Below are 115,343 nucleotides of genomic sequence, written 5' to 3' on the forward strand. Positions count from 1 at the left end.
TTCATGACGATGTCATTTGGCAGGCCAAACCGCTCATTACCAAAAATCAGTGCAATTTTGGCGTGCTGGCTTTGTGCCATGGTTTCGGCAAATGCTCTCGGTGTGAGAATGGGCGGTGAAAATTCGCGCAATCTGGCACTGACGGCTGCCACATATTCGCATCCTTCCAAGGCTTCATCAATGTGATCCACGATGCGGGCACTGTCGAGTATGTCTTGCGCACCGCTGGCAAGGGCTATCGCTTCCGGGTTTTGCAAGGCATCTGCAAAACGCGGTTTTACCAGGATTAACTCACTAAAACCCATGGTTTTAATGGCCCTTGCGGCCGAGCCTATGTTGCCTGGATGACTGGTTTCAACCAGGATGAAGCGCAGGCGCTGAAAAAGAGATGTGTCAGTTTTGGGCAAGTTCATTTAAAATAGCGGTATCACGCGTTAATTTTTTATTCGGTTGTGCGTCTTGGTTATACGTATTGGTTGTGCATATTATCAACCACACGGATAGCAGCCGGACGAGAATTACGCACGCTCTTTATCATTTTTGTCTAGCATCGTAACGGCATCCTTTTCAGGAGATAGTCGTTTGCATGCTGTCATTTTATCGGAAACCTTATGCACCCAATGCTGAATACGGCAGTAAAAGCTGCTCGTCGTGGCGCGACTATTATCAATCGCGCATCTTTTGACCTTGATCGTGTCCAGGTCACAGAGAAACAATTCAATGATTTCGTGACCGAAGTCGATCACGCCGCTGAAGCGGCCATCATTGAAGTATTGACTTCTGCCTACCCTGACCATGCCATTCTGGCTGAAGAATCGGGTGCCTCCGCTAATTTGCATGACGAAAATGATAATGTCTGGATCATTGATCCACTGGATGGCACGACTAACTTCATCCACGGCTTTCCGCAGTATTGTGTTTCCATCGCCCTGCAACAACGCGGCGTGATTACACAGGCTGTCATTTACGACCCTACCCGCAACGAGATGTTCACGGCCAGCAAAGGCGCTGGTGCATTCCTGAACGACAAGCGTATCCGCGTTACCCGCTGCGACAAACTGGCTGATGCATTGATCGGTACAGGTTTCCCGTCCCGCGACCTGTCTGGCCTGGATGAATACCTGGCCATGTTCAAGGTCATGACCACGAAATGCCAGGGTCTGAGAAGACCAGGTTCTGCCGCGCTTGATCTGGCTTATGTAGCAACTGGCCGTCTTGATGGCTTCTTTGAAAAAGGCCTGGCACCTTGGGATATCGCTGCTGGCTCGCTCGTTATTACTGAAGCTGGTGGCATCGTCGGCAACTTCTCTGGTGACTCCGACTATTTGCATAAAGGTGACGTATTGGCAGGCACACCTAAAGTATTTGCCCAGATGGTCAATGCATTGCAACCGTTTTCTGCTAAAAAATAAATTCTCACGTCCCGTTTATTTAACCGGGACGCCCCTCTCTCTGGACTGATGCAAATCAGTCCGGTCATAAAGAAACACAGTAAAACCACATGGCATCATTCAACGAACTCGGCTTATCCGAGAACATTGTCCGCGCAGTAAGCGAACAAGGCTACACCTCTCCAACCCCGATACAGCTGCAAGCAATTCCTGCAGTGATCAAAGGCGGTGACCTGCTGGCAGGCGCGCAAACTGGCACTGGCAAAACAGCGGGCTTTACCCTGCCTATCTTGCAGCGTCTGTCTACGTCAGCCAATGCACCAAAAGACAAAACCAGCAGACGCCCTATCCGCGCCCTGGTACTGACACCAACCCGCGAACTGGCCGCCCAGGTAGAAGAAAGCGTCAATACCTACGGCAAATATGTGCCATTGAATTCTGGCGTGATTTTTGGTGGCGTAGGCATTAACCCGCAAATCAAACTGTTGAAGCAAGGTGTCGACATCCTGGTGGCAACACCTGGCCGCCTGCTGGACCATCATCAGCAAGGTACGATAGACCTGCGCAATATCGAAATCCTGGTATTGGATGAAGCTGACCGCATGCTGGACATGGGCTTTATCCATGACATCAAAAAAGTGCTGGCGATCTTGCCTGCCAAACGCCAGAATTTGCTGTTCTCGGCCACCTTCTCCGACGAAATCAAGACTCTGGCAGACCGCCTGCTTGATAATCCGGCGATGATAGAAGTTGCGCGCCGCAATTCCACCGTCGAAATCATTGCACAAAAAGTGCATCCGGTTGACCGTGACAAAAAACATCCACTGCTGGCCCACCTGATCAAGACCCATCAATGGTCACAAGTGCTGGTATTTACCCGCACCAAGCATGGTGCCAATAAACTGGTGGAACAGTTGATTAAAGATGGCATCGCTGCCATGGCCATCCACGGTAACAAAAGCCAGTCTGCACGTACCAAGGCCCTGGCGGAATTCAAGGACGCCAGCCTGACAGTATTGGTAGCAACCGACATCGCTGCACGCGGTATCGACATTGACCAGCTGCCACACGTCGTCAATTATGACTTACCGAATGTGCCAGAAGATTATGTTCACCGCATAGGCCGTACTGGTCGTGCTGGCGCTACTGGTGAAGCAGTTTCCCTGGTCTGCGTTGATGAATTCAAGTTGCTCGCTGACATAGAAAAACTCATCAAGCGTCAGATACCGCAAGAAATCATCGATGGCTTCATCCCCGACCCACATGCAAAGGCTGAACCTATACAATTGCGCAGCTTTGATCACCGAGGCGGCGGAGGTGGTGGCCGAGGCCAACGTCCTGCAGGTAATAGTCGCGGACAGCCCGCCCGCACACCAGGCAAGGCTGCTGCACCACAGGCAGCCAAACCTCGTCCGGCAGGCCCAAGACCAGCAGTAAAGCAGTCAGCTCCGCGCAGGTCTGGTAGCCGTGGTAACGGCTGATATCCTGATCGAGCCGGGTTAAAAGCACAAGGGGCCATTTTGGCCCTTTGTGCTTTATCCGAAGCCATTTTTTCTTACAGGCATCGGAAGCCATCAACCGTAGACCAGGGCAATCGTCTATGATATGGTGCGCACCAAATTTGATCTGACTGGGCATAAATTCCAGCGCATCAGCAAGCAAAAAACAAGAAAACAAAACGAATAAAATCAACGTGTTATGACCGCAAAAGAAACTCAACATACTCCCATGATGCAGCAATATCTGCGCATCAAAGCAGACTATCCGGAAACCCTGGTGTTCTATCGCATGGGCGATTTTTATGAGCTGTTTTTTGGCGATGCCGAAAAAGTCTCGCGCCTGCTGGGCATCACCCTGACTCAGCGTGGCAGTTCTGGTGGCGAACCGATCAAGATGGCGGGTGTGCCCTTTCATTCACTGGAACCCTATCTGGCCAAGTTGGTCAAGATAGGTGAATCAGCAGCCATTTGTGAGCAGATAGGTGACCCGGCGACCAGCAAGGGCCCGGTAGAACGCAAAGTCATGCGCGTAATTACTCCAGGCACATTAACTGACACCGATTTACTGCCAGAGAAATCTGACCGACCACTGCTGTCACTGTGCATGTTGCAACAAAGAAAAACCGTCAGCATAGGCCTGGCCTGGTTGTCGCTGGCCAGTGGTGCCTTGAAGTTGATGGAAATATCGACCGACGAAAAATCCCTGCCACAACGCCTGCAACAAGAACTGGAGCGCATCAGCCCTGCTGAGGTATTGCTGTCTGCTGGTACGCTTTTGCTCGATGAGCACTATGCCCAACTCCCAGGTAAATTCTCTGAACTGCCTGACTGGCACTTTGATGTCAAACAAGGGCAAAAAGCCTTGCAGGATCAGTTAGGCACTGCCTCATTGACGGGCTTTGGTGTGGAAAATCTGAATGCTGCCCTGGGTGCAGCTGGTGCCTTGTTACGCTATGCAGAAAGTACCCAAGGCCGTGGCCTGAAGCATGTCAACACCCTCAATGTCGAGAACGAGCATGAATTTATAGGGTTGGACACTGCCACACGTCGCAATCTGGAGTTAACAGAGACTTTGCGTGGACAAGAATCCCCTACCCTGTTTTCCTTGCTTGATCATTGCCGCACCGCCATGGGTTCACGCCTGCTGCGTCACTGGCTACATCATGCACGTCGCGACCAATCAGTCGCCAGAGCTCGCCATGACGCGATCAAGGCGCTGATACAGGCAGATTCCACCGATGGCCTGGCGACCACTTTAAAGGCCATTCCTGACATAGAACGCATCACTACGCGTATTGCTCTACAATCAGCGCGCCCACGTGATTTGTCTGCGCTGCGTGATGGCCTGCAAAACCTGCCTGGTCTGCGCAATTATGTCAGCCTGTGCATCGCTGATAATCAAACCAGCTTGCTGACCAAGGTCTTGTCTGATCTGGATACACCAACTGAATGCCTGGATTTGCTGGAACGCGGTTTGATGCTGCAACCAGCTACCATGGTGCGTGACGGCGGTGTGATTGCAACCGGCTTTGATGCCGAGCTCGATGAGTTGCGTGCATTGTCTGAAAATGCCGGTCAATTCCTGATAGATCTCGAAGTATCTGAACGTGAACGTACCGGCATTGCCAATCTGCGTGTTGAATACAATCGCGTGCATGGCTTTTATATTGAAGTCACGAATGGGCAAAGCGATAAAGTGCCGGACAATTATCGCCGCCGCCAGACCCTGAAAAATGCCGAGCGCTACATCACGCCAGAATTAAAGGCCTTTGAAGACAAAGCCTTGTCAGCACAGGAACGTGCGCTGGTGCGCGAAAAAATGCTGTATGAACGTCTGTTGCAAGAATTGCTGCCGCAAGTGCCTTCGTTGCAAAGAGTAGCGAATGCAATCGCTCAACTTGATACCCTGGTCGGCCTGGCCGAACATGCAACCAAGAATAGCTGGTGCGCGCCGCAATTGGTGGATGAACCTACCCTGCATATCCTCCAGGGCCGCCATCCTGTAGTCGAGAACCAGATAGAACGCTTCATCGCCAATGATTGCGACTTCTCTTCTGAACGTAAATTATTATTGATTACTGGCCCCAACATGGGCGGTAAATCGACTTTCATGCGCCAGGTAGCCCTGATCACCCTGCTGGCTTATGTTGGCAGTTATGTACCCGCTACCGAAGTGACGATAGGCCCGATAGACCGCATCTTCACGCGCATAGGCGCGGCGGATGACCTGGCTGGTGGCCGCTCCACCTTCATGGTGGAAATGACAGAATCAGCTGCCATCTTGAATGGCGCTACCGAACATTCCCTCGTATTGATGGATGAAGTGGGCCGCGGCACGTCCACATTTGATGGCCTGGCCCTGGCCTGGGCAATTGCCAAGCATCTCATACAGGTATCCAAAAGCTATACCCTGTTTGCCACGCATTATTTTGAACTGACGCAATTACCTGAAGTGCACCCGTCTGCAGAAAATGTGCATCTGTCTGCGGTTGAGCATAAGGAAAACATTGTCTTCCTGCATGCAGTACAGGCTGGCCCTGCATCACAAAGCTATGGCTTGCAGGTAGCACAACTGGCAGGCATACCTCAGGCAGTTATTCGCTCTGCGCGCAAACATCTGGCCGATCTGGAAGCGCAGTCACTGCAATCAACGCCGCAGTTTGACTTATTCTCTTCTTCGGCCGGTACTCCTGAAGTAGAAGTTGCGGAACCAGCACCCGTCAATACTGAACTGATGGATACGCTCGACACCATGGACCCTGACAGTATGACACCAAGGGAGGCACTGGCTGCCTTGTATGAACTGAAAAATCTGGCAAACAAAGCCTGATCAGGGGCGATTCCTCTCAAAAACAAGCCCTGAAAGGAAAAATACCGCTGAATAATTTCAGCGGCATTTTTTTAAAGCTTAGTGTAAAGGATGGCTGCGATATTCATCGCCCATACCTTCATCGTCCTCGTCATCCTCGTCATGTTGATGACCATGAGCGCCATGCACGTGACCATGAGCGACTTCTTCATCAGAGGCAGCACGTACATCCTCCACCGTCAGGCTAAAACGCAAGGCTATGCCTGCCAGGGGATGGTTGCCATCCAGCACGACTTTGTCGTCCGCAATGTCAGTGATCGTAAAGATATGGGCATTGTCATCGTCTTCCGCATCTTCTGCCTCTTCAGGCATACCCTCAAACTGCATGCCGACTTCCAGCGGAGATGGAAAACGCTCACGTGGTTCCACTTTCACCAAGGCTGCGTCATAGTCACCGAAAGCATCTTCAGGGTTCAGTTGGATAATGGTGCTGAACCCCTTTTCCTTGCCTTCCAGGGCTTCTTCTATCTTGGGAAACACATTGTCGTACCCGCCATGCAGGTAAACCATAGGCTCCTGACCTTCTTCTATCAGATTGTCTTGTGCGTCTTTCAAGGTATAGACTGCAGTAACAACTGAATTTTTGCCTATCTTCATAGCAATTCCTTAAAAATTTATTTGCCTTGCGATTATACCTGTCTAGTCGAGTCCTTTGCCTCAGCCTATAATGCGGGCATGAAAAAAAATACCACTCCCCTGCCCCTGCTGGGCGGCATTACAGCAGAACAATTTCTCACAGAATACTGGCACAAGAAGCCTTTGCTGATACGTCAGGCTATCCCCGACTTTCAGCCCCTGATTCCTAAAGCTGATCTGTTTGAGATGGCTGGCCGTGAGGATGTTGAATCCAGGCTCATCAGCTTTTTCAGCAAACACTGGGAAATGAAGTCGGGGCCGCAAGCCAGTCTGCCAGTCAAGGAAAAAAAAGACTGGACGCTGCTGGTACAAGGCGTTAATTTGCATGATGACAAGGCTGATGCCTTGCTCAGGCAATTCCGCTTCATACCTGACAGCAGGCTTGATGACCTGATGATCAGCTTTGCAGCAGATGGCGGCGGTGTTGGCCCCCATTTTGATTCTTATGATGTATTCTTGTTGCAGGCTCATGGCCAGCGCAAATGGCGCATAGGCGCTCAAAAAGACTTGACGCTGATTGATGGCATGCCTCTCAAGATTTTGCGCAACTTCAAGGCCGAACAAGAATTCATCCTGGAACCGGGTGACATGCTCTATCTGCCACCCAAATACGCGCATGATGGTGTCGCCGTGGGTGAATGCATGACCTATTCCATAGGTTTCCGGGCACCTTCCTATCAGGAGTTGGGCGAGTCTTTCCTGCACTTCATGTCAGACTCGATAGACTTGCCAGGTCGATACGCAGACCCAGACCTGAAAGTCAGTACCAAACCAGCCGAAATCAGCAATGAGATGCTGGAACAGGTTTCTGCAGAGATTGCCAAAATCCAGTTTACTGAAGATGATATATTAATATTCCTGGGTGAGCATCTGACCGAACCCAAGCCCAGTGTCTTTTTCACAGGACCAGAAAAACCACTGGCGCCCAAACGTTTTCATGAGACAGCGCTGAAAAATGGCCTGAAACTATCACGTAAATCGCTGATGTTATACAAAGGAAAACATGTATTCATCAACGGCGAATCATTTGCTGTTGGCAAAGAAGACAAGATTTGCCTGAGCAAATTGGCAAATCAAAGGGAATTGGATGGCGAGGATCTGGCACATATTTCCGCAGATGCGATAGAAACTTTTTGCCTTTGGTATGAAGATGGCTGGCTGGATCTACGCTGATGAATGCTGCGACGCATCATATTTTTCAAATATGAAAGGAAATTTTCTTCCTGCAAACAGGCTATTTTCATGAGAAACCTGAAATTTCCCAAGAAAAATAGCATGTTGCCTTGAAATAATGGCTGATTTGAGTGCAAAAATGCATCTATGCCTATTCCATTAATGGAAAAATCATTATAATTCCGGGTTAGGAAACTTTCGTAGGGGCCGAATGTCGTTTTGGCGAGAAGCTCGCGAATTAACCTATAGAGCGATAATTACCGGTAATTATTCATCGCAAAGTTTTGATCTTCTTTTTTGATCTATTTATTGAAAGTACAAACATGAAAAAATCACTCTTGCTCGTTTCCCTGTTGGCATTGACTCTGGCTGCTTGCGGCGAGAAAAAAGCTCCTGAAGCATCCGCTGCAGCATCCGCATCTGCAGCAGCTCCTGCACCAGCATCTACTCCAGTAGAAGCTCCAGCAGCAGCTCCAGCACCTGCAGCAGCATCTGACGCAGCAGCAGCATCTGGTGCAGCTCCTGCAGCATCTGCAGCAGCTTCCGCTCCAGCAGCAGCTTCCGCATCTGCTTCCAAGTAATTTTTAATTACTTAAGAAAAACCGACCTGAAGGTCGGTTTTTTTTCGCCTGGGGAAAACAAATACCTATTGCATGCACATACAAAAATCCCCAGGAAAAACAAAAGATGCAAAAAAAGCCACGATCATTCGTGGCTTTTTTTATCTTGCGCAAAAACTTATTTCTTCAATACCAACTCACTTGGCAAGCTATGCAAGTAGGCTGCGATATTCTGTATATCCTTGTTTGACAAGGCCTTGGCTTGGGTAGCCATGGTTGGATCGGAGCGACCATTCGCTGCATCGCCGCCGCGCTGATAAGCACGCAAGGCTTGCGCTATATAATCTGCATGCTGACCAGCAAGCTTAGGATATGCTGGCTCTTTCGGAGAAGTATAATTATCGCCATGGCAAGATGCGCAATTGAATTTTGCTGCCGCTTCCTTACCTGCCTGAATATCACCACCAGCATATGCAGCGAAAGACAGGGTAGACAACAAAGTTGCCATCAACAGAGTTTTCTTCATGATCCTATCCTATTCTTATTTTTGTTGAGAGTAATACGCTGCCAGATCTGCAATATCCTGATCGGACAAGCTACCGGCAATACCGCGCATGGACGGATGCTTGCGGTCACCTTTTTGATAAGCTTTCAAAGCCTTCTCTATATATTTTTCTGATTGACCACCAATCATAGGCACCTGATACACCTCAGGGAAACTCGCTTTGTAGCCAGGAATGCCATGGCAACCGATACACATTGCGATTTTTTTATCTGCGGCATCTTTAGGATTGCCAACCGGATCTGCTGCAGTAGCAGCCTGAGCGAGACTCGCCATAGCGAGGAATGCAAACAATTTTTTCATATTAGCGATTATTAATTAGCAGGCAGATCAATAAATACAGTGTTTTGACATAACTCAGTATTTTAGCTGATTACCAGCAAATTTGCGTAAAAAACCTGGGGCTGGCCCCTCTCTACGGGGCAAAAAAGCTGCACCTATGCAATTTCAAATGAAAAATTTATTGTCTTTCCATGCCGCCGACACAGAAAAAAGAACAGCCGTTCACAAGAGGGCAACTTCTCGCTTATACTCTTTACATCTTCAAGTAACCCAATATGTCGAGTTTAAATCCATGACACAAGCTCCAACTACTTTACGCTTTGACGGTGCCGACAATTACGTCGCCACTGATGATTTGAAACTGGCAGTCAATGCCGCCCTGAGTCTGCAGCGCCCTCTATTGATCAAAGGCGAGCCGGGCACAGGTAAAACCATGCTGGCGGAAGAAGTCGCCGCTGCCCTGAATATGCCCTTGATGCAATGGCACATCAAATCCACTACCAAGGCGCAGCAAGGTTTGTATGAATATGACGCGGTATCGCGCCTGCGTGATTCCCAACTCGGTGACGAGCGCGTCAAAGATATCCACAACTACATCATCAGAGGGGTATTGTGGCAAGCCTTTACTGCCGATGAACCTGTCGTTTTGCTTATTGATGAAATCGATAAAGCGGATATAGAATTCCCGAATGACTTGCTGCGCGAACTTGACCGCATGGAGTTTTATGTCTACGAAACCCGCGAAATGGTACGCGCCAAACACCGCCCGCTGGTAATCATCACCTCCAATAACGAAAAAGAATTGCCCGATGCCTTCTTGCGTCGCTGCTTCTTCCATTACATCAAATTCCCTGACAAGGAAACGATGCAAAAGATCGTTGACGTGCATTTCCCAAAATTGAAATCCGATTTGCTGGCACAGGCACTACAAACTTTTTATGAGATTCGCGACGTTGCCGGTCTCAAGAAAAAACCTTCAACTTCAGAATTCATAGACTGGCTGAAACTTTTGCTGGCAGAAGATATTCCGGTAGAAGCCATGCGCAGCAAGGACAATAAGGCAATTGTCCCTCCCCTGCATGGTGCATTGCTGAAAAATGAGCAGGATGTGCATTTGTTTGAGCGACTGGTGTATATGTCGCGCACCAACCGCTAATTAAACGCTGTAACAAAAATGGCGCTGCAGTGCAGCGCCATTTTTTTATTACTCATCAACTAATGCATTTGCTTATTGCGCCTGCTTCAGTTGCTCCAGAATAGCTGGATTTTCCAGTGTAGAAATATCCTGGGTAATTTCTTCACCCTTGGCCAATACACGCAGCAAACGGCGCATGATCTTGCCTGAGCGTGTCTTGGGCAGATTGTCACCAAAGCGGATCTCTTTTGGTTTGGCGATGGGGCCAATTTCTTTCGCTACCCAATTGCGCAATTCAGTCGCAATTTGCTTGGCTTCATCACCAGTTGGACGTGCACGCTTCAATACAACAAAGGCACAAATCGCTTCGCCTGTGGTGTCATCAGGTTTACCCACCACAGCAGCCTCAGCCACCAATGGATTGGCAACCAGGGCAGATTCAATTTCCATGGTACCCATGCGGTGACCAGATACATTCAACACGTCATCAATACGGCCAGTGATGGTGAAATAACCGGTATCTTTATTACGTATCGCGCCATCGCCCGCCAGGTAAACTTTGCCGCCGAACTCTTCAGGGAAATAACTTTTCTTGAAGCGCTCAGGATCACCCCAGATTGTGCGTATCATCGATGGCCATGGACGTTTCACCACCAGAATGCCGCCCTGCCCATTTGGTAAATCGTGACCTGTCTCATCAACGATGGCCGACATAATGCCTGGCAAAGGCAAGGTACAAGAACCCGGCACCATAGGAGTTGCGCCTGGCAAAGGCGACATCATGTGGCCACCGGTTTCTGTCTGCCAGAAGGTGTCGACTACCGGGCAATTGCCACGGCCTATATTATTGTAGTACCACATCCAGGCCTCAGGATTGATAGGCTCACCAACAGAACCCAGCAAGCGCAAGGATGATAAATCGAATTTATCTGGATGGATATTGGCATCCCCATCAGCAGCCTTGATCAGGGAACGGATGGCGGTCGGTGCGGTATAGAAAATGGTGGCCTTGTGTTTTTCTATCATGCTCCAGAAACGTCCGGCATTCGGGAAGGTAGGAATACCTTCAAACACAATCTCAGTCGCACCGGCTGCCAGCGGGCCGTAAGTAATATAGGTATGGCCCGTCACCCAGCCTATGTCGGCAGTACACCAGAATACATCAGCCGGTTTGATATCAAAGGTCCATTTCATGGTCAAAATAGCCCACAACAAATAACCACCCGATGAATGTTGTACGCCTTTTGGTTTGCCGGTGGAGCCGGATGTATAGAGTATAAAGAGTGGATGTTCTGCACTGACCCATTCAGGTTCGCACACTGCAGACTGCGTGGCGACCAATTCGTGCATCCATACATCACGCCCGGCTGCGACATTAATATTGCCGCCCGTGCGTTTATAGATGACGACGCTTTTCACTTTTTCGCAATCACCGAGAGCCAGTGCTTCATCGACGATGGCTTTCAAGGGCAAATGCTTGCCGCCACGGACTTGTTCATCGGCTGTGATAACGGCAACCGCGCCCACATCCACGATACGCTCTTGCAAGGACTTGGCGGAGAAGCCACCAAAGACAACAGAATGTGTTGCGCCTATGCGTGCGCAAGCCTGCATGGCAACCACGCCCTCCACTGACATGGGCATGTAAATAACTACGCGATCCCCCTTTTTGATACCCAAAGACTTCAAGCCATTGGCAAACTGGCAGACTTTTGCGTGCAAGTCTTTGTAGGTCACCTTGGTGACTTCACCACCATCCGCCTCAAAGATCACCGCCACTTTATCGCCATTGCCGTTTTGCAAATTCACGTCCAGACAGTTATAGGATACGTTCAGCAAACCATCTTCAAACCATTTGTACATGGGCGCTGTCGACTCATCCAGCACTGTGCTGAAGTCTTTGTGCCAATGCAGGTTTTCGCGTGCCAGACGCGCCCAGAAACCTTCGTAATCTTGCTCAGCTTCTTTGCATAGTGCGTTATAGGCATCCATACTTGGAATAGCAGCATTGGCAACAAATGCTGCCGGTGGATAAAAGACACGGGATTCTGTTTTAGCTTCAGTTTGCGCAGTGTTGAGGTCAGACATTTGTTATCTCCAGCTTGTTATCGTTAGATTGAAATCTTCACTTCTGTAAATCCGGGCAAAATACTTAAGCGCTTTGCCACTATCCTTACAGCCCCGCCTCAGGCTGGCATTACATCAGATTGTGGCAGTAATTTTGACAGTTAAACACAGCGCAAACCTTAAACTTGGAGACTTACTCAAGCCTTACGGTTGTATTTTTGAAAAATGATACCACAAAGATACCATTACATCTCCACTACATACCTGACATAAGTCTAGCTATGGATCTGACGATATCAGCTACGCTACACGAGCAGGCTCTGCCCATGTAAAATATGGCTTCGCACTAAAAAATGCTCCTTTCACCAACGATCGACAACATGACCAGACCAGTAACCTCAGCAAAACTATCCCCCCTTGCCAGCCTGATTTTTTTTAGCCGTTGGTTGCAACTACCACTTTATCTCGGATTGATACTTGCGCAATGTGTTTATGTATTTCACTTCTGGGTAGAGCTGGTTGATTTGATTGGTGCAGCAATGGGCAACGAAGCTGCCCTGAAACATATCATTGATGCAGTTTCCACTGGTGGCGTCAGGCCGACAAAACTGACTGAAACCACCATCATGCTGGTTGTGCTGGGCCTGATAGACGTAGTCATGATTTCGAATCTGCTCATCATGGTCATCATAGGTGGCTATGAAACCTTTGTCTCACGCCTGGGATTGGACGGTCACCCGGATCAACCTGAATGGCTGTCACACGTCAATGCCTCTGTACTCAAGGTAAAACTTGCCATGGCAATCATCGGCATTTCATCAATACATTTGCTCAAGACCTTCATCAACGCAGGTAACTACGAACCACCCGTCATCATCGCGCAGACTTGCATTCATATCGTCTTTTTGATGTCGGCTCTTGCCATTGCCTATTGCGATCAAATCATGACCAAAACTGCGCAGTCAGGCAACGATCATTAATTTCAACAGACCATTTATCTTTTTACCACTTAGTTTTATTACCTAGCCAAGAGCCAAATCATGACAGTAATCAAGCAAGACGATCTGATCGAGTCAGTAGCCGCCGCGCTGCAATACATCAGTTATTATCATCCAGCCGACTATATCGCCCATCTGGCGCGCGCTTATGAAGCCGAGCAAAGTCCGGCAGCAAAAGATGCGATTGCACAAATCCTGACCAACTCGCGCATGTGCGCAGAAGGCCGCCGCCCGATTTGCCAGGACACGGGTATCGTCAATGTATTCCTGAAAATCGGCATGAGCGTGCGCTTTGAAGGTTTCAGTGGTTCTATCATTGATGCAGTCAATGAAGGTGTGCGTCGCGGTTATAACGACCCCGACAATAAACTGCGCGCCTCTATCGTTGCTGACCCACACTTTGAACGCAAAAACACCAAGGACAACACACCTGCTGTGGTGCACATGGAGCTGGTTCCTGGCGACACAGTAGATGTCAAAGTCGCAGCCAAAGGTGGCGGTTCCGAGAACAAAACCAAGTTCGTCATGTTAAATCCGTCTGATTCCCTGATTGACTGGGTCATGAAAACCGTACCCACCATGGGTGCAGGCTGGTGTCCACCAGGCATGCTGGGCATAGGCATAGGCGGTACGGCAGAAAAAGCCATGCTGATGGCGAAAGAATCCTTGATGGATGACATCGACATGTATGAACTCAAGCAACGTGGTCCACAAAACAAGACTGAAGAATTGCGTATAGAACTGTGCGACAAGATCAATGCACTGGGCATAGGCGCACAAGGCCTGGGTGGCTTGACGACAGTACTCGACGTCAAGATCAATATGTACCCTACCCATGCTGCATCCAAGCCTGTTGCCATGATCCCTAATTGTGCGGCAACACGTCATGCGCATTTTGTGCTCGATGGTTCTGGCCCCAGCTATATAGAACCACCAAAACTGTCTGACTGGCCAGACGTAAGCTGGGCACCTGATACGGAAAAATCCAAACGCGTAGACCTGAACACCCTGACCAAGGAAGAAGTCGCTTCCTGGAAGCCAGGTCAGACTTTGCTCTTGAACGGCAAGATGCTGACTGGCCGCGATGCAGCCCACAAGCGCATACAAGACATGCTGGCCAAAGGCGAGCAATTGCCAGTCGATTTCACCAACCGCGTGATTTACTACGTAGGCCCGGTCGATCCTGTGCGTGATGAAGCAGTTGGTCCAGCTGGCCCGACTACCGCTACCCGCATGGATAAATTTACCGACATGATGCTGGAAAAAACCGGTCTGATCTCCATGATAGGCAAGGCAGAACGCGGCCCGGTCGCCATTGAATCCATACGCAAACACCAGTCTGCATACTTGATGGCTGTTGGCGGTGCGGCTTACCTGGTTTCCAAGGCCATCAAATCAGCGACGGTAGTTGGTTTTGCTGACTTGGGCATGGAAGCGATCTATGAATTTGATGTCGTCGATATGCCAGTCACGGTTGCGGTTGATTCCAGCGGCACATCCGTGCACAACACTGGCCCTAAAGAATGGCAGGCAAAGATAGGTATCATTCCGTTCAGTGCATCCTGATCGCATTCTGATTATTGTTGAATATCACTGACTGAAACAGAAATAAATACCCCTTATGGCATCAGAGGAATTTGCACGCTCTTCTCCGATTGGGGTATTTGACTCTGGCCTTGGTGGCCTGTCGGTATTGCAGCACATACGCCAGACCCTGCCACATGAAGCATTGCTGTATGTGGCAGATTCAGGTTTTGCACCTTATGGTGACAAGACCAGCGCAGAGATTCTGGAGCGCAGCATCGCCGTCACAGATTTTTTACTGAGCAAAAAAATCAAGGTTCTGGTAGTTGCCTGCAATACTGCCACAGCCGCCGCCATCAAGCATCTGCGACTGCATTATCCAGACCTCATCATTGTTGGCATGGAACCTGGATTGAAACCAGCAAGCCTGCTCAGCAAGAAAAAAAAGGTAGGCGTACTGGCCACCCTCTCCACAATACAAAGCGAAAAGTATCAACGCTTGAGTACACAATTAAGTGAAGACACTGGCGTGGAATTTATTCCCCAAGCCTGCATAGGCCTGGTCGATCAAATAGAAAAAGCCGAAGCAAATGCAGATCAAACCCGGCTTTTGCTGAAAAAATATCTAAACCCTTTGCTTGACGCACAAATCGATACACTAGTGCTGGGTTGCACCCATTATCCTTTTGTAGCTGGCCTCATACAGGAGCTCACGTCTGCGCATATTCCTGACGGCGAACCCATCAAACTCATTGATACCGGAAAAGCTGTTGCATCTCAAATACAACGTTTGTTAGCGGAACGCGATCTGACAACTAGCAATAGCGATACTCCCCACATTAATGCTTACACCAATGGCAATCCAGAAAAACTGAAACACGCCTGCACCCAGTGGATTAACATACCAGAAGACAAATTAAATGTTTTCACCTTCAACGCCTGATTTAAACGTCAGACTTATGCGTCAGATTCATGCGCTTATAACGGCACTGGCAAAACCCACTTTATAGAAACAGGCAAATCCATCATAAATCGAAGCGTAAATAATTTAATTAGGACTCCTTTACATATTCATTTTATTGCGCCATAATGCGTACATGAAAAAGCCAGCCAAACATCCATGGGACGAAACGCCAGCAACCAGTGAACGCATACTGGATGCGATTGCCAGAATTGCCGGCGTATTGCGCTCGGGCACCTGGCAATTCGCCACATCTGAAGGTTTGAACCCTACCCAAGTCGATATCATAGACATGCTGGCCGCACGCAAAGATGCTGTCAGGCTCTCATGGATAGCCGAGCAATTGGGCGTCAGCACCGCCAGTGCCAGCGACTCTGTGAGTTCATTGACTGCCAAAGGTCTGGTAGAAAAAACCCGCGCTCCCGACGATGGCCGTGCTATCGCCCTTAGACTTACTGCCGATGGTCATGCGCTGGTCAAAAAAATAGCTGGTGCAACCGGTTTTGCAAGCGAAGCCATCGAGCAATTGTCACCTGCAGCACAAGAGCAAACTTTTACCAGCCTGTTGAACCTGATAGGTAAATTGCAGCAAGCCGAGCATTTCCCGGATATACGCGCCTGTGTCACCTGTGCGCACTTCATGCCGAACAGGCACGACGATGTGCTGGCGCCCCACCATTGCGCCCTGGTGGATGCTCCTTTGCGCAGAGAGCAATTGCGCCTGGACTGCCCTGAACATCAACAAACGGCTAGCAACATCATTCGCAGTAACTGGAAGAAAATAGAAATGAAATAAAAATGGATAAGTAAGAATGGAATAGCTGAAAATGAGTTAGCCAAGGCAGATCGCCTATTTTTTTTACTCATTTGATTAGGACTCCTATTTATAATATTTGATGCTGTGGTTCTTGCATTGGATGTGAGCAGTACACGCATCAGAAATTAGCCTGGCAATGCGTGACAAAAACAGAACCGTCACATGACATTTGAAAGATAAACATGGAACACAGATACAAAAAACTTTGCCTCAGTCTTGGTTTTGGCCTCAGCCTGACCATGGCTGGAGCAACGCAATGGGCAGCAGCGCATGATCACGCACATCAGGGTGGCATACAAACTGAAGCCAGTAGCAAGATCAAACCTGACTTTGATATTTTCCATACCAAGATCACGACTGAAGGTAATGTGGCAATTTTTCATATTGCCGTCTCCGGCAAGGCTGGTAAGACCAGGCCTGCCAAATCAGGCAAGCTGGCAGGCAGTTCAGTTTTCTCCTATGTATGGCCTACTACGATAGATCCATCAGCCGTTGGTTTCGAGCCTAAAAGTGGCATCCTAGCTTTTGCTGTTACCTCTCATCCGGACTTCGACGACACTCCGCTGTTTGATGAAAACGGCGATGGCAATCCCAACAATGATGGCAATGTCTGGCACTCACACTGGGTAGTCTTGCAGCCCGATCAGGCTTGCGGCAAAGATGCGCTGAAAGTCGTTGATATTCCCGAGGGTAGCAAACCCCGCCTGCCCAAAACCTGGCCGGGCTTGCCAATACTCATAGACAGCCCGGGCTGGAGTCCCACCTTCAAAGGCAAGACGCTGGAAGTACGTGTGCCTTTTGATGATATAGCCAGCATTCAATCTGCCGGTTTCGATGGCGTCACGGCTGCCCTGCGCGTCAATGCCAGTGTCCATGCGCCACTGCTTTGCGTCACCAATGTTTTCAAAGTCGCCTCAGGCAATCTCAGCCTGCCAGGTAAATTCGACCAGTAAGTCAACACCTACACAAAAAAAAGGAATCACCATGTCCCACGTTCAACTCATCAATCTCAAAGAAACTTCCGGTACTCGTCATGCCATTTTGAATGACATCAATACTGCCTTTGGTGCTACGCCAAATATGTTCCGTGCTGCCGCCAACTCTACTGCAGCCCTCAACAGCATGTGGTCTGCGTTTGCTGCTTTGGGCAACGGCGTTATTCCAGCAAAACTGGGAGAGCAAATTGCGGTTGCCATAGCAAATCAGAATCAATGCGAATACTGCCTTGCAGCGCATACAGTTCTGGGACAAAAAGCAGGTGCCAGTAGTGCAGAAATGGCTGCAGCTCAGTCAGGTAATTCGCATGACGTGAAAACTGACGCCGTATTGAAATTTGTCTTGAAGGTAGTCAGCCAGCGGGCGCAAATCAGCAAAGATGATGTGGAAATATTGCGATCACATGATTATGACGATGAACATATAGTCGAAATCATGGCGCACGTCGCTCTCAATTTGTATACCAACTACATCAATGTGGCGCTGGATGTGCCTGTGGATTTCCCAAAAATTAAACTGAATTCAATTAACAAAAATTAATCAGGCTTTTTCTGAGTGCGGACATCTCCGCACTCAATTCAGATGAAAATTGGGGGAATGAAAATGTCTTTAATCAATAGCATCGCACCTGAGCTTATCACTTCAGACTGGCTCAATACTGATACGGCTATCAGCCTGCAATCTTTACGCGGCAAAGTCGTATTTCTGCATAGTTTTCAAATGCTATGCCCGTCCTGTGTCACGCATGGATTACCACAGGCAAGCGCGGTAAGAAATGCATTTCCGCAACAAGAACTTGCGGTGATAGGATTGCACACAGTGTTTGAACATCATCAAGTAATGGGAAAAGCAGCATTGCTGGCCTTTATCCATGAATACCGCCTAAGCTTCCCAATCGCCATCGACATGCCGAATCCAGTCAGTGGAATACCTTTAAGCATGCAGAAATATGGCTTGCGTGGCACACCCAGCATCCTGCTCATAGACCGACAAGGACGTATCAGATTTCATCACTTTGGCCATATTGATGACCTCAAACTAGGCAGCATGCTGGGTCAGTTGGTGGCAGAGACAGATGCTACAGAAGAGCTTGTTAACGCGGATGAAGGCAAACCCAAGCTGACCACGGGATGCAATGAAGATTCGTGCAGTTTGACTTAGAAAAATCGGCGTCGGAATGTGCTAAGAAGCTTCAAGAATTCATGACCGGTACAGGCAATACCAGATTGGTTGCCTTGGAAATTGCGGACCAGAGTACACCAACGACTGCATTCCAAACTTTTTCTATGGTGACCATCAGCAAACCCCTTAAGGTTTTGGCGAAACTCAAGGCCATATCTTCCAGACCATCCAGGAAAAACTGTTGGGTTTCAGGAGTAATTTGTTTGGTCAGTATGCCGGTACTGACTAGTCCGGCCTGTTGTGCAATGGCCTTTAATTGTTGCTGCGTAAATCCGCGCAAGGTTGTTACATCGGCCTGCAAAACGCTGGTAGCAGCTGCCTGCATGTCAGTAACAAGTTGATCAAGATCAAGTGCCATATCCATTCCCCAGAGTTAACGCTGCAAGAAATTTTCGTAAGTAATTGCCTGATCGAGATAGATCACGGCTTGCCCCTTGAAGGCCTGCGCTTCATAAGCAGTCACGCCTTGCAGACGATCAACATCACGCATTTTACTCAGGGTTTCCGATACTTTTTTGATGGCATAAGCGCTAGGCGGCGTGCTGTCATCACCAGACATTGCAGGGCTGCCACGCTTATCAAGCAATTGATTAATGGTATCGGTCACCTTGTTTTTTGGCATGGGCCTGGCACCGGCCTGCAAACTCAGTGCGTCCAGCCGTCCAATCAGTGAATTGTAATTATCGACGCGGGAGGGGAAGCTGTTTTTATCGCTGCCGTTAGACACGCTGGCGAGCAAAATCATGGTGTCAGTATTGACGGCGGCCAAGCCATCAACCACTGTTTTGTCATAAGCGGGTGCAAGTTGGGTTGCGCACCCTGAGAGCGCAATACAAAGCCCCAGCAGGTATACACGCATCCACCACAATAATTGCACTGCTGGCTTCATGACTACTCCACATGGAATGAAAATGACAGAGATGCCATATTAACATTGGGAGTTGAATTTATCATCGCAAGAATTATCTTTTTTGATATTTTTTTTGATGATTTTTTATTTCAAGATAGAAAGATCAGGGCTTGAAAGAGTTGGCGATGAGCCTGGTTGCCTCATCATATTTTTCTTTGTTACTGACAGCGTAATTCCATTGGAAGAAAGTGCACCAATTGCCGGTCGTCAGTAATTTATCGTAATAAATCTGCTTGCCCTTGGTGCCAGAGACAACGGCAAAACCTTTTCCTTTGGCGCGATAAGAAATGACCCTGCCTTCTTTTACTTTTTCTGTTTCAGCTTTTTTAAGGAATTCTGACGGAGTAGTGTCCCATTCCTCTATGCAGGCCCTTGCATAAACGCGCAATTCAGCTTCGCCATCCTTGGACAGAAATACCTGTCCATCACCATTCGCAGCTTCGCCTTGCGGGACAAGGTAATCCGGATAATCTATCGAAAAACCATATCGACCATTCACATAGGTTTTATAAACCAGCTCAGCAGAAGAAGCATTTGCGGTCAAAAACACCAGCAAAGATAACAGGTAACTATTTTTCATATAAAGCCACAACGATGAAAGTCCCTGCCCGCAAGGTATGCTGGCAGGGACAATGACAATCAGCCTAAAACAGCCGCGATTGCATTCGCAGTCGCTTCAACATTGCCAGTATTTAAACCGGCAATACACATACGACCAGAACGTACCAGATAGACACCGAACTCTTCTTTCAGGCGATCACACTGCTCAGCCGTCAAGCCTGTGTAGCTGAACATGCCGCGTTGCGTGAGGAAGTAACTGAAGTCACGGCCTGGCAATTTCGCACTCAGTACATCGTGCAATTTACGGCGCATGAGCTGGATACGGTCACGCATGGCGACGACTTCTGCTTCCCACATAGGGCGCAGTTCAGGATCGCTCAGTACGCGGGCCACCAACTGTCCACCGTGCAGAGGTGGGTTGGAGTAGTTGCGGCGGATCGTTGCCTTCATCTGGCCCAGCACATTCACTGCCTGTGCCGCATCCGGGCAAACTACACTCAGGGCACCGCAACGTTCGCCGTACAGGCTCATGCTCTTGGAGAAGGAGTTGGCAACGAAGAAGCTCAACCCTTGGTCAGCCAGCAAGCGTACTGCGTAAGCATCTTCCACGATACCGTCGCCATAGCCCTGGTAAGCCAAATCAAGGAAAGCGATCAGTTCACGCTCTTTCAGTACCGGCACCAGTTGCTGCCACTGCTCTTGCGTCAGGTCTACACCTGTAGGATTGTGGCAGCAAGCGTGCAGCAGGACTATGCTTTTCTTTTCCGCGACCTTCAGTGCTTCTATCATGGCATCAAAACGCAAGCCACCAGTTGCTGCATCGTAGTAAGGATAGGTTTTGACAGTCAGTCCACAACCCTCAAATACTGCCTTGTGGTTATCCCAGGTAGGGTCGCTGACCAGCATGGTCGATGTTGGGAAATAACGTTTGATGAAATCTCCGCCCACCTTCAGGCCACCGCTGGAACCCACAGCCTGTATGGTCACGACACGGCCAGCTTTGACTGCTGCACTGTCTGCGCCAAACAAAAGTTCCTGCACTGCTGTGCGGAAATTTGCCGCGCCTTCCATAGGCAAATAAGGACGGGCACCAGCATCAGCCACGACCTTGTGTTCTGCTGCGCGTACAGATGGCAGCATGGGAATCTTGCCAGCATCGTCAAAATAAATACCGATAGACAAATTGATCTTGTTGGTGCGAGGGTCTTTACCAAAGGCCTCGTTCAAGGACAAGATAGGATCGCCAGGATAGGCTTCGACGTGCTGAAACATGATAGAACTCCAGATGGTTGGACATAGAATCAAGGCTGCAAAGCTGGCGATTTAATATCATTAATACAATATAAAATGCACCAGACTACTGCGTCAAGCCGCTATTGTGACACATGCCACTAGCAACTTAGGATACAGGCTGCTTGAATAGCCTGATCAAACTGTATGTTTGCATGAAAAAAGATATAAAAAATGCAGCTATTTTTCAATAGCTGCACTCTTCATTACACTGAGTAGCTTATTCAGGCATTAGTGGCCGTGCGCATGCTCATCGGCTTCTACTGGCATTTCTCCACCACTCTTGCCTTCAAAAAAGAAAGCCTTACGCACTTTTTTGGTTTTACCCACTTCATTCAAGGTAGCAGATTCATACAAACGTCCATTCAACATGACATGGCTGAGTTTGTCTGATTGTTGTATATCCTTGAGGACATCGCCATCAATAATCATCAGGTCAGCCAGTTTTCCCACTTCCAGAGAGCCTATGTCCTTATCCATGCCCAGATAGCGTGCGCCGTTGATGGTACCGCTGCGTATGGCTTCCATCGGTGTCATGCCACCTTTGACCAGGGTCCACAATTCCCAATGTGCAGCCAAGCCTTCTCGCTGGCCATGCGCACCCAGATTGACGGGGACACCAGCACGTTGCAAGGCTGTCGCCGTCTGCGCCACCTTGATGACATTGAAGTCTTCTTCCGGCGCGGTTTCGCGTCTGACACTGCGTGGTTCCAATATTGAGCGCGGCACATATTTACTCAGCAGCGGATGTTTCCAGACATCGGTATGGGCATACCAGTAGTGCTCACCATCCAGGCCACCGTAGGCTACGCCCAGCGTCGGGGTATAACCCACCTGGGTTTGGGACCAAAGTTGCTTGACGTCGTCATAGACTTTTTCAACTGGCAAAGCATGCTCAACGCCGGTGTGGCCATCGACCACCATGCTCAAATTGGTCTGGAACAGCGAACCACCCTCCGGCACCACCATCATTTGCGTCTGGCGTGCAGCCTCCAGCACTTGCTGGCGTTGCTCACGCCTTGGCTGGTTGTAGCTCTTGACTGAAATCGCGCCTGCTGCCTTGAGTCGTTTCAAATGCGTCAAAGCATCATCAAGATTATTCACGATGGCGGCGAAATTACCCTTGGCACCATAAAGGATGGTACCGGTAGAGTAAATACGTGGCCCCAGCACTTGTCCAGCTCTTTGCAATTCACTTTGCGTGAAGATTTCGCCAGTATCATTCGATGGATCATGGATAGTCGTCACACCAAAAGCCAGCGAAGCATAATTCACCCAGCTTTGTTGCGGGATGATGCCACTCTCACCCATGCTGCCATGCCAGTGCACATCAACCAGACCCGGCAAGATGGTTTTGCCCTTGGCATCAATCTGGGTCGCGCCTGCAGGTATGGCCACATCAGCAGATTTACCTACGCTGACGATACGATTATCCTTGACGACGATACGGCCATCTTCTATGACTTCTTCGCCTTTCATGGTGACGATTCTGGCACCGGATATGACTGTGTAACCATTCGGTTTGTCAGATACCTGGCGGAAGCCTATCTTTTGCCCTTGTTCTACTGGCTTAGGTAACTCGGCAGGTGCGCCTGGCACAAAGGCAAAAGCATCTTTCAATTCACGGCTGAATAATTCATCACCGAGTGAGAAATTGATGCGTTTGCTGTCGCCAGACCAATGCAGGTATTGACCGGCATTCACATCCAGTTGCTTGACTGGCAGCGCATCCATTTTCTGTCCTATGGTGACGGCCTTGCCAGCCAGCGGCAATGGCGTCACATAGGCGTGATAACGTTCGCCAAAAGCCAGCCACTCACCATCTGGCGAAATCGCAAATTCACCGGCAAACTCACTTTTTGCGACTGGCTGCTCAGGCTTACCATCCAGAGGTACGCGTACCAGTGAAGTAGTCCAGTCAACTTCACCCGTGTACTGCGTGCGTGTGACATACACTGCCTGCCCATCCTTGCCGAATTGCGGTGCCCCTCCCTCTTCCGTTAACAGGCGCGGCTCGGATTTACCATCTGCATTCGTCAGAAACACTCCTGTTTCCATGCTATGCCATGGCGTAGTCAAATAACCGCCTTTGGCCTTGACATAGGCAACTTGCTTGCCGTCAGGTGAAAAACGCGCCTGCAGGTATTTGCCCGGCGCCTTGGTCACAATGATTTCCTTGCCGCTGGCCAGCTCCACCGTCCTGACAGCACCAAGCTTTTCATCATTCCAGCTACTGAATACTACAGTCTTCCCATCACGTGAAAAGCTGGGGAAGAATTCAAAATGTGTGCTTTGCGTGGTCAGGCGGCGTGGCGTTCCATTTGGCAGGTCTTTGACATAGATATGTCCCAGCGCCGAGTAAACAACTTTATCCCCCTGCGGCGCGACATTCACCCAGCGCAACTGGTGAACATCAAACTGATCAGGAGCGACTTCTTGCGGGAAACGCAAGGCACTGCGCACTTCCCTGGTATCTTGCACATGGAAAGGGATATCCACGGCCTTGTGGCTGAACGGATCGAGACGCCAGAGCTTGCCCTTGGCCCAGACCACGATCTCCTTGCTGCCTGGCATCCAGGCAAAGGCTGGATACACACCTTGTATGGCCCATGCTTCTTGCATATCGCGTTCCAGTTCTGGCCAGGCTGCTGCTTCTTCGCCAGTCTGCAAATTTTTCAGGAACAGGGCTGACTGGTTGCGAATACGTCGCACGAAAGCCAGGTATTTGCCATCAGGAGAAGGTACCGGGCGTACTGCACCGCCAGGGCCGCTGACCAGCGCCTTGACCTTGCCGTCTTGCAGGTCACGGCGGAAAATCTGGTAAATCTGCCCGTTGGAATTTTTATTGTATTCAAAGGATGTACCCGGCGTCGTGTCTTGCGAATAATAGACATAGCGGCCATCCGGTGAAAACGCTGGCTCACCCAGGTCTTTTTGCCAGTTGGGCTTTTCATTCAATTGCACGCCTGTGCCACCACTTTGATGATAGAGCCAGATTTCACCAGAACCCAGTGAGCGGGTACCGGTATAGTGCTTGCGCGCGGCAATGTACTGGCCATTCGGGTGCCAGACGGGATTATTCAAGAGACGGAAATCCTCTTTGCTGACTGCATGTGCATTGCTGCCATCTACATTCATGACCCATACGTTGTCGCCACCACCTGCATCAGACATATAAGCTATCTGTTTGCCATCCGGCGAAAAGCGCGCCTGCATTTCCCAGGCGATGGAATGTGTCAAAGCCTTGGCCTCACCACCAGCGATGGGCAGCGTATATAAGTCGCCGAGCAAATCAAACACCAATTGCTTGCCATCCGGGCTGACATCAACGCTCATCCAGGTGCCGGTACGTGTGTCAATATTGACTGTCTTGCTTTCGCCGGGTGGGTGATTGACATCCCATTTCTTTTTCTCAACTTCCGGCTTGGTGACTGGCTCATCAGCAAATGCCGGCAAGCACAGCATGACAGCCCAGGCCAGAGGCAACAGTTTTGACACACGCATAGATTCTCCCTCTTGGATTATTATTTAATTTGCCAGATTTCAAACTTGGCTGTACTAATCAGCAGGCGATAATATATCAATAGAATATCAACCAAGTCGAATCAGATGCATTCGCTGCTAAAAAGTTCCTGTTTTGCTACTGGCTAAACACCCGCTCCTGCCGAGTTTGCAACAAAACCCATCTCATAATCCTTCAAGCAGCGTGGCATAAGGTATGATTTGATCAATTCTATTTCGCCAGCGACCATGAATCTATTTGCCACTGAAGAAGAAGTAAACCAGCTTGCCAACAGGCTGACTTCGGCACAGGGGCTGGATAAATTCATCAGTCAACTGACGCTAGCCTGGTATCTGCGGCAAAGGGATAGTCAACGCGCTTCCACACTAGCGATGGCGGTCTTGGCTGATCTTGCAGATCTTGATGCACCTGAAACCCTGAGAAGACAGTTTCATGCCCGCCTTTGCCTGATACGGGCAGAAATAGCAGCATTGTTTTGCGATAAAAAAAGCGCCGAACTCTTGCTGGCTGAAGCCATCACGGTCTTCAGTGATTTGAACGACATCACCGGACTCGGAGACGCCAGCCTGACTGATGCTGTACTGGCACTGGAACAAGGTGACCCTGCCAGAGAAGCACGTGCATGCGCAGCCGCAATTAGTTGGTACACCAGGGCAAATGACAGCCTCAGGCTTGCCATTGCCGAATCCTGGGTTATTTACGAACTGGCATTTTATGACCCTCTGGCGGCCTCGGTCAGACACACTGCATTTGATAAACAATATCAACATCGTGACCATCCCGCCGTCGCTGCACATTTGACGGCAGCATCTGGAGTAATTCAGGGCAGGCGGGAACCGGCACGGGCATCTGTTTATTATTTACAATCGAGTGAACTGGCTCGCCAGGCAGGTTTGATACGGCTGGCGATCATTTCTGCCGGTAATTCTGGCGAGTCCATGCAAACCGTCGGCGACCTCGAAGGTGCTGCCGGGGTATTCGACTGGGCCGCCGAGCGTGCACATGAAACTGAGTGGCCAGCCTTGATAGGTTATGCCATGTCGCATCTGGGTAGCCTGTTACGGCAATTGGGACAGTACGAGCGCAGCCAAAAAACTCTGGAAGAAGCACTGAATGGTTTTTCCAGGACACCAGGCGGCATCAACAAAGCCATCGTTCATGCAGAACTGGCAGAATGCCTGCTCATGCAGGGCGAAATCGACAAGGCTGTCGCTGCTTTTAGTGAAGCAATCGACCTGTTTCGCGCTGCCCACTCCATGGATGACTTGCCTCAGGCACTGATACGTTATGCGAGGGCATTGTCAGTATCGGGCCAAGCCGATGCTGCTCTGGCAGCCATTGCTGAAGCCAAATCGCTGATACACCAGCACCAGTTCACTGCCCTTGGCGTCACTTTGAACCAGACACTGGCCGAGATACATGCGCGTCATATCATTACCATGCCGGAAAAAATGGATGCGCCGAATGCCATCATCCACTATCTGGAAGAATCGCTACAGACAGGTGAACTGACTGAAGGCTGGCAAGCCAGTACAGAATTACTGATGGCGCTAAGCGACGCCTGGGCCGATGTGGGCGACAGTAATAAAGCCTTGCTATACGCCCGACAAGCCATTACAGCAGAGCAGCGCGAAAGTAAAAAACAGGCAAATAACCGCACCGCCATGGCACAGGTCAGACATGAAACCGAATTGATACGTGCCGAGGCCGAGCAACACAGGCTCGTAGCTGTATCAGAAGCCCGCCGGGCAGCGACCTTGCAGGAAGCAGGTGCCACACTGGAACGTCTGGGCCGCATAGGCCAGCAAATCACCTCGAACCTGGAACCTGAAGCAGTTTTTGAAGCCATCCATTTTCATCTCAAAGATTTATTGGATGCGACCACCTTCATCATCTACATGCTGTCACCAGATGGACAAATGCTGACACAGGCATTTGGCATAGAAGAAAACCTGCCGCACCCCTATCACGAAGTTGCGCTGACAGATGAACGTGCCTCCAGTGCACGCTGTGTACGCGAAAGGCGGGAAATCAAGCTGGAATTGCGACCAGATAATGATTTCCCCGTTGTACCAGATACGCTGGAAACCCTGAGCCTGCTATTTGCCCCGCTCAGCATAGGTGAGCGCATCCTGGGTGTAATGAGCATACAGACGCCGCGTGAATATGCCTATAGTGAAAGAGAATGCCTGATCTTTCGCACGCTTTGCTCTTATGGCGCGATTGCGCTCGACAATGCCAATGCCTATCGGGAATTGCGCCTGACCCAGCAGCAACTGGAATCTGCCAGTACGACGGAAAGACAGGCGCGCAAGAAAGCGGAAGATGCGACGAGATTGAAAAGTGAATTCCTGGCGAATATGAGTCATGAAATCCGCACGCCCATGAATGCAGTAATTGGCCTGGCCCATCTTGCGCTGCAAACCAGGCTGACACCCAAACAATACGACTATGTCAGCAAAATCCATCATGCCGGTGAATCGCTGCTGGGTATCATTAATGACATACTGGATTTTTCCAAGATAGAAGCTGGCATGCTGGATGTGGAGAATATTTCATTTTCCATCAAGGATGTGCTCAATAGCGTGTCGACCCTGACCAGCCAGAAAGCCATAGAAAAACAAATAGCCTATATCGTACAAATTGCTGAGGAAGTGCCCGCCCGCTTGCGTGGTGACCCGTTGAGACTGGGGCAAGTATTGACCAACCTGGTCAATAATGCTGTCAAGTTCACTCCTGGCGGTGGTGAAATAGAACTCAGTGTCAGCAGGCCGCCAACAACATCCTCAACAACTGATCTGACATTTTCAGTGCGGGATACCGGCATAGGCATGTCTGCCAAGCAGCAGCAAAGTCTGTTCCAGCCGTTTACCCAGGCCGATGGTTCAACTACCCGCAAATATGGGGGCACCGGCCTGGGTTTATCGATCTCACGTCGCCTGGTGGAATTGATGGGCGGGCAAATTGAAGTCTGCAGTCAAGAGAATCAAGGTTCGACATTTTCATTCACCCTGCCACTTGAAATAGATTTAACTTTGCACGGTGAATCAGAAGCACGCCTGGAATCGCGTAATGCACATAGTGCCAATATTTCGGCACAAAACCATGCTGGCCGCCGTGTCTTGCTGGCGGAAGACAATCCCGTCAATCAGCAAATCGCCATCGAGTTGCTGAGCATGGTAGGCATTACCGCCGATGTTGCCGACAATGGTGAAGAAGCCGTACGCCTGATCATGGCAAACGAACCTGGGTATTACGCCATGATATTCATGGATTTACAAATGCCTATCATGGATGGCCATGAAGCCGCAGCAAAAATCAGACAAGATGTACGTCTGGATGACACCCCCATCATCGCCCTGACTGCGCATGCCGTTGGCGATATCCGTGAACGCTGCATGCGTGAAGGCATGCAGGATTACCTGACCAAGCCCATACAACCTGACGCCCTGTTCGCCATAGTCTCGCACTGGATGGATACGGAACATGAATTGCCAGTACCTGGCAGCATGATCACCAGTACCGTATTTGATGATGAGGACGCGGGATTCCCGCAGTTCAATGAACTCGATACCAGCCTGGGCTTACATTACATGGGTGGGCGTCACGAGTTTTATATCAACATGCTGCACAGGTTTGAACAAAGTCAGGCCGATACTTTGCATGAATTAAACAGGCTCATACAAATTAGCGAGTATGGCAATGCAGAACGACTAAGCCATACACTGAAGGGACTTGCGGGCAGTATAGGAGCCACGAAACTGCAAAAAATAGCGGCAGAACTGGAATATAAACTCAGCAAGGAAGAAGGCAGGGAATTCATCCTGGAAACCCTGGAACCACTTGCGCAATCGCTCAACGCAGTACTGGATGAGTTAAAAGCGGTATTGCCGGGAATTTTGCCCCAGCATGAAGAAGCCATCGTCGATGAAGCCGAGGCAAAAAACATTGTGGCTGAGCTGCGGATCTTGTTGACTGCATCAGACGCCGATGCGCAGAGCTTGTTTGAAGAAAACGAAACTGCAATCGCCAGCCAGTTCAACCCGGATGCCATGATACAACTCAGGCATTTCATGCACCAGTTTGAATTTGAGTCAGCAGCAAAACTCATAGAGCAGCAATAGCGGCCTCAAATCACCTGGTTTTCTTTTAAATGGGTGATGCGCACTTTGCTAATTCCCCAATCTAGCAAAATTTCTGTGCTATGTTGGCCCGGAGATGCTGGCGGCCTGCTGATTTCTGGCTCTGTCCTGCTGAATCGCGGTGCAGGCGCTGGCTGCAATATGCCTTCCACATCAGTGAAATTGCCCCTGGCCTGATTATGTGGATGGTTGGGAGCTTCTGCCATATCCAGTACCGGGGCGAAACAGATATCTGTTCCTTCCATCAAGTCACACCATTGCTGGCGGGTTTTAGTCTTGAACAGCGCTGTACACTTGTCCTTCAGCTCCGGCCATCTCTGACTGTCCATTTGTGCATTGAATGCGGGATCAGTGATACTTGCAAGTTTGAGCAACAAGGCATAAAACTGTGGCTCTATCGAACCTATGGAAATGAATTTACCGTCAGCACAGGCGTAAGTGTCATAAAAATGCGCACCACCATCCAGCATGTTCGCTCCACGCTGGTCTGACCATGCGCCAAAGGCACGGAAGCCGTAAATCATTGCGCCCAGCAAGGCCGAACCATCGACCATGGCCGCATCTACTACCTGCCCTTTGCCAGAGCTGCGTGCTTCCAGCGCCGCACAGACCACACCAAAAGCCAGCATCATGGCACCGCCACCAAAATCGCCAACCAGATTCAATGGCGGTGCTGGTGGAGTATCTGCCCGCCCCATGGCATGCAACATGCCGCTAAGGGCGATGTAATTCAAATCGTGCCCTGCCGCCTGCGCCAGCGGACCATCCTGACCCCAGCCAGTGATGCGACCATATACCAGACGTGGATTACGTTGCTGGCAGACTTCTGGCCCCAGGCCCAGTCTTTCCATGACACCAGGACGAAAGCCTTCGAGCAGGATGTCGGCGCTTGCAATCAAGTCCAGCAAGACGGCTTTGGCTTCTGTCTGCTTCAAATCCAGCGCCAGCGAGCGCCGCCCTCTGGCCATGACATCGTATTTGGTGCCCAGCATGGGAAAAGGATTATTCGCTCCAGGTGCCAGCTTGCGGTCTATGCGTATGACCTCTGCCCCCATATCGGCCAGCATCATGGCTGCAAAAGGACAAGGCCCCAGCCCGACCATTTCTATGACACGTATACCCTGTAAAGGTCCAGCCATGTTTCGCTCTCCGCTTTTTTCTGGTCTATAAATTACGAGAAATAATTTCTTTCATGATTTCATTGGCACCGCCATAGATGCGCTGCACCCGCGCGTCGACATACATTTGCGCTATTGGGTATTCCAGCATATAGCCGTAGCCGCCAAATAATTGCAGGCACTGGTCTATGACCTTGCACTGCAAATCAGATATCCAGTATTTTGCCATTGATGCCAGCTCAGTATCCATGCGCCCTTCCATCATATCGACTATACAGCGGTCGATGAAGGTACGGGCAATTGTCGCCTCTGTCTTGATCTCTGCCAGTACAAAGCGGGTATTTTGCATCTCTATCAGGGCCTGGCCAAAGGCTTTGCGTTCACGGGTATGGGTGATCGTCAGATCCAGTGCGCGCTCTATGGCAGCGACGCCGGATACGCCCAGTATCGTGCGCTCATAAGGTAGCTCAGTCATCAATTGGGTAAAACCCTTGCCTTCGACGCCGCCGAGTACCCTGTCCAGCGGCACACGTACATCATCAAAGAACAACTCGCAAGTATCCTGGCCTTTTTGCCCTATCTTTTCCAGTATGCGCCCTACCCTGTAACCCGTGCAATCTCTGGTTTCTACCATAATCAGTGACACACCCTTGGCACCCGCTTCAGGGTCGGTCTTGGTTACGACCACCACCAGGTCGGCCATATAGCCATTAGAGATAAAAGTCTTTGAGCCGTTGATGACATAGCTGTCGCCATCACGTCTGGCAGTCGTACGTATGCCTTTGAGGTCAGACCCGGCACCGGGTTCAGACATGGCGATGGCGGCAATCATTTCACCTGAGGCCAGCTTGGGCAGATATTTTTGCTTTTGCTCTTCCGTACCCTGGTTCAAGATGTAGTGCGCAACAATAGCATGCACATGTATGCCAAAGGCCATGTCACCGGCATAAGTCAGCTCTTCAAACACGATGGATTGATGGGCAAAGCTGCCGCCAGAACCACCGTATTCTTCAGGTATGTCAGCCAGCAAAATGCCCATGGCACCGCCCTTGTCCCAGACATCACGGTCTACATGTTGCTGTTTTTTCCAACGCTCCTGGTGCGGGGTCACTTCGGCAGCGACAAAGCGGCGTACTGCGTCGCGAAAAGTTTCGAGCTCTGGTGTCATCCAGCGTGGTTTGATTTGCATACTGTGTCTCCTTTATTGTGGTTTCAGGCTTTTGTGCCTGATTTTTTTCTCGCCTGATTGATGGCAGCTTTGTTTAAGGTTACCATCAAGAGCTATCAGAAAAGCACGCTGCCACATTTTTTAGAAGACTATCCCCAATAGCAATGCCTAAAGAAATTACCACACACACGGCAAAGCAAACATTGCCAGCTTCAGAAACCACAAAAAAACGCGGTCGCCCTGTGCTGGACGAATCAGAAAGTATACGCCAGGATTTGATCAGGAAATCAGCACAGCTGTTCAGGAAAAAGGGTTATGACAACACTACCGTACGCGATATCGCTGCGGCGGTGGGGATACAGTCTGGCAGCTGGTTTTATCATTTCAAGACCAAGCAAGACATCCTGGTCGCGGTGATGGAGCAAGGCATGCAAAAGTCACTGGAAGAAATAGAGAAACTGGCACTGGCAGATTTGCCGCCGCGCCTGGCCTTTCAACATCTGGTCAAGGTCCATCTGAATACCTTGCTGGCACCCGAGCATGATTTTATTGCAGTACTGCTGTATGAATGGCGCGCGCTCGACAAACCAGCACGCACACGTATCATCGCCCTCAAGGACAGATATGAAGCCGCGTGGGAAAAAGTCATCATGGACCTGCATGCATCAGGGGATTGGGCCATGCCCACGCGCATAGACAAGTTGCTGATGTTTGGCACGCTGAACTGGACAGCGCAATGGTATAGACGCGGCTCAGGCATCAGCATAGATGAACTGGCAGAGCAGGCGCTGCAGTTCATCTTGCGCACAAAGCCTGAATGACCTAGTTGGATAAGAGTTTACTCTTCCAGAGCTATTTCCAGTTTGCGGGTATCGATAATCAATTTTTTACCCATGAAGAGCTTATTCCCGACCATACCCCCTGCACCCAGACTGCTGATTGCCAGTTCTTGCAAGAAGCCCATATCCTGAATGTAACTGATCTCTTTCACAGGCAACTTGATGCCTGCTACTGTTGCCTCTGCGCTGGTTTCTACCGTATGCGCGGTTAATACCTTGTCCCACGAACGAATAGGATAAGCCACGGGTCTGGCATCCTGCTTTGCCAGACGCTGGAAAGTTTTTTCATTGCTTAGCAAGAAAAAGCGCTGGAACCACTGTCATACATCACCGTTTTCTCTTCGCCGTCAAAAGTAACAGGGATGACTATTCTGCGGCCAGAAAAACTGAAAGGCTGAAATTTGCTGCTTGCCAAATGCAATCCTTTGCGTTCACGGGCAAATTGCACTATATCTTTTTTAAAGTCCAGCACCACTACTCTGCCATCAATCAAATCTGCGCCTATGGTGCCGATTACTTCTACACTGTCCTTGCCCCAGTCAACACCCGCGCCTTCGCGCTGCATGATGGAAATATCCTTGGCCAGCACCTGCATATCACCGAGTTTGAAATTAACTGCGGCAAGCTTGTCGCCAGAATTCACGAACTGATATTTCTCGGCAATAGCCTTCCATTTGTGAGAATAAAAGACAGTGGAGGGATGCCCCAGATCAAACTGCATATAAAATATTTTTTCCTCGCTGCTGCCAAAGTGTACCGGTAGCAACAAGGCGGCATGATCCAGGGGTGGCAATGGTGCCGGGCGTGGTATGGCACTCCACAATATATTCACTTCACCGCCATCACCTGACAATTCTACTTGCGCAGGTGTCAATCTAGTGCCTGTGGCACAGGCTGAGATGAGTAAGCTCACGCCCAAAAGCAAAAAGGAAGTGAAACACTTCCTGAATTTGCCTGGCTTGACGGGATTAACAATGTCAAGCATGTACATTTATTGACTCCGTAATCTATACATATCCAGAATTCGGTTCAAGCAGTTTTACGGCGTGAGAACAGTGCAACCAGGCCCACCACCAGCAATACAGGGAAAAGCAAGGGCAGCAATGCCAGTACCAGCGAACCCAGTACTACAGCAAAGATCACGCATAACAATATTGCCACACCCGCCAGTACCATGCCGGTCAGGCCAAGGGCAAACACCACCGCTACTACAGCAATCCCGCAACCGAACAAAACACCGAAGAAGCCACCTACACCATCCATGTCGTCGCCATCAATCTGCACATCCATACCATGGAGGGATGACATGACTATCATGGCAAAAACCAGGATGGACAAGAGGATGATGGCGATGCGCTTGTTGGATGTGATATTTGATGTGGTATTAGATGTCATGATGGGCTCCCTTTAGCTCAATTGTGAATTTGAAGATTTCTTGTGTTCTGTGATTCGATGTAAGCATCTTATAAAAGAACAACTGGCGCTTCCATGGGCTTGCGACAGAATGCGCAAATCACGGCTTGAACAGTGATAGGAAGGGAGGAATGGGACAAAACATGCACAAAAACAGGCACAAAAAGCAAAAAAGCAGCCGTTAGCTGCTTTTTTGCTTGCTATAGCGCGATAAAAGATCAGCTACCGGTATAACTGGTCTTCATCGTAGTAAAGAATTCCACAGCAGCACTACCTTGTTCACGTGCACCATAGCTGGATGCCTTGCTGCCACCAAATGGAACATGATAGTCAACTCCCGCCGTAGGCAAGTTGACCATGACCATACCCGCACGGGCATGGCGCTTGAAGTGAGTGGCGTATTTCAATGATGTCGTGCAAATACCAGCTGTCAGGCCAAATTCAGTATCATTTGCCAGTTGCAACGCATGCTCATAGTTTTTGGCAGGGATGACGGACGCAACCGGGCCAAAAATCTCTTCCCTCGTATGTTGCATGGCCGGATCGCAATCAACGAACAAAGCCGGGTTCAGGAAATAGCCATCAGTATCGCGTGACAGGCGTTCACCACCAAAGGCCAGTTTGGCCCCTTCATCTTTGGCTATCTGAATATAACGTAAATCCTGGTCCAGTTGAGACTTATCGACTACCGGGCCTATATCTATGCCTGCCTGCAAGGCATGTCCTACTTTCAGGCTCTTCAATTTATCGATCATCGCGGCCACAAATGCCGGGTAAATTCTCTCATCAACGATGAGGCGTGAAGATGCCGTGCAGCGCTGGCCAGTAGAAAAATAAGAGCCCTGAATTGCTGCATTGACGGCTACATCCAGATCAGCATCTGCCAATATCACCAGTGGGTTCTTCCCCCCCATTTCCAGTTGCACCTTGGCGCGGCGTGCGGCGCAAGCTGCCAGCACCCGGCTACCGGTGCCAACGGAACCAGTAAAGCTGATGGCATCCACCCTGCTGTCCTTGCTCAATGCCTCACCAACAATACGGCCAGGGCCGGACAAGAGATTGAATACGCCTGCTGGCAAACCAGAACGGCTAATGATCTCGGCCATGGCCCAGGAGCAACCTGGCACCAGCTCTGCCGGTTTCAAAATAACAGTATTGCCATAGGCCAGCGCCGGTGCAGCTTTCCAGGCAGGAATGGCGATAGGGAAATTCCAGGGGGCGATGATGCCGACGACGCCTACCGGCTCACGGGTGACATCGACATCCACACCCGGGCGTACCGAGGCCAGTTTGTCGCCGCGTATGCGCAAGGCTTCCTGAGCAAAGAATTTGAAGATAGCTGCTGCACGGCCAACCTCACCTATCGCTTCTGGCAGGGTTTTGCCTTCTTCACGTGCCAGCAGACTGCCGAGTTCTGCCTTGCGTTCATTGATTTCTGTGCCTATCTTGTCAAGCGCATCTGCCCTTTGCTGCACACCAGAATTGCGCCAGCCTTCTGCCGCATCGCGCGCAGCAGCAATCGCCAACTCTACCTGCTCGACACCTGCGCTGGCGTACTCGCCTACCACTTCGCTCAAGTCAGAGGGGCTGTGAGTGACAGTTACGTTTGCACCATCATGCCAGCTACCGTTGATATATAGTTGTTTCATCTTTATTTTTCCTTGTTTTATAGTCTTATTGTTCAGTCTTGCTTTTCAGTCTTATTGCTCAACATCACCTGCTGCGCTACCAAGGGCAGCGAGAGTTGATGTTTTTGTCGGGAAAACCGGTTGTCTCAGCCCCGGCGCATCCCAGCCAAACATGAACTGACAGGCCGCACCACAAATACGCCCCTGGCATGCGCCCATACCTGCCCTGGTCATCAGCTTTGCGGTACGCCAGTCGCCATGTTCGCGTAATTGCCTGGCGCTGACATCTTCACAGCGACAGACCAGCGTATCTGACTTGCATAACTTGCGCAGGCTGTCGTCTGTTGCAAAACTCTGCTTGAGTAAATCGGCAAATTGCCTTGCATGGGTCCGGCGTGCAATATCATCTTGCTCAGCCGCCTGCCCAATCGCAGCCAGACCGGCAATGTGCCCTTCTGCCAAAGCCTTGTCAACACCGCCTATACCGCAAGCCTCGCCTGCCACCCAGACATCGGCACGCGTACTAGCCTGATTAGCATCGACAACGATGCTGCCATCCCTGATCTGACACCCCAACAGGGTACCGATTTCCAGGTTGGGTAACAAACCAAATCCACAGGCCAGCAAATCACAGATCAAGTCAATTTTTTTGTCACCATGTTGCAGGCTGATTCCCAGCAGGCATTGCTCGCCATGTGCCTTGACCACTCTGGCGTCATGGCGGTAATACACAAACTTAAGTTGCCAGAACAATTTCAGTGCCTGCAACAGCTTGCTGCGGTGCGACTTGAGCAAGGCCCAGAAAAATTGACGTAAATTTTTGCTGTTTTTTGTTTCTATGATACTGACGACCTGACCGCCAGCACGTATGACCGTCTCCGCTACTGCCAGCAGCAGGGGCCCGCTACCGGCAACAGCGACGCGCTTGCCTTCCACTGGCATGCCGCCCTTGATCAAGGCTTGCAAGCCACCGGCACCAGTAACGCCGGGCAAAGTCCAGCCGGGGAAAGGTAAGAGCAACTCACGGGCACCGCTACAGATAATCAGTTTGTTCCATTTTATTTTTTTGGCGCCATCTGAAGTTTCGAGCAAAAATTCCTTGTCAGAAATAGCAGCAACAATACGCACACCATAGACCATGCGCACATTCAGGCAATTTGCCAAAGCACGCCACAAGTCATGCGCACGCTTGTCTCTCCATGAAGCAGGACCACCGCGCCAGATTTGTCCGCCAGGCGCCTGATTTTCATCAATAACGGTGATGATGGACGACTGGTTGGCTGCAGCCAGTGCCGCTGCCAGGCCCGCAGGACCGGCACCTATGATGAGGATATCCGTGGAAAACGGTAAAATCGCTGATACCATATTCAGGCTCCTGTACCAGTAGCTTCGGTATTGATCACCATGCCCGAGCGACAGTATTCCTGGCAAGCCAGTTTATGCGGCTGACCATTGATACGCACCCGGCACTCCTGACATATGCCCATGCCGCATACGGCAAACCGCGGCTGACCAGAAACCGACTGACGTGTTTGCATATTGTCATACCGCATCAGGGCCGCAGCCACACTCATTTCTGTTGTGGCCTCAAAGGGAGAGCCATTAATCCAGATTTTTGCGATTATTTTTGTGTCCGGGCCGTGCTCACGCATATTTCAACTCCCGCACAGGAAAAAAACGTTCAGGCGAATAATGCTGATGATCTATTTCCCCTGCCCGCCCGGCAATCTGGTCTGCCAGCATTTTTGCTGTCGCCATGGCCGTCGTCACACCCAGCCCTTCATGCCCTGCTGCCAGCCAGACGCCTGGCAGTTCAGGATGAGGCCCGATAATGGGATGACCGTCGGGCGATGCCGGACGCATGCCTGCCCAGGCGCGTATGATTTGCATGTCGGCCAGGCAAGGCAATAGCTTCATGGCGGACTGCAAGACAGCACCCAGTACTTTGGGGTCCAGGCTGTTGTTGGTTTGCCCATCCTGTCTGCAAGAACCGATCAACCATTGCCCGTTGCTGCGCGGCTGCACATTGGCCGCCACGGCCAGTGCATCTGCAGTAACTGCTGCCTGACCATAATTCATGCTGACGATTTGATGTGAAAGACGACCGGGATAGCGGTCAGTAATCGCCAAATGGCCTTTACGGCCAAACACGGCAATTTCAGGCAAGAGCCTGGCTACTTCCAGCCCGGCAGCGACGATGATGATATCTGCAGTCAGCTTGCTGCCATCAGCAAAAATCAACTGGTTTGCTGCTAGCTGTGCAACACGGTTGCCCAGAATCAGATTACCACCACGCTTGACCAAAAGCTGAGCCATGAAATGTGCGAGTTTGGGCGGGTACACCACGCTATCGCCAAACACCCTGACGCCACCAGCAAGACCGGGACGCAAAGCAGGTTCCAGTTTTTGCACCTGCTCACCAGTCAAGGCTTCGGCACGCCATAGCCGCGCATTCATTGCTTGCGCACGATGATGTGCCTCCGAAAGCTGGTCTTCGTTTTCTGCCACCCACAAGGTGCCACATTGACTGACTTCACCTGTACCTGGAAATTCAGTGAAGAAGTCTTTCCACATACGCAAAGACAGCAGGCACAAGTCCAGCTCTTGCTCAGTTTCGTCCAAAGCGACCAGGTGCCCCATACCTACTGCAGTTACTCCACAGCCAGGGGATGCCGCATCAATCAAACTGACCTGATAGCCTTCTTCCTGCATTTTCAAGGCACAGGTGGTGCCGACTATGCCGGCACCAATGACACATACTGTCGTTTTCATTGATATGTTTCCTGTGCCATCACATCAACTTAAAAATATCAGTTAAATGTTGGCAAAACCGGACGATTGGCGAGAGAAGCGCTGACCACTTGCTCTACACGGGTACGCAGAGCACCTTCCAGTGGCAGACGCGGCGCACGCACGCGGTCATTGGAATCGAGGGCCAATGTTTCTACCAGCTTGATGTTTTGTACCAGATAAGTGGAGACATCCAGGTCCAGCAAAGGACGGAACCAGCGGTAGATATCGAGCGCTTCGTTATAACGGCCAGCCTTGATGAGACGGTAAATGGCGACTGTCTCATGCGGGAAAGCCACCACCAGACCAGCTACCCAGCCTGTTGCACCTGCAGTCAAGGCCTCAAAAGCCAGGTTATCTACGCCAGTGAACAAGTCATAACGGCTACCCAGGCGATTGATGATTTCTGTAGTACGGCGGATATCGTCAGAAGATTCTTTTACTGCCACAAAACGTGCATCATCAGCCAGTTCTTCCAACATGTCTGTCGTCACATCAACGCGATAAGCCAGACGGTTGGAATAAATCATGACAGGCAAATCACCGGCTGCAGCGATGCTGCGCAAGGTTGCTACGGTTTCGCGATGATTGGTGTGATAGATGGTGCTAGGCACAACCATCAAGCCATCCGCGCCAGCTTTGGCAGCTTTTTCTGCCAGGGCACAGGCGTCGCGTGTTGCCGCCTCGGCGACGGTCAAAATGGCAGGTTTGTTGCCTGTCACTTCTTTTGTCAATTTCAGCACATCGATACGCTCGGCATGCGATAACAAAGGGCCTTCGCCCAGAGAACCGCAAGCGATCAGACCATCACAGCCGGCATCCATCAAATAACGGAAGCAGCGTTCCATTTCCTTGAAGTCCAGCGTATCGTCCTGGTTGAATTTTGTCGTAACTGCGGGAATGACGCCTTGCCACATGATATTTGCCTTGTCTCCGGATAAAACCGGTCAATTTTTGAAAATCAATCAAAGAACCTGATGCTGACAAATCGCGAAGAAATCGATCACAGTAAATATAAGCTATTTGCAAACTTATTTCACGCGCTGCCAGATTCGAACATGACAAAGTGTAAGCCTGCAAAGAGGCCCTGTCTTGATGTTTGTATGCATTTTGAAAGACGAAATCGGCACAGTCGATTATTACTGTGTGACAAGAGGGGCAGACAAGGATAATTCACTCATCCTTGTCCATCAGACAAAACTTGGAGACTACGGGAAAGAATCAAGCAAAGTTCAGGCAAGTGAGGACAGAAAAAAAGCACCCGCGAGGGCAATACCCACACCAGCAAAACGTGGCAATTTGCCAGTGAGCATTTTTTGCGTAATATTGCTGGCAAACCAGCCCGCAGCATGAATCAGGGCCGTCGCCAGTACGAAACCTGCACCATACAACACCGCAGATTCATTCGCTGGCATTTCCTGACCGTGTGCATAGCCATGCGCCATTGCAAATATGGACACCAAAGCGACGCCTGCACTAACAGGCAATTTGACCGCAAAACTGATCAACAAACCAAGGATAAGCACTGAGGCCGCGATACCGTGCTCCACTCCAGGTAATGCGATGCCTGCCAAAGCCAGCGCACCGCCAGCAATCATCATCAAGGGAAAACTGGCTGGTATCAACCAGGCACGCCCATGTTTTTGTTGCGCCGCCCAGATACCTATTGCCAGCATGGCCAGCAAATGGTCGAACCCGGTAAATGGATGGAGAAAACCATCCTGCAGGGCATTCATGGAATGCAGCACACTGTCATGCGCCATAGCTGGCAATGAAATCATGGCACTGCCCAAGGCTGCGACCACATACAGGCAACGCAATTTATTAAGTTTCATATTTAACTCCAAATCCAGATTGAAAATTAGTTTTTAACTTCGTCCAGCATGCCTTGCTGACGAATAAAGCTGACCACTGCTTCCAACCCGTCGCCTGTACGCAGATTGGTAAATACAAAGGGGCGTTCGCCACGCATGCGCTTGGCGTCTTGTGCCATGATGTCGAGATTGGCACCTACATGTGGTGCCAGGTCGGTTTTATTGATGATCAGCAGATCAGAGCGGGTAATGCCTGGCCCGCCCTTGCGCGGGATTTTTTCGCCACCGGCTACATCGATGACATAGATGGTCAGGTCTGAGAGTTCAGGGCTGAAGGTGGCCGCCAAATTGTCACCGCCAGACTCTACCAGTATCAAATCAAGGTCAGGAAAATCTGCACTCATGCGTGCTATGGCTTCCAGGTTGATGGATGCATCTTCACGTATGGCGGTGTGAGGGCAACCGCCTGTTTCCACCCCCATCAAACGCTCGGCAGGCAATGCATCTGCACGCAGCAGGATTTCCATGTCTTCCTTGGTGTAGATGTCATTGGTGATAACGGCCATTTCATAATGATCACGCATGCTTTTGCAAAGCATTTCGCAGAGTGCAGTTTTGCCGGAGCCGACCGGGCCACCTATGCCTACGCGCAGGGGATTTGGTTCCGGGGAGCTTAAATTTTGGGTGTTCATCTATTCGTTTCCTGTTTTTAATTTTTATGATCTATACAAGCGGCTGTATTGCACCTCATGCTGCATGGACAGCAAAGACAGCCCCGGTGCCCAGTTCGATAGCTGATCATCTTCCAGTTCTTGCGCCAGCCTTGCAGCTTTTTCCAGTTCAGGTCGCAGCGAAAGCAGTAAACGCTGCCCGGACACCTGACCAAGGGGAATGGATTTCACCCCTACCAGCACCTGATTTTCTGCCCATGAAAACAGCATACCCAGCAAAACCGATTCCGGCGGCACCTGCAAGGCAACTGCTGCGGCTGCCATGGCCGTGGGCAAAGGTAATTCATGCTGTGCCAGCAAAATCGCCAGTAACTCAGCATCGGCAATCTTCAAGTCATTCACCAGTTTGCCCAGCGAATAACCCATCTGTATGCTCTCTGCCCGAAATTCTGAGGTGTCCCTGGCGGCAATGAACAAACCTGTCCAGTGCGATACTGCAGCCAGGTCCCTGCTCTCAAAAGCCTGTAACAAGCGCCAGAGTATTGGCGCTTCGAAACGGGCCACCACTTCATGCAGGCAATTGATAATCCACTCCCTGGCTGTGGCTTCGTTACGTACCAGGCCTTTTTCTATAGCGGCTTCCATGCCTTGCGAATAGCTATAGGCACCGATGGGCAAAGATGGGCTGGCCAGTTGCAGGAGATGAAGTAAGGCCGCAGATTGCATGCTCAAGCCTTGCTGTCTGAAGGACGATGTATGCGCTGGCGCAAAGGTATCGGTGCCAGTGGATTATGCGGATGCCCGTCATCGCCACCATGATGATGGCCGCCACCATACGCTCCAGATTCCGGCTCAAAACTGGCCTGCTCTTCAGTGACGACTGCGCCCAGACCTTGCAGCATTTCCTTCAGCACCGGGTCCTTGCGTATGCGCAAGAACCCATCGCCGACTTGGGCCTGGGTATGCCGGTTACCCAAATGAAAAGCACAGCGCAATAAATTGAAGGCAGTATCACATTCCACTTTATACGTAGGTTCAGCAGCCGCAATGACTTCTATCACGCGGCCATCATTACCCAGCATCAAGTCACCATGGCGCATGACTGTACCGCGCACGGTGAACACGGCCACATCTTCTCCGCTGGCAAGGGTGGCACGCAAACGGCTTTTTTCACGTAATTCATACGGCAAAACCAGTTGCCCGTCGATGCTGTCTGCAGTCTCTATCTTTGTTTGTAATGTGAGCATTGTTTAAAATAAAAAATAACGTTGGGCCATGGGCAGGATTTTTGCCGGTTCACACACCAGCAACTCGCCATTGGCACGGACTTCATAGGTTTCGGAATCGACTTCCATTCTTGGCGTCAGGCTATTGTGTATCATGTCCTTCTTGCGAATCTGACGCGTGTTCTTGACAGCGATCAGGGTCTTGTTCAGCTTCAGCTGTTCTGCCAGACCAGCATCCAGCCCCGCCTGCGAGACAAAGGTAAACGACTTTTTCAGACCACCTCCAAATGCACCAAACATCATGCGGTAATGCACAGGCTGCGGTGTTGGTATCGACGCATTCGGGTCACCCATCTGGGCAGCCGCGATCATGCCACCCTTGATGATCATCGATGGCTTCACGCCAAAGAAAGCTGGCTTCCACAAGACGATATCGGCAATCTTGCCTACTTCCAGCGAACCAACTGCATGGGCAATGCCATGGGTCAGTGCAGGATTTATGGTGTATTTGGCGATATAGCGTTTGACGCGGAAGTTGTCATGACGCGCATTGTCTTCTGCCAGCGAACCACGCTGCTGCTTCATCTTGTCTGCCGTTTGCCAGGTACGCATGATGACTTCACCCACACGGCCCATGGCCTGGGAATCGGAAGACATCATCGAAATGGCACCGATATCATGCAAAATATCTTCCGCAGCAATGGTTTCACGCCGTATGCGTGATTCGGCAAAGGCAATGTCTTCTGCAATTGCCGGGTCCAGATGGTGACAAACCATGAGCATGTCGAGATGCTCGTCCAGGGTATTGACGGTATAGGGTCGGGTAGGATTGGTGGATGATGGCAACACATTCGCCTCACCCACCGCCGCAATAATATCCGGAGCATGACCACCACCTGCACCTTCGGTATGGAAGGTGTGGATAGTCCTGTCCTTGAATGCCGCCAGGGTGTGCTCCAGAAAGCCGCCTTCGTTCAGCGTATCACTGTGGATGGCAACCTGCACATCCATCTGGTCTGCCACAGTCAGGCAATTGTCGATGGCTTGCGGAGTCGTGCCCCAGTCTTCATGCAGCTTCAGACCTATGGCACCGGCTCTGACCTGCTCTTCCAGCGGCAAAGGCAGGCTGACATTGCCCTTGCCCATAAAACCCAGGTTCATGGGAAACGCATCTGCCGCCATCAGCATCGAATGCATATGCCAGGGGCCAGGCGTACAGGTGGTGGCTGCCGTGCCAGTGGCCGGGCCAGTACCGCCGCCCAGCATGGTGGTGACGCCACTCATCAATGCTTCTTCTATCTGCTGCGGGCAAATGAAATGGATATGCGAATCGATACCACCAGCAGTCACGATCTTGCCTTCACCAGCAATAATTTCGGTCGCGCCACCAATGGCCATGTCAACGCCGGACTGTATGTCTGGGTTACCAGCTTTTCCTATACAGGCAATCAAGCCATTTTTTATGCCTATATCTGCCTTGACTATGCCCCAGTGATCAATGATGACAGCATTGGTGATGACGGTATCCATGACTTCAGCATGCGGTCTTTGTGATTGGCCCATGCCATCGCGTATCACCTTGCCACCGCCAAATTTCACTTCTTCACCATAGATGGCAAAGTCTTTTTCAATTTCTATGAACAGACCAGTGTCTGCCAGGCGGATGCGATCACCCGTGGTTGGTCCGAACATCTCAGCATAAGCATGACGTGAAATTTTCATAGCGCCCCCATGACTTTACCGCTAAAGCCATAGACTTTCCGGTCACCCGCCAAAGCCACCAGCTCTATGCTGCGCTGCTGCCCCGGTTCAAAACGTATGGCCGTACCGGCAGCAATATTGAGGCGCATGCCATAAGCCAGTTGGCGCTCAAATTGCAGTGCAGGATTGGTTTCATAAAAATGAAAATGGGAGCCTACCTGTATCGGCCTGTCACCGCTATTGGCTACAGTAATGCTGACGACAGCACGACCGACATTCAGTTCTATGTCCCCATCCTCTATCAGGGTTTCGCCTGGTATCATGGTTTTCTCCTAAGGAATGGGGTGATGGACGGTAACCAGTTTGCTGCCATCCGGGAATGTCGCTTCGACCTGGATATCAGGAATCATTTCCGGCACGCCTTCCATGACATCGGCACGACTGAGTATTTGCGTGCCTTCCGACATCAGTTCTGCCACCGTCCGGCCATCGCGCGCACCTTCCATGATGGCAGCGGTGATCAGGGCGACTGCTTCTGGATAATTCAGCTTCAGGCCACGCGCCTTGCGCCGCTCTGCCAACAAGGCGGCGGTAAATATCAGCAACTTATCTTTTTCTCTGGGTGTCAGATCCATATCTTCTTTCGCTTATTGTCTGTGCTATCACCAAACTTATTATTTATCGCCATTTGCAAAATAACAAGCAAGTCCACATAAGTGACAGGCCATCCCTCTAAAAACATTATAAAAAGCAACACAGCAAGTTTTGAACCAAGGGCAAATAGGCTGGATTGCAAAAATGCGCACCAAACAAAGGCGCAATCTCACCAAGTTAGTGCATTTCATATAAATGCAGATAGCGCGAAAATAATTGGAACTTTTAATGCCCCTGAGGGTAATACCTTAAAACAACCAACAAATAAACGTGGATAACCAAGAGACAGATTCCAGCTTGCTGACACAAATGCGCGACGGTGATGTTGCTGCATTTCAACGTCTGTACCAGCGTCATCAGGGGCCTATCTATCGCTATGCCCTGATGCGATGTGGTCAGAGTGCGCTGGCAGCGGACGTGGTGCAGGACGTTTTCATGGGTTTGCTGAGCAAGTCTTACCGATATGACGCAGGCAAGGGCAGCTTGCAGAATTTTTTGTTTGGCGTAGCCAGGAATTTACTACTGAAACAGGACCAGACAGAACGCCGCCGCCAGCCATTACCAGGTTATAGCGAAGAAGATGGAGAAGAAGTTTTGATGAGTGAAACAACAGAACCGGCGGACGCCATCTTCCATCAGCAAATGACTGAGCATGTGCGGCAAGCAGTAGCGGTACTGCGCCCCCATTATCGTGACGTTATTATCTTGTATGAATTGCAGGAACTGTCGTACGCAGAGATAGCCGTGATTTGCGACATAGATATAGGAACAGTGCGCTCACGTCTGTCAAGGGCGCGGGCCGCTATATTGGAATATAGCGAAAGACTGGGCTGGCGACCTGACGCAGCAGCAAAAACCGGAACACAAAGATGAAAGACCTTATGAATACCCCACAGGACGCCAGCAATACAGATGCCGTGCTGGACCAGCAGTTCAGCCTCTTGCGCAAAGATTTGCAGGAGCTGAATACGCCAGTTGCGATTGAGCAGACTTTATTGCAAGCTTTCGCCAAGCAACAGGCCAAGGATAAAAAACAGGCACGCAGCAGACGTTTGCGCCCGTGGCTGGCAGGTTTGCTGACGCTGAGTGGCAGCTTTGGTCTGGTCATGCTGACGGTCATGTTCCCTGCATCGCAGCATCAATTGACGCCGGACAGCACCACTGTTTCAAGTACAGAGCTTCCCCCTTTCGTCGCACTGGTACCGCTGGAGCGCCTGAATAACGAAACACCAAGCATGCTGGAAGCAGAAGTCCCGGCTGCCTGGCTCGCCAGCCTGGGCATGCCAGTCTCGCCAGAAATAGCCGGTGACATGGTGCAGGCGCAAATGCTGGTCGCTGCCGATGGAGAACCATTGGCCATGCGACTCTTGAAGTAAGCAAGATCAAAAAACAAACGACACACAGAAAAGGAAGTATCATGAAAACCAAACTGCCACTCTTCATATTGTTAAGCTCTGCCTGGGCCATGGCACATGCCAATACAGACAGTGACACTGCAAACTCAAGCGAAGAAAAACCTGTGCGTCGCCACGTGGAAATCATACAGGTGCCTGCAGTACCACCGATGCCGCCCATTCCACCGATGCCAGCAATGTCACCTATGCCCTCTATGCCACCCATGCTGGCACTGGCAGATATACCCGACTCAAAAAACATCAACAAAATCGTGTCTGACGCCATGAGCCAGGCGTTTGTTAGCATGCAGGGCGTGCACAGTATCAAGCCAATTAAAAATGCACCTTATAGCGCAGAAATCGTCACAGAAAAAACCCAGACCCTGGCCGATGGCAACCAGATCAGCAATAAAACCAGCAGCTTAAGCTACCGCGATGCCGCAGGCCGCACTCGCCAGGAAGCACGCGACAGCAAAGGAAATATCCAGCATGTTGTCATCATGGACCCGGTTGAAAATCTGCGCTACATCCTTATGCCAGAAAAAAAGATGGCCACCAAAATGCACATGGGTAAAGACCTTGATGAAAAAATGGCCAACGTCAGAGAGAAACTTGATGCGACCAAAGAAAAACTGGACAAACTGAAACAGGAAGGAAAAACCGTCAGCGTAGAAACCCAGCGCAGTGGTGACGAAGTTATCGTCAAACGCATAGAACGTAAAACCAGCGGTGACAAAGCCGAAGGCAGCAAAGACGTGCGCGAAGAAGTCCAGGTCAGAGTGATCCGTGCTGGCAACGCTAGCGACATCCCAGCTCTTCATACCAGCCTTAGCTCGACATCAGGCAATTTCACCAGCCTCATGGCACTTAGCCCCATGTCCATGGCATTCCTGGATAACCGCTGGACAGCAAAAGGAAACACAAAAGACCTGGGTAGCCGTGACATTGATGGCGTACGCGCGGAAGGCAAAATGCGCTCCTACCAAATTCCTGCTGGCGAAGTCGGCAATAAAAATCCTATCACCGTCAGTTCGGAAAGCTGGTACTCACCAGAACTGCAAATGACAGTCTATGCAAAACAGACGGACCCACGTACAGGTGAATGGAATTACAAGCTGAATAATTTGAAACGCACAGAACCTGCGGCGACATTATTTGCGGTACCTGAGGGTTATACTGTGAAAGAAATACCTGCGGTACCAAAAATCGTCGTTGAGAGGCGTGAGGAAAAGAAACCTTGAATTGAATAATTGGTTTTCCATGTGATCTGACGATGACCGTAGTTATATCCTGGCCTCGTCAGATCACATTTGCTTATGGCAAATAAAATCAACAGACAGAAAAATATGGGAATAGAGTTAATTATCGAAAGACGTGACAGATTGGCAGCACCGATCTCCATCGAAGAGTGGTTTCAGTTCGTTGCAACACAAGCAGACCTAAGATTCCGAACTGAGGCGCACATCGCAGTCAATCCAGTAGATGCATCAAAAGTAAATGTTTTTGCTGGCGATGGAGAAGTTGAAATTCTGGTCAAGGACAGATGGCTTCCTTTTTTTCGACACAATAGGGGAAAGTTACGTACAAAGTATCAAGAAAGTTTCGAAGATCCATTGAATGAAATTCGGATTAAAATCATTTTCATCGCCAAGGCCATGAACTCAGTTATCAGAACTGATGCTGATGATGAAATTTTAAATTGGGAGTCTCTATGAATCGTTTTTTTGCAAATGTTCGCAGGATGCATTTGTAAAATACCCTCTTGCCATCCCCTGCAAGATCGGTTACAGTTTTCCTATGCAAGCAATTACCCGTCCTCTGCTGAACACGAACTCATGCGCTATTGAAGCCGCATCTGTTGTCGTTTGCAGGCTTGCGTTGTCTGCCTCCTCCATCTGCGACATTTCCATTATTCGAATTATCCGGGGTCGTTAAGCTACGGCGTATGCCGGTGCCTGGCGGCCCTTCAGCTCATCCTGTTCTGATGGATCGGGCATAGGTACGCTCGCGCCCTCTCTGATTCTTTTCTGCTGATTCTTATCCTGGAGTTTTTATGTCTCATGTCGCTACAGACAGGCCTTCGCACGCCCCCTCATCTTTGTCATCCACCTTACAGAGTGCAGGCTTTCCTTATCCTTCGCTGGCAGATATTCGCAAGACTGCTGCCATGCTGTCGCAACAGGTTTTGCATACTCCAGTCTGGCACTGGCAAACCGGGTCTGCCCTGGACAAACTGGAGCCTGACACTGAAGTCTGGCTAAAACTGGAGTTATTCCAAAAAACTGGTACGTTCAAATTGCGCGGGGCTTTGAATTGCATATCTGCGCTGGATGCAGATGCGCGTGAGCGTGGTGTGGTTGCTGTCAGCGCAGGCAATCATGCAATGGCAGTTGCCTATGCGGCCAAACTGGCAGGCGTGTCTTGCAAGGTGGTGCTACCACGTCATGCCAGCCCTACCCGTATCAAGGCTTGTCGACAGGATGGTGCAGAAGTGATACTGGAAGCGGACATGCATAAGGCATTCGCACTTGGACAGCGCATCGTTGAAGAAGAGCAGCGCACCATGATCCACCCTTATGACGGGCCACTGACCGCACTAGGCACTGCAACTGTGGGACTGGAACTGATGCAGCAGGTGGTGCAACTGGATGCAGTGATCGTGCCTATCGGTGGTGGCGGTCTATGTGGCGGCATTGCTTCTGCAGTCAAACAACTGGCACCACATTGCGCCGTGTATGGGGTTGAACCTTATGGTGCAGATGCCATGTACCGCAGTTTCCAGTCTGGTCAGCCAGAGAAACTAAAGGAGGTTGACAGCATAGCCGACAGTCTCTGCGCACCATATGCCATGGATTATAGTTTCAGAGTATGCCAGCGTTTTGTGGATGAGATTGTCAGGGTCAGTGATGACGAAATCTGTACTGCGATGTCGGATTTATACCATGACGTCAAACTGGTGGCCGAACCTGCTGCAGCGGTTGCCACGGCAGGCTTGTTTGGCCCCTTGCGCGAACGACTCGCAGGCAAACGGGTGGCAGTGATTGTTTGCGGCTCGAATGTCGATTCAGCCAGATATGCAGAGTTGCTCGCCAGGGCTGGATCATCAGCGCATGGACTGGCTGCCTGATCTGGAAATCTCGAATACCGTTGAAAAGTGGCTGCGCAGTTTGCAACAGGCATCACATGCATGATATGCAAAGTCTTGCAATGCCCTACAATAGGGGTTCACTGAGGCATAAACATATACGGATTTTACATTTACCGTTCTATGCCGGTTCACAGCATGATTACTAATGGAATTGCATATGCAACAAGGCTGGCTGGCAGATTTTTTTCGTCAAAACGATAGTTTGATGGTGTTTGTCAACGTCTTGCTGCAGCAACTGGGCTTGCCTGTGCCAGCAGTGCCGACCATGATGTTCAATGCCAGCCAGGCCACACAGTCAGGGCAATTACTGGTTTTGTTGATGGCAGCAGTAGCCGCTTCGCTGATTGCTGACCTGATCTGGTATCAGGCAGGCAAGAAGTTTGGCTATAGCGTGCTGAAGTTTTTATGCAAGATGTCAATCAACCCTGGGTCTTGTGTGAACCAGACGGAAGCACGCTTTCATCGCTGGGGCGTATGGTCGCTGGTGGTGGGCAAATTCATCCCCGGCTTCTCTACTGTGGCACCACCGGTAGCAGGTGCTTTGGGTATGCCGCGTACGTCTTTCATGCTGGCGTCTGCCGCAGGCGCAGCTTTATGGGCGGGGCTGGCTTTGCTGGCAGGCTTTGCCTTGCAGGCGCAAATTGAAGCTGGTCTGGTATTTTTATCGGCACAGGGCATACGTATTGCGGCAATTTTTATTGCCCTGGTATTGAGCTGGCTGGCCTGGAAATTCTGGCAAAAGAAACGCTTTGAAAAACTAGCGTCCATCCCTCACTTCAGTGCGACTGAAATGTCAGACACGCTGAAAACCAGCGCCCTGCCCCATATCATCGATTTGCGCAGCCCGGCGCTGATTGCAGAAACAGGGACCATACCCCATGCCATGGTCAGCGAGGTCAAACAGGTTGGCAATGCGGCCAGGCATTGGTCGCAGAATGAAATGATCATTACGATATGTGCCTGCCCTGGCGATGCTGGCGCAGTACACGCTGCGCATACCCTGAGGCAGTTGGGATTTAAAGATGTCAGACCATTTGCAGGCGGTTTTGACGCATGGCAGGAACTGTCTGCCCAGCATCCGCACTTGCTGGTCAAGGTTTGAGTACTTCACGCCTTCTGCAGCAGGGTCTGTAGCTCCTTGACCAGATGATCAAAGGTAGTCCGGTAACGTTGACTGGACCGCAAGTCTTCATGCATGACTACCCAGACTGGGAAATCGATTTGAAATTCATCTGCCAATACCCGTTGCAACTGGGTATGCTGCTGGGCTAAGCCAACTTGGCAAATACCTATGCCATAAGCTTTGCGTATGGCAGCAAACTGCACCAGGTCGCTATCAGCACGCAAGGAAAAGTCAGCGCGCTGCACCTGCGGGTAACGTTTTTGCAAAGCCCGGATATAGGGAAATTCCCGGTCATAACCGATCACGCTATGGTTTTTCAGTGCCATCAAATCAGCTGGCATACCATGGCGCGACAGATAATCGACATGAGCATAGTAACCCAGGCTGATCGTACCAGCACGACGGGCGATCAATGCATCTTGCAAGGGCTCGGTGTTGCGTATGGCAATGTCTGCATCACGTTTGAGCAAATCCTGCGTGTGGTTGGTTATTTGTAGTTCTATGCTTAGTTCTGGATAGCTTTGCTGCAAGCCCGCCAGCATGCCTGGCAATATCTCTACACCCATGACTTCTGATGCGGTAACACGCACTGTGCCTCTTATCTCATTTGCTTCTGAAGACACACTGCGCAGCAAGGCGCTTTCGGTTGCCCGCAAGCTTTCTGCATAAGGCTTCATTGCCAAAGCGGCGATGGTGGGTGACAGGCCAGACTGATTGCGCACAAACAAACTCGTACCCAAGGCCTGTTCAAGAGCCTCGATATGCCGCCCCACTGTCGGCTGGGTCAAACCCAGGGCACGGGCAGCGCCTGATAACGACCCTTCTTCCAGCACCGCCAGGGCAGTACGGTAATAGTCCCAGTGTATATTTTTGTCATCCATACAGAAATGTATATCACCTATGCAGTTTTAGAGAATTGTATATAGCCTGGCAAAGATACACAATGACTACATCAACCAAACATTAAGGAGTAACAAAATGAATCAGCAAATATCCAGCAATCACGCAAATGCGCAAACAAATAAACAAGCCCTGGTATTAGGTGCAACTGGCGGCGTAGGTGGTGAAGTGGCGCGCTTGCTGATGCAGCGCGGCTGGCAAGTCACTACTCTGCATCGCAACCCTGATCAAGTGAAAGATAAAACGGCAGCGCATATCTGGATGAAAGGTGATGTCATGGTACAAGACGATGTGGTGCAGGCTGCCGCCGGAAAATCTGTCATCGTCCACGCTGTCAACCCACCTGGCTACCGTGACTGGGAAAAACTGGTACTGCCTATGATAGACAACACGATCGCAGCAGCCCAGGCCAGTGGCGCACGCATCCTGCTGCCAGGCACGGTTTATAATTTTGGTCCAGATGCTTTTCCATTGATTGCAGAAAACGCGTCGCAGTTCCCTATCACCAAAAAAGGGAAAATCCGGGTAGAGATGGAACACCGTTTGCGTCTGGCTGCCAGCAAGGGTATCAAATCCCTCATCGTCAGGGCTGGTGACTTCTTTGGTCCCAAGGCAGCCAATAACTGGTTTTCACAAGGCCTGGTAACACCTGGCAAGCCAGTGAGTGTAGTGCGCTACCCTGGCAGTGCCGGCGTTGGTCATCAATGGGCGTACTTGCCGGACGTGGCAGAAACCATGGTGCGTTTGCTGGAACGTGAAAACGAACTGGGTAATTTTGCCCGCTTCCACATGGAAGGCCATTGGGATCATGATGGCAAGCAAATGGTTGCCGCAATTGGCCGCGTCACTGCCCAGCCAACATTGAAAGCGAGCTGGTTCCCATGGCCTGTCTTCGCTCTGCTGGCACCTTTCCAGCAAACGTTGAAGGAAATGCTGGAAATGCGTTACCTTTGGCGTACAGAAGTCAAAATGTCGAACCAGGCTTTGGTAGACTTTTTGGGTGAGGAGCCACGTACACCGCTGGACGTGGCAGTTCGTTCCAGCCTGGCAGGTCTGGGTTGCATCAAGCGTAATGCAGGCTATGAATCAAGTGTTCCAGATGCGCGGAATTTTAGCATCACACCCAATCACGACAGGGCGTAAATGCTGCCACACCATCTGCATCCAGAGCCGGGCAACTTCACTGGAGTTGCCCAGGTAGCGTGCAACGATGACAGACTTCATTTGCGTGACGCCGCACATGGCTTCCGCTTCACGCTCAGACAATAAGGCCGATGTTTGTTCACGCAAAACCTGCAATTGTTCACCGGACAGCATGGCACCAGAAGCCAGTACCATCGCCGACACTGATTTGCCGTTCAAACCTAGTGGACTTTGCATGGCAGGACTGCCACCTTGCAAACTGCCCTGTTCATGCCAGATCATCCTGCCTTCACGATAGATGCTGCAATGCTGCTTGATCCTGCCGCTGTTATAGGTCTCGCCAGAGGCAGTGCGACCAAAACAGAAAATATCAGCCGCAATCAGCCTGGCATCTGCCGCCAGGTGTATGGTCTGCTGCAAATCGACACAGGCATCGTCAAAAAAGATGGTTTCTTGCGGCAGCCATTCCAGCCTGGCACCTGCATCAAGTTTCAGATTGACATGTTGCGCTGATATGTAGCCGTTACTGCGATACCATTTCGCTGCACCTGGTGTCGTCACCAGTGCATGGGTGTCAGCAGCCAACTTCACATCAACCTTTAACTGGTCGCCGCCGACTACTCCACCTGGGGGATGGATGATGATGGCATGGCAAACTGCATCACCTTCAGGATACAAAGGCTTTTGCACACGCAAGGGGCCGTTGTGTTTGCGCTCCGTCAGGCGTGTGACATCGCCATCCTTGCTAAAGCCCAGTTGCAGGCTGGCTTGCCAGTGTGATTTTGTGATACTTGAAGGTAATGCGGGACTGCAGACATCCATATTCAGCTAGCGAGAGGTAAAGACTGCACTATACCGCCAGATGCCGCTTGACGTCATCACCATCCATCAATTCCTGGCCGCCATAGGCCACCACTTCACCGCGCGACAACACGACAAAATGATCTGCCAGTTCGCGGGCAAAATCAAAATACTGCTCGCACAGCAAGATGCCAATGTCGCCACGTTCACGCAGCAGGCGGATAACGCGACCTATATCCTTGATGATGGATGGTTGTATGCCTTCAGTAGGCTCATCCAGGATGATGAGCTTGGGTTCGGCCAGCAAGGCGCGGGCGATGGCGAGCTGTTGCTGCTGGCCGCCAGATAAATCACCACCACGCCTGTGCAGCATTTCTTTCAATACGGGGAAAAGCTGATATACCTCATCCTTGATTTTGCCTGCCTTGCGTGCGGGCAGACTAGCCATGCCCATGAGCAGGTTTTCTTCGACGGTAAGACGGGCAAAAATCTCACGGCCTTGCGGCACATAGGCTATTCCTGCCCTGGCCCTGTCATGCGGCGAGAGCTTATTGATGTCGCGGCCTTCAAAGGTGACCGTCCCTTCAGTGACGGGCAAAACACCCATCAGGCATTTCAGCAAACTGGTCTTGCCGACGCCATTACGGCCCAGCAAAGCCATGCACTCACCTTTTTTCAGTGACAGTGAAATGCCACGCAAGGTGTGGCTGGAACCGTAATGCTGATGCAGTTGTTTGACTTCAAGCATGCTTAGCTTTCATTAGCGTCCCAGATAGACTTCAATCACGCGTTCATCAGCCTGCACTTGTGCCATTGTGCCCTCGGCAAGTACAGATCCCTCATGTAATACCGTGACTTTGCCCTGTTGCGCAATTTCAGTGACAAAACCCATATCATGCTCGACTACCATGATGGAATGCTTGCCGCGCAATTCATTGAGTAATTCAGCAGTGCGTGCGGTCTCTGCATCTGACATGCCAGCCACTGGCTCATCGAGCAAGATCAATTGCGGTTCCTGTATCAGCAGCATGCCTATCTCCAGCCACTGCTTTTGGCCGTGCGATAGCAAACCGGCCTGTCTTTGCTCTTGTCCATCCAGACGTATCAATTGCAGGATGGCGGCGATCTTGTCTTTTTGTTCGCTGTTCAAACGAGCAAACAGCGTGGTCTTGACACGCTTGTCCATTTTCATGGCCAGCTCAAGATTCTCAAATACACTGTGCTGCTCGAACACTGTTGGTCGCTGGAACTTGCGTCCTATGCCAGCATGGGCGATATCCACTTCGCTCATACGTGTCAGGTCCATGGTCTGGCCAAAGAATGCAGTGCCGGATGTGGGCCGGGTTTTACCGGTGATCACATCCATCATCGTGGTTTTACCAGCACCATTGGGGCCGATGATGCAGCGCAGTTCACCTACCGAGATATCCAGGTTCAAGTTATTGATGGCCTTGAAACCATCAAATGAAACCACGATATCTTCCAGGTAGAGGATAGCGCCGTGGGTGGTATCCACACCTTCCTGCTTGATGCGGCCATAAGATACGCCCTGATCGCCAGTAGCACTCTCGTACTGCTGCCCTGGTCTCAAGACGCCACTCATCATATAAGTCATGCTGGCTCCCGCTGTTTTTTGAACTTGCTCACCAGGCCCAACACACCTTGCTGCATGAACAAGGTGACCAGTATGAACAGCAAGCCCAGTGCATACAGCCACAGGTCAGGGAAAGCCGCAGTGAACCAGCTTTTCAGGCCATTGACAGTAAAAGCACCGATGATAGGTCCCAGCAAAGTACCACGCCCGCCAACCGCGGCCCAGATCACCATTTCTATGGAATTGGCTGGCGACATTTCAGACGGGTTGATAATACCTACCTGAGGTGCATACAAGGCCCCGGCAATACCACAGAGTATGGCAGACAGCGTCCAGACAAACAGCTTGAACCACAAGGGGTTATAGCCGATGAACATCAGCCGTGATTCTGAATCACGCACAGCCTGTAGTACGCGCCCTAACTTGGAAGTGACTATCCAGCGGCACAGGAACAAAGCTGATAGCAAAATCAGCAAGGTAATCAGGTACAAGGCTGCCTTGGTGCCAGGTGCTGTGATGGTAAAGCCCAGAATGCGCTTGAAATCAGTAAAACCATTATTACCGCCAAAGCCAGTGTTATTACGGAAGAACAGCAGCATGAAGGCAAATGTCATGGCCTGGGTGATGATGGAGAAATACACACCCTTGATGCGGGAACGAAAGGCAAAGAAACCAAAGATAAAGGCCAGCACACCAGGCACCAGCACCACTAGCGCCATGCAATACCAGAAGCTGTCGGTCATCGCCCAATACCAGGGATAAGTTTTCCAGTCCAGGAAGACCATGAAGTCAGGCAGATTGCTTTGATAGACACCATCCCGGCCAATCGCACGCATCAAATACATGCCATGCGCATAGGCACCCAGTGCAAAAAATACCCCATGTCCCAAGGACAAAATCCCGGTATAACCCCAGACCAGATCAAGCGCCAGCGCAGCCAGGGCATAACACATGAACTTGCCAACCAGGACAATCGTATAGCTGGAAATATGCAATACATGGCCAGCAGGAAAACTCAGATTGAGGATAGGTAGCAGTACGGCAATCACGGCACACACCAATATGCCTGTCCATGCAGGCCTGGAAAACAGGCCCGTTGCTGTTGCAATTGTTGTAGTCGCACTCATTCCACACTCCTGCCCTTGAGCGCAAACAAGCCTTGCGGTCTGCGTTGTATGAAAATGATGATGAATACCAGGATGACGATCTTGGCCATAACGGCACCCGCCACCGGCTCCAGGAATTTATTCACTTCGCCCAGGCCAAAAGCCGCAATCACGGTACCCGCCAACTGCCCTACCCCGCCCAACACCACGACCATGAAGGAATCAACAATATAGTTTTGCCCCAGGTCAGGGCCGACATTACCCAATTGCGACAAGGCCACACCACCCAAACCAGCAATTCCTGAGCCCAGACCAAAAGTCAGCATGTCTATCTTGCCAGTTGCCACACCTACGCAATCAGCCATCCGGCGATTCTGTGTCACGGCACGCACGAACAAGCCAAGGCGTGTCTTGTTCAAGATCAGCCAGACTGCCAGCACCACGAACAGGGCAAAAAAGATAATGATGATGCGGTTGTAAGACAACACCAGAGAACCCAGCACCGTGATACCGCCAGACATCCAGGAAGGATTGGCAACTTCAACATTTTGCGCACCAAAAATCGAGCGCACGGCCTGCATTAAAATCAAGCTGATACCCCAGGTGCATAACAGAGTCTCCAGCGGGCGACCATATAACCAGCGTATCACCGTTCTTTCCAGCAAAATGCCAACAGCGGCAGAGACCAAAAAGGCAGCGGGCAGAGCCAGCAACAAATAGGCATCCACAGCACCGGGCATGAATTTGCGGAACAACATCTGGCAGACATAGGTGGTGTAAGCGCCTATCATCAGCAATTCACCATGCGCCATATTGATGATACCCATCAGGCCAAAGGTGATTGCCAGGCCCAGGGCAGCCAGCAATAATACGCTGCCAAGGGAAACACCATAGAACAGGTTGCCGACAAATTCCATGCGCGCGAGACGACCATCGATGGCATTCAATGTATTGGCGGCCTCCAGGCGTATGCTGGCATCCGCTTCGTTGTAACTACCATCGGGATTTTGTGCCAGCATTTTTTGCAGCACAGGTTTTAAATTGGGGTTGGGGCTATCCAGCAAAGCCTTGACTGCTGCCTTGCGCACCACCGGGTCACTGGCTTGCAAATTGGCGGTGGCAATCAGCATTTGCAGGCGAGATTTGATTTCGCTATCGTTTTCTTTCAGATAGGCTTTGTTCAGCAAGGGCAATTGCTCTGGCGTTGCTTCTTTTTCCAGTGCCGTGGCAGCGACGAGCCGGGTATTTTTGTCTGGTGAAAATAATCTCAGGCCTGACAGAGCACTATCCAGGGCAGCACGCAGACGATTATTGATGGTGATTGCCTCGGCATCATCCGGCAGCTTTTGCATTTTCCCAGTGCTAAGATCCTTTGCCTGTTCGCCATCTACCAGATAGACGGCGACATCCTTGGCAAATAAAGTTTCATTTTTCAGTGCAGTCAATACTTCTGCCGCCTCTTCATTACCCAGGGCTGCTATGGAATTGACTGCGGTAATACGCGCATCAGGATCCTCACCCGCCAACGCCTGCAAGAGCTTGCCATCAATAGCAGCGTGCGCTGTCAGACTGAACACGAGCAAGACCAAGCTCGTGCAGATTTTACGAAATATCATAAGCAACCAGGTCAGGGATGGGAAATCAGGAACAGTACCCAGGGCAATCGATGTGAAAGCCCTGAGTGGTCTGCGTCAATCCTTAAACACTTATTGAATTACAGCTTCTGCTTGCCTTCATTGCCCGGAATGAAAGGGCTCCATGGTTGCGCGCGGATAGGTGTCTTGGTTTTATAGACGACGCTGAACTGACCATCCGCCTTGATCTCGCCTATCATGACTGGCTTGTGCAGGTGATGATTGGTTTTGTCCATCGTCAATTCAAAACCGGAAGGTGCCTTGAAAGTTTGCCCGCCCATGGCAGCAATGACTTTGTCGGTATCTGTGGACTTGGCTTTTTCAACTGCCTGCTTCCACATATACATGCCTACATAAGTCGCTTCCATAGGATCATTGGTCACCACTGTTGCGGCATTAGGCAGTTTTTTGGCAACTGCATAGTCTTTCCATTTCTTGATGAATTCGGTATTCACCGGGTTTTTCACAGACTGGAAGTAATTCCAGGCTGCCAGATGACCCACCAATGGCTTGGTATCGACACCACGCAATTCTTCTTCACCGACTGAGAATGCGACGACAGGCACATCCGTTGCCTTCAGGCCAGCGTTGCCGAGTTCTTTATAGAATGGAACATTGGAGTCACCATTGATGGTGGAGATAACCGCAGTCTTGCCACCCGCAGCAAATTTCTTGATATTGGCAACAATGGTCTGGTAATCAGAGTGGCCGAATGGGGTGTAGACTTCATCAATGTCAGTATCCTTGACTCCCTTGCTATGCAGGAAGGCGCGCAGGATTTTGTTGGTGGTGCGTGGATACACATAGTCAGTACCCAGCAAGACAAAACGCTTGGCACCACCACCCTCTTTCGACATCAGGTATTCTGTGGCAGGAATAGCTTGCTGGTTAGGCGCAGCACCTGTGTAGAAAACATTCTTCTCCAGCTCTTCACCCTCATATTGAACCGGGTAAAACAGCAGGCTATTGAGTTCTTTGAAGACGGGCAATACGGATTTACGCGATACCGAAGTCCAGCAACCAAACACCACGGATACTTTATCTTGCGATACCAGTTGGCGGGCTTTTTCGGCAAACAATGGCCAGTTAGAAGCAGGATCAACGATCACCGCTTCCAGTTTTTTGCCCATGACACCACCTTTGGCATTGATTTCATCTATCGTCATCAGGGCCACATCTTTGAGCGATGTCTCCGAGATTGCCATAGTGCCAGACAGGGAATGCAGAATGCCGACTTTGATGGTATCGGCGGCCCGTGCCTGCGTAAGCCAGCCAGAAGCGGCCAGGGTCATTGCGGCGACAGCAGTTGCTTTCAAAACAGTACGACGTGACATGTTTTCTCCTGATAGTGGTGAGGTCATGGAAAGAAAAACCGAACTTCCACCAAGTGGAGTAGCAGATAACGTGCCAGCTGATAAAAACAAAAAACCAAGCACGAATTCCAATAATTAAATAGTTACAAATCCGGCAGAGGTAGATGCGCACGAAGTCAAACAAGTCAGGAACAAGAAAACTTGCTAACTATTCCAGTGCACAGAGCTGAGGAAAACATTAGAAAAAATTGGCGAAAATGATGCGAAACGATCTTTTAAATATGCCAACTCCACTTTTCGGTGCATCTGCGCGCTGAAATTGTGCGAAAAATAAGACCGCCACCTGTTATGTAGTCTTACTTGCAGTCTGAATAAAAAAGCAAAATGCCTTTAAAAGCATATCGAAAAGCAACAATTCATCAAAAACGCAATTTTCTTTAATCTGACCTAAGCCGATGTTTTATTGGATTTAATTTATGAATCCTTAGTAAAAAATATGCAATTCTCGGGATATTGATACGAAGCAGAGCTAAAACATATAAAACCTGTTTGAAAAAAATAGCACTTTATATACTTGTTGCTCTAATATGTAGACATAAGGGAATTTTAAAAAAAGCAATATTTTTATTGATTGTTTCCTAATGGTGGTCATGGTGAATCAATTTGATGAATTCAGCGTTCTACCCGCAGCTAATGCTGCCCCTCTGCCCGCTTCGGTAGTAGGTATCTCCACGGATGCCAGGCTTCAATACCTGATAGACAATACCCCAGCTATCATCTACAGCAGTGTGCCCACGGGCGATTTCAAAATGACTTTCGTCAGCAACAACGCCTTGCATGTACTTGGCTATCATCCTGACGAAATGGTCGCGGACCCCAATTTCTGGTTTGAGCATATACATCCTAGTGATGTACCCGAGATTTTCTCCAGCATTGCCAAACTGTTTACCGAGGGTGAAAGAACCTATGAATACCGCTTCATGAGCCGTAGCGGCCAGTATGTCTGGATGCATGACATGTTGAGGTTGATACGTGACAAAGATGGTAATCCTGTTGAAGTTGTGGGTTCCTTGACTGACATCACCAAACGCAAGGAGATGGAAGCAGCCTTGTTCAAGAAAGGTGAAGAGCAACATCTTTTGATCAAAAAACTGCAAGAAGCCCACGAGCAGCTATTGCAATCAGAAAAAATGGCTTCGGTCGGCCAACTGGCCGCTGGTATTGCACACGAAATCAATAACCCCATAGGTTTTATCAATTCAAATATCGGCAGTTTGCAAAACTATGTAGAAAAATTATTTGAAGTCATCAATCAGTATGAAGATTTGATACAGCAACAGTCCCCACCAACTGCCGTCAGCAAAATGGATGAACTAAAAGAAAAGGCGGATCTGGAATTTTTAAAGGAAGACATACAGGATCTGGTGCGTGAGTCCATGGATGGGCTCAAACGCGTGAAAGATATCGTGCAGTCTTTGAAGGATTTTTCTCATGTCGGTGAAACAGACTGGCAGGAAGCCGATTTGCACCAGGGAATAGACAGCACCCTCAACATCGTCAAAAACGAGATCAAATACAAAGCCAATGTCGTCAAGGAATATGGCCAGGTACCATTGGTGAAATGCATTATTTCCCAGGTCAATCAGGTAGTCATGAACTTGCTGGTGAATGCCTCACATGCCATCAAAGAAAACGGCATGATCAAAATCAGCACTGGATGCGAGAAAGACATGGCATGGATCAAGGTATTGGATACCGGCTCTGGCATCCCGCAAGAAAACCTGAATCGCATCTTCGAACCTTTTTTTACGACTAAACCCGTAGGTAGTGGCACTGGCCTGGGTTTATCACTTTCCTACGGCATCATCAAAAAGCATGGCGGACGCATAGACGTACAAAGCGTCATGGGGAAAGGGACTTGCTTCACCGTCTGGTTACCTTTGCATCAGACAAATACATCGACTGAGTCATGATACTGCTCTCTATTAGTCAGCCGGCAGAATCGCATACAGCATATTGAAATCATATTGAAGAACAGACAGGGCTATCGCCATGAATACGATAGAACAAGACAGTATCGATATAGAAGCTGAACTCAATGTCGCCATTGATACCAATGCATTGCATTTGCACTATCAACCTACAGTCGATTTGCAGACAGGACATGTGGTTGGAGCAGAAGCATTGTTGCGCTGGCAGCATCCCATCCATGGCAAGATCCCACCTGCAGTACTTATTCCGGCCGCCGAGAAATCTGATCTCATCGTGCGTCTGGGTGAATGGATTATCAAGCAGGTTTGCAAAGATATCGTCCACTGGAATTTGACAGGTCTGAATCCCCCCTGTGTTGCCATTAATATCTCGCCCATACAATTGCAAAGCAGCGACTTTAACAACCGTCTCTCTGGAATTCTGGAAAGTATGGCTGTCACGCCAGATAAAGTATCACTGGAAATAACGGAACAAATACTGATGTATCGTAGCGACAGTATAGATAAAGTCTTCAGCGACTTCAAAAAACAAGGATTTACTTTATCACTGGATGACTTCGGTACTGGTTATTCAGCCCTGAGTTATCTCAAACATTATCCGTTCGACTATGTCAAGATCGATCGGTCTTTTGTTCAGGAGTTACCGCACAATCTAGACGATGCATCCATTACCAGAGCTGTTATTTCCATGGCGCACAGTCTGGGTATCAAAGTCATTGCCGAAGGAGTCGAGACTGAGGCCCAATGCAAATTCCTGAGCGATAATATGTGCGACCAGATACAGGGGCATTTCTTCGCAAAACCCCTGGACTCTGAGCAAATGCAACTTTTCCTGCAAGAGAAACCAGTTCTGGACAAGCATTTACTGCGCTTGGGAAAACCTGATCGCACCCTGCTTCTAGTAGATGACGAACCTAATATACTGAGTGCCCTCAAACGTCTGTTACGCAGAGATGAATACCGCATACTGACAGCTGGCAGCGGCCATGAAGGTCTAGAGATTCTTGAAAAAAACAGGGTCGATGTCATCATTTCCGACCAGAGAATGCCAATAATGACGGGAGTAGATTTTTTACGAAATGCGAAAAAAAAATATCCTGATACAGTTCGCATCATCTTGTCTGGTTATACCGAACTACAGTACATCACAGATGCCATCAATGAAGGTGCTATCTATAAATTCCTGACCAAGCCTTGGGACGATGAGCAAATACGTGCGAATATACGGGAAGCATTTCACTATAAAGAAATGGAAGATGAAAATCGGCGTCTGACTTTGCAAGTTCAAACAACAAATCAGGAACTGATCAGCGCCAACAAGCAACTGGCTGAAATGCTGGAACAAAAACAAAAACAAATCAGTCGTGATGAGCTGAGTTTGAGCATCATACGTGAAGTTTTGCAATATGTGCCCTTGCCCATCATTGCAGTCGATGACGAAGACATGGTGGTTTTCATCAATAACTCTGCTGAAAAAATTATTCCGCCATCAAGACTGGAACTGGGTTGTCAGATCGAGTACATGATACCGGACGCAGGCCCGGGAATACGCGAGTTTTCTGAAGGACTCTGGTTTCCCGTGCAGGTACACGGTCAACTTTATAATGCGCAGTGGAAAAACCTGGGCGCGAAACATAAATCAACGGGAAAAATCGTCATGCTGATGGATGATCGTAATCGCCACTAAAAAAAGCAAACCTGCACATTGAACATCAGTCACAGATCAGGACAAAATAAAAGAATTGCGTTACATCGGAGACCAGGTAAAACAATGAACAAAGAATTTTCCTTGCCAGGAAACGGTGACATACCCACGTCTGCAGCTTCAGTTACAGATGCTCTCACCCCTGTTTTCCATGCAGAGCAAGACAAATTGAAAGTTGATGCCCCTCTGCTCAACAAGATGGGCATAGAACTGGCACAGTTCCTTGACAGTAGCCCGGTACCAACCTTCGTCATTGACTCAAATCACATCATCACGCATTGGAACAAGGCTTGTGAGTTTGTTCTTGGCTACTCTGCTGCCAGCATGATCTCAACCCGCAATCAGTGGAAACCTTTTTATCGCGATAACCGGCCTGTGCTGGCTGATCTGGTGTTATCAGGTCACGATGATATTGTGGTACACAAGTTTTATCATAATAAATTCTCGCAATCCCAATTGATACACGGTGCTTACGAAGCTATCGATTTTTTTCCTGACTTGCATGAACATGGTCTCTGGCTGCACTTTACGGCGGCACCACTGTACAACAATGAAGGAAAAATTGTCGGTGCCATGGAGACCCTGGAAGACATTACCGAGCGCCGCGACGCAGAAAATGCCTTGCGCCAAGCCCATAGCAATCTGGAAAACCTGATCAAAAAACGTACCCTTCAACTGGCTGAAACCAATAGCAGGCTGGAAGCGGATATCAAGCAAAGAGAATCGGTAGAAAACGAACTGGTGCGCAGGAATACTGAGCTTACCGAACTCAATGCCAAGTTATCCATGGCACAGGAGCAGTTACTACAATCAGAAAAACTGGCATCCATAGGCCAACTTGCCGCAGGTGTGGCACATGAAATCAATAATCCCATAGGCTATATTTTTTCCAACTTTGCTACCCTGGAAAATTATATTAAAGACTTGTTTGCCATCATCCAAGTCTATGAATCATCTGAACAGCATATCGCTTCTGCCAGCATCAAAAACGAACTCACCGAAATCAAGGAGGAAAAGGAATTATCTTTTCTCAAGGAAGATATTCCCGAACTGGTTCAGCAATCGCGTGAAGGGATAGAGAGAGTACGCAAGATAGTCCAGGACTTAAAAGATTTTTCCAGGGTCGATTCGCAACAGGAATGGCAATGGGCCAATATCCATCAGGGTATAGATTCGACCCTTAATATCGTCAATAACGAAATCAAGTACAAGGCCGACGTGATCAAGGAATACGGCAAAATTCCTGATGTTGAATGCCTGGCATCACAAATCAATCAAGTCGTCATGAATCTGGTGGTCAATGCATCTCATTCCATCACGACTGAACGCGGCCAGATCACCATACGCACCAGTTGCGATGACACCCAGGTGTTTATTGATATTGGCGATAACGGCAGTGGCATACCCAAAGAGATTATCAACCGCATTTTTGATCCCTTCTTCACGACAAAATCGATAGGTAAAGGAACAGGGCTGGGGCTTTCCCTGTCTTATGGCATCATACAAAAACATCATGGGAAAATTACGGTCAATAGCGAAGTTGGCCGCGGTACGAATTTTCTCATCAGCTTACCTATCAAACATAAAGATCAACCCCAGGACACTGATGGTGACACCACATGAGTGAAGAGTCAGTATCAGAAACAATGCCAGTATTGCTCTTCGTTGACGACGAGCCGAATATCCTTTCCTCGCTACGCAGGCTCTTCAGGCAACACTCTTACAAGATATTCATCGCCAATGGCGGCCAGGAAGGCCTGGAGGTACTGGAAAAAGAGACGATTGACCTGGTTATTTCCGACATGCGCATGCCAGTCATGGATGGCGCGGTATTTCTGACGCAAGTGAAAGCCAGATGGCCGGACACCATACGCCTGTTGTTGACAGGTTATGCCGACATACAATCGACGATTGATGCCATCAACCGTGGCGAAATCTATCGCTATATTACCAAGCCCTGGAACGACAATGACATTGTGCTGGTCGTCAAACAGGCGCTGGAGCGCAAATCACTGGAGATAGAGAAAAAGCGGCTGGAAGAGCTAACCCAGCGTCAGAACGAGGAACTGAAGTCCCTGAATGCCAGCCTTGAAATCAAGGTGGATGAACGCACCGCAGACCTGAAAAAAGCGCATGCATCCCTGTTACATGCCAACGATAAATTAAAAAGCAATTTCCTGACATCGATCAAGGTTTTTTCCAATGTCGTCGAAATGCGTGGCGATAAACTGGTGGGGCATTCACGGCGCGTCGCCGATTTGTCCAGGAAAATTGCAAAAAAACTTAATCTGGATACGCGCGAAGCGCAAGAAATTTTTGTAGCGGCTTTACTGGCCGACATAGGTAAAATAGGCTTCTCAGATGAATTATTAGCAACGCCTGTCAATCAGATGAATGGCGAGCAGTTGGGTCATTTTCATAAGCATACCCTACGCGCCGAGCAATTATTGATGCCATTGCAAGATTTGCAAGGGGCAGCAAAAATCATACGTGCACAGCATGAGCGCTTTGATGGCCGGGGATTCCCTGATGGCCTGGTCGGCGAGAGTATCCCCATAGGCGCACGCATTTTGTCACTGACAAGCGACTATGACAATCTGCAAAATGGCAGTCTGGTACAAAAACGCGTGCATATGGAAGATGCCCAGGCTTTGATCATACGTGGCGCTGGTAATCGTTATGATGAAAAGGTCGTTGCTGCTTTCAAGCAAATCATCAGCAATCAGGCCGATGATATTGACGATAGAGAAATTACCATAGCGCAATTACAGCCTGGCATGATACTTTCTGCAGATGTTATTTCCAAAGAAGGTATGCTGCTCTTACCGGCAGATTATGTTCTTGACCAGCACGTGATCGATAAATTGACATTGTTCGAGCATCCTGCGGGTGCTAAATTGGTCATACGCGTACACAGTAACAGGAGAAAATAATGTACAAAATCTTATTGCTCGATGATGAACAAAATGTATTGCTTGCGCTGCAAAGAAGCTTGAAAAGCGTCGCTAAAGAGATGGAAATGACGATGGAATTGTTTAATTCCCCTCAGGAAGCGATAAAGCGCCTTAGCAATACAGCGTTCGACTTTATCATCTCTGATTACCATATGCCGGGTATGAACGGCATACAGTTCTTGTCCATTGCCAAAGAAATGCAGCCTCATGCAATACGCCTCATGCTCAGCGCCTCTGCCGAATTCAAGACCATACTGGGTGCCATCAATGATGCAGAAGTGTTTCGCTACATTGCAAAACCCTGGAATCAGGACGAATTACTGGAAACCATACAACTGGCAGCAGCACGTCGTCAGCAAATCATGGAAGACCAGACACTGGCAGACGAATTGCGTTTGCAACGTGGCGTGATAACGCCGCAAGAACATGAGCTGAAAAGACTGGAAGAAACCGAGCCAGGGATTACCAAAGTAAAATGGGGTCCGGATGGCTCGGTATTATTGGACTAAGGTATGTTGACAGGCCTGTTAACTTTGGCATCCATTTCCCATACTGAGTATCGCTGTTACTATTTATCTTAAGCCTCATTTTTCGATATAAATCGCCAAATATCCCTGGCGACTTCATCTGCTTTGGTCTGCAATAAAAAATGGGGCGCATCGTATTTGCATGTTTCCATTTCATACAATTGCCTGTGGATGTCTGCATGGGCAGATACTGGCACCAGCCGGTCTCTGGTAGCTTGCAGATAAAGTACCGGCACTTGGATGGCCTTGAGTTTTTCCCTGACATCACAACTCAGTACCGCGTGCAGGCGTGCCTTTAAACTGGCAGGTTTGACCTGTGCCAAAGCATCTGCCAATTGTGCGCCCAATTCTTTGCTGGAAAAACGCCCCAACAGCAAATGGCTGAGTACGCTCAATGGTGCCAGCCTGGTTGGCAAATAAGGCAGCGCGTATCTGGAAGCTGCCAGCCAAGGATAAGGATTGCTTGCAAACGTCGCGCACAGTATCAAGGCTTTTAGCCGCACCGGCTGAGTCGCAGCGATGGATATAGCAATAGGACCAGAGAACGATTCGCCCAGCAAGATATAGTCTTCATCCGTTGGCAACTGAGCCTGAACCAGTTCCTCCAGTTCTGCATAGCCCAGTGCCTGATCTGCCGGGTATGTCAGTACCAGTAACTTGCTTTTGCCATCCAATGCGGTATGCAAAGGCCCGTAGAGTGTGCCTGTACCATCCATGCCAGGCAAAAGAACTAGTGTCGTCATGCTGGTAATGATAGCAGGCCAGACACTACCATGTGGCATCAGTGCATTTTGGGATACCCGGTGATTTGCTGTATCTCTTTATACAAAGGCTGCAAGCGGGCGTACATTTTTTGATAGACGCGGTGATACAGCTCATTGTATATCTGGTGATGATGAGCGATAGGTTCAAAGGTCTCACCTATGCGCGTCATCTCTTTGATGGCCACATCGAAACTGGGATGCAGTCCCAGCCCTACAGCCGCATCAATAGCTGCACCCAGCCCTGAAGTTTCATAAATATGTGGACGCGATGTCGGCAAGCCAAAGATATCAGCCGTCAATTGCATGGCAGCGTCACTTTGCGAGCCGCCACCAGATATGCGCAATTCAGTAATGGCAACGCCGCTGCGTTTTTCTATACGCTCCTTACCTTCGCGCAAGGCGTAAGCCAGTCCCTCCAGGATAGCGCGGTACATGTGGGCTCGCGTATGTACATCACCGAAACCGATGATGGCGCCTTTGGCTTCCGCACCCGGTACCTTGATACCCGGCGTCCAATAAGGTTGCAGCATCAGGCCCATGGAACCTGGCGGTACGGCATTCACCAGTTCGTCAAACAAGGCCTCTGGTAACACACCCTGCTCTGCTGCCTGGAGTTTCTCGTGATGACCAAATTGTTCCTTGAACCAGTTCACCATCCAGTAACCACGGAATATCTGCACCTCGGTACTATATGAATTGGGTATCGCCGCTGGATATGGTGGTATGAATGGTGTCACTTCCAGATATTTTTTACTGGTGGTATTGATGGTGGCAGTCGTACCGTAACTGAGGCAGCCGATGTTAGGTTGCTGACAGCCAGCCCCTATCACTTCGCAAGCCTTGTCTGCTGCTGCGGCCAGCAAAGGTGTGCCAGCCAGTATGCCCGTCGCTGCTTCAGCCACCTGATTAATATGTCCCATCACCGTGCCCGGCGGCACCAGCTCAGGCAAGGATTCTGCCTTTACCGCCAGCGCCTGCCATTTCCAGTCCAGTTTCCCTGCCCATTTCAAGCCCTTGTAATCAAAGGGAAGATAACCGACTTGCGAACCTATGGAGTCGATGAAATTGCCACACAGGCGATAATTCAGGTAGCCAGATAGCATCAGGTATTTATCCGTCTTGTCCCAGATATCTGGCTGATGCGCCTTGATCCAGTTGGCCTCCGCCTCACCACGAAAGAAATTGATGGTGCTGGCAACGCCTGCCAGTTTAAAGGCTGTCATCCACAAGGGATTTACTGGCGGCACTATGTCAGTACGTCTTTGATCCAGCCAGGTGATCGCCGGACGCAGGGGTAAGCCCCGCTTGTCCAGGTTGATCATGGTGCCACGCTGCGTGGTCACTGCGACACCGTGTACCGTAGCAGGTGAAATCCCCTGTTCATTCCACAGACGCTGACATGCCGTGCACACCGCCTGCCAATAATCTTCAGGATGATGCTCCGCCCAACCTGGATTATCTGAAAAATAAGCTTCCAGATGCACCTGGGATTTGGCGACGATATTGCCACGCAAATCAAACAGGATAGCCCTGACGCTTTGGGTGCCGTTGTCTATGGAGAGAATATATTGTTTGGACATGATCTTTTTATTCTATATAGACTGACGTTGGGGTGATCGCCACTCTGGAATACTGGCTTTCGCTGGTAAAGCATAATGCTTACTCCACAATTGCAGATAGCTTGTCTGTTCAACGTCCCATCGCTCATCATCCCATTCTAATTCAGGCTGGCAGATTGCCCTGATGCGTGGCAACAAAGCCAGCCCCCCCAGTCGCAGCAATAGGCCCAGTCTGGTCCTGCGCAATAGCAAATCTTCCAGATGTACGACCTCTTCGAATCGTGCTGCCCAGCGCAATTCTACCCACATGGTCAGTGTTCCTGGTATGTAATCCAGTTCACCATCCTGAGCTATCTGGACAATTTCAGCAGCAGACTCACCATGATGGCCTTGCAGTCGCGATTTTTGTGTATGACTTAGTTGCTTTTCATTCGCTAAATCTGAGGGGCGGGTAAACAAGCTCTCTGCTTCCTGTTCAGCCTGATGATCAGGAAATAAATGATCGATGTGTTTCAATGCATCTTGCGCTATGAGTCTGAAAGTCGTCAACTTGCCGCCTGTGACTGTCAGCAAACCTTTCTCCAGCCATATGGCATGGTCACGCCCCTCCTTGGATGGATCGGCTTTGCCCGTATCAATCACAGGCCGTATGCCTGCATAGGTGGCAATGATGTCATCCAGCTTGAGTTGTAATTGCGGGAATTGGAAATCCATGGCCTCCATCAGATAAGCGACTTCTTCTGCAGTGATTGCCGTCTCTTCCTGCATGTCAGTGCAATGATCAACATCCGTCGTCCCCACGAGGCTAACGCCTTCCCAAGGGTACACAAATACCGGGCGACCATCGCGAGGATGCATCAGGCTTACCGCCTGCGCCACCGGCAAGCGCCACGCTGGCAATAGCAAATGGCTGCCACGCAAGGGGCGCAGTCTTGCACTTTGTCCCTGCTGCTGGCGCAGCCCGTCTGCCCAGGCCCCAGTTGCATTGATGATGACTTTGGCTTTAAGTTGATACTCCTGCTTACTCAATGCATCTTGCAAGACCACGCCGCTGGCCTGCCCCTCTACATAGACGACGTTTTTTACTGCGAGATAATTCATGGCAGTCGCGCCAGCAGCGCGTGCCTCTTGCAAAACCCTCAGTACCAGACGGGCATCATCAGTCTTGGCATCCATATAGCAAGAGCCGCCTTTCAAGTCAGCAGCAGGTATATGCGGCGCCAGCATTTGAAAATCCTGCGCCGAAAAATAATGTTTGCCACGCAAACCAGCCAGGAAGTCATAAATGACTAAACCGATCGCAAACATCCAGCGCCCCGGCTTGCGGCCCTGATAGTCGGCAAACGCAAAACTCTGTGGCTCGACCAAGCCAGCTGCGGCTTGCAACAACTGCTGCCTTTCGCGTACAGAATCCCGCGTCAGGGAAATTTTTCCCTCCTTGATATAACGCAGGCCGCCATGTACGAGTTTTGATGAGCGGCTCGATGTACCCCAGGCGAAATCCTTTTGCTCCACCAGTAAAACCCTTAAACCGCGTCGGGTAGCTTCCAGCAATATGCCTGCACCAGTGATCCCGCCACCGATGACGACGATGTCCCAGTCTTGCTCATGCTTGGCGAGCGCGTTGAGCAAATCAGCACGCGATTTGGCTTTTTTCATTGCGCCACATCTTCTGCTGGCAGCAACTTACCGGGATTCATGATGCCCTGCGGGTCAAAGTGCTTGAACAGGTGACGCATGCCGGATATTCCCAAACTGCCTTTTTCCGCTTCCAGGTAAGGCGCATGATCACTACCCACACCATGCTGGTGGCTTATTGTGCCACCATTGGTGACAATGGCAGCCGAGACTGCAGACTTCAGCCTGCGCCAGCGCGCATAGTCATGCTCATAATCACCCGTCAGGCGATAAACAAAGGTGGAATACACGCTGGCACCCTGGCCATACAGGTGAGATAAATGCGTATAAGCGTGCACTAGTTCATTTTCGGATGCCATGGCATCCCTGCCCGCCTGCTCCATACTCAGCATCATGGTCTTGACCTTGGGCCAGTCGCAAGCGGTCTCTACTGTATCTATGGCATAACCTTGCTGCCAGGCGCTATTACGCAGATACACATTCCTGAAGCGCCCCTGCTTCCATTTCTCGCCCATGGTCTTACCAACATGCACACCTTTATATTGGCTTGCGATTTTCAATGCAAACTTGATGGCTTGGCGCACCTGGGGTTTTTCACCACTGGCACCGATGAGCAATACGCATTTACCCTCCTCACAGCCACGCAAGCGCAGATAAGATTCCAGCAAGCCTATCAACTTTTTGTGGCCTGCCAGTGTCAGGCTGGTCAGGGTTTCAGTGGCATTTGAAAGGCGCAACATCGATAAACCTGGCTTGGTTTGGGCGATAGCCCTGACCGCCGTTTGCGCAGTATCCCAATCAGGAAAGAACACGGCGTGAAATTCTTCACATACCGGCAAAGGTGTAATGCGCACGGTCACTTCCGTCAGTATGCCCATGCGCCCTTCTGAACCCAGCAGCATTTCCCGCAAGTCCGGCCCTGCAGCGGATGCCGGGAAGGTCTGGATATCCAGCCGCCCGGCAGGCGTCTCCACCCTGGCTCCGGCCAGTAATTGCTCTATACGCCCATAGCGTAATGACTGCTGGCCAGATGAACGGGTAACTACCCAGCCGCCCAGCGTCGAGTATTCAAAAGACTGAGGAAAATGACCCAACGTATAGCCCTGTGCACGCAATTGCGCCTCAAGATCAGGGCCAAAGACACCTGCACCAAAAGTCGCCAGTTGCGCTTCCTTGTCCAGATTCAGCAATTGCGACATGCGTGACATATCCACTGACAAGACCGGCTGTTCACTCCCGGCGACTGCCAGATGCCCAACCACGCTGGTGCCACCGCCATAAGGTATCAGGGCGATGTTGTGTAACGTGGCGTAATCCAGCAAGCTGCGTACATCCCCGGCACTTTCTGGGTAAGCCACGCCATCAGGGAAGTGACTGATCTTGCCAAAGCGCATTTTCAGCCAATCTGGCAGGCTTTGTCCCAGAGTATGCCTGACACGCCCCAGAGCATCTGTATCTACCAGAGTATGTGCTGGCAAACGGCTCCCTGGCACTTGTCGGCATACCTGATCCAGTTCTGCATCTGTCTGCGGTGCGCCCAGACCTATGCGTGTCTGCAAAAAACTCAAAGCATTTGCATTGATCGCATAAGAAATACTGTCATCGCCCCAACCATTCCATCGTCGCATTTTCTATTCCTGAATTAAGCATGAGCTTGGTATACTAACTAATCGACTTGTAGCTTAATCAAGTGTCACCTTCAGGTATTGCGCTTTCATGACAAGGTTCTTGTTTTAATATGCCAAATTCACATACAGGTTCAGTCGCAGGCAGCCATAAGCTTGGACGGGTAGCTGCCGCCTACCTGCAACCCTTGCTTGAACTGGCGAATGAACGTGGTTTGAATTTGCGTACTTTGGCTACTATGGCAGGCATGGCTGAAGATGCCCTGAGCACGCTGCAAGAAAGCATCGCCGCTGCAGACTATGTGCACTTGCTTGATGCCGGTGCAAAACTCAGTGAGGATGCGCACTTTGGCCTGCATGTGGGCGAAAGAGTAAAGCTCGGCACTTACAATGTGTATGGCATGATACTCATGAGCTGCAAGGATTTTGAGCAGGCTTTCCAGCAAACCATGCGTTATGAAGGTCTGGCACATGATCTGGGGCGATCGGCACTGGTAGTCGATGATGTGGTGACAGAATACCAGTGGCATAGCCATTATCCGCAGGCCAGCAGGCATCTGGTTGAAAGCGTATTCGCAGGTATACGCATATTTGGCAACTGGTTTGCCGGTACGACCTTACCTGATGCCCCGGTTTATTTCAGGCATGCAGCACCAGACGATTTGCAAGAACATCATCGCCTGTTTGGCAAGGAAGTTCATTTTGGCGCAGCGCTCAACTGCGCGCGCTTCCCAACTGCCTTGCTGAGTTGGCCTGTGCCCAATGCCGATGTCAGCATGTACCCGGTCTTGCAACACCATGCCGAACAACTACTCAGACAAAAGCAGCAGGCCCAGCAAGAGGGTGGCATCGTTGCCCAGGTCAGGGCCGCTATCAGCAATACTTTGGCGCAAGACCAAGCCAGATTGCCATTGATAGCACAAGAATTATTGCTAAGCCAGCGCACGCTACAGCGTAAATTGAGTGAAGCGGGTATCAGCTTCCAGCAAATTCTGGATCAAACCAGAAAAGACACTGCCATCGATTATTTGCTGCAGACAGGTTTCAGTCTGGCGGATATCGCCTTCCTGCTTGGCTACCAGGAACAAAGCGCCTTCAATCATGCCTTCAAGGAATGGACTGGCGTAAGCCCTGGTGCATACCGGGAAAAACACCTGGCCCGCAAATAAAAACGGGAACTGCTTACACAGCTCCCGCATCTTATGAATTCTGGACGGTGGCTTGTCCGCTTAAATGCGAACCAAGCACACCTCACTACCGTCATACATATCGGTTGTATGTACAGCAGCTAGACATACTATAACTCAAAATTATGACGGCTGCATGAACTGCAATTTGAGCTACATCAAACCTGCAATCAAGCTGTCATTCCGCAGCAGGTGCATCAGTTGCGGCCTCAGTTGCAACGTCGGTTGCAAGCTCGGTGATTGGCACATTTTCAAAACGAAACAAGTCTTGTACAGAACAATTAAACAATTCGGCAAAGGCTTCTATAAATTCAACCTTCCAGTGTTCCGCCTTGTTATCGACGATGCGTAATAATTGAGAATGCGAGACTGTCACCCGTCTTGCGATCAGCAGGCGGTGCAAGGCAGAAACCGAACGAATCTTGTTTTCAACCATTAACTCACGGATTCTGAGCTCGGCTTTTATTTTATGTCCGGACATGGGGAAAATTAATATTACTGGGTTTGTATTGGAGATGAATGAACATCAAGTAACGGCTGCGATGATACAGGATATAAGCAATTTTTGCGGTCGCCGCATAAAAACAACATGAAACATTCAATTTTCTCCACGCCATGCTGGATTTTTTTCAAAAGCTGTGGCAAGATCAATTCATCGATTTTGGCAAGACTTTTAAACATTTTTATTTAGGACGATACGTGAAAACTACCTGGCTCCCACAACTGCAACAAGATATGTGCTTAACAGCACAGGGCTTGCTGTCAGCATTGTCGGCCAAGGCAGTGGCGGGATTGGGCTATCGTGATGCGCTAACAGACCTGGCGGCGACATCCGGCACGATATCCAAACGCAATGATAGCGATAGCATTATTCGCACGGCCACAAAACATGTGGTCTCCCGTAACGAGCAATCCAATCCAGGCAAGTTTCAGTTTAATCCTAACCCGAATCACCGCATCCGAAGGTCAGCCCTTCAGGTAGCAGGAGCAAATTAAGAACAGCTCCTCCTCACCTCAAGCTGAAAAGCCCGGATGCCTTAATAGGTTCCGGGCTTTTTGTTTAATCATCTGCTGTTTTTATAAGTTTCTTATATAAGCACAGACCCAGCAGTAAAACCCGCGCAAGCGGTCGTGGTCGGTAACAAGGCCACGGAAACACCGGTACTGATATTCAGATCCGTAACAACATTTAATTGATCAAGCTTATTCATGCATACGTAAATCGCAAGAACAAGCAAAAGCCAAGGGGAAATCCCCAGCAGCTTTAAGTTATTTTTTATTTCTAAGGAAGGGAGGTAAACATGTTTGCTGTATTCTGGATAGAAATCCACAAGCAAATAAAAATGTCTCACTGCAGAGAATTTGATACCGGCGACATGATTGCCGCCCTCAAATTCGCTGACAATCTGAGACAAAGGCAAGCCACAGGAGAATATATACGCCACATCAGCATGTCGTCAGAAAATACCAATTCTGTCGGCGTACCAAGTGCGGCGATAGATTATCACTGGGCTGAACACAAGATCGCGGCATGATACTAAAACATATCAACACCAACATCTCTATGACAAACGCATCATGCAAAGACCTGGGCTAGCCCAGGTCTTTTTACTTGCATGCTAATCTTACTTACTGCAATTAATCCACGATGCCAAAGGATGTGAAGAATTCGGCTCTTGCACAGAATAACGTGGCACCTGCACCACCTCCCTCTGCTCCAGCGCAGCTTTTGACGTGAGCAAATTGCTGATATTTTGCGACAATCCCTCACGATGATTTTCTTTCAGCCATGTCACCAGCTTGGTACTTGAATCAGTATCAGTGGTCATCAATACCCGCGCTGCTTCAAACAAAGAATTCTGGATTGGCACTTCATCGCAACGTCCTGGCCCATTCAAGGCAAGTTTGTAGTTTGTTTGTATGGAATTGACAAACCTGTCCAGCTTGATAAGTTGGTTATCGCGAGGGGATTCGTCCCTATATTCATCTGCAGCAACTTGCTGAAAAAACGCATTGCGTTTGCGTGGGTTGCCTTTCTTGGTTAACTCAAGCAAACGATCCAGACCTATATGCCAGACTGCACAGTTTGCATTATTAATAGATCTGCCAACGGCCATCCCGGGAGCTTCATCAGGAGCAAAATGACGCCCACGTACAGACGAAGTCCCTGTTCCAGAAAACGCATAGTTCTTTAAAGGGATATTGACGTTAGGATTGAACCTGTAAGACTGGTCAGACGCAAGTGGCACACCCAGCATTTCCAGTTGCCATTCCCGCCGTTGCTCCAGCAATGAATCGAATGCGCGATAGATGGAAGGACTAATGACATAGTCAATCATGCTGCTTCGGGTATCTGCCAGCGAACCACTCAAATCCCCCCTGTCGTTGACATGTGCATCCACCAAAATCAGCAAGCAGGACAAGTCCTGAGTACCAACCAGAATTTCTGAATAAGCGCGGATCAGGGCATCAACACCCAGGTTATCAGATGAGCCTGCGTCATATAAATGCAAAAACTTGGGACTGGGCTGATGATAAATATCGTTGTCAGCACTAAAGTTCTTAAGTGCCAGTGGCACGAACAAACCAGGATAAGCAGCAGATGCCGCCACTGCATCGGCAACGCGTAATTGATTTAAATCAGAACCAATTTCTTTGAACGCCGCATCAGTGAAGGTAAAACCCTGCAAACTGGCTTCTGAAGAATTAAGCCCGCGGGTTGTCAACGTGTCTGCCCCGACAAAACGGTGCGCATGCGAGCTATTGATATACAGCGATGGTTTGCCCGGCTTGCGTTCACCCAAATTGCCATACACCGCACCTTTGTAAATTCCGGCATCAAACACGTCTGCCAGGATTCTGGTGGCATTTTTTCCGGATGTCAGGGTAGGCACGAAATTTATGGGATTGGCTGAACGATATACCCACGAAGACAAATAATCCCTGCGCAGCTGGGCCGACATCAGATCAAAATCCGCTTCGCTATCCAATGGCTTTAAGCTGACCGCAGCAGCAGCAAGCGAGCCACCAGATACTGAAGACAGCGCTGTGACTTCATCAAACAAACCAAAACTACGCAGCTGCGCTATTACCCCTAAACCAAAATTTGCGGCCCGCAATCCCCCACCAGAAATCGCCACCCCGACAAACATGGGATGGGGACACGGAACATTTTCAGTTGCAACATCCGTTGTACAACCAAGTTTGGAAGCATAATGTGCCCGCGGAACACTGGTGTCACTACCATTAGCCTTGACGTTTATATGAGGATTTCTTTCATCCAGATGCAAAGAAGCGCAACCTGATAAAAGCATCGTCGCCCAGATTGAAGAGCCAACAATGGCATTTTTTATCGGGGAAATATTCAACAATTAATACTCCATGAATCACTTGAAACCTTGAATTCCCTGGCCAATACAAGAAAAATTGACGATAGAAAATTCAGACGCAAACTTAATAGACTATCAATTATTGCATAGGTTCCTCAATATCTCACAGAGTCGCTTGCACCTGAAGCCAGTAACATAGAAATCACTTACAAAAAACTGACCATCACACTTAAGAACTCGATTGGCCTGATCGCTGATTCTATCGATGTATCCGAGGGCACTAACGGCTCCATCTACGCGCAAACCAATCAATCCAGCGGCAGCGTCGCACTGAATACATCGAAGATCATCAATCCTGTCGATACCAGCACGATGGTTCGACCAGGTCGCCTCACAGCACGTGCAAAGCACTTACCTGTCCTTCTTTGAGCTGTCGCCAGTTACCTGTACGACTACTTAGATGCAGGCAAACCGCCAAGGCTTGCCCAAACGTCAAACACAAACGAGCCCTTGATCATCAAGGGCTCGTTTGTGTTCGCTGAAAGCCAGCTAACAATCATGAGTCACGTTGTGCAAACAAAGTGGCAATGCTCAATATGGCCAGCGCACCAACGATCAAGCTGCCTAGCGCCTGAAAGTCAAAACCACTATTACCCGATGCTTCCGTACTTACATAAGACGGCATGAGACATCCAATGATCAAACCGCCCGCAATGCCGACAAGAACATTCAGGTAAATATTCTGATGATCACCCGTTGACGTCGTCAAAATAATCCATCCGACAATGCCACCGACGAAAATCCAAAAAATCAAGCCCATATATCCTCCCTGCCCGTTTTTATATCATGCGAAAAAGCTGCCCTGTCCGATAGCAATATCCCCGCACTGTTTTAAGAATGACCAAATCAATGCCCAAATAATTTTTGCCTTTGCTCATGACGCTGCTGCGCTTCCAGCGAGAGTGTAGCCGTAGGACGTGCCAGCAAGCGCTCAATACCTATAGGTTCGCCTGAATCTTCACACCAGCCATAATCTCCTTCATCTATACGAGCTATAGCCGCACGCACTTTCCTGAGCAGCTTGCTTTCACGGTCGCGCGCACGCAATTCCAAGGCATGCTCTTCTTCTATCGTGGCACGATCAGCGGGGTCGGAAATGATGTCATTCTCCTGAAGATGCATGGTGGTTTCATTGGCATTTTGAACCAGGGCCAGTTCAATTTCCTGCAAACGCGATTTAAAAAATGCCAGTTGCGCGTCATTCATGTACTCCATCTCACTCATGTGCAGAATTTCTTCTTCTGTCAGTTTAGGTTTGGAAGGAGGAAGCTTTGATCTGATTGCCGCTTTTTTCGACGTCGTATTGGTTTGCATGGTAGTCATGGTAAAACTCCTGATTCAAGTTATTGGTTCATCGTGCAAGCTAAATATTTCTCACGAGAATATGCAAGAAACCAGCAAATCCGCTAAATTGACTTTGCTTTGCTTGTTTAAGAAGTATTTAAAACGTATGGCAAGATACCAATCAATTCTCATGACATCTACAAGACCAAGGCCATAAAACTTGTAAGCGAGTTCCTACGTCGGTGTTAACAAATCTTCAGATTAAAGCCTCATCAGTAGATACTGTCGACCTTATTGTCAAAACATCGAACAAGGCCCATGATGGGCGGCGCAGGGCCTTAGCCCTTCATAAGCCGCATGTTGTACTTGGAAGTCACAACAGACATCGAAAACTCACATTCAAAATTGACTTACACTCATTCCGACACAAGACTGAATTTTGCTGTGATAGCGACATACCACGCCTGTTGTCCCTTGAAATAAGAGCAGATACCCACAAACCAAACATGAATTCCACCCTTATTTTTGATATAACACAAACAGAGTGGACATCCCATCTGAACTCATTTCCCGCCCTGGTCTTTGTTGCAGTGGGCGTAATCATGACTGGCTTGAACATATCCCGCAAACGTCGAGGCTTACCCAAGCATGGCTGGAATGCTGGCTTAGACAAACCAGGCCCTATCCTGCCCCTTTTTATTCTTGGACTTGGATTAGTCACCACAGTGTACATTTTTAGAGCAAGTTATTTTGACTACACTGAACTGCGCTCTGCATATGAGCAAGGAAATTGCGAAGTAATTGAAGGAAAAGTTGAAAACTTTCACGCAGGGACACGAAAGAAAAACGCGTCAAAGGAGTATTTCGATATCAGACACAAACACTTCGTCTACCCAAATCCTGGCAATTTGGCGGCCTTTAATAAAACAGTAGCCGATGGTGGCCCCATTAAGGAAGGCCTGCAAGTACGCATTCATCATTGTGATGGTGCCATTGCCCGTCTGGAAATTTTAGACAATGCGACACCTGATGGGATTCGGCAGACACAATGATTGCTCCAAACCATCCCTTGTCTCTTTTTGAACATTTAAAATTTCACGACACCCACAATTCAAAAAACTCACTATGGTCCCAATTTACTTAGCTCCGGCGTCGTCGCATCTTTGTTGATCAATCTAGTCTTCTGTTGTCCTTGAGCCCGAGCATTACGACAGTTAAACGAAGCTGGTAATTCAAAACCAATAATAAAGTCATAAATCCATTTTTCATTTGAGTCAAATTGAAATAAATAAGCTCCAAGCGTTCTAATGCCATTGCGGTAAAAATTCACTTGCCGCTTATGATAATGTATTAATTCTGCCCGGCATCCATTCGTGCAATCAGGGCATCAATATCGAATATCACCGTATTCAAGCTGTCAATGTTTTGAATATTCATGCCGCTGAGTGTGGTGTAAAAAGCAGTTGTCAAAGGTTTGCGCTTTTCGCTTTGCCTGACTAAATCCATGCTGGCCTGTGCTTTTACGAGGGCAAGTGCGTTACTGATTTCATCTGGAGCAGTATTTTGGCTTCCAACGATATCTCTTATCGCTGATACGCCTGTTGGTGTAAATTTCCAGGAGGTATATTTCCCCCAATATTTGGTGGCGATTTGCCGTATCTTGTTTAGCGAAGTCGCTTTTGCTACAGCCAGCGCCGGAGTATCGGTTACTCCTTGTGTGTCAGGTAAATGGTATCCATCACTGTACGTGGCGTAATAACTATGAATTCCCCTGATTGTTGCCATGCCTAGATCAGAAGCGACCCGGCCACTGGCGCGGTTGACGGTTACGTTATTGCCATAATTATTGTCCTCACCATGCTCCCCCAGATTATTGGCTGCAACAAAACCGGCTACCCCGCCCCTGATGTAAAACTCCGGCCGCGAACGATCTTTACTCACATCTGCTTCGAGTGTCACCAAACTTGGCAAGTCTTTTGCAACGACCGTTGCGCTGTGATACTGGCAATCGGCGTGCAGTGGAAAATTGTGGGTCATTTGATCGCCAACTTCCATCGTATTGCCAAGCAATGCCGTATTGTCCATACCTTCCTGAGATATCATGGCGTTTAACACGCCACCCAAGCCTCTGCAGTCATTCTTTCCTAAAACACCCTGACTCGGCAAGGAAACAGTATCTGCAGTCATTTGAGGATTTTTGATACCGTCATCCATATTCCTCATCAGGTTTGAGGTGTTAACGCCAATACTTTCTATATCCGCCCGTTCGGCATTGCCAAACAAGCGGACATTAGGCGTCCATTTGTACAGGTCTATGCCAGTAGCACTTCGTTCATTTTCTTTGTGGTACAAGGCCGATGGTCTTGGCCCTGCTACTGTTCTCAAACTGTACAGAACCTGTCTTTGATTAGTTTTAATAAAATACTGGTTATTGGCACTAGCGTCAGCGTGGGCAGCAAGGTCCACTACTCTTTGCACCACCCCTCGCGAACATGAATTGATCTTAGTGCTGGCTATAAATCCATTAGCTTGGCGTTGCGTTGCCATATCAGCAGATGCGAAAGTCGGTTCTCCCAGCCGATCTTGTCGGCCATCATGCTTCACGTAGCGCGGCAAACTTGACGCCTTACGGCCCATCACATCAGCCTCGTTTTCCAGCGCTGCACTATCATTCACCGCAACCCCGGCTTTCATTTGCATGGTTGGTTTCACCCGCCCTTGTGCCTGCTGCACCACATGCCAGGCCTCATGCGGCAAATGCTGTTCCTGCCCAGGGGACAGATGAATGTCGCGTCCTTGTGCGTAAGCCAATGCATTCAACTGTGCAGGTTTTCTCGAGTTATAGTGAACTTTGACATTATCCATACTCATGCCTGACAGAGATTCAATACCAGTCTTGAGATGATTGGGTAGTCCCGTGTCATTGGTGCTTGCCGCTTGTCGTTGGACGACTGGCAGGGTGATGGGCATGTGATCTCCATTGCACGAACCAGGCAAGCTACGCGTGTAGCAGTAGTCACCAAAGACTTCTATCGGCGGCCGATCTTGCTGACGCACACTGATATTCTCTAGCTGTCGTTGCAGCACTGAGCCTCGCTTTGTCCTGGTCATTACTTTTGTTTGCATGCCAAACCTCCACTTGTCTTCACAGAATTCTTGCATTAAAACCACTCAAACTTCCGTGAAAAATCTAGCGAACCAATGTCCTGATGGATTCAAGACTGCCATGCACATTAAGGCGTCTCGCCCTCTTGATTCGGGCCAGTGCCGTTTGTCTGCATTACTTAGCGATTTGTTTAATCGTCTCAATAGAAAAAAGTTCATTTAATTCATTGAGCTTAGTCTTCCATTTATTGACAAACGCTCGCGAACCTTTGCTCGTACCAGGTTCCACACGATTCAACTGCCTGTCTTCCATGATTTTCTGGGTTACCCAATTTGCTAGCGTAGGTGGGATATTCCCGTAGCGATCTGCAATCTGTATGGCAATCATGGTCTGGTCATCAGTGACAAAATTCGATTCCTCCATACCTACGTAACCAGGCACATAATCTGCCAGCGCTTCTATCTGACTACGCAAAGGCGTAAGTTGGTCATTGTTCAGAATAGTAGGCGAAGACAAGGTTTTGACAAGTTGCTTCATTTTTTGTCCATTGCCAAGTTGATCCAGCTTGTCTGGAATAGTATTATTCAACTCAACTATTCTATCGATCAGCTTACTTTTATCTGCATTATCTTTCCAATAATCTTCTCTTTTTCCATCTCTTTCCTTCACCAGACCGTCGATATAATCAAGTATGCGAATGGCAGAACCACCTATGATTTCCAGTGAATTATCACTGGCAGCCAAGCCTGTTGCGGTGCCCTCTGATAAAGTGACTGGTGCGAACTCTTTGACGCCCAAAATCCTCAATGCCGATTTCATTAACTCATCCCGGGTCTTCGTATCACTATATTTCAACACCTTTTTTACTCGCTGCTCAATGCCATACTTGTAGATATTGTAGTTACTATACTTCAGTGATACCTTGACATCATCGCTCCACACACTTGAACCACCTGATGTACCAAACCGGCCATTCGTATCATATTGCAAGCCTAGATCCTGTCTGGCGGTGGGATCAAAAGTATTCCATACTTTTTCTACATCCGGTCCTTGAGCTATCACAAGGTAATCGACAAAGGCACTCTGTGATTCCGAAACGCGCCAACCTTTATTTTTGCTAACGAATCCTTGCCCTGCTTTTACACGGTCTTGAGCGTTCTTCCATTTTCCAGAAATATGCATCTCCACGTAATTGCCAGAAATAGTCCAGCCATCTAAATAATCAAAATATAAATTAACCAAACCTTTGCGCTTGATTTTGTTCCCCATCCCCTCAGCAATAGTCGGGCTACCAGTCACTACCCAGTTTACCCCCATGCCAAGATTGCTTGCGGTATAAGCTGCGTCTACACCTGCATTGGGCCCCGCAACACCAATTAAAAGTATGCCCCCTTCCAATTCTCGCTTGGCACGGTCTTGCATGATGTTTGATCGAGGATCTTTTAATTGGCGCTGGAATTCATCAAGATCCATTACCTGGCGTTTTTCAGTATCCTGATTCCTTTTAGATTTTATTTTTTCTTTATGTTTATTAATATTATCGAATTTATGCGGACCTATACCTAATCCTGACACCACTTTCATTGCATAGTAGGTGCCCGCAGAGCTTTGTATCTTATACCATTTGCTTGGCAATCTGCTGACCTTGGTGATTGTTGCATTAACCGGATCATTGAAACGACTGCGGAAGTAAGCAATATCCTTCGATAGCTCTAAGGCATTCCCTTCAAACACTTCATCTGCTCCATCCGACCTTGTGGGCAATTGTGTATGACTACGCTTTGGCGAAATCATGTGCATAGGATGATTGACAAAGCTGATTCCCCTACTCTTGGGCGCTAGCGAATCCCAAGGCTGCATCTCACCAATAATTACGGTACTACGCGGGTCCAAAGAACGACCTTTTACATTGAGGTAGTTGGCTATACTGGCCCCTGTTCCCAGCAAGGCAACTTGAAATGTTTTATCTGGATTGGGCATATATTTTTTTAGTGCTTCAAATTCATTATGCAACTCCCAAGGTTTTTTCTTTTTGTCCAGTTTTGAGGACTCCAGTTGATCTTCTTCCTGTTGTCCCTGGTAGTTCTTATTAAGGAATTTTTTGGCACTTTGGAAATAACTGGCCACGTGCTGGGGATTGTCCAGATTGATTTCACCGTAATCGATAGAACTATTCACCAAATCCCAGAGATTATTGGCAAATGCCAGGTTTCTATCCAGTTCTGCTTTTACTTTTGCATAATCAGGAAACAGTGTCTTTAATTCGAGGGCATTTTCTTCTATCGCTTGGATGACCTTGGCGTGCAATGCTCCGGCCCGTTCATGAACTTGATAAAAATCTGCGCGCAGAGGCGCCTCTCCGGAAAAATCTATTTTTCTTTGTATCGGAACCTGATCGAGCACACTTGCCAATGGCAGGGAATTTTCCTCACCTACGCTTCCTGCGGCGCCCTTGATATTGTCACTCAATTGCACTGGGCCAGACCGCGCCGCCCTGGCCCCCATCCGGTCTGCCTCGTCTTCCAGTCCACGGTCATCGTTGACCGGTATTCCTGCCTTCATTTGCATGGTTGGACGTACACGTCCCTGGGCTTGTTGCACCACATGCCAGGCTTCATGTGGCAAGTGTTGTTCTTGCCCCGGTGCCAGATGAATGTCACGCCCCTGGGCAAACGCCAGCGCATTCAAGTGCGCGGGTTTACTTGAGTTATAGTGGACCTTGACAGTATCCATGCTCATTCCTGACAAGGATTCGATACCGACCTTGAGTTGATTGGGTAATCCCGTGTCATTAATATTAGCAATTTTCCGTTGCATGACAGATCGAGTGGCAGGCATAGAATCACTCTTGAGTTGTCCATGTGGATTACGCGCATAACGGTAGTCACCAAACTCGACCATTGCCGACGAATCTTGTGATCGCAAAACGATATGCGAACAAAGTTCTTGTGCTTGTTCTTGCGACGGTACGCTTTGCTTTGTTGTAGTCGGTACTTTCGTTTGCATATCACACCTTGAGACGATCTGGATTCCTGTTAAGCAGTATGGTTTTATAAATAATCCGTTGGATTATATGGACTAGTCGGATAATTAGTTTCGTCATCAGAAACAATCTCTTCGATCTGCGTCGAGCCTCGTAACATACGCATCAATACTTTACGCAGCTTTCTTTTTGCCGCCAGTTTCTGCTTGGCGTCAGAATTTACATCATCTACGATGTCGATATATTCTTTTAATGCATCCATTTCTTGCCTGGGGGTGGCAAGTTCCTTCCCGTTACTGAGTGCAGTGCCTACATCTACATCGGGACAAAGAGCAAATGCCGTTTCTAAGATTGCATAATTACTCCGAGTCTGCTGCTTACGCATATTTTCGCGCTGGGATTGCGTCATGCTGCTACCACTGATCGCGCCTACGAACTCAACACTACTGTGACTGTGGTTGAAACCCATGCCCTGATCCTTGCTGAAATTGCCCTGATCGTACAATGTTCGTTTCATGCTCGTTTGAGGGGCAAGATGTGGGAAACGATGCATTTCCAAGCCATTGAGGAAATCCATCTGGTGTGGATCGGGCTTTGAGGTCGATTGCATTTCTTTCATGTAAGTACTAATATCCGGCCCGATCTTGATCGTGCCAAATCCGAAATTGGTAGACAAGGTGTGTGGATCGACGGACCGATCGCCCATACTGGAATATCCCTGAGTATCGATTTCAACCCCATTGGGACCTTGAAAATCAAGCTTGCTAAGGTCAGCAGACTCCAGTGCCAGCAAATTCATGAAAGAGTTATCGGTTTTAGTAAAATCATCACTTGTAGACCTCAAATCTGGTGACAAATCTTCCAAGTCAGTTACGGTATTTAAAAAATCTGGCAACTGCTTGATTTGCTGAGTCGCATTGCCATAGGCTCTCATGCTCTCATGAGAGAGAAATTTTCCATACCGCAATTCATCAGGACCGTAACCTGTATTCATTCCTTGAATACGAACATCTTGATCCTGATTTTTATCGCTAGCTGTTTTCCGTTTTTTTCTGGTTAAATGGCCAACCAAGTCATTAATATCAGTGAACGGCCTTGGCTCCGTTACTGGTTCGTTAACCCATTTTTTAATTTTGGCTTTCCAGCCATAACGCAAAGTCGCCACGGATTTATTCGCGTCAACCAAAGCAACAAGATCTTTAATGCCAAAACCCCGCTTTCTGGGACGATACGTTTCCGCACCGACCTGAACTATCCGCTGAACAACCTGATTTGTACTTGTGGGGCCAATTTTGCGCAACTGAAGCGGACTACGTGCATAGCCATAACTCCCGAAAACGTCGGAAGGTGTCATATCCTGCCCAGGCTGGAATTGCTCCGTTTGTGCACTCTGAAGTTGAGTTGGCACATTGATGCATTTTTGCTCCCGGTTCTTTGGTATTAGTTCCATACCACCTCTGGCAAATCCAGTTTGTCGTGAGTTAGACTATTCATCCTCTCCCCATTCAAATTCACGTGCCAAAAACACCTTGCCCAATTTATGGTATTCACGTTCGGTCGCCTGCAATACATGTTTTTGCGCCACGCTTTGCTTTTCTGCTGCTGCCAAAAATGCTGCATTAATCGCGATATTGTTGATGTTACCGCCGCTTAATGGAGCCCGGTTGGCCAGCAGCGGGAAGTCCAGATCAGTGGCCAGTGGTGTGGCCCTGGGAAACGCGTTCTGCCACAGCAATAGTCGCTGGTCGGTACTGGGGAATGGATATTCGATCATGAATTTGAAGCGGCGGGTAAATGCCTGATCGATATTAGCCAGCAGATTGGTTGATAAAATCACGATGCCGGGATAGGTTTCTATGCGCTGGAGCAAATACCCGGTTTGCAGGTTGGCATAGCGATCGTGTGAATCCTTGGATTCGGTGCGTTTGCCAAACAGGCTCTCGGCTTCATCGAAAAACAGCACAATATTCATCGCTTCAGCCTGGTCGAACAATTGTGCGAGTTGTTTTTCTGTTTCGCCTATGTATTTGCTGATCACATTGGCCAGGTCAATTTTGTACAAGCCCAGATTGAGCTCATTGGCGATAATGGAGGCTGCCATGGTTTTACCGGTGCCTGAGGGGCCATAGAAAAGCACGCACAGGTTTTTGCTATTCTGGTTTTTTGCGTCAAACCCCCAGGTTTCAATCACCTGGTGTCGTTGCCGGGCATATTGCAAGACTTCGCCCAGCCATTGGCGGGTACTGTCGGGCAAGATGATATCGTCCATCTTATGCGGTGTTTTTACTTCTTGCGCCACCGTCATCAGTTCACGATTACTTTGATCCCGGCAAGTGTCGAACAAAACCGATTCCAAGCTGCTGGCATCAGGTGCCAGCATTTGACTGCTAGCCACTTCACGCAACACCAGCCGGATTTGTTCTTCCGTAAACAAGTAGTTATTGACCAGTTGATCTATCACTTCTTGCCCCAGCTGCAGGCTTGCTGCTTCACTTTGCCAGATCTGCTGACGCAAGCGCGTGTCGGGCATGGCAATTTTGAGCAAGATGGACGCTACCTTGTGTTCGGTAAAGCGATGTGCCGTCTCATGAATTCTTCGCGCCGGGCCATTGATGACGACTAAAAACATTTGGCTTTCCAACGCAAGATTAAGGACATCGTCTAGCAAATCCTCACTATTTTCTGCACTACTGAGCCACTGGCAGTTTTGCAGCACGATCACACGGTTACATAGCAAGACATCACGCAGCAGCAAGCGCAATCTACGCAGCAGCGCCGGGCGACTTTTTTGCACTTGCATATACACCTGTGCAATTTGCCTGCCATCGAGCAGTACGCAGGCCATGCCAAGCGGGCTAAACACTGCACCTGCCAAACTGCACAGCAGTGGTATGTCTGGTCCTTGCAGTTGCAGGACATAGCTATCGACAGTACTTGTATCGGTCTGAAAACGCTCAACGAGAAACGAAAGTTGCTGCAGTACTGCCGGGTCTACCGGGTGTTCTGGCAAGGGTCGATTGGCGGGACATGCTTGCAACACTTGTTCCAGACGCAGTTGCGGAGCAGCTTGACCCAGCAAATAGGCGCTGATGATCATTGGCAGGCGATAACTGCCATCCAGCGTGCCCAAGTTGGTTTCCGGGCTCAGGGCCAGCAAATCCCAGTTACGCAAACAGGCATCCGGGGCCAGGCTTTGCTGCAACTGCAAGCGCTGGGACACGCCCCCACCCTGCACCTGCCACGCACCACGCAACTTGACGCCATCTGTTGCTTCGTCTCCTGCAGTAAGCGTATCCAAAGCACGCAATATAGCGGCATAGCGTGGTTCCATTTCCACCAACAAACCAAACAGCAATAACTGTTGCTCAAACTCGGAAGGATGAAACAGTTGCACAACATGTATCCATGGAATGAATGTACTACTTTGCAGGGTTGCGCCGCTGCGCTGCCGGTAACTTTGCCAGAGCGCGTCCAGCTCACCATTGATGGCATCAAGCTCAGCCTGCAATTGGCGTTGCGGTGCCTGTTGCTTGACCGCTTGTAAAAGCAAGCTGTCAAGCTTGCCTGGTTTTGAAGACGGGTTGGCCTGGCTACCCGTATCGGCAACAGGCTCAGATTGCAACTGGCGCACCAGCAACGCACGTTCAACCATGGCTTCGCCTATGCCATGCAAGTCTTGCAACAGGGCGGCATTGTCAGGGTAAGATTCAGTTTGTGCCATGGTCAGGCCCATCCCTGGGGTTTAACGAAATCAAGTAACAATACCAGCCGGTCGCTGTCACTTTGGTTCCAGGCTTCATGTTCAACGGTGTCATCAAAAATCAGGCATTGGCCCGGCACCCAGTTTCGTACCTGCTGGCCCACGCGTATGCCACTTGGCGCCTGCACGAGCAAGCCCAGGTGCAGCCGCAAGACCTCGCTTGAATAGCCGACATGCGGAGTAATGACAGCACCAGCGCCGAGCCGGGAAAACCCTGCATTGACTATGCCAGGAATGCGCAGTAACAATCCTGTGGTAGCAGGACAAAAAATGCAATTTGCAAGAATGAAACGTGATGCCAATACCAGACCATATACGTCCCACCCCTGCTTGCAAAGGTTTTTTTCTGGCCAGGGATCAAACTCATTCAGAGGCAAGGCCATGCATTCATCACGCACCAATTGCCACTGCTGCTCCAGCTCTTGGACAAAGGTAAATTGGGATGATGAAAAAAACATTTTCATTTCCTCACCAAAACAGATGCCACTGACCATCAAGCCAGGCACCATGTCCTTGCAGCGTAATGCGATACTGCCCCGCCCCGGAAGGAAAGCCCCTGGCCTGGTGATACGTAACGCCGGAATGTACGAATACACCTCCCAGAGAGTACGGTACAAGCTTGCTGTCGGCTTGTTTCAGCAAGGCCAGGGCTTCTTCAGTGTCCATATCTCCGATATCAGATTCAGTGTACGACCATAGCTTCATGCCAGCCCCATGTGCTGGCATGGCTATTGGCAAAGTAAAGGACAGGGTAGGCACTTTGAGGCCATTGACCACATCTGGCAAACCAACCGCCATGTGGGCAGTATCGACATGAATCGGGTTACCAGGCACACCCGCCCCATCACGACGCTTGAACCAAGGAGCATGCATGATGTCGTAATAGTCCGAATACGCAAATAGCGGGTTAGCAGTGAGGATATGAAAGCCTGGCAGGGCCAGACCAGGCGAGAAGATAACCGGTTGATTCAAGCGCGCCTGCAGGGCACTGAGCACGGCATCATATACGTCGCCAAACTGATCAAGTAGAAATGGATTGAACTGCTGCATCAGGCGTTCGTAAGGACGTCCGGGATTAGCGGCAATATCATAGTAATTGGTGGCACCAAGAGTAAACAAAGGCAGCTGGGCATGACGAGGCAACCAGAACGCGTCGATATCAAGCACCCGCTCCAGAATCTGACGGCAGGTTCCTTCGTCGAATACCGGATGGATAAAATCTTCTGAAATACCAACGTCCATGTTCTGGCTTTCTGTGTTTGCGCTGTTTTACCAGTACAGCAAAAGCTGCCCATCTTTGCGTACGGCGTGGCCTTGCAGGGTAATACGTTCGAGTTTACTGTGACAATTAAGCACGGCCTGATGCATTTGAAGACCATCATGCACAACCAGCTCACCATTTCGGTACGGTACAAACACCGGATTACCGCCCTCTTCCGGCCACCAGTTCAAGCCACTGCCATCAGGATTACTTATTGGTAAGGTAAAAGTGTATACATCACTGTCAGCAAAGACCTGCTCCGGGAAGACATCACGGTACTGGGTATCACGATGGATTTTGGCGACCGGAAATGCAAACACCGGATGCGGCTGATAGATATGAAACCCTGGCCACGCCGCCTGACTGGCCAAATGCACCGGCTCCTCAAAATGCCTTTGCATTCCGGCTTGCACCAGATCGAACAAGGCTTGAAAATGGCTTCCCAAAAAATGGTTGTTAGCATCCAGCATCGCTTGATCACGATACAGGGACCGTGATCCATCGCGGCAATCCAGGTAGGCCGTCAAACCCAGCGTATAAAACGGCACTTCTTGGCGCCGCTTGCGCCAATGCCCGTTCAGGAACAAGGTAGTGAGAACCCAGTCTTCGCATTCATCGTCTTTCAGCAAAGGCAGGTGGACCATCGCACTCATCAGCTGTTCCCTCCGGCATCGTTGTCAGTGTTTGCAGGTGGAGTTGTTGCCCCCGACGCTGCCTCTGTGTCTGGTTGCGCAACTGGTGCCGGTGCATTCGTGGTATTGGTGACAGGCTCGGTGACTGGTACGGCAATTGCCGGTGCTACTGCATCTGCCGCGCTAGGCGGCGTAATCGGGGGCGTCATCGCGACCTCGGGGCGGGTTCTGCCATCGCCCACCAGCGTCACCAGGCCGCGCAACAAGCTGCGCCTGTCGTCGGTTGAAAACTGCATATCGAGTGATTGCTGCAAGCTATCAATAAACAGGTCCACATTTTTCTTGATGAGACTGAGGTTATTTCGATTGGCATCACTTTCATTGATCTGCACCAGTGCCTTGATCCCATCCCCTAACACCGCCTCCTGCTCTGGTGTGAACTGGTGACCAGTAAGTTTGCTGGTTGTGTCGATCAAGTCCTGCACACTTTGCTCATCCAGCGGCTTGGCCACTACGTCGCCATTCGGCGCGGTAGAGCACACAATTTTTTGTAATTCCTGTACGAATTGCTGCCGTTCAGCTTCGCTAGCGCTGGTATTCGTGACGGAATCAAGTACCTTGGTCAAATTGCTGACGCGCTGATTTATCGTGTCTTGAACGCTGGTTGCCAAGCCCCCGTTAGCACCCGGTGTCGGCACCACCATATTGTGCAGGCTCTGGTGAAATTGGTCTGCCACATTGCTGCTGTCAACTGCTTCTGTGCTGCTTGTATTTGTGCCCACAGGTACCGTGTCGACATCTGTCCGGGGCATTTCGCCCGGTGCTACAGGTTGGCTGTTGGCATCGATCTTGTCAGAGGCAGTCGCCGCATTACCCTGAGCGGACTCTGGAGATTCCGGGGTTACAGGAACTATGGGAACTACGGGAACTACGGGAACTACGGGAGCTACGGGAACTACGGGAGCTACGGGAGCTACACTTGCACTGCTTGATACACCGCTGATTTCAGAATTGGGGATAGAAGAAAGTTGAACTGCCAACTGATTCAGATCATCGACCGATGGGCCGGGTGCATTAGTAAGCGTGGAACTGGCAGCAACTGCTTGCGGCATGGCTTTCACCATACTGACGTCACTTCCAGACAATGCCATTGCTGAAGCAACCGCAGTATCAGGAGTAAGCGGTGTCACCGAATCAGCTGACGCAACCGATATCTCATGTGAAGCAGGTGAATCAGATGCAACAGGCGGCGTATAAGGAGAAGCAGAGCCATTCCCCAGCGGAATCCAATAGATGACAGCATTAGGTGACGCAAAGCCGCGAATACCGGACTGGAATGTGACGTTCCAGAATTCCCCTTTTCGCACCGGCATGGTAAACGAACCAGGAACAGCAACCCATGAAGTCGTCGATCCTTTACCATCGGGTGTGGTGTATTGCACCGTGGTCGTGGCCGCTGCCATGGTACAAACCACATTACCATTTGAACTGCCAGTGCGACTGGTGGCGGTAATCACCCCCCAATACAAGCCATTCGAACTCATCTGCGAAATCACTCCATAGACAAAGCCATCTGTCGTAGCCTGAATAGAGTTAACAGAAATATTACTGGAGGATAATGACCAGGACTGGCGTGAGCCAAGCAAACTGACCGCGCCTGCCGCATCAATACTCAAACCAGTCACGTTCAAGGCATTGCTGATGGCGGTGGGGGTTTGCACACTGGTGGTGCCAACCACTGCAGGTGCCTGCAACTGGGTAGTACTACTCACATTGCCAGTGACAGTGACTGTTCCTTGTACAGACAATGTGGGGCTCACTGTCACCGCCGTGGTACTTACTGTCAACAGGTTATTAGTTCCGGCTGGCCCACCCACAGTCAATAAATTGCCACTGGGGGCAGCGTTGTTGATGGTAATCGATTGCTTGGCCAGCAAGGTATTGACGGTCAGGTCATCAAAGTTGCCACCACCAGAAAAACTGACTGCGCCGTTAACTTGCAAAGCGTATGCCGGGTTGATACCCGTCAATTCTACGTTGATGCCGACAGTATTTGGACACTTGGGATCGCTGTTATTCACGATCAACATCGCAGGTGGTAAGGTGGCTTCTGTTTTCTCATCCAGAACCCCATTGTCACTGTTCGTCTGGAACTTGGCCAGCAAGCCATTGGTGACCATGAAGGCCGATGTAGCGGCATTAAACAGCGGTGTGGAATTGTCAAGCCTGGTCACCAGCGTTAAGGTATTCTGGTCGGTGACGCTGTCCACCCTCCAGGATTGTGGCGCCCCACTAATCACGGGTGAGGCGATAATCTGGCCAGTTTTGCTTGGAAATGCGTCCAAAAAATTACTGCCATCACCAGTCACAATCAGGCTACCTGATTCTGCAACAGTGATCGTCCCCTTTCCTTTAACCGGAGTAGAATCATCCACTGAATATTGCCATTCCAATCCGTTGACTATTCCCGAAAACGCACTCTTCAGTGTCAATGAAGTATTGCTGGTAACCGATACTACGTCACAGGTTTGTACAATTGCTGCCGACGCGGTAAAGCGGGGAATGATCACTGTATCTCCCGCGCTGAGTTGTGTGAAGGTGGTTCCATTACCATTGATGGTAGTGCCATCGCTGGTAATCGTACCGGTTCCACTGGTCACGTCCCCGGTTGCAGCAGACAACACTGAGAACGCCGAAGCGATGACCGGAATCGCAAACTGCGGGTTGACTTTCATGACGGTGTCACTGGTCGGTTGACTGGCCAGGACGGCACGTTGTTCGTTCAAGGTACCAATGGCCAACATATCGCCCGGTTTGACCTGATCCACAAACGCGGTATTGTAGCCTGTGACGACGGTATTATCGATGCGCGAAATCACACCACTACCAATAATCGCCAGACCACCACCGACACTCAGCGAGGCTTTCGGGTTACTGTCCTGAATGCCGACATTGCCAGAGTTATAGTACAAATTACTGGCATTGGAACCAGGTGTTTCCTTGACCCAGTCGCTAATGATGTTCAGGTTTTTCAGGCCCGATCCATTGCCCTCGAAACTTTGCGCAACGATCTTGCCACTGGAGGTAATGCCTGTAGTATTGATATTGCCATTGACATCAAGCGTGGCCGTTGGGGTCCCGCCACTCAAGGCAATGCCTACCTTGCGATCCGGGGTGATGGTCAGGGCATTGGGGCCGGCTTGCTCATTGTTGGCTGCTGCTACTGCGCCAAGACCGACAGAACCATCGTAATTAACCTGAAACAGGCTGCTGGCACTGCTATTGACAGCAAAACGGGCCAAGGCAGCGCGAATATAGGTGTACGTAGTATTGGTGAGATCAGGTGAAAACGGTGTATCGACCTTGACTAAAGAACCTTGGCTCATAATGGTTTTGATTGTGCGTTTTTGCTGTACACCGTTGCCAACCGACTGATCAGAAATCAGGACGTCACCCACCTGGAAAGGTGGCGATGTCACTACATCAAAGCTAACTTGCACGCCCTTGGTGGTAAAAGTCCCGCGGCCCTTGAAAGTAACTGCATCAATTTGCAAATTGGCGACCGGCTGGTCCACCCCGACTCCGAAATTGCCGCGACTACTCAAGTGCCCCATAAACTGGCTACGCGGTGCGTCAAACTCCAGGTAGTAATTAGTCTGATCACCCGAACCTTCGGTTTGAGCCAAGATCTGGGCATGCCCCGCTTCAGGCATTACCGTTGTTTCAGCCACAATTTCATTGGCATTGACACCCGAGTCAGCTGTAATGAAGCGCACGGCACCAACGCTGGTGGCCACATACTGGCGCTGTTTGTTTTGCGACTGGTAAGTGAGCTTGCTGATGCTTTTATTGTCATCAAATGACACTGCGGCCAACAAGATATTGATGCCTGGTTCATCCAGATTACGCAGGTATTTCAATTGCGGTTGCTGGACTATACGCTTGTAACCTGGTGTGCCGGTCTCATCACTGTAATCGGCAAAAACTTCAGCATAGTTGATGGTAATGAAATAGGTGGTGGATGGCTGAATGTCATTCAATGACAATGCCATCTTTTGCAATAAAATGATTTGCCGACCAAGCTGGTCAATCGCCACTCCGGCAGATACCTGCACCTGTTGTACGCCATTATTGGCTTCCGGCTCTGATACGACCAGCCCGGTCGCAATACCGTAGGTATACAAGCTGGCATTATGGGTCGCCAGCATACCCATCTGAAATGACTGTTCGCAGATAAAATCATCAGTCAACAATGCTTCGCCGGTGAAATAATGTGGGCGTTCTATACGTAAAGAGCTCATGAACAAAGCATTTTCAAGAATTGGAGACGGCAATCCAGTTCAACACCACACTGCTGGTGGTGCTGGTGCTGGTATTAGTGCTGGCGCTGGCAGTTTTACTGTCGGTGGCTGGTGCACTTTGTACGGCAGTCAGTGTCACTACAAACTGGGTAGTATCAGATGCCACCGCCAGGGCATAAGGAATGCTGCCCTGCACAGTGACGGTAACCATGGGGGCGGTGGTGAATGTCGTACCCGTGGTCGGAAAAACCACCGTCGCGGTGGTACTGGTGCCCGCCTTTGTCAGATTGCCGCTATCAACAGTGACACTACCTTTCAATGCATTGGCCATACTCACCAGTGATGAATTCAGCATTGTCGGTTGCAAATACACGGGCTGGCTGTTGTTGGCCACACTACTGATGGTAGTACCGCTGGCCACTCCAGTGGCCAACTGCACTGCGCCACTAGGCACACTGCTGCCTATCATTACCTGTGCGGTATAACTCAGCACCGGCGAGCCGGTGGCTACCGGCGTACCGATCGCGGGGTACTGGGCATATACATAAAACGGATTGGTCAGTGTAGCAGGCATAGCGACTGGTGTGCCGTTACTGGCTACCACCAGCAAGTGCCCGGCACCATCAATCCCGACACCCGATGACACGATCAAGGAATTACCTTGCTGTGTTACCTGCATCCCTCCGGCAAACACCCCTGGCGTAAACGTGCATTGGTTTTGCAGGTAAATCCAATTGTTGAAATACGCCTGCTCTGCCGTCATGTTGGCCGAAGTCAAAAACATGCCATCGGTATACAGCAGGCTTTGCATGATATTGGAAGGTATGGTCAGGCTCATGTTGTTATTCCTTGTTCACCAAGTAAAGAGTTGATGCCCAGTTGCGAAGCATGACCGCTTGGCTGCAACTGCATGCTGGGTATCAGCAAGATATCGAATTGACTGCCTGCAGGTCTGATTTTGCGTAATATCTGGCGCAATTGCGTCAATACCGACTGGATTTGCACTACGTTCTGACTGGTCAAAATATAGTTGCCGTTATAGGCATTCGGTAACAGGAGCTTGACCACAAACAGCCACGGCAAATAGCCCGACACTACGGGCGAACCAGTCTGATATGCACTTTGCAGCACAAACGCCTGGCTGACCTGGTTACTGACCGGGAATGCTGGTACGGTCGGGTTGCTGACGACGACAGACATTTGACCGGTGATACTGCTTTGCGTGTTATTCGCGCTGAAGCTCACGCCTGTCATGGTCGTCGGCAAATCAAGCAGCAGGTTGATCATCATACTCATGCCTTGTGGGGTACCTCGCAGCCGGTACAGAGCCATGATCTCGGCCACTACAGTGCGTTTCTTATCGATGCTCCAGCTATTGTCCACTACCAGATCAACCCAGCCCCCCAACCAAACCAGGAAATCGTTCAACCAGCCAGTAATCCCCGACAGCGGATCAGTTTGTGCAGTTTGCTTGGTATTGCTATACCCAGCCATCAGATCGCTACTGTCGGGCACGCCGATGTAAGTATTTAATTCTGTCAATAATTGGGTTTCATCATTCGTACTGGCTCCCGAAATGGGCGGAATGAAGTCACTGTCGGTAGGCGGAAACAAGAATGACAAGCGCGGGTAAAACAGATTGCCAATCACTGGCGCAGCCAACAGCTCGGCGATACCCTTGCGACTATTGAGTTCGGTATCGGGGATGCCAGTCAGGATTTTTTCAAAAATCTGCAAATACTGGGTCAGGAAAGCCGGGCTGGTGGTGCTGTAGACCGCCGGCAAGTAGCGCAGGTAACCTGGTGTCTGGCTCATACCTGGCTCCCCTTGGCAGTAATGTCAAGACAACGCAAACGCGGCAGTCCATGATAAAACTGCCCTGCAGTACCCGACGGCAAATTAGCCAGTTGCGCGTTCACGTCCAGGCAGGCGGTTTGCGATAGCTCAATGGTGGGGAAATAATTCATGTCAAAGGATGAAATCGCTTCTATCCCTGCCACATTCAATACCAGGTGTTGCACCGCGTCGGCAACGGGAGCCACATCATATTCCCAGCCCTGGTTATTGGGGCCGCCCAGCAAAGGTAAAAAATAACGAAACAGTTTGCCAAACACTTCGTTCAGCGTCACATCGATACGGGTATTGGCAGCACACAATACCGTAATCGACAAATTGATATCTGTCCTTTGCGCAGACCTTACCCGGACGACATTGCCACCTATGACCCGCGCTGCCAGATATTGCTGCACGTTCTTGATCAAGGTTTGTAATGCCGCGCTATTGTTATTGGAAACTATCATGGCCAGTTTGCGCATGGTATTGGCAGAGCCTTGATATTGTTGCTGATTCGGATATATAGGAAATTGATAGCTGGGCCGGGCATCGCTCAAGATATAGGCAATACTCCCCTCCTGTGCCACCTGGGCATACGCATTGGCCACTAACAAGGGTTTGGTGGAAGTTCCGCCCGCATTTTGGGCAATCATCTGATTAGTTTCACGCGCCAGGGTTTCAATGTTGTCCAGCGTCAGGGCCAGGTAGGGATGATCAACATAACTGAGTACTGCTTTTTGCAAGTCTGTAGCCGAGAGGCTGGCACCTGCCTCGACTTTGGCCAGCACCTCTTGCAAGGCCAAAAATGCAAAGTCATAATTATCTATCGCCGCCTGGCTGTAAGCCGTCTGGTTGCTCGAAAATGCCAGACCCAGCACCCAGCGCAAATCGTTTTGTTGAGTGGCAAGCGGGATGGCATTTGCCTGGTATAACAGTGATTCATCCAGCCAGGCCAGCAATTGCAGCAAGGTGATGCCAGGATCAGAATCATTGTAATCAGTCCATTGACTGGTATATTGCGGAATGCGCCGCATCAAGTCCTGCACCAATTGCTGCCAGGTTTTTCTATCCAGGTTGGGCAATTCGAAAGACATGGCGATTACCCCAGTGAAAGATAAATTTGCATACGTCCCGCAACAGGTAATTCAGTTGGCCCCAGTGTCACATTGCCATTTTGCTTGTTATTCAAACTCAAGCCCTGCACCAGTACAACTTGCGGAATATGTGCCAGGAATGTACTGACCGATGAAGCCAATACGGTTTGCCCGAAATCCCAGCCCTGTCCGCGCAGGCCACCAAATACAGGTTGAAAAAATGCCTGTAACAGACTGACAATCTGCTCTTGCACGGCATTGAGTTGGTCTGATGTGGTATTGACTAAAAGCTGGGCTGTCACTGTCACGGGCACAAAATCGGGCGGCGAGACGGTAATACGCTGCGCCAGAGCCGCCAGACAATGTTGGCGTGCAGCGGTCAGTACGGTATTTTGCAAGGCGGGCGTGGTGTAAGGCACAGGATCGGCCGACAAGGCCAGCACGGCAATCTGTATCATGCTACCAACTTCGACTGCACGCGCTTTGGTCACTTCAGCACTGGCTGCTGCCGCAATGACGGTGATATCTGCCAGTTGCACAGCGTAACCACCGCTGCGGATTTTAGCCGGGCTGGTAGCATTGATATTGGCAATGGTGTCACCATTCACGCCACCACTGGCGGCTGCGGGATTGAACACCGCCGTGATATTTGTGATACCGGGGCGCAGCAAATTAATGGTTTGCGCGGGGACATTGGCTTGCAAGCCCTGGGTATATTCATAATAAGCGACAATGACATTATTATGACCAACGGGTGGAATCATGCCATGGTAACCATCGCCAAAGGTGACAAGCCCAGTTTGAAAATCCAGTGTATACACCCGGCTGTCGGGACCACTGAAGACAAAATTATCTACCATTTCCCACGCCATCGCCACTTCATCACTGCCGACACTGATACCAAATTCAGCGGCCACGGCTGTGCCGGATTGCGCGCTGAGGGTGTTGCTGTTGTTTGGGCCGTCAGTCACCATACTGGCACCATCCGTCGTTGAGTTTTTGATGGTGCTTGCTGTCGAGCTTGATGTGTTGGCATTGGTCTTGGCCACCTTGGCGATCACGTCGCCCAGACTGAGGCCATTTTTGCTGCTGTTGCTGCCGCTGGTCTGTGCATTACTACTGTCAAAGCCAATACCGCTGGCAGTATTGGCTGCATCCGTCGCGATCAGGTCTTCTATGAGCAAGCCTACTGGTTCCAGCACTACCACTTGCAGGTTGGCCAGCACAGGTGTGTAATTCAATTCAAAAGTCTGAAACTGCTGCGCATTGCCAGAACCCAGCACTTCATTGATCACGCTGGTAATATTGCTGGCCATCACCGTGTTAGGGTACATGCCATAAATTCGGATAGTACGATCCACACGCGCATTGACAATCCTGAACCAATAGGCAGACTGAGAAAACAGATACGCTTCCTGCATGGCAGCGGGTATCGTAAAGCTGACTATGCCTGATCGTGACAAGCCATAAGTACTGTCATCAACCGACAGTTTTTGCCACGCCAGCCCATCAAAATATTGCCAGATCAGAGTGCCGCCAGCTTGTGCCTGTTCCTGTTGCAGATAAAAATACAGCGTCATTTTATTGCCCAGGCTCATACTGCCAAAATCGCCGGGCGCGAAGGCAAAGAAAAAACTGGTCAGCAACTCTTTCACGGGTTTGAATGGGCTGAACAAAAAACGGCTCAGGTCAAATGCGTTATAGCACCAGTAGCTACTGGGCTTGTTCACATATGCATAGGTAATTTGTGCCGACTGGACAAAAGGGGGAAAATATTTGGAACTGGTGAAGGTATAAGAAAAATTCACTCCAGCCGTATTATTAAGGTAATTGATAACATCTGGTTTGACGCTGGAGTCGAGGATGGAATCAGGAATGCCATTAATCGTCGCACTGACACTGCTGGTCTCAAAGCCACCATCCTGGCCGTAACCACCACTGGCGATCACTACTCGCATCCATAATCCTTTACCACCAGCTACCGTGGTTTCGCTAATAACCGGGCATTGAAACTGGATATATGCAGGACCGTTGGCATTATTCTGTTGCAGATTATTGGATTGATCGACAAAATCATAAGTACTGACATCGGTTTGGGTTTCATTGAACGATTGCCATGCTGTGCCATCCCAAAACTGCCAATTCAACACGACAGGCATCACGACTTTGACCGGTACCACCTGAAACGCGATCGTTATCCTGGCGCCGGTTTTACCAAACACCGCATCGGAACGCAGGTAAAACGCATCGTTTTGCGCAGGCGTTTCGCCAAAGGGATAGACGCCATTGCCAACATCAAGTAACACCGTGTTATAGGCAGCCTGTTGAGGCTGAATTTGCTTGCCATTCATCGTACATTGCAAGCCGGTAATCACTGGCAACTGCGCTTCCTGCGCTGACAAAACTTTCATGCCAGGCGCAGGCTGGACCAGCAACCAATACATCGCAGGATCATCGCTACTGGTTTTGGGTGAGGCTGCAAATCCGGCCTCAATCTCTTCGGCGTGATACAACTCCTCCTGCAACTGCGCTGTTGTCAGTGCATCTGCCCTTGGTGTGCTCTGCAAGCTGATATCGAGCCTGAGATTGTCTGGCGAAGCAACAGCCGTCGATTCAAGAGACTGCATGGCACCATCGAACCATTGCTCAAAATATTCGGGATATAGATTCTTGCCAGTCAAGCTGATGACGATGCTTTGCAAGGAATCATCCGGTTTAAATAACTGGCTGTCTCCCATCATGAACCAGTGTCCCAAAGCTTGCTCAACCGGATCACTGCTTTGATCGGTGACAAACAAGGGAATGCTGGCAGCAGGAGATAATACGCTGCCGCCGTTGGTAGCACTGTTGGCGACCACTCCGACCTGACCACTTAAAATCAAAGGCAAGGCATCAATATACTGGTCTTGTGCCGGAATAATGGTCATGGCTGCCACCAGGCTTGCAGGCAGCACCAGCAAATCGCTATTTGTTTGAAAATGCAAGGATTGATTATCGCCATCCAGTACTGGCGTCTGGGCTGGCACAGCTTGCGCAGCTTGATCCTGTTGCAATTGAAATTGCAAGACCGCCTGGGCTGGAATTGGCGGACGCAGGTTCATGTTCATGAACTGGAAAAATGCCAGCCGTCTTTGCAAGGGCATCTGGTTTTCGATTTTGGCGGTATAAGCGGCCAGATGTGCAAACAGATTCAGTAATACCAGCCCTGGGTCCTGATTAATATCCTGCTTGGTCGGCACAGCGGTGGGCCAGTAGTCAGCCCACTCTGGCGCATACGCCAATGCCAATTCCAGCACCTGGCTGTAAAAAGCATCGTCATCACGAAAATCAAGGATAGGATCTGTCATCGTCAGTTCAGTCAGTTCTTGGTCGCCTGCTCATTTTCGGCCATCAATTCCTCCAATACTTGAATCGCGCCACTGATGCGTATCAGGGTAGCCTGCAATTCACGTCTTTTCTGATCCATGTCCAGCATTTGCGCTTCCCCTGCTTCTTGGTTGCGTTTCAGATCTTGTATCCTTGCTTTGATAATTTCCATGTCCATGCTGGTTTGACTCCGTATCTATGATTTAAGAAAAAATGGGTAAACCAGATTACCTGGTTGATTAGAGGTACGAATGACATAACTGACTGAAATGGTCAGGCAGTTCGGTGTTTTAGGATCAATCCCTGCGGCCACCTGAGTGACGACGACGCGCGGCTCCCAACGATCCAGTGCCTGCTTGACATACAACTGCGCCAGGCTGACCGAGGTGGCATTACCCGCTGCAAACACCAGTTCATTGATGCGGCAACCAAAGCCGGGCAGCATCACACGTTCGCCAGGTGCAGTTTGCAGGATGATCAAAATCGCCTGTTCAATGTCAGTGGCATCACTAGCCATCAACACCCGCCCGCCCTGGGTGGCTACCGGAAAAGCCCAACCTTTCCCCAGAAAATCTGCACTGTTGGCCATGACTAGCCTATCAAGACGGTGGACATACCCAACACTTGCACCGTAGGCGGTGGCGCTTGCGGTCCCACTGGTGGGATATCGTGACAGGTCTCGCAAAAATCACCCGCACGTGCCGCGGCCTTGCTATTGATACGCACCCGCATGCTGCCTATGATCACCCGTCCCAAATTGGTCGGTGGCACCTGAAAAGTGCCACTGGTTGGAATATGCGGTGGAATATTAGTCGCCATCGATCCGACAGTAGCAGCAGGTCGACTATTGATACGCACATTCAAACTGGTATTGGCATTGATCTTGCCGTTAAATGGAAACGGTTGTGGAGTCGGCACCGGGCCACCCGGCGAAGGCACCAGTACAATATGAATATCGGCCGCATTCACTATGCTGTCGCCCAATTTTGCCGCTGGCATACCCATTCCCTGCTCCCTAGTTAATATCGATCATGGTGGCTGACAGCTTCAGGTTGGTACCGCCTGTCAGTTGCATGCTGGCCGCAGTCAGATCAGCCTTGACGCTGCCGCCGGTATTTTGTACCACCACCTGGGCGCCCTTGATATTAATGCTGCCAACAGCACTGATACTGATATCACCCTGACTGATCAAGCTGATTTTATTAGCGCTAGTATCAATAAGGACTTGATTGTTTTTGTTATCGACAATACTGATTTTTCCTTGATCAGAATCATCGAAGGTAATGGTCTTGCCACCTTTGGTTTTAATCACACGGATAGTTTGCTGTTGCTCCACATTAGCAACCGGCGGCTTTTGCTGCCCATTCCACAAAAAACCCAATACATAGGGCTTACTCGGGTCACCATCGGCAAAGGCCACCAGGGCAGAATCGCCGACTTGCGGTAAAAAAAAAGCCCCGCTACTAGTTCCGGCAAAGAAACTCATGATCTGCACCCAGTCAGATTCTATCTGTGCGCCTTTGAGTGAGAACTTCACCTTGATACGTCCCAGATTTTGCTCATCACGGGTATTGCTGACCGTCGCCAGTGCTACCCCTGGGCTGAATTCACCCATATCGTCGTTCATCATATGCCGGTTCTCCTGATCTTCAGTGTGGTTTTGTAACCGGTACTATCGTCGTAGCTATGCGTACTGGAGGTAATGTAATAAATACCGTTATAGCGGGTAGACAGGCCAGTCAGTTTGATATTGACGCCCGCCACCAGCTGGTTGTCACCCACCAGGTTCACGCTGCCTTCGATGAAACTCTGCAAGTTGGCCTGATACTGCGCTTTGGCTACCGCCTGCAAGGCTTGCGGGTCGCTGATATTGGGGCACTCCACCAAAATCTGGCTACTGGGAAAATCATTTGCCGCCTGATACCCGGTTTCGCTGCCCCCCATGGTTTCCTGTGGCGTGCTTGACGCTGCCACTGCCGTCAGCACCTTGTTGGTTTCAATGTCGTAACCCGTAGCCGTGACTTCATCACCCTGGGTAGGCAGCTTCATGTTCAGGTTGACATCATCCATGTCACGTGGAAACTGTAAGGTCTTGAGTGCGCTGCCACCTTCTGCAGAAGGGCGAAATATCAGCGTGGTATCGTTCATCAGGATTTCATAATTCAATTGCTTGCAGCGATTGAGCACAAACTTGTAGTTGGAGATATTTCTTTGCAAAACATATTGATTCACCAGTGCCGGATTACCAGGGGTTTGAACGGTCAGGCTGCAGGAGCGCGCGACCTGCGTGACGATGGCATTGTCATTCAAATCTTCATAGGTTTTGGTTTGTTTGCCAAACTTCAATCGGTACATGCGGTCAAACCCACGGATCACTGCATTGGATGAGCGGGTACTAAAGTTCGGCTCGACCGCAGTAATATCGCCACTGATCAATTGATGCAGCGTATTCAGGCCCATGAAAATGGTAATTTCATCGCCTGGCTTGAACACATCCAGATCAACATCTTCCCATGTGCCATTGCTGGAAACAATATTGAGCGAAAAACTGAACATGCCCGGCACATTGATTTCATTGGTCACCTGCACATCATGAATATTGGCCAAGATCGAATTGGGCAAGGCACTGCGATTTTTCAGTATCTTGAATGCTCCTGTATTGACGCTAAGCATTGCTCACCCCCGGAAAACCGTCGGCATGCACATCTGGAATAATCAGGTTACGTCCGATATCCTTGATCTGTGGGAAGTTGAGTACGTCGTAAATCTGGTTGGCATCAGCAATCAAGCGCCACTGATTGGCGTCGCCCAGCGTATCCTGGGCAATCAGGTACAGACGGTCACTTTCCTTGACGCGCCATAACTGGCGGCAATTGAAATAACCGCGTGCCTGCAAATCTTCTTCTTCAGTCAGAACGGACTTGAACGTCACCGACAGCTCTGCCCGCACCGGTATGCCGGAGCTCAAAAACATGGTGAATTTTTGATCCAGCTTGGTCACAATGCCGGTAAACAACGGCCCGGCCCAGGTGAACACCACCACTGGCGGCTCCTTGCGGATATTGGTGCCTACGCTGGGTACCGTTAATGCCACAATTTTATTGGTCTTGGTACGCACATCGATTTGCTGTTCATAGGTATCAAAAAATAGTGATACCGTCAGATCATCGTTATTGACGCGCTGAAACTGGATGTTTGAGCCCTCACCCTGCACCATCACGGTTTTGTTGAGCGACAACTCTGTCGGGTTGTACATCACCGGAATTTCTTCGCGGGTTTGCTGCACCACGATCTTGGCCATTTCCAGCATCAATTGGCTCCTTTGCGATAATGTTCAATCGCAGTGCGCTTTTCAACTGCGCTGCACAAGCGGTCTGTCAACACCCGCATGACTGGTGGAGAAAACAGTGAATCGACCACTACCTGATGCAAGACATCCTGATTGCGTTGAGTTAGCTCCTGAACGACTTTCATTTGAATAGTACGCTCCACTGACGTCAGCTGGCTTTGTATGAGTTTTTGCATTTGAACCTGCAAACCATCTTGCCAGGAACGGTTGGTATGGGTTTCGCGCAACACCTGTGTCACGCTCTGACGTGAACGGTAAGGTACCAGTTCCATAGGCTGTGCCACCATGCCGTTTTGGTATGGTGGCTGCACCAAAGGTGGTCCGAACGCCTGCTGCGCTAAAGTAAGACGTACCGATGCTGGCTCAGACATTGCGCTATGTCCGGCCTGTGCTTGCGGATGAGTGCGACGAGCGGCCAATAGTGTGCTGCGCCGCCTGATCCATGCCAGCATATCTGGCACGTTCATGCGACTCGCCATTTCGCGCCAGCGTGCCACCCTGCTCAGGTGTGAAAGACTGGCACGGTCTGCATCAGACTGACGCAACATGGGCTGTTCCAGGTTCACCTGTTGTCGCCCTAAAGCTGGCGATGACGAATAAGCTGGCAAGCGATGCCCAGTTTGTCTTGATACATACTGGCGCAGGCTGGCTTGCCAGATCATATCGACTTGCGCGCGCAGCATCGACGCCACTGTATGCCCTGTTGACCGGGCCTGGCGGGTAGAACCTGACATGCCCGTAACTTTGACCGGTCGCAAATGCAATACCCGCAATAACATACTCTCAGCGGCAGCTCCGCGTACTTCATGTGAGCGCATCACAGTGCGTTGCCAGCGTTTCTGTGCTCCTTGCTGCAAAAACGTCTGCGCCAATGAATTGCCAACATCACGTAAGCGCGAACGTAAATACCAGGGCAGCAGGGTTTCGATGAGCGCTCTTGCTCCAGACCGCACTTCCAGCGCTACACTCGAATGGGTGCGCATCACATTGATCAGATTTCGTCCCTGCTCAGCAAATTCGTATTTCATCTTGCCCGGTGGTGTCAGCAGGCGCAGTAATATGCGCTCTAGCCTGTTGCTGCGTGTCATGCTCACTGTGTGCATGGCTGAAAACACACTGTCGGCATGGCTTTGCGTGGCGGGCCTGGGATTGGTTTTTGATGTTCTTCTGTCGATCCCGATACTGGTTCTGGCCGAGTTGGCCCACACCATGGCTTGACGCTGCAATAAGAGCAATGCAGAACTGGCTCCGGCAATGATGCCGGGGCTGAATTGCGCACGGGCAGTTTGCCTGTTCCGTTGACCAGAAAGCTCCAGCACAAGCGCAGCGCTGTGCTGCATCAAAAGACGTGTCAGCAAAGGTGATGAACCTTGTCTTGCCAGTTTGCCCAGTGGCATGCGCGGTATGGCCAATGCTGCAGAAGCCAGTGTCGGCACCAGTCCAGCATTGCGGGCTTGCGATTTGATGATTAAAATTTGCAGCCAGCGCACCCAGGTCTGTTGCGAGAGCATGGCATGAGAAAGTCGTTTACCCGAAGCATTGCCTTCTGCCTGCCGTCCGGCCTTGCCCCCTTTCTGCAAGGAGCCTCTGCCAGTCTGCATGCTTTTTTGCAGGAATTTACCCACACCCTGTGCCAACAACCTTTGCTGCATTTGCAGCCACTGGATGCGTTGAACAATATGGGTGAAGTGATTCTGGGTGACATTCTGTGGCAACTTCAAATACGCCAGGGTGGTTGGTATATCTGCATCGTGATGCACCTGCATGGTCTGACTCAGTTTAAGCAGACTAGTCAATCGTAGTACCTGTGGCCTGCTCGCCCTGGCAGCATTGGCACTAGCGGTGCGCATGCCCAGTGCCATCAAAGTATCCCCTTGGCGGCAGAATATGCCACACTGGCCAGGCTTTTCTTGATACCTTCATGCGCCAGGGTAAAACTCTGGGTCGCAATCATGTTTTGCCCGGCATCCAGGCTTGGCCCCTGCCAGGATATTGGCCAGGCATTGAAGAAATCCCACCATACACTGGGCAAACCAGAATCATCCAGAATATAAATTGAGCCGTTCTTGCGTTTGATCTGTCCTTGCAGGGTAGATTGATACCACAGCCACATAGGGTCAAGTGCCGTGATGCCAGCTTTCAACACGATATCGGAATAAGTCATCTGGCCGGGTAGTTTGTACTCCGTATCATTGACTCCGCCCTGACGGACGGTTTTGACTTCGGTGCGAGACTCCAGCCCCTCCACCGATGAAAATCCACCCACCAAAATGCCTTCGACCTCCACAAAAAAATTGTAAGCCTTGAACGGGTCGATATGCACACCCAACTGACGTTGAGCTAAACCAGCGGCAGCATTTACACCCAGTACCATCTCATACTCCCAGATTTCTCAAACTCTTATGATTATCATCGCTGCTCATGGCTTTGTTGATTTTGGAAATTTGCTCGCACCACCGTCGCCGTTCTGCATGCTCCATCGCCAAAATTGCTTCGTACGACCAATGAAAGTGATAAGCAATAAAAGCGATTTCTGCATACAGCTGCTCAGGTACGCGTCCTACTTTCCCGGCCCACCCTGCCCTTCGTCTGTATCAACCTGATTGATCTTGTTGTATAGGGTTTGCAAATAAGTAAAATCGGCAGAAAACAGATCTTCCACCAGTTTGGTATTGATAATATCCAGGCTTCCCAAACGCACAATCACACGTGAGAGCACAATGATGATCAGATAAGCCGGATTATTCTGGACCCGGTGATCTTTGAGTGGCAAGATTTCATCTCCTGCTGTGGCCAGCCTCATCACCCCGTTCTTGTGCAAATTGCCGTCAGCGTCGCGATAGCCTATGGGCAAAGTAAATTCCACTTCTGTACTGATCACATTCATGAGACACAACTCCAGGGTTAAGAGACACGTACCATGTATTGCATGGTCAATTCAAAAGTTTCCACCATCACATCGCTGGTCGATGCATTCAAGCCAGTACTTTCATACTTGCTGGCGAAGGCATTAATAACGTTCCAGCGCGCCTTGTCAGCCCCGGTGGTATCCACCAGGATCAGGGATACGTTTTTCTGGGCACCTGTGGCGGTTGAACCCTGGGTCGATACCAGGGTGAACCAGTTATATAAATCCATGGAATCTGTCAGCCCTTTTTTCAAGGTCAGTTTGCCATAGCTGGTCAGGCCAGAATATGGACGCTTCCATACCGGATCGGTGCCTTCGCGATAGTCCACGGTTTCAACCGTGATATCAGGCACGGTTGCCTCAGAAAATGCCGCAATCTGAATGCCGGAAATTTCAACCCGGAAGAGAAACCCACGGTAGGGGTCAGTTAAAGTTGTAGCCATTGTTTTCTCCGCAATCTGTCATCTGGTTTTTTGAGGGGAATCGGGTCAGATTAACCGCCCGAATCCGGCGCAGCCGTTTTTTGCGACATCCGCAAAATCACAAACTCAGCCGGATAAACCGGTGCCAGACCAATATCAATGAACATCTGCCCTAACATCCTGGTATTGGGCGGGTTGTTCGACGCATCACAGGTCACGAAAAATGCCTCCTGTGCAGTCGCACCAAACAGGCCACCCTGCTGCCATAAAGTAGTCAGAAAAGCGGTCACATCTCGCGTCACTGACGACCAGGTGGTCTGGTCATTAGGTTCAAACACGACCCATTGCAAGCTTTGCTTCAGGCTTTGCTCTACATAGATGAACAAACGGCGTATGCTGATATACGTCCATTCAGTATTCAAGGCCAGTGTGCGCGCTCCCCAGATCACGTTGCCGTAATTGATAAAGTTGCGAATCGCGTTGATGCCTTCAGGATTGAGTTGATCCTGATCCGAGTCGGTAATGCTCTGATCCAGCAACACCGCCGTCAGCAAGGCACCATCATCCACACCAGCTGGTGACTTCCATACCCCGACATTAGTATCGGTATAAGCATAACGACCCAAAGTGGGGCCAGAAGGAGGAATCGGTACATTGGCACCGGCAATCGGGTTGTAGATGTACACCCACGGATAGTAAATCGCACCAAAGTCCGAACTCAAGGCATTCGGGTTGCCTGACGTCGCACTGCCCTGGCCGGTTTTGAATGACAAAATACCTTGCACATCCAGGCCAAATGGCGGGTCAATGACATAAAACAGATTTCGCTGCTGCGAATTTTCACAGAATAACAATTCCTGGTTGATCAGCGTGCCCTGGGTTAATAATGGATTGCTGTCACCTGTTTTTTCGTAGGTAGTGATATCAGGAACAGAAAGCAGGCTGATACCCTGGATTTTTTGCAACAAGGTAGTGGCTGTGGTGAAATTGTAGTTGGGCGAGGTACCACCTTTCAAAGCCGATGGCGTGGCGGTATTGGCTGGCCGCGAAGTGGTAGTAATCGCCTTGGCGTTCGGTGCAATGCGGATAAACATGGAACTACTGTTGATTTTGGTCGCGATCGGACTATATGCTCCGGCATCACCTATCAGACTATTGCCAGTAAATCCGTTAAACGACTCCAGCACATAATAGGTTTGCCCTGACTCAACTTGCAGATTATTCTGCAGCACATAACGCTGCAGCAACGCATTCGGCATCCCCATCTGCGTCGGTGCCGCCGTGCTGCTCAGCCCAATTTTAGATTGATCTACCGTGACGCTCAGATTAAATACCGGAGTGCTACCACCAGCGGAGAGCGGTGTACTGCCGTTGCTGATCATGACGCCCAGCGAATTACCCCAGGTACCTGCGGTCACGGCATTGACGACCAGGCTGCTCAGGGTCGCGGTCGCTGCCTTGGCCGCAGCGGTATCAGAACAGCGCACCACCCAGCATGCTGTACCGCCTTCGTTAAAAAATTCATACACTGTCCAGGACACCATCGCGTACCAGGCCAGATTGCCAAACGCGCTTTGGTAGGCATTCCAGCTGGTGATCAGTGTCGGTTGTTCAATGGGCCCGAATTCGGTCACCCCAATAAAGACCGGAGTTGAAGTGGAAGCACCCTGAATGCTGCGAGTGCCTGGTACTTCCTGTATATATATGCCAGGGTGTTTATAAGTAGCCAAGATAGTTCTTCCCTTATCAGTTATTGCATTTCAACATACACACACTGCATCATTCCGCTTTGCACTGTGACGTTCTTTTGCACACTCTTCAAACCAGATTTACTGAAGCTCAATACCACCGCACTTTGTGGAGCAAGATTACCCATCAGGGCCAGAGTAAAACAGCCCGCATGACGCCCATCCCCAAAAGAACGCGTACTGGCCGTTTTGGCATTGGCGCGCGCAGTCTGGTAATTCGCCATCACTTCAACTCCTGGCACTGGCTGCTGCTTCGCTGCCAACACCTGTCCTGCAATCAGCGTAGTACCCGGCGGATAAGGATAGGCTGGTCCGGGCAGCATGGTGACAACCATAATGGCATCAACCAATGGTTCGCCCAACGGCACCTGCAACTTGACTTCCTGATCCAGAAACCAGGGCTTACGGCACATAATCCTGAGACGGTATTGCCCATCATCAAGGTCAGGGAATGCATAGAACGCCTGCTGCTTTGCCTGTGCTACCACTGGCTTGTCATCCAGCAAAAAACTCACCGTCAGTGCTTCTGCCGGTTGACCTGTAAAACCATCAATCAACTGCACCACTGCTGACAGCGTGATCATGTTTGCTCCACCGTTTGCGGCAATGCATCCACTGGTCGCTGCTCTGTCACTAATTCACCTTCCCTGATCATATTGACCTGGCTTACATCCCCTGACGGTATCCGGACAGGCGACAGCGTGTACAGTTTGGTTAATTTATAGGGCTTGTTGGGAAAACCACTCCATATGTTATGCAAGCGTTCAAAATTGCTGAAGTCCGGCACAATGGGAATCACTTCATTGCCGCTTTGGCGCAACACCGGATGCAGCCATTGCCCATACAAGGCTGGCACATCATGGAACAGTCGCACCAGTTTATCCACCAGTACCAGCTCCAGCTCTGCCGAACGCGCATACGGCACCATCATATACAGCAGGTCTGCCACCAGCGGCGGTGCCGTCACGGTCAGTGAATTGGGCATGCCATTTGCACCTTGCTGGCGATTAAGTGTCGCCGGTGTATTGCGCAAAAACGGATTGATCTCAAGCTGATACAAGAATAGTGACAACTTGGTTTCACCCTGGCTGTCGATGTCTGCAGGTGATTCAAACACCACTGCCGATTCCGACGACAATTCCGGAATATGAGCGCGAATCAGGTTGCGCAGCGATTCGCTGACACAGCGCAGCACCTGACCACTGTCAACGCTGGACGATGCATGACTCATAGCGTAAACACCGTGTAGGTTTGACTGACCAACTGTGGTTGACGATTACCGACATGTGCATACATGCTGATATGAGCATCACAACTGGCTTTCAGATAAATGTACGGTAAAGTCTCAGGGTTCCAGCCGATATATGCCAGCATTAAAAATTCCATCTCTTCATTATCGTTGTCCTGGGTTTTTGCTGTTTCAAAGGTTAACACCGAAGTACCATACGACATGTAGTTGAGGGGCACACCGCCGTTCAAGCCCATGAGACGGATACCGCCCGATTCCGAGAACGGTGGTCCCAGACACCAGTACACATTACCCAAGCCTTTTTTGGTCGTTACATCAAGCGAAATCCGGTTTCCAGGTCGCGCACCATGCACTGAAATCAAGACACTGCGATACTCATGAGCAGGATCACGCAACGCCGCGCTGATGCGGCCGTTACGCCACTCATTGGCACGTTGCGCACCAAAATACGCCATCACGCTGGCTTCATTATTGAGCGTGCAATACCCTTGCAGATAATCAACCCCCGGTGTCACCCTCAGGGACAAAGCCAAAGCAAACGAACTTAAACCTCTATTATTGTTTGCTGTGGTAATCGCCAGCATTTGCTCATTGAATTCGATTTTCTGGATACACGACTCAAAACTGTCGTCCGTTTGTTCGGATAACATGGAAAACCCAAGGCTGTCACCTGAACGTGCGCCCAAGGACCAACTCACCCCGGCGGTGGTAAACATAAAATTGATATTTGAATTGGCCGCGACGTTGTCAAACTTCAGCACGACAGGTAATAGTTCACGGATCATTGTGTTTTCCCTATTCCAGATCAATACCAAACGAACTCAGGCCAATGATGCTGGTGCGGTCACAACGCGATTGCATGGTGACGCTTGCCCCAGGAGGTAAATCGACTCGTCCTTTTAACTGAAACTGTTCAGTACGCACATACAGGCCGATATTGATTTCACTGCAGTCCTGATAAGTTTCCAAAAACATTTCACGCGCATTGATCAGAAAATTACGCAAATACAAGGTTGGCTGGGTGCTGGTTGAAAAACTCAAACCCACCATCTTGCTGTTTTCTCCTCCTTCGCTCCAGATCGCCATTTGATCAGGCCTGATAGATAAAAACGCCTTGCTGTTGGCCCGCAGATTATAAAACGTGATATTCATTTGCCTGAATACATTGACTTCGGTGAAGCAATGCTCATTGACTTGATGCAGGGGATTGGCTTTCAGGTGCGAATTTAGATAAAGCCGTTCCTCTTCGCTGAGTTCAACGTCATCATCGTCACTGCCGTCAGCACCTAAAGAGCTGGCTTGTTCCTGCAATAATCGTAAAACATCCGAATCCGGATGACTGCCTATTTCAGGTGGAATGGCAACCTCGGGAAGAATCACGGGTGCAGCTGTCGATGTCGCCTGCGTTTCTAGCTCGGCAATAACTGGAGCTTCTTCAGCATGGACTGACGCCACAGGCTCTACAGCGGCATCCTCAGCATAAACTGGTGTCACCAGCTCTACTGCTGCCTCCGGAGGAGGAACACTCGAATCACCTGCAGCGGCCTCAGGTGATTTTGTCTTGGATGGGCCACCATTTTTGCGGGCACTCATGAAACTTTCCTTCGTGTTGGAAAAATCACATCCACAATTATTCGATTCTTGTTTTCCCCATACCCGCCCAACAGGCTTGGCGGCAACCTGAGTGCGGGTTCGGGTATGGCTAGCTGGTCATCAGACTCAGGATGGCCACATCACACCAACTTGTGCGCTGGTCAGAGTGACTGACTTGGAATTGGAGAATGCAAACGTCACCGTCACACCTGGATCTGCTGTGCAACTCATGCCAACGTAACCGCCAGTATTCGCATTGGAAATATAAGTGGCAATACTGAACGAAACGGTTGCAGAACCCGTGCTAGAGCCACCAGAAGCCGTAATTGTTTGCATGACCTGATTGGTCATGCTGAAGGAATTAACAGGCACAGGCGAGCCAGAGGTTGTTGACAGCGTGATGCCGCTGTTGTTGGGATCACTTGGGTTACCTGAGCTCCATGCATAGCCCTGCTGGGGAGCAATATTGATTGCAACTGACTGACCAGGAGTTGCATTACTGACTGTAATAGTACCTGACGCAAAAGTAGACATAATAGCATCCTTTTAAATTAGAAAAGTATTCCAAAAAAGACTTCCAAACATCGCAAAAGCAAAGAACATTTGCAACCCGGCTAAATTCGTCGCTCCTGTTTCTCTCGTAACCGATTCAATTACGAGCGGTCATCGTACATCCGAATTAGATGAAAAATCTATAAGTAAAGTTATCTTTTTAAAACTAATTATTTTTTAGCTTTTTTACAACAATATTGTCTTTTTATTTAGCTTATTTATTATTTTTAATGCTAATATGGCAATCGGCTTTTAATTTACCTGTTTGAATTGATAGGAAATTTTTCGACATGTAGTGCCAATGATAAGTTGGCAAGAATTCTCATCCTGAATACAGATGGGTATTGCAAAACACTGGTCTGATCAGGTGATGTAAAAGAGTTTGCCGGATTCCGGCGACGCATCGTGCCATGGCATGCACCCTGCATTCAACAGCAACGGAGATTGGCATGCAAAAATTATTCTGGACATGTATATTCATTTGCAGCATTAGCCTGGCACCACAGGCGCAAGCCAAAGACGGTGCATATTTTCTCAGGGCATGTGAGGCTGCTGTCAAACAGGCAGACGGTGCGCAACTGACATTGGAAGAAAGCTTGTCCGCCCTCAATTGCATGACCTATATTTCGGGCTTTCGCGAGGCCCTGGCGCTCAACAGCAAAATCAGCAAGACACCCAAACTCTACTGTCCGCCCGAAGGTGGCGTGACCCACGAGCAAGTAGCCCGCGTGTTTACCAAGTTCTTGCAAAGCAACCCGGAATCCTTGAGCCAGAATGGCAGCCTGTCACTGTACATAGCGCTTAGCAAGAATTATCCGTGCGTTGACTCATGATGCATTGACCGGCTTACCGGATAAGTGAGACAAACATGCATGGTCAATTCACTCGCCAGGCAAAACAGATCAGGATCAAGACAGATGAACCTGCACGCGTTGGCGAACCAGCATCGGCCCAACAAACCGGGCTGGAACCCATGGGCAACTACCAATATGCACGCAGCCCCATGCAGTTGCGCAACAAGCCTAACCAGACTGGTTTGCCAGACTCACTCAAGACCGGCATAGAAACTTTGTCCGGCATATCCATGGACCATGTTCGCGTCCATTACAACTCCAGCAAACCACGACAACTCAATGCCCTGGCCTATGCCCAAGGGAGCAATATCCATTTGGCCAAGGGACAAGAACAGCACTTGCCTCATGAAGCCTGGCACGTAGTGCAACAAGCAGAAGGCCGGGTCAAGCCAACGCTACATGCCAATGGTCTTGCCATTAACGATAATCAACAACTGGAACAAGAGGCCGACCAGCGTGGCAGCCAGGCCATGCAACTGCAGAGCAGCACGTCTCAGCCACAGAGATTAATACTCCCCAATGACAGGGGCTTGATTCAACGCCAACTCGATGAAAATTTTGATGCCGCCGGAACCACCAGCACAAAAAACCTGAAGGCCTGCAAAGAGTTTGCCAAGATTGTTAGCAAATTGGTAGATCAAGCCTATGATGAATTGATGACAGGCAAAATCCAGGACTGGACTGGCGCAAAAATTGCCACTTTCCTCAATTTACTTCAGCGTAATAGCAATATGGCTGTCACGCATGTCGGTAATGCCATGGAAGAGCGGGTATATGCGCTGATGAATGAAACCGACCTGCCACTGAAGTGGGCCAAGCAGCGTTCCGACGACATGGGCAGTGTCTCCTATCCCGATATCGTTCTCCATCTGGATGACAAAAAAGAAGGATTGATCGACATCACCTCAGACCGTCGTCACATCCTGGGTAAAAGTGGTGGCTGGACCACTAGCGAACGCTATGTCTACGTCGCAGAAGCTTACTTCGAATCCGTCACCAAGGAAGACTTACCAAACATCAAGAATGCTATCAAAGAAGGTGGTATAACAAAAAAACATGCCGAAACTCTCAAAAAAGAGGCCGACAGGCAGCGACAACTTAAATTACTGGCCCGTCAACAGCAAATTGACACAGCGCGGGAACTGTACAACCAGTACAGCAGTTTTAGCGAATTTGTTATTGGCGAATTTTCAGGAGACAGGACCAAAGCAGGCCATTACATGCGCATAAACGGCCTGGGTAATCTTAAAGGCGTACCCAAACTCAAGGGCAAGCGCAAGTTATCCGATGAAGGCAAGAAAAAACGCAAAAAAATCGCAATGAAAGAGAAACAAGCGCTAAAAAAACAAAAACTGGACGATGAAAAGGAAGAAGAGGCAGATAATGAATCTGAAAACTCGGAGTCTGAAAATTCGGGATATGAAAGTGAGTAATCCGATGATAAAAATAAATTTAATTGATCATTGACGCAAGGATTGCGGCAAGAATTTTCCCGACCTTGAATCTGATTGCCCTGCTAGCACAAGATCAATACGATCTATGCGGCCCGGTATTTTTTCGCAATCAGTACATTATTACTTCCACCAAATGCAAAAGAATTCGACATGACACAATCAATATTTTTGTGGCGGGTTGAAGTCACTACATCAATTCCCAAACTCTCATCCAGCTCACGACAATTTGCCGTTGGTGGAATCACACCATGCTCCATCGCCAGCAACGAGAGCGCAAGTTCAACTGCACCACCCGCCCCCATCAAATGACCATGTACGGCCTTCGTTGAACTGACTGGCACTGCCTCGCTGCGATGACCAAATACCGTTCGTATCGATTCCGCTTCAATGGCGTCCCCTACCACTGTCGCCGTGCCGTGGGCATTGATGTAATCAACCGCGTCCGCACTTATACCAGCATCCTTCAAAGCCAGACGTATGGCTCTTACCTGCCCGTCCACCGAGGGATGTGTAATATGACTGGCATCACAAGAACTGCCAAAACCGACAAGTTCGGCAAGTATTGTTGCCTTACGTGACAATGCAGAATCCAAAGATTCCAATACAAGAAATGCCGCCCCCTCCCCCAGCACCAGCCCATTCCTGTCTTTTGAAAATGGCCTGCACGAGGCAGCAACATCCTGATCCGCCGGGGCCAGGGCACATAGTGCATGCCAGGCGTGCAGTACACCATAAGTAAGCAAAGCTTCACTTCCCCCGGCCAGCACACGATCGGCATAACCGTGCCGGATAGTTCGCAAGGCTTCGCCAATAGCCGCAGAAGAAGATGCACATGCCACCGCATAGGTATTATTCTGACCGCGAATACCAAACTTAATCGACATCTCTGACGCAGCAGCACTCATCATCCCGCGTGGTAAAGACATAGGTGCTATGCGATCTTTATTCTCCGCATATAGCCGATGGAATGCAGCATCTTGCGTTGCGTTACCACCACTGCCCGTACCCAAATGGATTGCCATATCCGCCAACAAATCTGGACGTTCAAGCAGACCGGCATTTTCCAGCGCACGCCGCCCGGCGGCTAGTGATAACTGCGCAACACGATCACTGCTAACACTCTCCTGCGCCACGGCTTCATCAACAAAAGCCGCCAAATGCACAGGTGACTGGCGGGCAGATGCAGGCAACAGACGAATTGCAGAGCGCCCCGCAGCAACGTTATCAAACACCTGCCCCGGCCAATTGCCAGAGGGACAAACGATGCCTATCCCTGTGACAACAACAGGCGTCAAATTCATGATCGCCCTGCCGCCAGATTAACCGCCTCTTCAATCTGGTCAAACACCTCGCCCAATGTCACTGGTGGGCTGACGAATTGACCAAAACGGATACCAAACGCATCTTCAACTTCAAACTTGAATTCAATAACAGCCAAAGAATCAAATCCAATTTCCTGAAGCTTGGATTCACGCGTCAGCTCTTCATGTGGCAAGTTCAATTCTTTCGGCAACATTGAGAAAAGACGTTCTTCTAACTCAGTATTTTTCAACATATAAGCACCCGATAATTTTAGATCAGTTGATGATGAAGACCTGTTCAAATGCATGTCACAGATGCCACCGAATTATTCGCTAAATAATTTGCGTGAGATATTGGCTGTCAACGTGCTCTTCGCACCTTTGTTATTGAGTATTTAAATGGCAAGTAAAATATAATTTTAACATCGATAGATATGCGCGCCCATTTCCAGGCAGAAGGTTCAACGCTAAGTGGCAAAGTGTTGCTTGATTGCCGCGTTCTTTGGATGCATGCGAGTGCCAGCAAAACTTATCCGCGCTTGGTAAGCCCGACATTGAACGAGGTCAGAGAAAACGCCGTCGACGAACTAAACATCACCAAAGACGACAGCGACGGCAGCGTGGTAATACCGCGCAAAGGCGTCAAGATTACTTTGCAGCTTGGCCGGCAGCATTCTGGCATGGAGGACAAAGGTGCC

Annotated in this window: 107 protein-coding genes (2 of these 107 only partly in view); 34 read left to right on the forward strand and 73 right to left on the reverse strand. The window is 49.8% G+C overall.

The annotated features are described in order from the left end of the window. Nucleotides 1-413, reverse strand: partial view of an RNA methyltransferase gene (locus tag ACO0LD_RS06195; protein ID WP_423004805.1) — the 5' portion only. It extends 346 nt beyond the left edge of the window; only the first 413 of its 759 coding nucleotides appear in the window; the start codon lies at nucleotides 411-413; its stop codon lies beyond the left edge, outside the window. Nucleotides 414-620: 207 nt separating this feature from the next. On the opposite strand from ACO0LD_RS06195, the gene ACO0LD_RS06200 reads away from it, so the two are divergent. The 3 genes from ACO0LD_RS06200 to mutS all read left to right on the forward strand — a co-directional run bounded on the left by ACO0LD_RS06200 (nucleotide 621) and on the right by mutS (nucleotide 5,720). Next, nucleotides 621-1,412 carry an inositol monophosphatase family protein gene (locus ACO0LD_RS06200; RefSeq protein ID WP_422950012.1) on the forward strand — a complete coding sequence of 264 codons (792 nt, stop codon included), beginning with the start codon at nucleotides 621-623 and terminating at the stop codon, nucleotides 1,410-1,412. 89 nt (nucleotides 1,413-1,501) lie between these two features. Continuing rightward, nucleotides 1,502-2,872, forward strand: coding sequence for a DEAD/DEAH box helicase (locus tag ACO0LD_RS06205; RefSeq protein ID WP_423004807.1), 1,371 nt, complete (start codon nucleotides 1,502-1,504; stop codon nucleotides 2,870-2,872). A 217-nt stretch (nucleotides 2,873-3,089) separates the two neighbouring features. Then, nucleotides 3,090-5,720 (forward strand): DNA mismatch repair protein MutS, encoded by a 2,631-nt coding sequence (gene mutS, locus ACO0LD_RS06210; protein WP_423004809.1) that lies wholly within the window; start codon nucleotides 3,090-3,092, stop codon nucleotides 5,718-5,720. A 78-nt stretch (nucleotides 5,721-5,798) separates the two neighbouring features. Here mutS and ACO0LD_RS06215 read toward each other — a convergent pair whose 3' ends face one another. Next, nucleotides 5,799-6,356 (reverse strand): FKBP-type peptidyl-prolyl cis-trans isomerase, encoded by a 558-nt coding sequence (locus ACO0LD_RS06215; protein ID WP_423004811.1) that lies wholly within the window; start codon nucleotides 6,354-6,356, stop codon nucleotides 5,799-5,801. 78 nt (nucleotides 6,357-6,434) lie between these two features. On the opposite strand from ACO0LD_RS06215, the gene ACO0LD_RS06220 reads away from it, so the two are divergent. Together ACO0LD_RS06220 and ACO0LD_RS06225 are read left to right on the forward strand one after the other, a co-directional pair. After that, nucleotides 6,435-7,568 (forward strand): JmjC domain-containing protein, encoded by a 1,134-nt coding sequence (locus ACO0LD_RS06220; protein ID WP_423004813.1) that lies wholly within the window; start codon nucleotides 6,435-6,437, stop codon nucleotides 7,566-7,568. Nucleotides 7,569-7,891: 323 nt separating this feature from the next. Beyond that, nucleotides 7,892-8,149: a hypothetical protein gene (locus ACO0LD_RS06225; protein ID WP_423004815.1), complete on the forward strand. Its 258-nt coding sequence runs from the start codon at nucleotides 7,892-7,894 to the stop codon at nucleotides 8,147-8,149. Nucleotides 8,150-8,306: 157 nt separating this feature from the next. Here ACO0LD_RS06225 and ACO0LD_RS06230 read toward each other — a convergent pair whose 3' ends face one another. Further along, nucleotides 8,307-8,654 carry a c-type cytochrome gene (locus ACO0LD_RS06230; RefSeq protein WP_423004817.1) on the reverse strand — a complete coding sequence of 116 codons (348 nt, stop codon included), beginning with the start codon at nucleotides 8,652-8,654 and terminating at the stop codon, nucleotides 8,307-8,309. Between the two features lie 15 nt (nucleotides 8,655-8,669). Continuing rightward, nucleotides 8,670-8,993: a c-type cytochrome gene (locus ACO0LD_RS06235; protein WP_423004819.1), complete on the reverse strand. Its 324-nt coding sequence runs from the start codon at nucleotides 8,991-8,993 to the stop codon at nucleotides 8,670-8,672. A gap of 271 nt (nucleotides 8,994-9,264) precedes the next feature. On the opposite strand from ACO0LD_RS06235, the gene ACO0LD_RS06240 reads away from it, so the two are divergent. After that, on the forward strand, nucleotides 9,265-10,128 hold the full coding sequence (locus tag ACO0LD_RS06240) for an AAA family ATPase (RefSeq protein WP_423004821.1): 864 nt from the start codon (nucleotides 9,265-9,267) through the stop codon (nucleotides 10,126-10,128). 72 nt (nucleotides 10,129-10,200) lie between these two features. Here ACO0LD_RS06240 and acs read toward each other — a convergent pair whose 3' ends face one another. After that, the gene (acs, locus tag ACO0LD_RS06245) at nucleotides 10,201-12,195 is read right to left on the reverse strand and encodes an acetate--CoA ligase (RefSeq protein WP_423004823.1); all 1,995 of its coding nucleotides are present in this window, start codon (nucleotides 12,193-12,195) and stop codon (nucleotides 10,201-10,203) included. A gap of 359 nt (nucleotides 12,196-12,554) precedes the next feature. Between acs and ACO0LD_RS06250 the strand changes: the two genes are divergently transcribed. From ACO0LD_RS06250 to ACO0LD_RS06280, 7 genes are all read left to right on the forward strand, one after another. Continuing rightward, a complete protein-coding gene (locus tag ACO0LD_RS06250) occupies nucleotides 12,555-13,154 on the forward strand; it encodes a TIGR00645 family protein (RefSeq protein WP_423004825.1) in 600 nt (199 codons plus the stop codon). Between the two features lie 60 nt (nucleotides 13,155-13,214). Next, nucleotides 13,215-14,738 carry a fumarate hydratase gene (locus ACO0LD_RS06255; RefSeq protein ID WP_423004827.1) on the forward strand — a complete coding sequence of 508 codons (1,524 nt, stop codon included), beginning with the start codon at nucleotides 13,215-13,217 and terminating at the stop codon, nucleotides 14,736-14,738. 55 nt (nucleotides 14,739-14,793) lie between these two features. Then, the gene (gene murI, locus ACO0LD_RS06260; RefSeq protein ID WP_423004829.1) at nucleotides 14,794-15,639 is read left to right on the forward strand and encodes a glutamate racemase; all 846 of its coding nucleotides are present in this window, start codon (nucleotides 14,794-14,796) and stop codon (nucleotides 15,637-15,639) included. Nucleotides 15,640-15,793: 154 nt separating this feature from the next. Further along, nucleotides 15,794-16,453 (forward strand): MarR family winged helix-turn-helix transcriptional regulator, encoded by a 660-nt coding sequence (locus tag ACO0LD_RS06265; RefSeq protein WP_423004831.1) that lies wholly within the window; start codon nucleotides 15,794-15,796, stop codon nucleotides 16,451-16,453. Between the two features lie 203 nt (nucleotides 16,454-16,656). Beyond that, the gene (locus ACO0LD_RS06270) at nucleotides 16,657-17,427 is read left to right on the forward strand and encodes a hypothetical protein (RefSeq protein WP_423004833.1); all 771 of its coding nucleotides are present in this window, start codon (nucleotides 16,657-16,659) and stop codon (nucleotides 17,425-17,427) included. A 31-nt stretch (nucleotides 17,428-17,458) separates the two neighbouring features. Beyond that, nucleotides 17,459-18,010, forward strand: a complete 552-nt coding sequence (locus tag ACO0LD_RS06275; protein ID WP_423004835.1) for a carboxymuconolactone decarboxylase family protein — start codon at nucleotides 17,459-17,461, stop codon at nucleotides 18,008-18,010. A gap of 63 nt (nucleotides 18,011-18,073) precedes the next feature. Beyond that, complete coding sequence (locus ACO0LD_RS06280; protein ID WP_423004837.1) at nucleotides 18,074-18,631, forward strand: redoxin domain-containing protein; 558 nt, start codon at nucleotides 18,074-18,076, stop codon at nucleotides 18,629-18,631. Nucleotides 18,632-18,662: 31 nt separating this feature from the next. Here the strand turns inward: ACO0LD_RS06280 and ACO0LD_RS06285 are convergent, their stop codons facing one another. The 5 genes from ACO0LD_RS06285 to ACO0LD_RS06305 form a co-directional block, all read right to left on the reverse strand. Next, a complete protein-coding gene (locus ACO0LD_RS06285) occupies nucleotides 18,663-19,010 on the reverse strand; it encodes a hypothetical protein (protein WP_423004839.1) in 348 nt (115 codons plus the stop codon). 15 nt (nucleotides 19,011-19,025) lie between these two features. After that, on the reverse strand, nucleotides 19,026-19,541 hold the full coding sequence (locus ACO0LD_RS06290; RefSeq protein WP_423004841.1) for a hypothetical protein: 516 nt from the start codon (nucleotides 19,539-19,541) through the stop codon (nucleotides 19,026-19,028). A 124-nt stretch (nucleotides 19,542-19,665) separates the two neighbouring features. Beyond that, nucleotides 19,666-20,142, reverse strand: coding sequence for a hypothetical protein (locus tag ACO0LD_RS06295; protein WP_423004843.1), 477 nt, complete (start codon nucleotides 20,140-20,142; stop codon nucleotides 19,666-19,668). A gap of 59 nt (nucleotides 20,143-20,201) precedes the next feature. Beyond that, nucleotides 20,202-21,395, reverse strand: a complete 1,194-nt coding sequence (locus ACO0LD_RS06300) for an aromatic amino acid transaminase (protein WP_423004845.1) — start codon at nucleotides 21,393-21,395, stop codon at nucleotides 20,202-20,204. A gap of 249 nt (nucleotides 21,396-21,644) precedes the next feature. Next, nucleotides 21,645-24,917 carry an amidohydrolase family protein gene (locus ACO0LD_RS06305; protein WP_423004847.1) on the reverse strand — a complete coding sequence of 1,091 codons (3,273 nt, stop codon included), beginning with the start codon at nucleotides 24,915-24,917 and terminating at the stop codon, nucleotides 21,645-21,647. A 246-nt stretch (nucleotides 24,918-25,163) separates the two neighbouring features. On the opposite strand from ACO0LD_RS06305, the gene ACO0LD_RS06310 reads away from it, so the two are divergent. Then, entirely contained in the window at nucleotides 25,164-29,060 is a 3,897-nt protein-coding gene (locus tag ACO0LD_RS06310) for an ATP-binding protein (protein WP_423004849.1), read from the forward strand. Nucleotides 29,061-29,065: 5 nt separating this feature from the next. Here ACO0LD_RS06310 and ACO0LD_RS06315 read toward each other — a convergent pair whose 3' ends face one another. Continuing rightward, nucleotides 29,066-30,217, reverse strand: a complete 1,152-nt coding sequence (locus ACO0LD_RS06315) for a CaiB/BaiF CoA transferase family protein (RefSeq protein ID WP_423004851.1) — start codon at nucleotides 30,215-30,217, stop codon at nucleotides 29,066-29,068. A 25-nt stretch (nucleotides 30,218-30,242) separates the two neighbouring features. Next, the gene (locus ACO0LD_RS06320) at nucleotides 30,243-31,385 is read right to left on the reverse strand and encodes an acyl-CoA dehydrogenase family protein (protein WP_423004853.1); all 1,143 of its coding nucleotides are present in this window, start codon (nucleotides 31,383-31,385) and stop codon (nucleotides 30,243-30,245) included. Nucleotides 31,386-31,528: 143 nt separating this feature from the next. Here ACO0LD_RS06320 and ACO0LD_RS06325 point away from each other — a divergent pair, with 143 nt between their 5' ends. Beyond that, entirely contained in the window at nucleotides 31,529-32,185 is a 657-nt protein-coding gene (locus ACO0LD_RS06325; protein WP_423004855.1) for a TetR/AcrR family transcriptional regulator, read from the forward strand. 17 nt (nucleotides 32,186-32,202) lie between these two features. On the opposite strand, the gene ACO0LD_RS06330 is transcribed toward ACO0LD_RS06325, so the two are convergent. The 15 genes from ACO0LD_RS06330 to ACO0LD_RS06400 all read right to left on the reverse strand — a co-directional run bounded on the left by ACO0LD_RS06330 (nucleotide 32,203) and on the right by ACO0LD_RS06400 (nucleotide 44,081). Further along, nucleotides 32,203-32,502, reverse strand: a complete 300-nt coding sequence (locus tag ACO0LD_RS06330; protein WP_423004857.1) for a hypothetical protein — start codon at nucleotides 32,500-32,502, stop codon at nucleotides 32,203-32,205. After that, nucleotides 32,496-33,116 carry a hypothetical protein gene (locus tag ACO0LD_RS06335; RefSeq protein WP_423004859.1) on the reverse strand — a complete coding sequence of 207 codons (621 nt, stop codon included), beginning with the start codon at nucleotides 33,114-33,116 and terminating at the stop codon, nucleotides 32,496-32,498. Before ACO0LD_RS06335 ends, ACO0LD_RS06330 begins: the two co-directional genes overlap by 7 nt. A gap of 116 nt (nucleotides 33,117-33,232) precedes the next feature. Then, complete coding sequence (locus ACO0LD_RS06340) at nucleotides 33,233-33,598, reverse strand: hypothetical protein (RefSeq protein WP_423004861.1); 366 nt, start codon at nucleotides 33,596-33,598, stop codon at nucleotides 33,233-33,235. 236 nt (nucleotides 33,599-33,834) lie between these two features. Continuing rightward, entirely contained in the window at nucleotides 33,835-35,265 is a 1,431-nt protein-coding gene (locus tag ACO0LD_RS06345) for an aldehyde dehydrogenase family protein (protein ID WP_423004863.1), read from the reverse strand. Between the two features lie 51 nt (nucleotides 35,266-35,316). Further along, entirely contained in the window at nucleotides 35,317-36,609 is a 1,293-nt protein-coding gene (locus ACO0LD_RS06350) for an FAD-dependent oxidoreductase (RefSeq protein ID WP_423004865.1), read from the reverse strand. Between the two features lie 2 nt (nucleotides 36,610-36,611). Next, a complete protein-coding gene (locus tag ACO0LD_RS06355) occupies nucleotides 36,612-36,896 on the reverse strand; it encodes a 2Fe-2S iron-sulfur cluster-binding protein (protein ID WP_423004867.1) in 285 nt (94 codons plus the stop codon). Next, nucleotides 36,889-38,016, reverse strand: coding sequence for an NAD(P)/FAD-dependent oxidoreductase (locus tag ACO0LD_RS06360; protein WP_423004869.1), 1,128 nt, complete (start codon nucleotides 38,014-38,016; stop codon nucleotides 36,889-36,891). The genes ACO0LD_RS06355 and ACO0LD_RS06360 overlap by 8 nt, the downstream gene beginning before the upstream one ends. Nucleotides 38,017-38,054: 38 nt before the next feature. Beyond that, nucleotides 38,055-38,951: a dihydrodipicolinate synthase family protein gene (locus tag ACO0LD_RS06365; protein WP_423004871.1), complete on the reverse strand. Its 897-nt coding sequence runs from the start codon at nucleotides 38,949-38,951 to the stop codon at nucleotides 38,055-38,057. A gap of 315 nt (nucleotides 38,952-39,266) precedes the next feature. Further along, complete coding sequence (locus ACO0LD_RS06370; protein ID WP_423004873.1) at nucleotides 39,267-39,869, reverse strand: HupE/UreJ family protein; 603 nt, start codon at nucleotides 39,867-39,869, stop codon at nucleotides 39,267-39,269. Between the two features lie 26 nt (nucleotides 39,870-39,895). After that, nucleotides 39,896-40,540 (reverse strand): urease accessory protein UreG, encoded by a 645-nt coding sequence (gene ureG / locus ACO0LD_RS06375; protein ID WP_422949721.1) that lies wholly within the window; start codon nucleotides 40,538-40,540, stop codon nucleotides 39,896-39,898. 24 nt (nucleotides 40,541-40,564) lie between these two features. Next, nucleotides 40,565-41,245 carry an urease accessory protein UreF gene (locus ACO0LD_RS06380; protein WP_423004875.1) on the reverse strand — a complete coding sequence of 227 codons (681 nt, stop codon included), beginning with the start codon at nucleotides 41,243-41,245 and terminating at the stop codon, nucleotides 40,565-40,567. 2 nt (nucleotides 41,246-41,247) lie between these two features. Then, nucleotides 41,248-41,766 carry an urease accessory protein UreE gene (ureE, locus tag ACO0LD_RS06385; protein WP_423004877.1) on the reverse strand — a complete coding sequence of 173 codons (519 nt, stop codon included), beginning with the start codon at nucleotides 41,764-41,766 and terminating at the stop codon, nucleotides 41,248-41,250. Between the two features lie 3 nt (nucleotides 41,767-41,769). Continuing rightward, nucleotides 41,770-43,467, reverse strand: coding sequence for an urease subunit alpha (gene ureC / locus ACO0LD_RS06390; RefSeq protein WP_423004879.1), 1,698 nt, complete (start codon nucleotides 43,465-43,467; stop codon nucleotides 41,770-41,772). Further along, on the reverse strand, nucleotides 43,464-43,769 hold the full coding sequence (locus tag ACO0LD_RS06395) for an urease subunit beta (protein ID WP_305260214.1): 306 nt from the start codon (nucleotides 43,767-43,769) through the stop codon (nucleotides 43,464-43,466). The genes ureC and ACO0LD_RS06395 overlap by 4 nt, the downstream gene beginning before the upstream one ends. A 9-nt stretch (nucleotides 43,770-43,778) precedes the next feature. Continuing rightward, nucleotides 43,779-44,081 (reverse strand): urease subunit gamma, encoded by a 303-nt coding sequence (locus tag ACO0LD_RS06400; protein WP_110253278.1) that lies wholly within the window; start codon nucleotides 44,079-44,081, stop codon nucleotides 43,779-43,781. Between the two features lie 289 nt (nucleotides 44,082-44,370). Between ACO0LD_RS06400 and ACO0LD_RS06405 the strand changes: the two genes are divergently transcribed. The 6 genes from ACO0LD_RS06405 (at nucleotide 44,371) to ACO0LD_RS06430 (ending at nucleotide 49,744) form a co-directional block, all read left to right on the forward strand. Beyond that, the gene (locus ACO0LD_RS06405; RefSeq protein WP_423004881.1) at nucleotides 44,371-44,973 is read left to right on the forward strand and encodes an RNA polymerase sigma factor; all 603 of its coding nucleotides are present in this window, start codon (nucleotides 44,371-44,373) and stop codon (nucleotides 44,971-44,973) included. Nucleotides 44,974-44,981: 8 nt separating this feature from the next. Continuing rightward, the gene (locus ACO0LD_RS06410; RefSeq protein WP_423004883.1) at nucleotides 44,982-45,476 is read left to right on the forward strand and encodes a hypothetical protein; all 495 of its coding nucleotides are present in this window, start codon (nucleotides 44,982-44,984) and stop codon (nucleotides 45,474-45,476) included. 41 nt (nucleotides 45,477-45,517) lie between these two features. Then, complete coding sequence (locus ACO0LD_RS06415; protein WP_423004885.1) at nucleotides 45,518-46,735, forward strand: hypothetical protein; 1,218 nt, start codon at nucleotides 45,518-45,520, stop codon at nucleotides 46,733-46,735. Between the two features lie 75 nt (nucleotides 46,736-46,810). Next, complete coding sequence (locus ACO0LD_RS06420) at nucleotides 46,811-47,209, forward strand: hypothetical protein (RefSeq protein WP_423004887.1); 399 nt, start codon at nucleotides 46,811-46,813, stop codon at nucleotides 47,207-47,209. A gap of 452 nt (nucleotides 47,210-47,661) precedes the next feature. After that, a complete protein-coding gene (locus ACO0LD_RS06425; protein ID WP_423005045.1) occupies nucleotides 47,662-48,621 on the forward strand; it encodes a threonine ammonia-lyase in 960 nt (319 codons plus the stop codon). A 178-nt stretch (nucleotides 48,622-48,799) separates the two neighbouring features. Beyond that, entirely contained in the window at nucleotides 48,800-49,744 is a 945-nt protein-coding gene (locus tag ACO0LD_RS06430) for a VTT domain-containing protein (protein WP_423004889.1), read from the forward strand. Between the two features lie 5 nt (nucleotides 49,745-49,749). Here the strand turns inward: ACO0LD_RS06430 and ACO0LD_RS06435 are convergent, their stop codons facing one another. Next, nucleotides 49,750-50,646, reverse strand: a complete 897-nt coding sequence (locus ACO0LD_RS06435) for a LysR family transcriptional regulator (protein WP_423004891.1) — start codon at nucleotides 50,644-50,646, stop codon at nucleotides 49,750-49,752. 97 nt (nucleotides 50,647-50,743) lie between these two features. Between ACO0LD_RS06435 and ACO0LD_RS06440 the strand changes: the two genes are divergently transcribed. Next, nucleotides 50,744-51,808 (forward strand): NAD(P)H-binding protein, encoded by a 1,065-nt coding sequence (locus ACO0LD_RS06440; RefSeq protein WP_423004893.1) that lies wholly within the window; start codon nucleotides 50,744-50,746, stop codon nucleotides 51,806-51,808. On the opposite strand, the gene ACO0LD_RS06445 is transcribed toward ACO0LD_RS06440, so the two are convergent. The 6 genes from ACO0LD_RS06445 to urtA form a co-directional block, all read right to left on the reverse strand. Continuing rightward, nucleotides 51,752-52,630 carry an urease accessory protein UreD gene (locus ACO0LD_RS06445; protein WP_423004895.1) on the reverse strand — a complete coding sequence of 293 codons (879 nt, stop codon included), beginning with the start codon at nucleotides 52,628-52,630 and terminating at the stop codon, nucleotides 51,752-51,754. The two genes, ACO0LD_RS06440 and ACO0LD_RS06445, sit on opposite strands and share 57 nt — an antisense overlap. 28 nt (nucleotides 52,631-52,658) lie before the next feature. Continuing rightward, the gene (gene urtE, locus ACO0LD_RS06450) at nucleotides 52,659-53,357 is read right to left on the reverse strand and encodes an urea ABC transporter ATP-binding subunit UrtE (RefSeq protein ID WP_422640600.1); all 699 of its coding nucleotides are present in this window, start codon (nucleotides 53,355-53,357) and stop codon (nucleotides 52,659-52,661) included. Nucleotides 53,358-53,369: 12 nt separating this feature from the next. Further along, nucleotides 53,370-54,215: an urea ABC transporter ATP-binding protein UrtD gene (gene urtD / locus ACO0LD_RS06455; RefSeq protein ID WP_423005047.1), complete on the reverse strand. Its 846-nt coding sequence runs from the start codon at nucleotides 54,213-54,215 to the stop codon at nucleotides 53,370-53,372. Nucleotides 54,216-54,220: 5 nt separating this feature from the next. Further along, nucleotides 54,221-55,330, reverse strand: a complete 1,110-nt coding sequence (gene urtC / locus ACO0LD_RS06460; RefSeq protein WP_423004897.1) for an urea ABC transporter permease subunit UrtC — start codon at nucleotides 55,328-55,330, stop codon at nucleotides 54,221-54,223. Continuing rightward, nucleotides 55,327-56,925: an urea ABC transporter permease subunit UrtB gene (gene urtB / locus ACO0LD_RS06465; protein ID WP_423004899.1), complete on the reverse strand. Its 1,599-nt coding sequence runs from the start codon at nucleotides 56,923-56,925 to the stop codon at nucleotides 55,327-55,329. Before urtB ends, urtC begins: the two co-directional genes overlap by 4 nt. A gap of 98 nt (nucleotides 56,926-57,023) precedes the next feature. After that, on the reverse strand, nucleotides 57,024-58,277 hold the full coding sequence (gene urtA / locus ACO0LD_RS06470; protein ID WP_423004901.1) for an urea ABC transporter substrate-binding protein: 1,254 nt from the start codon (nucleotides 58,275-58,277) through the stop codon (nucleotides 57,024-57,026). Between the two features lie 629 nt (nucleotides 58,278-58,906). On the opposite strand from urtA, the gene ACO0LD_RS06475 reads away from it, so the two are divergent. The 5 genes from ACO0LD_RS06475 to ACO0LD_RS06495 all read left to right on the forward strand — a co-directional run bounded on the left by ACO0LD_RS06475 (nucleotide 58,907) and on the right by ACO0LD_RS06495 (nucleotide 65,415). Further along, nucleotides 58,907-60,229: an ATP-binding protein gene (locus ACO0LD_RS06475; protein ID WP_423004903.1), complete on the forward strand. Its 1,323-nt coding sequence runs from the start codon at nucleotides 58,907-58,909 to the stop codon at nucleotides 60,227-60,229. Nucleotides 60,230-60,308: 79 nt separating this feature from the next. Beyond that, on the forward strand, nucleotides 60,309-61,934 hold the full coding sequence (locus ACO0LD_RS06480) for an EAL domain-containing protein (protein WP_423004905.1): 1,626 nt from the start codon (nucleotides 60,309-60,311) through the stop codon (nucleotides 61,932-61,934). An 84-nt stretch (nucleotides 61,935-62,018) separates the two neighbouring features. Next, on the forward strand, nucleotides 62,019-63,575 hold the full coding sequence (locus ACO0LD_RS06485; RefSeq protein ID WP_423004907.1) for an ATP-binding protein: 1,557 nt from the start codon (nucleotides 62,019-62,021) through the stop codon (nucleotides 63,573-63,575). After that, a complete protein-coding gene (locus ACO0LD_RS06490; protein WP_423004909.1) occupies nucleotides 63,572-64,885 on the forward strand; it encodes an HD domain-containing phosphohydrolase in 1,314 nt (437 codons plus the stop codon). Before ACO0LD_RS06485 ends, ACO0LD_RS06490 begins: the two co-directional genes overlap by 4 nt. Next, a complete protein-coding gene (locus ACO0LD_RS06495) occupies nucleotides 64,885-65,415 on the forward strand; it encodes a response regulator (protein WP_423004911.1) in 531 nt (176 codons plus the stop codon). Before ACO0LD_RS06490 ends, ACO0LD_RS06495 begins: the two co-directional genes overlap by 1 nt. Nucleotides 65,416-65,483: 68 nt before the next feature. On the opposite strand, the gene ACO0LD_RS06500 is transcribed toward ACO0LD_RS06495, so the two are convergent. From ACO0LD_RS06500 to ACO0LD_RS06515, 4 genes are read right to left on the reverse strand one after another with little or no spacing between them, the layout of a single operon-like run. Further along, complete coding sequence (locus ACO0LD_RS06500) at nucleotides 65,484-66,176, reverse strand: alpha/beta fold hydrolase (RefSeq protein WP_423004913.1); 693 nt, start codon at nucleotides 66,174-66,176, stop codon at nucleotides 65,484-65,486. A gap of 38 nt (nucleotides 66,177-66,214) precedes the next feature. Beyond that, nucleotides 66,215-67,777, reverse strand: a complete 1,563-nt coding sequence (locus ACO0LD_RS06505) for an FGGY-family carbohydrate kinase (RefSeq protein ID WP_423004915.1) — start codon at nucleotides 67,775-67,777, stop codon at nucleotides 66,215-66,217. A 12-nt stretch (nucleotides 67,778-67,789) separates the two neighbouring features. Then, nucleotides 67,790-69,415, reverse strand: a complete 1,626-nt coding sequence (locus tag ACO0LD_RS06510; RefSeq protein WP_423004917.1) for a glycerol-3-phosphate dehydrogenase/oxidase — start codon at nucleotides 69,413-69,415, stop codon at nucleotides 67,790-67,792. Continuing rightward, nucleotides 69,412-71,022, reverse strand: a complete 1,611-nt coding sequence (locus ACO0LD_RS06515; RefSeq protein ID WP_423004919.1) for an FAD-binding oxidoreductase — start codon at nucleotides 71,020-71,022, stop codon at nucleotides 69,412-69,414. The genes ACO0LD_RS06510 and ACO0LD_RS06515 overlap by 4 nt, the downstream gene beginning before the upstream one ends. Nucleotides 71,023-71,132: 110 nt before the next feature. On the opposite strand from ACO0LD_RS06515, the gene ACO0LD_RS06520 reads away from it, so the two are divergent. Beyond that, nucleotides 71,133-72,188 (forward strand): AraC family transcriptional regulator ligand-binding domain-containing protein, encoded by a 1,056-nt coding sequence (locus ACO0LD_RS06520; protein WP_423004921.1) that lies wholly within the window; start codon nucleotides 71,133-71,135, stop codon nucleotides 72,186-72,188. 196 nt (nucleotides 72,189-72,384) lie between these two features. Here ACO0LD_RS06520 and ACO0LD_RS06525 read toward each other — a convergent pair whose 3' ends face one another. Beyond that, nucleotides 72,385-72,687: a helix-turn-helix domain-containing protein gene (locus tag ACO0LD_RS06525; protein ID WP_423004923.1), complete on the reverse strand. Its 303-nt coding sequence runs from the start codon at nucleotides 72,685-72,687 to the stop codon at nucleotides 72,385-72,387. A gap of 218 nt (nucleotides 72,688-72,905) precedes the next feature. Here ACO0LD_RS06525 and ACO0LD_RS06530 point away from each other — a divergent pair, with 218 nt between their 5' ends. Further along, nucleotides 72,906-73,202 carry a hypothetical protein gene (locus ACO0LD_RS06530; RefSeq protein ID WP_423004925.1) on the forward strand — a complete coding sequence of 99 codons (297 nt, stop codon included), beginning with the start codon at nucleotides 72,906-72,908 and terminating at the stop codon, nucleotides 73,200-73,202. A gap of 305 nt (nucleotides 73,203-73,507) precedes the next feature. Further along, a complete protein-coding gene (locus ACO0LD_RS06535; RefSeq protein WP_423004927.1) occupies nucleotides 73,508-73,741 on the forward strand; it encodes a hypothetical protein in 234 nt (77 codons plus the stop codon). Between the two features lie 90 nt (nucleotides 73,742-73,831). Here the strand turns inward: ACO0LD_RS06535 and ACO0LD_RS06540 are convergent, their stop codons facing one another. The 3 genes from ACO0LD_RS06540 to dksA form a co-directional block, all read right to left on the reverse strand. Further along, a complete protein-coding gene (locus tag ACO0LD_RS06540; protein WP_423005049.1) occupies nucleotides 73,832-75,520 on the reverse strand; it encodes a patatin-like phospholipase family protein in 1,689 nt (562 codons plus the stop codon). 571 nt (nucleotides 75,521-76,091) lie between these two features. Next, nucleotides 76,092-76,355: a GlsB/YeaQ/YmgE family stress response membrane protein gene (locus tag ACO0LD_RS06545; protein ID WP_423004929.1), complete on the reverse strand. Its 264-nt coding sequence runs from the start codon at nucleotides 76,353-76,355 to the stop codon at nucleotides 76,092-76,094. 86 nt (nucleotides 76,356-76,441) lie between these two features. After that, nucleotides 76,442-76,819 (reverse strand): RNA polymerase-binding protein DksA, encoded by a 378-nt coding sequence (gene dksA / locus ACO0LD_RS06550; protein WP_423005051.1) that lies wholly within the window; start codon nucleotides 76,817-76,819, stop codon nucleotides 76,442-76,444. Between the two features lie 566 nt (nucleotides 76,820-77,385). Between dksA and ACO0LD_RS06555 the strand changes: the two genes are divergently transcribed. Next, nucleotides 77,386-77,931 carry a hypothetical protein gene (locus ACO0LD_RS06555; protein WP_423004931.1) on the forward strand — a complete coding sequence of 182 codons (546 nt, stop codon included), beginning with the start codon at nucleotides 77,386-77,388 and terminating at the stop codon, nucleotides 77,929-77,931. 298 nt (nucleotides 77,932-78,229) lie between these two features. Here ACO0LD_RS06555 and ACO0LD_RS06560 read toward each other — a convergent pair whose 3' ends face one another. The 29 genes from ACO0LD_RS06560 to ACO0LD_RS06700 form a co-directional block, all read right to left on the reverse strand. After that, on the reverse strand, nucleotides 78,230-79,849 hold the full coding sequence (locus ACO0LD_RS06560) for a DUF4157 domain-containing protein (RefSeq protein WP_423004933.1): 1,620 nt from the start codon (nucleotides 79,847-79,849) through the stop codon (nucleotides 78,230-78,232). A 310-nt stretch (nucleotides 79,850-80,159) separates the two neighbouring features. Then, nucleotides 80,160-82,991: a DUF4157 domain-containing protein gene (locus tag ACO0LD_RS06565; protein ID WP_423004935.1), complete on the reverse strand. Its 2,832-nt coding sequence runs from the start codon at nucleotides 82,989-82,991 to the stop codon at nucleotides 80,160-80,162. A gap of 44 nt (nucleotides 82,992-83,035) precedes the next feature. Further along, entirely contained in the window at nucleotides 83,036-84,418 is a 1,383-nt protein-coding gene (locus ACO0LD_RS06570) for a hypothetical protein (RefSeq protein WP_423004937.1), read from the reverse strand. A 36-nt stretch (nucleotides 84,419-84,454) separates the two neighbouring features. Beyond that, a complete protein-coding gene (locus ACO0LD_RS06575; protein ID WP_423004939.1) occupies nucleotides 84,455-86,689 on the reverse strand; it encodes an ATP-binding protein in 2,235 nt (744 codons plus the stop codon). 2 nt (nucleotides 86,690-86,691) lie between these two features. Then, nucleotides 86,692-87,186 (reverse strand): aspartyl/asparaginyl beta-hydroxylase domain-containing protein, encoded by a 495-nt coding sequence (locus tag ACO0LD_RS06580; RefSeq protein WP_423004941.1) that lies wholly within the window; start codon nucleotides 87,184-87,186, stop codon nucleotides 86,692-86,694. 10 nt (nucleotides 87,187-87,196) lie between these two features. Next, nucleotides 87,197-87,970: a hypothetical protein gene (locus ACO0LD_RS06585; protein WP_423004943.1), complete on the reverse strand. Its 774-nt coding sequence runs from the start codon at nucleotides 87,968-87,970 to the stop codon at nucleotides 87,197-87,199. Between the two features lie 27 nt (nucleotides 87,971-87,997). Continuing rightward, complete coding sequence (locus tag ACO0LD_RS06590) at nucleotides 87,998-88,642, reverse strand: hypothetical protein (RefSeq protein ID WP_423004945.1); 645 nt, start codon at nucleotides 88,640-88,642, stop codon at nucleotides 87,998-88,000. Continuing rightward, on the reverse strand, nucleotides 88,642-92,922 hold the full coding sequence (locus ACO0LD_RS06595; RefSeq protein WP_423004947.1) for a hypothetical protein: 4,281 nt from the start codon (nucleotides 92,920-92,922) through the stop codon (nucleotides 88,642-88,644). Before ACO0LD_RS06595 ends, ACO0LD_RS06590 begins: the two co-directional genes overlap by 1 nt. A gap of 13 nt (nucleotides 92,923-92,935) precedes the next feature. Continuing rightward, the gene (locus ACO0LD_RS06600) at nucleotides 92,936-93,760 is read right to left on the reverse strand and encodes a hypothetical protein (RefSeq protein ID WP_423004949.1); all 825 of its coding nucleotides are present in this window, start codon (nucleotides 93,758-93,760) and stop codon (nucleotides 92,936-92,938) included. Continuing rightward, the gene (locus tag ACO0LD_RS06605) at nucleotides 93,757-94,737 is read right to left on the reverse strand and encodes a phage tail protein (protein WP_423004951.1); all 981 of its coding nucleotides are present in this window, start codon (nucleotides 94,735-94,737) and stop codon (nucleotides 93,757-93,759) included. The genes ACO0LD_RS06600 and ACO0LD_RS06605 overlap by 4 nt, the downstream gene beginning before the upstream one ends. Continuing rightward, nucleotides 94,734-95,849: a hypothetical protein gene (locus tag ACO0LD_RS06610; RefSeq protein ID WP_423004953.1), complete on the reverse strand. Its 1,116-nt coding sequence runs from the start codon at nucleotides 95,847-95,849 to the stop codon at nucleotides 94,734-94,736. Before ACO0LD_RS06610 ends, ACO0LD_RS06605 begins: the two co-directional genes overlap by 4 nt. Nucleotides 95,850-95,854: 5 nt before the next feature. Further along, nucleotides 95,855-99,196 carry a hypothetical protein gene (locus tag ACO0LD_RS06615; protein ID WP_423004955.1) on the reverse strand — a complete coding sequence of 1,114 codons (3,342 nt, stop codon included), beginning with the start codon at nucleotides 99,194-99,196 and terminating at the stop codon, nucleotides 95,855-95,857. A gap of 11 nt (nucleotides 99,197-99,207) precedes the next feature. Beyond that, on the reverse strand, nucleotides 99,208-99,387 hold the full coding sequence (locus ACO0LD_RS06620; RefSeq protein ID WP_423004957.1) for a hypothetical protein: 180 nt from the start codon (nucleotides 99,385-99,387) through the stop codon (nucleotides 99,208-99,210). 24 nt (nucleotides 99,388-99,411) lie between these two features. Next, nucleotides 99,412-99,804 carry a GPW/gp25 family protein gene (locus tag ACO0LD_RS06625; RefSeq protein ID WP_423004959.1) on the reverse strand — a complete coding sequence of 131 codons (393 nt, stop codon included), beginning with the start codon at nucleotides 99,802-99,804 and terminating at the stop codon, nucleotides 99,412-99,414. Nucleotides 99,805-99,806: 2 nt separating this feature from the next. Further along, complete coding sequence (locus tag ACO0LD_RS06630) at nucleotides 99,807-100,214, reverse strand: PAAR domain-containing protein (protein ID WP_423004961.1); 408 nt, start codon at nucleotides 100,212-100,214, stop codon at nucleotides 99,807-99,809. A 16-nt stretch (nucleotides 100,215-100,230) separates the two neighbouring features. Further along, entirely contained in the window at nucleotides 100,231-100,845 is a 615-nt protein-coding gene (locus ACO0LD_RS06635; RefSeq protein WP_423004963.1) for a phage baseplate assembly protein V, read from the reverse strand. Further along, entirely contained in the window at nucleotides 100,842-101,888 is a 1,047-nt protein-coding gene (locus tag ACO0LD_RS06640; protein ID WP_423004965.1) for a phage late control D family protein, read from the reverse strand. The genes ACO0LD_RS06635 and ACO0LD_RS06640 overlap by 4 nt, the downstream gene beginning before the upstream one ends. Continuing rightward, nucleotides 101,881-102,525: a peptidoglycan-binding protein LysM gene (locus tag ACO0LD_RS06645; RefSeq protein WP_423004967.1), complete on the reverse strand. Its 645-nt coding sequence runs from the start codon at nucleotides 102,523-102,525 to the stop codon at nucleotides 101,881-101,883. Before ACO0LD_RS06645 ends, ACO0LD_RS06640 begins: the two co-directional genes overlap by 8 nt. Beyond that, entirely contained in the window at nucleotides 102,525-104,414 is a 1,890-nt protein-coding gene (locus ACO0LD_RS06650; protein ID WP_423004969.1) for a hypothetical protein, read from the reverse strand. The genes ACO0LD_RS06645 and ACO0LD_RS06650 overlap by 1 nt, the downstream gene beginning before the upstream one ends. 11 nt (nucleotides 104,415-104,425) lie before the next feature. Beyond that, complete coding sequence (locus ACO0LD_RS06655; RefSeq protein ID WP_423004971.1) at nucleotides 104,426-104,938, reverse strand: phage tail protein; 513 nt, start codon at nucleotides 104,936-104,938, stop codon at nucleotides 104,426-104,428. A gap of 1 nt (nucleotide 104,939) precedes the next feature. After that, the gene (locus tag ACO0LD_RS06660) at nucleotides 104,940-105,107 is read right to left on the reverse strand and encodes a DUF6760 family protein (protein ID WP_423005053.1); all 168 of its coding nucleotides are present in this window, start codon (nucleotides 105,105-105,107) and stop codon (nucleotides 104,940-104,942) included. 17 nt (nucleotides 105,108-105,124) lie between these two features. Continuing rightward, nucleotides 105,125-105,451, reverse strand: coding sequence for a hypothetical protein (locus ACO0LD_RS06665; RefSeq protein WP_423004973.1), 327 nt, complete (start codon nucleotides 105,449-105,451; stop codon nucleotides 105,125-105,127). A 17-nt stretch (nucleotides 105,452-105,468) separates the two neighbouring features. Continuing rightward, entirely contained in the window at nucleotides 105,469-105,915 is a 447-nt protein-coding gene (locus ACO0LD_RS06670) for a phage tail protein (RefSeq protein WP_423004975.1), read from the reverse strand. A gap of 50 nt (nucleotides 105,916-105,965) precedes the next feature. After that, nucleotides 105,966-107,624, reverse strand: a complete 1,659-nt coding sequence (locus tag ACO0LD_RS06675; protein WP_423004977.1) for a phage tail sheath family protein — start codon at nucleotides 107,622-107,624, stop codon at nucleotides 105,966-105,968. A gap of 20 nt (nucleotides 107,625-107,644) precedes the next feature. Continuing rightward, complete coding sequence (locus ACO0LD_RS06680) at nucleotides 107,645-108,226, reverse strand: carboxypeptidase-like regulatory domain-containing protein (protein ID WP_423004979.1); 582 nt, start codon at nucleotides 108,224-108,226, stop codon at nucleotides 107,645-107,647. Then, complete coding sequence (locus tag ACO0LD_RS06685; RefSeq protein ID WP_423004981.1) at nucleotides 108,223-108,873, reverse strand: DUF4255 domain-containing protein; 651 nt, start codon at nucleotides 108,871-108,873, stop codon at nucleotides 108,223-108,225. The genes ACO0LD_RS06680 and ACO0LD_RS06685 overlap by 4 nt, the downstream gene beginning before the upstream one ends. After that, complete coding sequence (locus tag ACO0LD_RS06690; RefSeq protein ID WP_423004983.1) at nucleotides 108,870-109,676, reverse strand: hypothetical protein; 807 nt, start codon at nucleotides 109,674-109,676, stop codon at nucleotides 108,870-108,872. Before ACO0LD_RS06690 ends, ACO0LD_RS06685 begins: the two co-directional genes overlap by 4 nt. A gap of 10 nt (nucleotides 109,677-109,686) precedes the next feature. Beyond that, nucleotides 109,687-110,484 carry a hypothetical protein gene (locus tag ACO0LD_RS06695; RefSeq protein ID WP_423004985.1) on the reverse strand — a complete coding sequence of 266 codons (798 nt, stop codon included), beginning with the start codon at nucleotides 110,482-110,484 and terminating at the stop codon, nucleotides 109,687-109,689. 126 nt (nucleotides 110,485-110,610) lie between these two features. Further along, nucleotides 110,611-111,018, reverse strand: coding sequence for a hypothetical protein (locus ACO0LD_RS06700; protein WP_423004987.1), 408 nt, complete (start codon nucleotides 111,016-111,018; stop codon nucleotides 110,611-110,613). Nucleotides 111,019-111,485: 467 nt separating this feature from the next. On the opposite strand from ACO0LD_RS06700, the gene ACO0LD_RS06705 reads away from it, so the two are divergent. Next, nucleotides 111,486-111,869 (forward strand): Rap1a/Tai family immunity protein, encoded by a 384-nt coding sequence (locus ACO0LD_RS06705; RefSeq protein ID WP_423004989.1) that lies wholly within the window; start codon nucleotides 111,486-111,488, stop codon nucleotides 111,867-111,869. Nucleotides 111,870-111,904: 35 nt separating this feature from the next. Continuing rightward, entirely contained in the window at nucleotides 111,905-113,323 is a 1,419-nt protein-coding gene (locus ACO0LD_RS06710; protein WP_423004991.1) for a DUF4157 domain-containing protein, read from the forward strand. A 104-nt stretch (nucleotides 113,324-113,427) separates the two neighbouring features. On the opposite strand, the gene ACO0LD_RS06715 is transcribed toward ACO0LD_RS06710, so the two are convergent. Both ACO0LD_RS06715 and ACO0LD_RS06720 read right to left on the reverse strand, forming a co-directional pair. Next, nucleotides 113,428-114,645: a beta-ketoacyl-[acyl-carrier-protein] synthase family protein gene (locus tag ACO0LD_RS06715; RefSeq protein ID WP_423004993.1), complete on the reverse strand. Its 1,218-nt coding sequence runs from the start codon at nucleotides 114,643-114,645 to the stop codon at nucleotides 113,428-113,430. Continuing rightward, entirely contained in the window at nucleotides 114,642-114,899 is a 258-nt protein-coding gene (locus ACO0LD_RS06720) for an acyl carrier protein (protein ID WP_423004995.1), read from the reverse strand. The genes ACO0LD_RS06715 and ACO0LD_RS06720 overlap by 4 nt, the downstream gene beginning before the upstream one ends. A gap of 180 nt (nucleotides 114,900-115,079) precedes the next feature. Here ACO0LD_RS06720 and ACO0LD_RS06725 point away from each other — a divergent pair, with 180 nt between their 5' ends. Beyond that, on the forward strand, nucleotides 115,080-115,343 hold the 5' portion of the coding sequence (locus ACO0LD_RS06725; RefSeq protein WP_423004997.1) for a hypothetical protein. Its footprint extends 177 nt past the window's final position; only the first 264 of its 441 coding nucleotides appear in the window; it begins with the start codon at nucleotides 115,080-115,082; its stop codon lies off the right edge, out of view.

Source organism: Undibacterium sp. Ji83W, from assembly GCF_049340385.1.
Lineage (GTDB): Bacteria > Pseudomonadota > Gammaproteobacteria > Burkholderiales > Burkholderiaceae_D > Undibacterium.

Coding starts and splice junctions, on each gene's coding strand:
- ACO0LD_RS06200 (WP_422950012.1), top strand. CDS start 621: ATGCTGAATACGGCAGTAAAAGCTGCTCGTCGTGGCGCGACTATTATC.
- ACO0LD_RS06205 (WP_423004807.1), top strand. CDS start 1,502: ATGGCATCATTCAACGAACTCGGCTTATCCGAGAACATTGTCCGCGCA.
- mutS (WP_423004809.1), top strand. CDS start 3,090: ATGACCGCAAAAGAAACTCAACATACTCCCATGATGCAGCAATATCTG.
- ACO0LD_RS06215 (WP_423004811.1), bottom strand. CDS start 6,356: ATGAAGATAGGCAAAAATTCAGTTGTTACTGCAGTCTATACCTTGAAA.
- ACO0LD_RS06220 (WP_423004813.1), top strand. CDS start 6,435: ATGAAAAAAAATACCACTCCCCTGCCCCTGCTGGGCGGCATTACAGCA.
- ACO0LD_RS06225 (WP_423004815.1), top strand. CDS start 7,892: ATGAAAAAATCACTCTTGCTCGTTTCCCTGTTGGCATTGACTCTGGCT.
- ACO0LD_RS06230 (WP_423004817.1), bottom strand. CDS start 8,654: ATGAAGAAAACTCTGTTGATGGCAACTTTGTTGTCTACCCTGTCTTTC.
- ACO0LD_RS06235 (WP_423004819.1), bottom strand. CDS start 8,993: ATGAAAAAATTGTTTGCATTCCTCGCTATGGCGAGTCTCGCTCAGGCT.
- ACO0LD_RS06240 (WP_423004821.1), top strand. CDS start 9,265: ATGACACAAGCTCCAACTACTTTACGCTTTGACGGTGCCGACAATTAC.
- acs (WP_423004823.1), bottom strand. CDS start 12,195: ATGTCTGACCTCAACACTGCGCAAACTGAAGCTAAAACAGAATCCCGT.
- ACO0LD_RS06250 (WP_423004825.1), top strand. CDS start 12,555: ATGACCAGACCAGTAACCTCAGCAAAACTATCCCCCCTTGCCAGCCTG.
- ACO0LD_RS06255 (WP_423004827.1), top strand. CDS start 13,215: ATGACAGTAATCAAGCAAGACGATCTGATCGAGTCAGTAGCCGCCGCG.
- murI (WP_423004829.1), top strand. CDS start 14,794: ATGGCATCAGAGGAATTTGCACGCTCTTCTCCGATTGGGGTATTTGAC.
- ACO0LD_RS06265 (WP_423004831.1), top strand. CDS start 15,794: ATGAAAAAGCCAGCCAAACATCCATGGGACGAAACGCCAGCAACCAGT.
- ACO0LD_RS06270 (WP_423004833.1), top strand. CDS start 16,657: ATGGAACACAGATACAAAAAACTTTGCCTCAGTCTTGGTTTTGGCCTC.
- ACO0LD_RS06275 (WP_423004835.1), top strand. CDS start 17,459: ATGTCCCACGTTCAACTCATCAATCTCAAAGAAACTTCCGGTACTCGT.
- ACO0LD_RS06280 (WP_423004837.1), top strand. CDS start 18,074: ATGTCTTTAATCAATAGCATCGCACCTGAGCTTATCACTTCAGACTGG.
- ACO0LD_RS06285 (WP_423004839.1), bottom strand. CDS start 19,010: ATGGCACTTGATCTTGATCAACTTGTTACTGACATGCAGGCAGCTGCT.
- ACO0LD_RS06290 (WP_423004841.1), bottom strand. CDS start 19,541: ATGAAGCCAGCAGTGCAATTATTGTGGTGGATGCGTGTATACCTGCTG.
- ACO0LD_RS06295 (WP_423004843.1), bottom strand. CDS start 20,142: ATGAAAAATAGTTACCTGTTATCTTTGCTGGTGTTTTTGACCGCAAAT.
- ACO0LD_RS06300 (WP_423004845.1), bottom strand. CDS start 21,395: ATGTTTCAGCACGTCGAAGCCTATCCTGGCGATCCTATCTTGTCCTTG.
- ACO0LD_RS06305 (WP_423004847.1), bottom strand. CDS start 24,917: ATGCGTGTGTCAAAACTGTTGCCTCTGGCCTGGGCTGTCATGCTGTGC.
- ACO0LD_RS06310 (WP_423004849.1), top strand. CDS start 25,164: ATGAATCTATTTGCCACTGAAGAAGAAGTAAACCAGCTTGCCAACAGG.
- ACO0LD_RS06315 (WP_423004851.1), bottom strand. CDS start 30,217: ATGGCTGGACCTTTACAGGGTATACGTGTCATAGAAATGGTCGGGCTG.
- ACO0LD_RS06320 (WP_423004853.1), bottom strand. CDS start 31,385: ATGCAAATCAAACCACGCTGGATGACACCAGAGCTCGAAACTTTTCGC.
- ACO0LD_RS06325 (WP_423004855.1), top strand. CDS start 31,529: ATGCCTAAAGAAATTACCACACACACGGCAAAGCAAACATTGCCAGCT.
- ACO0LD_RS06340 (WP_423004861.1), bottom strand. CDS start 33,598: ATGACATCTAATACCACATCAAATATCACATCCAACAAGCGCATCGCC.
- ACO0LD_RS06345 (WP_423004863.1), bottom strand. CDS start 35,265: ATGAAACAACTATATATCAACGGTAGCTGGCATGATGGTGCAAACGTA.
- ACO0LD_RS06350 (WP_423004865.1), bottom strand. CDS start 36,609: ATGGTATCAGCGATTTTACCGTTTTCCACGGATATCCTCATCATAGGT.
- ACO0LD_RS06355 (WP_423004867.1), bottom strand. CDS start 36,896: ATGCGTGAGCACGGCCCGGACACAAAAATAATCGCAAAAATCTGGATT.
- ACO0LD_RS06360 (WP_423004869.1), bottom strand. CDS start 38,016: ATGAAAACGACAGTATGTGTCATTGGTGCCGGCATAGTCGGCACCACC.
- ACO0LD_RS06365 (WP_423004871.1), bottom strand. CDS start 38,951: ATGTGGCAAGGCGTCATTCCCGCAGTTACGACAAAATTCAACCAGGAC.
- ACO0LD_RS06370 (WP_423004873.1), bottom strand. CDS start 39,869: ATGAAACTTAATAAATTGCGTTGCCTGTATGTGGTCGCAGCCTTGGGC.
- ureG (WP_422949721.1), bottom strand. CDS start 40,540: ATGAACACCCAAAATTTAAGCTCCCCGGAACCAAATCCCCTGCGCGTA.
- ACO0LD_RS06380 (WP_423004875.1), bottom strand. CDS start 41,245: ATGCAATCTGCGGCCTTACTTCATCTCCTGCAACTGGCCAGCCCATCT.
- ureE (WP_423004877.1), bottom strand. CDS start 41,766: ATGCTCACATTACAAACAAAGATAGAGACTGCAGACAGCATCGACGGG.
- ureC (WP_423004879.1), bottom strand. CDS start 43,467: ATGAAAATTTCACGTCATGCTTATGCTGAGATGTTCGGACCAACCACG.
- ACO0LD_RS06395 (WP_305260214.1), bottom strand. CDS start 43,769: ATGATACCAGGCGAAACCCTGATAGAGGATGGGGACATAGAACTGAAT.
- ACO0LD_RS06400 (WP_110253278.1), bottom strand. CDS start 44,081: ATGGATCTGACACCCAGAGAAAAAGATAAGTTGCTGATATTTACCGCC.
- ACO0LD_RS06410 (WP_423004883.1), top strand. CDS start 44,982: ATGAATACCCCACAGGACGCCAGCAATACAGATGCCGTGCTGGACCAG.
- ACO0LD_RS06415 (WP_423004885.1), top strand. CDS start 45,518: ATGAAAACCAAACTGCCACTCTTCATATTGTTAAGCTCTGCCTGGGCC.
- ACO0LD_RS06420 (WP_423004887.1), top strand. CDS start 46,811: ATGGCAAATAAAATCAACAGACAGAAAAATATGGGAATAGAGTTAATT.
- ACO0LD_RS06425 (WP_423005045.1), top strand. CDS start 47,662: ATGCTGTCGCAACAGGTTTTGCATACTCCAGTCTGGCACTGGCAAACC.
- ACO0LD_RS06430 (WP_423004889.1), top strand. CDS start 48,800: ATGCAACAAGGCTGGCTGGCAGATTTTTTTCGTCAAAACGATAGTTTG.
- ACO0LD_RS06435 (WP_423004891.1), bottom strand. CDS start 50,646: ATGGATGACAAAAATATACACTGGGACTATTACCGTACTGCCCTGGCG.
- ACO0LD_RS06440 (WP_423004893.1), top strand. CDS start 50,744: ATGAATCAGCAAATATCCAGCAATCACGCAAATGCGCAAACAAATAAA.
- ACO0LD_RS06445 (WP_423004895.1), bottom strand. CDS start 52,630: ATGGATGTCTGCAGTCCCGCATTACCTTCAAGTATCACAAAATCACAC.
- urtE (WP_422640600.1), bottom strand. CDS start 53,357: ATGCTTGAAGTCAAACAACTGCATCAGCATTACGGTTCCAGCCACACC.
- urtD (WP_423005047.1), bottom strand. CDS start 54,215: ATGATGAGTGGCGTCTTGAGACCAGGGCAGCAGTACGAGAGTGCTACT.
- urtC (WP_423004897.1), bottom strand. CDS start 55,330: ATGAGTGCGACTACAACAATTGCAACAGCAACGGGCCTGTTTTCCAGG.
- urtB (WP_423004899.1), bottom strand. CDS start 56,925: ATGATATTTCGTAAAATCTGCACGAGCTTGGTCTTGCTCGTGTTCAGT.
- urtA (WP_423004901.1), bottom strand. CDS start 58,277: ATGTCACGTCGTACTGTTTTGAAAGCAACTGCTGTCGCCGCAATGACC.
- ACO0LD_RS06475 (WP_423004903.1), top strand. CDS start 58,907: ATGGTGAATCAATTTGATGAATTCAGCGTTCTACCCGCAGCTAATGCT.
- ACO0LD_RS06480 (WP_423004905.1), top strand. CDS start 60,309: ATGAATACGATAGAACAAGACAGTATCGATATAGAAGCTGAACTCAAT.
- ACO0LD_RS06485 (WP_423004907.1), top strand. CDS start 62,019: ATGAACAAAGAATTTTCCTTGCCAGGAAACGGTGACATACCCACGTCT.
- ACO0LD_RS06490 (WP_423004909.1), top strand. CDS start 63,572: ATGAGTGAAGAGTCAGTATCAGAAACAATGCCAGTATTGCTCTTCGTT.
- ACO0LD_RS06495 (WP_423004911.1), top strand. CDS start 64,885: ATGTACAAAATCTTATTGCTCGATGATGAACAAAATGTATTGCTTGCG.
- ACO0LD_RS06500 (WP_423004913.1), bottom strand. CDS start 66,176: ATGACGACACTAGTTCTTTTGCCTGGCATGGATGGTACAGGCACACTC.
- ACO0LD_RS06505 (WP_423004915.1), bottom strand. CDS start 67,777: ATGTCCAAACAATATATTCTCTCCATAGACAACGGCACCCAAAGCGTC.
- ACO0LD_RS06510 (WP_423004917.1), bottom strand. CDS start 69,415: ATGAAAAAAGCCAAATCGCGTGCTGATTTGCTCAACGCGCTCGCCAAG.
- ACO0LD_RS06515 (WP_423004919.1), bottom strand. CDS start 71,022: ATGCGACGATGGAATGGTTGGGGCGATGACAGTATTTCTTATGCGATC.
- ACO0LD_RS06520 (WP_423004921.1), top strand. CDS start 71,133: ATGCCAAATTCACATACAGGTTCAGTCGCAGGCAGCCATAAGCTTGGA.
- ACO0LD_RS06525 (WP_423004923.1), bottom strand. CDS start 72,687: ATGTCCGGACATAAAATAAAAGCCGAGCTCAGAATCCGTGAGTTAATG.
- ACO0LD_RS06535 (WP_423004927.1), top strand. CDS start 73,508: ATGTTTGCTGTATTCTGGATAGAAATCCACAAGCAAATAAAAATGTCT.
- ACO0LD_RS06540 (WP_423005049.1), bottom strand. CDS start 75,520: ATGCTTTTATCAGGTTGCGCTTCTTTGCATCTGGATGAAAGAAATCCT.
- ACO0LD_RS06545 (WP_423004929.1), bottom strand. CDS start 76,355: ATGGGCTTGATTTTTTGGATTTTCGTCGGTGGCATTGTCGGATGGATT.
- dksA (WP_423005051.1), bottom strand. CDS start 76,819: ATGAGTGAGATGGAGTACATGAATGACGCGCAACTGGCATTTTTTAAA.
- ACO0LD_RS06555 (WP_423004931.1), top strand. CDS start 77,386: ATGAATTCCACCCTTATTTTTGATATAACACAAACAGAGTGGACATCC.
- ACO0LD_RS06560 (WP_423004933.1), bottom strand. CDS start 79,849: ATGCCCATCACCCTGCCAGTCGTCCAACGACAAGCGGCAAGCACCAAT.
- ACO0LD_RS06565 (WP_423004935.1), bottom strand. CDS start 82,991: ATGCAAACGAAAGTACCGACTACAACAAAGCAAAGCGTACCGTCGCAA.
- ACO0LD_RS06570 (WP_423004937.1), bottom strand. CDS start 84,418: ATGGAACTAATACCAAAGAACCGGGAGCAAAAATGCATCAATGTGCCA.
- ACO0LD_RS06575 (WP_423004939.1), bottom strand. CDS start 86,689: ATGGCACAAACTGAATCTTACCCTGACAATGCCGCCCTGTTGCAAGAC.
- ACO0LD_RS06580 (WP_423004941.1), bottom strand. CDS start 87,186: ATGTTTTTTTCATCATCCCAATTTACCTTTGTCCAAGAGCTGGAGCAG.
- ACO0LD_RS06585 (WP_423004943.1), bottom strand. CDS start 87,970: ATGGACGTTGGTATTTCAGAAGATTTTATCCATCCGGTATTCGACGAA.
- ACO0LD_RS06590 (WP_423004945.1), bottom strand. CDS start 88,642: ATGAGTGCGATGGTCCACCTGCCTTTGCTGAAAGACGATGAATGCGAA.
- ACO0LD_RS06595 (WP_423004947.1), bottom strand. CDS start 92,922: ATGAGCTCTTTACGTATAGAACGCCCACATTATTTCACCGGCGAAGCA.
- ACO0LD_RS06600 (WP_423004949.1), bottom strand. CDS start 93,760: ATGAGCCTGACCATACCTTCCAATATCATGCAAAGCCTGCTGTATACC.
- ACO0LD_RS06605 (WP_423004951.1), bottom strand. CDS start 94,737: ATGAGCCAGACACCAGGTTACCTGCGCTACTTGCCGGCGGTCTACAGC.
- ACO0LD_RS06610 (WP_423004953.1), bottom strand. CDS start 95,849: ATGTCTTTCGAATTGCCCAACCTGGATAGAAAAACCTGGCAGCAATTG.
- ACO0LD_RS06615 (WP_423004955.1), bottom strand. CDS start 99,196: ATGACAGATCCTATCCTTGATTTTCGTGATGACGATGCTTTTTACAGC.
- ACO0LD_RS06620 (WP_423004957.1), bottom strand. CDS start 99,387: ATGGAAATTATCAAAGCAAGGATACAAGATCTGAAACGCAACCAAGAA.
- ACO0LD_RS06625 (WP_423004959.1), bottom strand. CDS start 99,804: ATGGCCAACAGTGCAGATTTTCTGGGGAAAGGTTGGGCTTTTCCGGTA.
- ACO0LD_RS06630 (WP_423004961.1), bottom strand. CDS start 100,214: ATGCCAGCGGCAAAATTGGGCGACAGCATAGTGAATGCGGCCGATATT.
- ACO0LD_RS06635 (WP_423004963.1), bottom strand. CDS start 100,845: ATGATGAACGACGATATGGGTGAATTCAGCCCAGGGGTAGCACTGGCG.
- ACO0LD_RS06640 (WP_423004965.1), bottom strand. CDS start 101,888: ATGCTTAGCGTCAATACAGGAGCATTCAAGATACTGAAAAATCGCAGT.
- ACO0LD_RS06645 (WP_423004967.1), bottom strand. CDS start 102,525: ATGCTGGAAATGGCCAAGATCGTGGTGCAGCAAACCCGCGAAGAAATT.
- ACO0LD_RS06650 (WP_423004969.1), bottom strand. CDS start 104,414: ATGCGCACCGCTAGTGCCAATGCTGCCAGGGCGAGCAGGCCACAGGTA.
- ACO0LD_RS06655 (WP_423004971.1), bottom strand. CDS start 104,938: ATGGTACTGGGTGTAAATGCTGCCGCTGGTTTAGCTCAACGTCAGTTG.
- ACO0LD_RS06665 (WP_423004973.1), bottom strand. CDS start 105,451: ATGAATGTGATCAGTACAGAAGTGGAATTTACTTTGCCCATAGGCTAT.
- ACO0LD_RS06670 (WP_423004975.1), bottom strand. CDS start 105,915: ATGGCTACAACTTTAACTGACCCCTACCGTGGGTTTCTCTTCCGGGTT.
- ACO0LD_RS06680 (WP_423004979.1), bottom strand. CDS start 108,226: ATGATCACGCTGTCAGCAGTGGTGCAGTTGATTGATGGTTTTACAGGT.
- ACO0LD_RS06685 (WP_423004981.1), bottom strand. CDS start 108,873: ATGAGTCATGCATCGTCCAGCGTTGACAGTGGTCAGGTGCTGCGCTGT.
- ACO0LD_RS06690 (WP_423004983.1), bottom strand. CDS start 109,676: ATGATCCGTGAACTATTACCTGTCGTGCTGAAGTTTGACAACGTCGCG.
- ACO0LD_RS06695 (WP_423004985.1), bottom strand. CDS start 110,484: ATGAGTGCCCGCAAAAATGGTGGCCCATCCAAGACAAAATCACCTGAG.
- ACO0LD_RS06700 (WP_423004987.1), bottom strand. CDS start 111,018: ATGTCTACTTTTGCGTCAGGTACTATTACAGTCAGTAATGCAACTCCT.
- ACO0LD_RS06705 (WP_423004989.1), top strand. CDS start 111,486: ATGCAAAAATTATTCTGGACATGTATATTCATTTGCAGCATTAGCCTG.
- ACO0LD_RS06710 (WP_423004991.1), top strand. CDS start 111,905: ATGCATGGTCAATTCACTCGCCAGGCAAAACAGATCAGGATCAAGACA.
- ACO0LD_RS06715 (WP_423004993.1), bottom strand. CDS start 114,645: ATGAATTTGACGCCTGTTGTTGTCACAGGGATAGGCATCGTTTGTCCC.
- ACO0LD_RS06720 (WP_423004995.1), bottom strand. CDS start 114,899: ATGTTGAAAAATACTGAGTTAGAAGAACGTCTTTTCTCAATGTTGCCG.